This window comes from Kutzneria chonburiensis (assembly GCF_028622115.1).
GTDB classification, from domain to species: Bacteria; Actinomycetota; Actinomycetes; order Mycobacteriales; family Pseudonocardiaceae; genus Kutzneria; species Kutzneria chonburiensis.
Map to the genome: position 1 here is coordinate 1 of NZ_CP097263.1, position 113,650 is coordinate 113,650.

General features: G+C 68.8%; 107 protein-coding genes, 4 tRNA genes and 4 pseudogenes (1 of these 115 cut by a window edge). 73 read left to right on the forward strand and 42 right to left on the reverse strand.

Features of this window, described 5'->3' with window-relative positions:
- The first annotated feature begins 10 nt into the window (after positions 1–10).
- From M3Q35_RS00005 to serB, 4 genes and pseudogenes are all read left to right on the forward strand, one after another.
- Positions 11–676, forward strand: coding sequence for a condensation domain-containing protein (locus M3Q35_RS00005; RefSeq protein WP_273939434.1), 666 nt, complete (start codon positions 11–13; stop codon positions 674–676).
- Positions 673–2,647: pseudogene (locus M3Q35_RS48720) on the forward strand (prolyl oligopeptidase family serine peptidase). The gene M3Q35_RS00005 and the pseudogene M3Q35_RS48720 overlap by 4 nt, the downstream one beginning before the upstream one ends.
- Before the next feature lie 15 nt (positions 2,648–2,662).
- Positions 2,663–3,988 (forward strand): MFS transporter, encoded by a 1,326-nt coding sequence (locus tag M3Q35_RS00015; protein WP_273939435.1) that lies wholly within the window; start codon positions 2,663–2,665, stop codon positions 3,986–3,988.
- A gap of 22 nt (positions 3,989–4,010) precedes the next feature.
- Positions 4,011–4,988, forward strand: coding sequence for a phosphoserine phosphatase SerB (gene serB / locus M3Q35_RS00020; protein ID WP_273939428.1), 978 nt, complete (start codon positions 4,011–4,013; stop codon positions 4,986–4,988).
- On the opposite strand, the gene M3Q35_RS00025 is transcribed toward serB, so the two are convergent.
- Both M3Q35_RS00025 and M3Q35_RS00030 read right to left on the reverse strand, forming a co-directional pair.
- Positions 4,907–5,581: a methyltransferase family protein gene (locus M3Q35_RS00025; RefSeq protein WP_273939429.1), complete on the reverse strand. Its 675-nt coding sequence runs from the start codon at positions 5,579–5,581 to the stop codon at positions 4,907–4,909. The two genes, serB and M3Q35_RS00025, sit on opposite strands and share 82 nt — an antisense overlap.
- A complete protein-coding gene (locus tag M3Q35_RS00030) occupies positions 5,578–6,771 on the reverse strand; it encodes a cytochrome P450 family protein (RefSeq protein ID WP_273939430.1) in 1,194 nt (397 codons plus the stop codon). The genes M3Q35_RS00025 and M3Q35_RS00030 overlap by 4 nt, the downstream gene beginning before the upstream one ends.
- A 113-nt stretch (positions 6,772–6,884) precedes the next feature.
- Between M3Q35_RS00030 and M3Q35_RS00035 the strand changes: the two genes are divergently transcribed.
- Entirely contained in the window at positions 6,885–7,553 is a 669-nt protein-coding gene (locus M3Q35_RS00035) for a class I SAM-dependent methyltransferase (RefSeq protein WP_273939431.1), read from the forward strand.
- A 50-nt stretch (positions 7,554–7,603) separates the two neighbouring features.
- On the opposite strand, the gene M3Q35_RS00040 is transcribed toward M3Q35_RS00035, so the two are convergent.
- Genes M3Q35_RS00040 through M3Q35_RS00050 form a run of 3 tightly spaced genes read right to left on the reverse strand, consistent with a single transcriptional unit; the run spans position 7,604 to position 11,097 of the window.
- Positions 7,604–8,443, reverse strand: coding sequence for a VOC family protein (locus M3Q35_RS00040; RefSeq protein WP_273939432.1), 840 nt, complete (start codon positions 8,441–8,443; stop codon positions 7,604–7,606).
- The gene (locus tag M3Q35_RS00045) at positions 8,416–9,912 is read right to left on the reverse strand and encodes an amino acid adenylation domain-containing protein (RefSeq protein ID WP_273939436.1); all 1,497 of its coding nucleotides are present in this window, start codon (positions 9,910–9,912) and stop codon (positions 8,416–8,418) included. The genes M3Q35_RS00040 and M3Q35_RS00045 overlap by 28 nt, the downstream gene beginning before the upstream one ends.
- A complete protein-coding gene (locus tag M3Q35_RS00050) occupies positions 9,913–11,097 on the reverse strand; it encodes an NAD(P)/FAD-dependent oxidoreductase (protein ID WP_273939437.1) in 1,185 nt (394 codons plus the stop codon).
- Positions 11,098–11,255: 158 nt separating this feature from the next.
- On the opposite strand from M3Q35_RS00050, the gene M3Q35_RS00055 reads away from it, so the two are divergent.
- Together M3Q35_RS00055 and M3Q35_RS00060 are read left to right on the forward strand one after the other, a co-directional pair.
- Complete coding sequence (locus M3Q35_RS00055) at positions 11,256–15,215, forward strand: non-ribosomal peptide synthetase (RefSeq protein ID WP_273939438.1); 3,960 nt, start codon at positions 11,256–11,258, stop codon at positions 15,213–15,215.
- Between the two features lie 3 nt (positions 15,216–15,218).
- Positions 15,219–18,368, forward strand: coding sequence for a non-ribosomal peptide synthetase (locus M3Q35_RS00060; RefSeq protein ID WP_273939439.1), 3,150 nt, complete (start codon positions 15,219–15,221; stop codon positions 18,366–18,368).
- A 50-nt stretch (positions 18,369–18,418) separates the two neighbouring features.
- On the opposite strand, the gene M3Q35_RS00065 is transcribed toward M3Q35_RS00060, so the two are convergent.
- From M3Q35_RS00065 to M3Q35_RS00085, 5 genes are all read right to left on the reverse strand, one after another.
- Positions 18,419–19,312 (reverse strand): AfsR/SARP family transcriptional regulator, encoded by an 894-nt coding sequence (locus tag M3Q35_RS00065; RefSeq protein ID WP_273939440.1) that lies wholly within the window; start codon positions 19,310–19,312, stop codon positions 18,419–18,421.
- A gap of 172 nt (positions 19,313–19,484) precedes the next feature.
- Positions 19,485–19,892 carry an NUDIX domain-containing protein gene (locus M3Q35_RS00070; protein ID WP_273939441.1) on the reverse strand — a complete coding sequence of 136 codons (408 nt, stop codon included), beginning with the start codon at positions 19,890–19,892 and terminating at the stop codon, positions 19,485–19,487.
- Between the two features lie 453 nt (positions 19,893–20,345).
- Positions 20,346–20,702 (reverse strand): hypothetical protein, encoded by a 357-nt coding sequence (locus M3Q35_RS00075; RefSeq protein ID WP_273939442.1) that lies wholly within the window; start codon positions 20,700–20,702, stop codon positions 20,346–20,348.
- 126 nt (positions 20,703–20,828) lie between these two features.
- Positions 20,829–22,289, reverse strand: coding sequence for a Fic family protein (locus tag M3Q35_RS00080; RefSeq protein ID WP_273939443.1), 1,461 nt, complete (start codon positions 22,287–22,289; stop codon positions 20,829–20,831).
- Between the two features lie 198 nt (positions 22,290–22,487).
- Positions 22,488–22,925 carry a hypothetical protein gene (locus tag M3Q35_RS00085; RefSeq protein ID WP_273939444.1) on the reverse strand — a complete coding sequence of 146 codons (438 nt, stop codon included), beginning with the start codon at positions 22,923–22,925 and terminating at the stop codon, positions 22,488–22,490.
- A gap of 123 nt (positions 22,926–23,048) precedes the next feature.
- On the opposite strand from M3Q35_RS00085, the gene M3Q35_RS00090 reads away from it, so the two are divergent.
- Positions 23,049–23,381 (forward strand): hypothetical protein, encoded by a 333-nt coding sequence (locus M3Q35_RS00090; protein WP_273939445.1) that lies wholly within the window; start codon positions 23,049–23,051, stop codon positions 23,379–23,381.
- Positions 23,371–23,844, forward strand: a complete 474-nt coding sequence (locus M3Q35_RS00095; protein ID WP_273939446.1) for a hypothetical protein — start codon at positions 23,371–23,373, stop codon at positions 23,842–23,844. The genes M3Q35_RS00090 and M3Q35_RS00095 overlap by 11 nt, the downstream gene beginning before the upstream one ends.
- A 37-nt stretch (positions 23,845–23,881) precedes the next feature.
- On the opposite strand, the gene M3Q35_RS00100 is transcribed toward M3Q35_RS00095, so the two are convergent.
- Entirely contained in the window at positions 23,882–24,079 is a 198-nt protein-coding gene (locus M3Q35_RS00100; protein ID WP_273939447.1) for a hypothetical protein, read from the reverse strand.
- A 55-nt stretch (positions 24,080–24,134) separates the two neighbouring features.
- Positions 24,135–24,461 (reverse strand): hypothetical protein, encoded by a 327-nt coding sequence (locus tag M3Q35_RS00105; RefSeq protein ID WP_273939448.1) that lies wholly within the window; start codon positions 24,459–24,461, stop codon positions 24,135–24,137.
- 154 nt (positions 24,462–24,615) lie between these two features.
- On the opposite strand from M3Q35_RS00105, the gene M3Q35_RS00110 reads away from it, so the two are divergent.
- On the forward strand, positions 24,616–24,810 hold the full coding sequence (locus tag M3Q35_RS00110) for a hypothetical protein (RefSeq protein WP_273939450.1): 195 nt from the start codon (positions 24,616–24,618) through the stop codon (positions 24,808–24,810).
- Between the two features lie 112 nt (positions 24,811–24,922).
- On the opposite strand, the gene M3Q35_RS00115 is transcribed toward M3Q35_RS00110, so the two are convergent.
- Positions 24,923–25,591, reverse strand: a complete 669-nt coding sequence (locus M3Q35_RS00115; RefSeq protein WP_273939451.1) for a 2'-5' RNA ligase family protein — start codon at positions 25,589–25,591, stop codon at positions 24,923–24,925.
- A gap of 156 nt (positions 25,592–25,747) precedes the next feature.
- Between M3Q35_RS00115 and M3Q35_RS00120 the strand changes: the two genes are divergently transcribed.
- Positions 25,748–26,602, forward strand: a complete 855-nt coding sequence (locus tag M3Q35_RS00120; protein WP_273939452.1) for a hypothetical protein — start codon at positions 25,748–25,750, stop codon at positions 26,600–26,602.
- 38 nt (positions 26,603–26,640) lie between these two features.
- Here the strand turns inward: M3Q35_RS00120 and M3Q35_RS00125 are convergent, their stop codons facing one another.
- Genes M3Q35_RS00125 through M3Q35_RS00135 form a run of 3 tightly spaced genes read right to left on the reverse strand, consistent with a single transcriptional unit; the run spans position 26,641 to position 29,266 of the window.
- Positions 26,641–27,549, reverse strand: a complete 909-nt coding sequence (locus tag M3Q35_RS00125) for an endonuclease/exonuclease/phosphatase family protein (protein WP_273939453.1) — start codon at positions 27,547–27,549, stop codon at positions 26,641–26,643.
- A 2-nt stretch (positions 27,550–27,551) separates the two neighbouring features.
- The gene (locus tag M3Q35_RS00130; RefSeq protein ID WP_273939454.1) at positions 27,552–28,436 is read right to left on the reverse strand and encodes a GNAT family N-acetyltransferase; all 885 of its coding nucleotides are present in this window, start codon (positions 28,434–28,436) and stop codon (positions 27,552–27,554) included.
- Positions 28,433–29,266, reverse strand: coding sequence for a GntR family transcriptional regulator (locus tag M3Q35_RS00135; RefSeq protein ID WP_273939455.1), 834 nt, complete (start codon positions 29,264–29,266; stop codon positions 28,433–28,435). The genes M3Q35_RS00130 and M3Q35_RS00135 overlap by 4 nt, the downstream gene beginning before the upstream one ends.
- Positions 29,267–29,651: 385 nt before the next feature.
- Between M3Q35_RS00135 and M3Q35_RS00140 the strand changes: the two genes are divergently transcribed.
- The 28 genes from M3Q35_RS00140 (at position 29,652) to M3Q35_RS00275 (ending at position 47,813) form a co-directional block, all read left to right on the forward strand.
- Positions 29,652–29,954, forward strand: a complete 303-nt coding sequence (locus tag M3Q35_RS00140) for a hypothetical protein (protein WP_273939456.1) — start codon at positions 29,652–29,654, stop codon at positions 29,952–29,954.
- Between the two features lie 39 nt (positions 29,955–29,993).
- Entirely contained in the window at positions 29,994–30,317 is a 324-nt protein-coding gene (locus M3Q35_RS00145; protein ID WP_273939457.1) for a hypothetical protein, read from the forward strand.
- Positions 30,317–30,637 (forward strand): hypothetical protein, encoded by a 321-nt coding sequence (locus tag M3Q35_RS00150; protein WP_273939458.1) that lies wholly within the window; start codon positions 30,317–30,319, stop codon positions 30,635–30,637. The genes M3Q35_RS00145 and M3Q35_RS00150 overlap by 1 nt, the downstream gene beginning before the upstream one ends.
- The gene (locus tag M3Q35_RS00155; protein ID WP_273939459.1) at positions 30,637–30,873 is read left to right on the forward strand and encodes a hypothetical protein; all 237 of its coding nucleotides are present in this window, start codon (positions 30,637–30,639) and stop codon (positions 30,871–30,873) included. The genes M3Q35_RS00150 and M3Q35_RS00155 overlap by 1 nt, the downstream gene beginning before the upstream one ends.
- The gene (locus M3Q35_RS00160; protein WP_273939460.1) at positions 30,870–31,253 is read left to right on the forward strand and encodes a hypothetical protein; all 384 of its coding nucleotides are present in this window, start codon (positions 30,870–30,872) and stop codon (positions 31,251–31,253) included. The genes M3Q35_RS00155 and M3Q35_RS00160 overlap by 4 nt, the downstream gene beginning before the upstream one ends.
- A complete protein-coding gene (locus M3Q35_RS00165; RefSeq protein ID WP_273939461.1) occupies positions 31,253–31,510 on the forward strand; it encodes an AMED_5909 family protein in 258 nt (85 codons plus the stop codon). The genes M3Q35_RS00160 and M3Q35_RS00165 overlap by 1 nt, the downstream gene beginning before the upstream one ends.
- A complete protein-coding gene (locus M3Q35_RS00170) occupies positions 31,507–31,860 on the forward strand; it encodes a hypothetical protein (protein WP_273939462.1) in 354 nt (117 codons plus the stop codon). The genes M3Q35_RS00165 and M3Q35_RS00170 overlap by 4 nt, the downstream gene beginning before the upstream one ends.
- Positions 31,814–32,611, forward strand: a complete 798-nt coding sequence (locus M3Q35_RS00175) for a hypothetical protein (RefSeq protein ID WP_273939463.1) — start codon at positions 31,814–31,816, stop codon at positions 32,609–32,611. Before M3Q35_RS00170 ends, M3Q35_RS00175 begins: the two co-directional genes overlap by 47 nt.
- Before the next feature lie 172 nt (positions 32,612–32,783).
- On the forward strand, positions 32,784–33,131 hold the full coding sequence (locus M3Q35_RS00180; protein WP_273939464.1) for a hypothetical protein: 348 nt from the start codon (positions 32,784–32,786) through the stop codon (positions 33,129–33,131).
- A gap of 71 nt (positions 33,132–33,202) precedes the next feature.
- The gene (locus M3Q35_RS00185; RefSeq protein ID WP_273939466.1) at positions 33,203–33,583 is read left to right on the forward strand and encodes a hypothetical protein; all 381 of its coding nucleotides are present in this window, start codon (positions 33,203–33,205) and stop codon (positions 33,581–33,583) included.
- 55 nt (positions 33,584–33,638) lie between these two features.
- Positions 33,639–33,992, forward strand: a complete 354-nt coding sequence (gene traA / locus M3Q35_RS00190; RefSeq protein WP_273944745.1) for a plasmid transfer protein TraA — start codon at positions 33,639–33,641, stop codon at positions 33,990–33,992.
- 55 nt (positions 33,993–34,047) lie between these two features.
- Complete coding sequence (locus M3Q35_RS00195; RefSeq protein WP_273939467.1) at positions 34,048–36,108, forward strand: FtsK/SpoIIIE domain-containing protein; 2,061 nt, start codon at positions 34,048–34,050, stop codon at positions 36,106–36,108.
- 216 nt (positions 36,109–36,324) lie between these two features.
- Positions 36,325–36,909: a hypothetical protein gene (locus M3Q35_RS00200; protein WP_273939468.1), complete on the forward strand. Its 585-nt coding sequence runs from the start codon at positions 36,325–36,327 to the stop codon at positions 36,907–36,909.
- Between the two features lie 32 nt (positions 36,910–36,941).
- The gene (locus tag M3Q35_RS00205) at positions 36,942–37,184 is read left to right on the forward strand and encodes a hypothetical protein (protein ID WP_273939471.1); all 243 of its coding nucleotides are present in this window, start codon (positions 36,942–36,944) and stop codon (positions 37,182–37,184) included.
- Positions 37,185–37,217: 33 nt separating this feature from the next.
- Positions 37,218–37,598, forward strand: coding sequence for a hypothetical protein (locus M3Q35_RS00210; RefSeq protein ID WP_273939473.1), 381 nt, complete (start codon positions 37,218–37,220; stop codon positions 37,596–37,598).
- A gap of 116 nt (positions 37,599–37,714) precedes the next feature.
- Positions 37,715–38,032 (forward strand): hypothetical protein, encoded by a 318-nt coding sequence (locus M3Q35_RS00215; RefSeq protein WP_273939474.1) that lies wholly within the window; start codon positions 37,715–37,717, stop codon positions 38,030–38,032.
- 2 nt (positions 38,033–38,034) lie between these two features.
- Positions 38,035–38,520 (forward strand): hypothetical protein, encoded by a 486-nt coding sequence (locus M3Q35_RS00220; RefSeq protein ID WP_273939475.1) that lies wholly within the window; start codon positions 38,035–38,037, stop codon positions 38,518–38,520.
- A gap of 11 nt (positions 38,521–38,531) precedes the next feature.
- Positions 38,532–39,005 carry a single-stranded DNA-binding protein gene (locus M3Q35_RS00225; RefSeq protein ID WP_273939476.1) on the forward strand — a complete coding sequence of 158 codons (474 nt, stop codon included), beginning with the start codon at positions 38,532–38,534 and terminating at the stop codon, positions 39,003–39,005.
- 116 nt (positions 39,006–39,121) lie between these two features.
- A complete protein-coding gene (locus M3Q35_RS00230) occupies positions 39,122–39,736 on the forward strand; it encodes a GGDEF domain-containing protein (RefSeq protein ID WP_273939477.1) in 615 nt (204 codons plus the stop codon).
- On the forward strand, positions 39,736–40,188 hold the full coding sequence (locus M3Q35_RS00235; protein WP_273939478.1) for a hypothetical protein: 453 nt from the start codon (positions 39,736–39,738) through the stop codon (positions 40,186–40,188). The genes M3Q35_RS00230 and M3Q35_RS00235 overlap by 1 nt, the downstream gene beginning before the upstream one ends.
- Before the next feature lie 29 nt (positions 40,189–40,217).
- Entirely contained in the window at positions 40,218–41,000 is a 783-nt protein-coding gene (locus M3Q35_RS00240) for a hypothetical protein (protein WP_273939479.1), read from the forward strand.
- 5 nt (positions 41,001–41,005) lie between these two features.
- Positions 41,006–41,917 carry a bifunctional DNA primase/polymerase gene (locus M3Q35_RS00245; RefSeq protein WP_273939481.1) on the forward strand — a complete coding sequence of 304 codons (912 nt, stop codon included), beginning with the start codon at positions 41,006–41,008 and terminating at the stop codon, positions 41,915–41,917.
- Complete coding sequence (locus M3Q35_RS00250) at positions 41,914–43,419, forward strand: DNA cytosine methyltransferase (RefSeq protein WP_273939482.1); 1,506 nt, start codon at positions 41,914–41,916, stop codon at positions 43,417–43,419. Before M3Q35_RS00245 ends, M3Q35_RS00250 begins: the two co-directional genes overlap by 4 nt.
- A gap of 62 nt (positions 43,420–43,481) precedes the next feature.
- Complete coding sequence (locus M3Q35_RS00255) at positions 43,482–43,664, forward strand: hypothetical protein (RefSeq protein ID WP_273939483.1); 183 nt, start codon at positions 43,482–43,484, stop codon at positions 43,662–43,664.
- Between the two features lie 215 nt (positions 43,665–43,879).
- On the forward strand, positions 43,880–45,352 hold the full coding sequence (locus M3Q35_RS00260) for a YfjI family protein (RefSeq protein WP_273939484.1): 1,473 nt from the start codon (positions 43,880–43,882) through the stop codon (positions 45,350–45,352).
- Between the two features lie 376 nt (positions 45,353–45,728).
- Complete coding sequence (locus M3Q35_RS00265) at positions 45,729–46,154, forward strand: RRQRL motif-containing zinc-binding protein (protein ID WP_273939485.1); 426 nt, start codon at positions 45,729–45,731, stop codon at positions 46,152–46,154.
- A gap of 16 nt (positions 46,155–46,170) precedes the next feature.
- The gene (locus tag M3Q35_RS00270; RefSeq protein WP_273939486.1) at positions 46,171–46,470 is read left to right on the forward strand and encodes a helix-turn-helix domain-containing protein; all 300 of its coding nucleotides are present in this window, start codon (positions 46,171–46,173) and stop codon (positions 46,468–46,470) included.
- A complete protein-coding gene (locus tag M3Q35_RS00275) occupies positions 46,467–47,813 on the forward strand; it encodes a site-specific integrase (RefSeq protein ID WP_273939487.1) in 1,347 nt (448 codons plus the stop codon). Before M3Q35_RS00270 ends, M3Q35_RS00275 begins: the two co-directional genes overlap by 4 nt.
- A gap of 122 nt (positions 47,814–47,935) precedes the next feature.
- Here the strand turns inward: M3Q35_RS00275 and M3Q35_RS00280 are convergent.
- The 4 genes from M3Q35_RS00280 to M3Q35_RS00295 form a co-directional block, all read right to left on the reverse strand.
- Positions 47,936–48,007, reverse strand: a tRNA-Val gene (locus M3Q35_RS00280).
- A 49-nt stretch (positions 48,008–48,056) separates the two neighbouring features.
- Complete coding sequence (locus tag M3Q35_RS00285) at positions 48,057–48,530, reverse strand: TIGR02611 family protein (protein WP_446685268.1); 474 nt, start codon at positions 48,528–48,530, stop codon at positions 48,057–48,059.
- On the reverse strand, positions 48,419–49,204 hold the full coding sequence (locus tag M3Q35_RS00290) for an anti-sigma factor (protein ID WP_273939488.1): 786 nt from the start codon (positions 49,202–49,204) through the stop codon (positions 48,419–48,421). The genes M3Q35_RS00285 and M3Q35_RS00290 overlap by 112 nt, the downstream gene beginning before the upstream one ends.
- Complete coding sequence (locus M3Q35_RS00295; protein ID WP_273939490.1) at positions 49,201–49,830, reverse strand: sigma-70 family RNA polymerase sigma factor; 630 nt, start codon at positions 49,828–49,830, stop codon at positions 49,201–49,203. The genes M3Q35_RS00290 and M3Q35_RS00295 overlap by 4 nt, the downstream gene beginning before the upstream one ends.
- A 243-nt stretch (positions 49,831–50,073) precedes the next feature.
- On the opposite strand from M3Q35_RS00295, the gene M3Q35_RS00300 reads away from it, so the two are divergent.
- From M3Q35_RS00300 to M3Q35_RS00315, 4 genes are all read left to right on the forward strand, one after another.
- Positions 50,074–50,499 (forward strand): SsgA family sporulation/cell division regulator, encoded by a 426-nt coding sequence (locus M3Q35_RS00300; RefSeq protein ID WP_043716771.1) that lies wholly within the window; start codon positions 50,074–50,076, stop codon positions 50,497–50,499.
- Positions 50,500–50,654: 155 nt separating this feature from the next.
- Positions 50,655–50,727, forward strand: a tRNA-Gly gene (locus M3Q35_RS00305).
- Between the two features lie 56 nt (positions 50,728–50,783).
- A tRNA-Cys gene (locus tag M3Q35_RS00310) sits at positions 50,784–50,855 on the forward strand.
- A 1-nt stretch (position 50,856) separates the two neighbouring features.
- Positions 50,857–50,931 (forward strand) — tRNA-Val (locus tag M3Q35_RS00315).
- 141 nt (positions 50,932–51,072) lie between these two features.
- On the opposite strand, the gene M3Q35_RS00320 is transcribed toward M3Q35_RS00315, so the two are convergent.
- The 4 genes and pseudogenes from M3Q35_RS00320 to M3Q35_RS48425 form a co-directional block, all read right to left on the reverse strand.
- On the reverse strand, positions 51,073–51,285 hold the full coding sequence (locus tag M3Q35_RS00320; protein ID WP_273939492.1) for an integrase core domain-containing protein: 213 nt from the start codon (positions 51,283–51,285) through the stop codon (positions 51,073–51,075).
- Positions 51,286–51,444: 159 nt separating this feature from the next.
- The gene (locus M3Q35_RS00325; RefSeq protein WP_273939494.1) at positions 51,445–51,858 is read right to left on the reverse strand and encodes a cold-shock protein; all 414 of its coding nucleotides are present in this window, start codon (positions 51,856–51,858) and stop codon (positions 51,445–51,447) included.
- Between the two features lie 164 nt (positions 51,859–52,022).
- Positions 52,023–52,148 (reverse strand): annotated as a pseudogene (locus M3Q35_RS48420) (cold-shock protein); the annotation flags it as partial.
- Between the two features lie 30 nt (positions 52,149–52,178).
- A pseudogene (locus tag M3Q35_RS48425) lies at positions 52,179–52,382 on the reverse strand (cold-shock protein); the annotation flags it as partial.
- Between the two features lie 398 nt (positions 52,383–52,780).
- On the opposite strand from M3Q35_RS48425, the gene M3Q35_RS00335 reads away from it, so the two are divergent.
- Positions 52,781–53,260 carry a hypothetical protein gene (locus M3Q35_RS00335; RefSeq protein ID WP_273939495.1) on the forward strand — a complete coding sequence of 160 codons (480 nt, stop codon included), beginning with the start codon at positions 52,781–52,783 and terminating at the stop codon, positions 53,258–53,260.
- A 25-nt stretch (positions 53,261–53,285) separates the two neighbouring features.
- Positions 53,286–53,456 (forward strand): hypothetical protein, encoded by a 171-nt coding sequence (locus tag M3Q35_RS00340; RefSeq protein ID WP_273939497.1) that lies wholly within the window; start codon positions 53,286–53,288, stop codon positions 53,454–53,456.
- Between the two features lie 23 nt (positions 53,457–53,479).
- Here the strand turns inward: M3Q35_RS00340 and M3Q35_RS00345 are convergent, their stop codons facing one another.
- Complete coding sequence (locus M3Q35_RS00345) at positions 53,480–53,773, reverse strand: hypothetical protein (protein WP_273939498.1); 294 nt, start codon at positions 53,771–53,773, stop codon at positions 53,480–53,482.
- A gap of 4 nt (positions 53,774–53,777) precedes the next feature.
- Complete coding sequence (locus M3Q35_RS00350; RefSeq protein WP_273939499.1) at positions 53,778–54,365, reverse strand: TetR/AcrR family transcriptional regulator; 588 nt, start codon at positions 54,363–54,365, stop codon at positions 53,778–53,780.
- 535 nt (positions 54,366–54,900) lie between these two features.
- On the opposite strand from M3Q35_RS00350, the gene M3Q35_RS00355 reads away from it, so the two are divergent.
- From M3Q35_RS00355 to M3Q35_RS00395, 9 genes are all read left to right on the forward strand, one after another.
- Complete coding sequence (locus M3Q35_RS00355; RefSeq protein ID WP_273939500.1) at positions 54,901–56,811, forward strand: S9 family peptidase; 1,911 nt, start codon at positions 54,901–54,903, stop codon at positions 56,809–56,811.
- A 91-nt stretch (positions 56,812–56,902) separates the two neighbouring features.
- Positions 56,903–57,922, forward strand: coding sequence for a ParB N-terminal domain-containing protein (locus M3Q35_RS00360; RefSeq protein WP_273939501.1), 1,020 nt, complete (start codon positions 56,903–56,905; stop codon positions 57,920–57,922).
- A 2-nt stretch (positions 57,923–57,924) separates the two neighbouring features.
- Positions 57,925–64,218, forward strand: coding sequence for a non-ribosomal peptide synthetase (locus M3Q35_RS00365; RefSeq protein ID WP_273939504.1), 6,294 nt, complete (start codon positions 57,925–57,927; stop codon positions 64,216–64,218).
- A gap of 105 nt (positions 64,219–64,323) precedes the next feature.
- On the forward strand, positions 64,324–65,889 hold the full coding sequence (locus tag M3Q35_RS00370) for an MFS transporter (RefSeq protein ID WP_273939505.1): 1,566 nt from the start codon (positions 64,324–64,326) through the stop codon (positions 65,887–65,889).
- A 105-nt stretch (positions 65,890–65,994) separates the two neighbouring features.
- A complete protein-coding gene (locus M3Q35_RS00375) occupies positions 65,995–70,635 on the forward strand; it encodes a non-ribosomal peptide synthetase (protein ID WP_273939506.1) in 4,641 nt (1,546 codons plus the stop codon).
- Positions 70,636–70,692: 57 nt separating this feature from the next.
- Positions 70,693–71,916 (forward strand): MFS transporter, encoded by a 1,224-nt coding sequence (locus tag M3Q35_RS00380; RefSeq protein ID WP_273939507.1) that lies wholly within the window; start codon positions 70,693–70,695, stop codon positions 71,914–71,916.
- A gap of 201 nt (positions 71,917–72,117) precedes the next feature.
- Entirely contained in the window at positions 72,118–72,339 is a 222-nt protein-coding gene (locus M3Q35_RS00385; protein ID WP_273939508.1) for an MbtH family protein, read from the forward strand.
- The gene (locus tag M3Q35_RS00390) at positions 72,339–73,400 is read left to right on the forward strand and encodes a MupA/Atu3671 family FMN-dependent luciferase-like monooxygenase (protein ID WP_273939509.1); all 1,062 of its coding nucleotides are present in this window, start codon (positions 72,339–72,341) and stop codon (positions 73,398–73,400) included. Before M3Q35_RS00385 ends, M3Q35_RS00390 begins: the two co-directional genes overlap by 1 nt.
- 260 nt (positions 73,401–73,660) lie before the next feature.
- Positions 73,661–74,449 (forward strand): AfsR/SARP family transcriptional regulator, encoded by a 789-nt coding sequence (locus M3Q35_RS00395; RefSeq protein ID WP_273939510.1) that lies wholly within the window; start codon positions 73,661–73,663, stop codon positions 74,447–74,449.
- Between the two features lie 60 nt (positions 74,450–74,509).
- Here M3Q35_RS00395 and M3Q35_RS00400 read toward each other — a convergent pair whose 3' ends face one another.
- On the reverse strand, positions 74,510–74,905 hold the full coding sequence (locus M3Q35_RS00400) for a lipocalin-like domain-containing protein (RefSeq protein ID WP_273939511.1): 396 nt from the start codon (positions 74,903–74,905) through the stop codon (positions 74,510–74,512).
- A 156-nt stretch (positions 74,906–75,061) separates the two neighbouring features.
- Here M3Q35_RS00400 and M3Q35_RS00405 point away from each other — a divergent pair, with 156 nt between their 5' ends.
- The gene (locus M3Q35_RS00405; protein ID WP_273939512.1) at positions 75,062–75,811 is read left to right on the forward strand and encodes a cyclase family protein; all 750 of its coding nucleotides are present in this window, start codon (positions 75,062–75,064) and stop codon (positions 75,809–75,811) included.
- Positions 75,812–75,875: 64 nt separating this feature from the next.
- Here the strand turns inward: M3Q35_RS00405 and M3Q35_RS00410 are convergent, their stop codons facing one another.
- Both M3Q35_RS00410 and M3Q35_RS00415 read right to left on the reverse strand, forming a co-directional pair.
- A complete protein-coding gene (locus M3Q35_RS00410; protein ID WP_379793778.1) occupies positions 75,876–76,463 on the reverse strand; it encodes an NADPH-dependent FMN reductase in 588 nt (195 codons plus the stop codon).
- Positions 76,464–76,557: 94 nt separating this feature from the next.
- The gene (locus M3Q35_RS00415) at positions 76,558–76,965 is read right to left on the reverse strand and encodes a group I truncated hemoglobin (protein ID WP_273939515.1); all 408 of its coding nucleotides are present in this window, start codon (positions 76,963–76,965) and stop codon (positions 76,558–76,560) included.
- 159 nt (positions 76,966–77,124) lie between these two features.
- Here M3Q35_RS00415 and M3Q35_RS00420 point away from each other — a divergent pair, with 159 nt between their 5' ends.
- From M3Q35_RS00420 to M3Q35_RS00450, 7 genes are read left to right on the forward strand one after another with little or no spacing between them, the layout of a single operon-like run.
- Complete coding sequence (locus tag M3Q35_RS00420) at positions 77,125–77,943, forward strand: aromatase/cyclase (protein ID WP_273939516.1); 819 nt, start codon at positions 77,125–77,127, stop codon at positions 77,941–77,943.
- The gene (locus M3Q35_RS00425; protein ID WP_273939517.1) at positions 77,943–78,974 is read left to right on the forward strand and encodes a methyltransferase; all 1,032 of its coding nucleotides are present in this window, start codon (positions 77,943–77,945) and stop codon (positions 78,972–78,974) included. The genes M3Q35_RS00420 and M3Q35_RS00425 overlap by 1 nt, the downstream gene beginning before the upstream one ends.
- The gene (locus tag M3Q35_RS00430) at positions 78,971–79,366 is read left to right on the forward strand and encodes an SCP2 sterol-binding domain-containing protein (protein WP_273939519.1); all 396 of its coding nucleotides are present in this window, start codon (positions 78,971–78,973) and stop codon (positions 79,364–79,366) included. The genes M3Q35_RS00425 and M3Q35_RS00430 overlap by 4 nt, the downstream gene beginning before the upstream one ends.
- Positions 79,360–79,701, forward strand: coding sequence for a hypothetical protein (locus tag M3Q35_RS00435; protein WP_273939520.1), 342 nt, complete (start codon positions 79,360–79,362; stop codon positions 79,699–79,701). The genes M3Q35_RS00430 and M3Q35_RS00435 overlap by 7 nt, the downstream gene beginning before the upstream one ends.
- Positions 79,698–80,144 carry a cupin domain-containing protein gene (locus M3Q35_RS00440; protein ID WP_273939522.1) on the forward strand — a complete coding sequence of 149 codons (447 nt, stop codon included), beginning with the start codon at positions 79,698–79,700 and terminating at the stop codon, positions 80,142–80,144. Before M3Q35_RS00435 ends, M3Q35_RS00440 begins: the two co-directional genes overlap by 4 nt.
- A 15-nt stretch (positions 80,145–80,159) precedes the next feature.
- Positions 80,160–81,221, forward strand: a complete 1,062-nt coding sequence (locus M3Q35_RS00445; protein WP_273939523.1) for a methyltransferase — start codon at positions 80,160–80,162, stop codon at positions 81,219–81,221.
- Positions 81,221–82,462: a cytochrome P450 gene (locus tag M3Q35_RS00450; protein ID WP_273939524.1), complete on the forward strand. Its 1,242-nt coding sequence runs from the start codon at positions 81,221–81,223 to the stop codon at positions 82,460–82,462. Before M3Q35_RS00445 ends, M3Q35_RS00450 begins: the two co-directional genes overlap by 1 nt.
- Before the next feature lie 393 nt (positions 82,463–82,855).
- Here M3Q35_RS00450 and M3Q35_RS00455 read toward each other — a convergent pair whose 3' ends face one another.
- Positions 82,856–84,073: a ketosynthase chain-length factor gene (locus M3Q35_RS00455; protein WP_273939525.1), complete on the reverse strand. Its 1,218-nt coding sequence runs from the start codon at positions 84,071–84,073 to the stop codon at positions 82,856–82,858.
- 31 nt (positions 84,074–84,104) lie between these two features.
- Positions 84,105–85,361, reverse strand: coding sequence for a beta-ketoacyl-[acyl-carrier-protein] synthase family protein (locus M3Q35_RS00460; protein ID WP_273944749.1), 1,257 nt, complete (start codon positions 85,359–85,361; stop codon positions 84,105–84,107).
- A gap of 218 nt (positions 85,362–85,579) precedes the next feature.
- On the opposite strand from M3Q35_RS00460, the gene M3Q35_RS00465 reads away from it, so the two are divergent.
- From M3Q35_RS00465 to M3Q35_RS00490, 6 genes are all read left to right on the forward strand, one after another.
- Complete coding sequence (locus M3Q35_RS00465) at positions 85,580–87,031, forward strand: DHA2 family efflux MFS transporter permease subunit (RefSeq protein WP_273939526.1); 1,452 nt, start codon at positions 85,580–85,582, stop codon at positions 87,029–87,031.
- A gap of 36 nt (positions 87,032–87,067) precedes the next feature.
- On the forward strand, positions 87,068–87,355 hold the full coding sequence (locus tag M3Q35_RS00470; protein WP_273939528.1) for a YciI family protein: 288 nt from the start codon (positions 87,068–87,070) through the stop codon (positions 87,353–87,355).
- A 338-nt stretch (positions 87,356–87,693) separates the two neighbouring features.
- Entirely contained in the window at positions 87,694–87,960 is a 267-nt protein-coding gene (locus M3Q35_RS00475; RefSeq protein ID WP_273939530.1) for an acyl carrier protein, read from the forward strand.
- A 10-nt stretch (positions 87,961–87,970) separates the two neighbouring features.
- The gene (locus tag M3Q35_RS00480; RefSeq protein WP_273939531.1) at positions 87,971–89,005 is read left to right on the forward strand and encodes a ketoacyl-ACP synthase III family protein; all 1,035 of its coding nucleotides are present in this window, start codon (positions 87,971–87,973) and stop codon (positions 89,003–89,005) included.
- Positions 89,002–89,997 carry an acyltransferase domain-containing protein gene (locus M3Q35_RS00485; RefSeq protein WP_273939532.1) on the forward strand — a complete coding sequence of 332 codons (996 nt, stop codon included), beginning with the start codon at positions 89,002–89,004 and terminating at the stop codon, positions 89,995–89,997. Before M3Q35_RS00480 ends, M3Q35_RS00485 begins: the two co-directional genes overlap by 4 nt.
- Positions 89,998–90,033: 36 nt before the next feature.
- Complete coding sequence (locus M3Q35_RS00490; RefSeq protein WP_273939533.1) at positions 90,034–90,480, forward strand: MerR family transcriptional regulator; 447 nt, start codon at positions 90,034–90,036, stop codon at positions 90,478–90,480.
- Positions 90,481–90,489: 9 nt separating this feature from the next.
- Here the strand turns inward: M3Q35_RS00490 and M3Q35_RS00495 are convergent, their stop codons facing one another.
- The 4 genes and pseudogenes from M3Q35_RS00495 to M3Q35_RS00510 all read right to left on the reverse strand — a co-directional run bounded on the left by M3Q35_RS00495 (position 90,490) and on the right by M3Q35_RS00510 (position 94,619).
- Complete coding sequence (locus M3Q35_RS00495) at positions 90,490–91,119, reverse strand: lanthionine synthetase LanC family protein (protein WP_273939534.1); 630 nt, start codon at positions 91,117–91,119, stop codon at positions 90,490–90,492.
- Between the two features lie 535 nt (positions 91,120–91,654).
- Positions 91,655–93,598 (reverse strand): lantibiotic dehydratase, encoded by a 1,944-nt coding sequence (locus tag M3Q35_RS00500; protein WP_273939535.1) that lies wholly within the window; start codon positions 93,596–93,598, stop codon positions 91,655–91,657.
- A 125-nt stretch (positions 93,599–93,723) separates the two neighbouring features.
- Positions 93,724–94,308, reverse strand: a pseudogene (locus tag M3Q35_RS00505) (lantibiotic dehydratase); the annotation flags it as partial.
- Between the two features lie 167 nt (positions 94,309–94,475).
- Positions 94,476–94,619, reverse strand: a complete 144-nt coding sequence (locus M3Q35_RS00510) for an FDLD family class I lanthipeptide (protein WP_273939536.1) — start codon at positions 94,617–94,619, stop codon at positions 94,476–94,478.
- 168 nt (positions 94,620–94,787) lie between these two features.
- Between M3Q35_RS00510 and M3Q35_RS00515 the strand changes: the two genes are divergently transcribed.
- The gene (locus M3Q35_RS00515; RefSeq protein ID WP_273939537.1) at positions 94,788–96,074 is read left to right on the forward strand and encodes an Nramp family divalent metal transporter; all 1,287 of its coding nucleotides are present in this window, start codon (positions 94,788–94,790) and stop codon (positions 96,072–96,074) included.
- 363 nt (positions 96,075–96,437) lie between these two features.
- Here the strand turns inward: M3Q35_RS00515 and M3Q35_RS00520 are convergent, their stop codons facing one another.
- Positions 96,438–98,321 (reverse strand): tachylectin-related carbohydrate-binding protein, encoded by a 1,884-nt coding sequence (locus M3Q35_RS00520; RefSeq protein ID WP_273939538.1) that lies wholly within the window; start codon positions 98,319–98,321, stop codon positions 96,438–96,440.
- A gap of 325 nt (positions 98,322–98,646) precedes the next feature.
- On the opposite strand from M3Q35_RS00520, the gene M3Q35_RS00525 reads away from it, so the two are divergent.
- Entirely contained in the window at positions 98,647–108,303 is a 9,657-nt protein-coding gene (locus M3Q35_RS00525) for a polymorphic toxin-type HINT domain-containing protein (RefSeq protein ID WP_273939539.1), read from the forward strand.
- Positions 108,300–108,794 (forward strand): SMI1/KNR4 family protein, encoded by a 495-nt coding sequence (locus M3Q35_RS00530; RefSeq protein ID WP_273939540.1) that lies wholly within the window; start codon positions 108,300–108,302, stop codon positions 108,792–108,794. The genes M3Q35_RS00525 and M3Q35_RS00530 overlap by 4 nt, the downstream gene beginning before the upstream one ends.
- Before the next feature lie 254 nt (positions 108,795–109,048).
- On the opposite strand, the gene M3Q35_RS00535 is transcribed toward M3Q35_RS00530, so the two are convergent.
- A complete protein-coding gene (locus M3Q35_RS00535; RefSeq protein WP_273939541.1) occupies positions 109,049–109,345 on the reverse strand; it encodes an MFS transporter in 297 nt (98 codons plus the stop codon).
- 167 nt (positions 109,346–109,512) lie between these two features.
- On the opposite strand from M3Q35_RS00535, the gene M3Q35_RS00540 reads away from it, so the two are divergent.
- A complete protein-coding gene (locus M3Q35_RS00540; protein ID WP_273939542.1) occupies positions 109,513–109,722 on the forward strand; it encodes a hypothetical protein in 210 nt (69 codons plus the stop codon).
- 4 nt (positions 109,723–109,726) lie between these two features.
- Here M3Q35_RS00540 and M3Q35_RS00545 read toward each other — a convergent pair whose 3' ends face one another.
- The 5 genes from M3Q35_RS00545 to M3Q35_RS00565 all read right to left on the reverse strand — a co-directional run bounded on the left by M3Q35_RS00545 (position 109,727) and on the right by M3Q35_RS00565 (position 112,816).
- Positions 109,727–110,062 (reverse strand): ArsR/SmtB family transcription factor, encoded by a 336-nt coding sequence (locus M3Q35_RS00545; protein WP_273939543.1) that lies wholly within the window; start codon positions 110,060–110,062, stop codon positions 109,727–109,729.
- Between the two features lie 71 nt (positions 110,063–110,133).
- A complete protein-coding gene (locus tag M3Q35_RS00550; RefSeq protein ID WP_273939544.1) occupies positions 110,134–111,183 on the reverse strand; it encodes an MBL fold metallo-hydrolase in 1,050 nt (349 codons plus the stop codon).
- Positions 111,184–111,247: 64 nt separating this feature from the next.
- Positions 111,248–111,634: a PPOX class F420-dependent oxidoreductase gene (locus tag M3Q35_RS00555; protein ID WP_273939546.1), complete on the reverse strand. Its 387-nt coding sequence runs from the start codon at positions 111,632–111,634 to the stop codon at positions 111,248–111,250.
- 37 nt (positions 111,635–111,671) lie between these two features.
- On the reverse strand, positions 111,672–112,073 hold the full coding sequence (locus M3Q35_RS00560; RefSeq protein ID WP_273939548.1) for a hypothetical protein: 402 nt from the start codon (positions 112,071–112,073) through the stop codon (positions 111,672–111,674).
- Positions 112,070–112,816 (reverse strand): SDR family oxidoreductase, encoded by a 747-nt coding sequence (locus tag M3Q35_RS00565; protein ID WP_273939550.1) that lies wholly within the window; start codon positions 112,814–112,816, stop codon positions 112,070–112,072. Before M3Q35_RS00565 ends, M3Q35_RS00560 begins: the two co-directional genes overlap by 4 nt.
- Positions 112,817–112,933: 117 nt before the next feature.
- Here M3Q35_RS00565 and M3Q35_RS00570 point away from each other — a divergent pair, with 117 nt between their 5' ends.
- Positions 112,934–113,650, forward strand: partial view of an RNA polymerase sigma-70 factor gene (locus M3Q35_RS00570; RefSeq protein WP_273939551.1) — the 5' portion only. It continues 150 nt past the right edge of the window; 717 of the gene's 867 nt are visible here — the first part of the coding sequence; the start codon lies at positions 112,934–112,936; its stop codon lies beyond the right edge, outside the window.

A 113,650-nucleotide genomic window follows, 5' to 3' on the forward strand; every position in this document is an offset into this window, starting at 1 on the left:
GTCGGGCATCGTGACGGCCGCGTTCGCCGAGGTGCTGCGGGCGTGGAGCTCGTCGCCGCAGTTCACCGTGAACCTGATGTGCTTCCCACGGATTCCGCTGCACCACGACGTGTCGTCGGTGCTCGGCGAGTTCAGCACCTCGGTGCTGGTCGCGGTGGATCCGGTCGGTGACAGCTTCGCCGAGCGCGCGCTGTCGTTGCAGCGCCGCATCGCCGAGGACGTGGAACACGCCCAGTACAGCGGATTCCGGGCGATCCGCGAGCACGTCGGCGCCGGTCGCGAGCCGCGCCCCGTGTTCCCGGTCGTGCTCACCGACCTGCTCGACCAGCCGCTGCGCCGCTGCCGTACCGCGCTCGGCACCGTGGTGCACACCTCGGCCAGCACCCCGCAGGTGCTGCTGGACCTCCAGATGTCCGAAGTGGACGGTGCGCTGACCGTGGCGCTGCACTCGGTGGACGCCGCCTATCCGGCGGGCATGGCCGTGGACATGACGGCCGCGCTGCGCCTGCTGCTGGACCGACTCGTTGACGACGCCGACTGCTGGCGCATGCGGGGACAGATGGTTCTCGCGCCCAACCCCGCTATGCGCGGCGCCCAAGCCCCCGTCACGGGCGACAGTGCTCCCATCGCCCGTGACGGGGCCCAATCCAGCTCGTCGACCAGGAGCGCGCAATGACCAACACAGCACCGCACGGCGCGTGGCAGTCCCCGCTCAGCGCGGAGGACGTGGCCCGCGCGGGTGGCGAGCCCCGCTGGCTGATGGAGCAGTGGGTGACGGTCGTGGACGACGCTGTCTGGTGGGCGGAGCTGCGGCCCACTGAGGGCGGCCGGTCCGCGGTGGTGCGGTGGACTCCCGACGGCGGCACCGAGGAGATGCTGCCGACCGGGTGGAACGCGCGCAACCGGCTGCACGAGATGGGATCCCGGCCGTTCGCGGTCGACGCGGACGGGGAGCGGTTCGTCTTCACCAACTGGGACGACCACCGGCTCTACCTGAAGGAGCCGGGCAGCGACCCGGCGCCGCTCACCCCGCTGCCCGAGGTGCCGGCGTCGCTGCGCTACTCCGACGCGATCTTCCACGGCGACGAGGTGTGGTGCCTGCGCGAGGCCATCACCGGCCCGCGCGGCACGGACACCTGGCGCGAGCTGATCGCGGTCCCGTTGGACGGCAGCGGTGACGTCCGCGTGCTGGCGCACTCGCACCGGTTCATGCACGGCCCGCGCGTCTCGCCGGACGGCCGGCACCTGGCCTGGCTGGGCTGGGACCACCCGGCAATGCCCTGGGACGGCACGGAGTTGTGCGTCGCCACCGTGAACGAGAACGGCGTCGTCGGCTCGCACCGAGTGCTGGCCGGCGGCCCGAAGGAGGCTATCTGCCAGCTGTGGTGGACGGGTGACGACGCGCTGACCGTGCTGTCCGACCCTGACGGGTGGTGGAATCCGTACCGCGTCGGCCTCGACGGCACCCAGACTCCACTGTGGACCGGCGAGCAGGAGATGGGCGGCCCGCTGTGGCGGCCCGGCCTGAGCTGGGGTGCGCCGCTGGCCGACGGCCGGATCGGCCTGATCTCGGTGGCGTGGCGGGAACGCGACGGCCGCCAGATCAACGCCGCCGGCCTGGTCGTCCTCGACCCGGCCACCGGCGAGCTGACCCGGATCGACTCCCCGCACGGCGTGGGCCGGCCTGGCCGCGTCCGGCACGACGTTCGCCGCGGTCGCCGCCGGCCCCGACGACCAGCCGACCGTGGTTCGGGTCGACGCCGACAGCGGGGAGATCACGCCACTGACGCCGCCGCGGTACACGCCGCTGCCGCCCGAGTGGCGGCCGCAGTCCTGGCACCGCCGGTTCCCGGCCGAGGACGGCAGCGACATCCACGCCGTCGTCTACCTGCCGCGCAACCCCGACTACGCCGCGCCAGAAGGCGAACTCCCGCCGCTGCTGGTGACCGTCCACGGTGGACCGACGGGGCGGGCGATCGACGCGCTCGACCCGGAGATCACGTTCTTCACCTCCCGCGGCATCGCGGTGGTGCAGGTCAACCACGGCGGCTCGGTCGGCCTCGGCCGGGCCTACCGGGAGCGCCTGCGCGGCCAGTGGGGCGTGATCGACGTGCAGGACTGCGTGATCGTCGCGACCACATTGGCCGACGAGGGCCTGGTCGACCGGGACCGGCTGGTGATCCGCGGCGGCTCGGCCGGCGGCTGGACCACCTGCCAGTCACTGACCACAGTGGACACCTACCGGTGCGGCACCTCGTACTACCCGGTGGTCGACCCGCTCGGCTGGGCCACCGGCGACACCCACGACCTGGAATCCCACTACCTGTACAGCATGCTCGGCCCGCTGCCCGAGGCCGAACCGCTCTACCACGAGCGGTCGCCGATCGCCAACGCGCACCGGCTCACCGCCCCGCTGCTGATGCTGGAGGAGGAGGACGTGATCTGCCCGCCGGAGCCGTGCGAGCGGATGATGGCCGCGATCAAGGGCCGCGACATCTTGCACGCCTACCTGACCTTCCCCGGCGAGCAGCACGTGTTCCGCCGCTCCGAGTCGGTGCGCCGGGCGCTGGAGTCCGAACTTTCCTTCTACGGCCAGATCCTCGGCTTCGACCCGGTCGGTGTGCCGCGGCTCGAGCTCACCACCTGACGTCAGGAGTCGGCGATGACCACCACCCCCCTGCCCACCGCCAGACACCGGCGCACCGTGCTCGCCGCGGTGTTCGGCAACCTGATCGAGCAGTTCGACTGGCTGGCGTTCGGGCTGTTCGCGCCGATGTTCGCCGGACAGTTCTTCCCGTCGGCGGACCCGGTCAGCTCGCTGCTGAGCACGTTCGCGGTGTTCGCCGCGGGCATGTTCTGCCGGCCCGTCGGCGGCATCCTGCTGGCCCGGTTCGCCGACCGCCGCGGCCGCAAACCCGCGCTGATGCTGGCCATCGTGCTGATGACCGGCGGGTCGCTGCTGATCGGGCTGTCACCGACCTACGCGCAGATCGGGGTGGCCGCGCCGCTGCTGCTGGCGGTGGCCCGGATCGCCCAGGGCATCTCCGCGGGCGGCGAGTGGCCGTCCGCGGTGACGTTCCTGATGGAACTGGCGCCGAAGAACCGCAGGTGCCGGTACGGCAGCTTCTTCGCCATCACGGGCGCGGGCGGCGTGATGATCGCCTCGCTGCTCGGCGCGGTGCTCAGCGGCGTGCTCGGCTCGTCGGCGATGGCCGCGTACGGCTGGCGGGCGCCGTTCCTGCTCGGCGGCGTGTTCGGCCTGCTGCTCCTGGTGCTGCGCAGCCGGATCGGCGAGAGCGCGGTGTTCGAGCGTGACGTCCGGGCCGAGCGGACCCGCGGCTCGCTGTCGGCCCTGCTGCGCGGGCACTGGCGGTCGGTGCTGCTGACCGTGGTGTTCGTGGCCGGCACGACCGTGGTCAGCAGCATCTGGACCGCGGTGGTGCCGGCGATGGGCCAGCGGATCGCGCCGGCCGGCGAGGTCTACTGGGTGGTCGTCGTCTGCACGCTCGCGTCCATGGCCGTCCAGATCCCGATCGGCATGCTCGGCGACCGCTTCGGCGTGCACCCGCTGCTGGCCGTGTTCGGCGCCGGCTGCGCGGTGCTGGGACCGTTCGCCTATCTCGGCATCGGCCCCAGCCCGGTCAACCTGTTGTTCTCGTACGGCAGCGGGATCTTGTTCATCACGTTCCTCACCGCGGCCATGCCGACGGTGATGGCGGCGATGTACCCGGCGCGGCTGCGCACGATCGGCATCGGCCTGCCGCACAGCGTCACCACGGCCCTGTTCGGCGGCGTCACGCCCTGGCTCGCGACCTATCTCGCGGGCCGGGGGGCGTCCGGCTGGTTCATCGCCGGCGCGGTGGTGACCGTGCTGGCGGCGTGGGGCGCGGCGATCGTGGCCGTGCGGCGGGCGTCTCGCCCGCGGGCCGAGGACGGCGGCGCCAGACCGATCGGCACCACGGTCACCACCTACGACACCGCGGCGTGACCCGACTGCCAGGAGGCAGCAGATGGAGGCCCTGACAGCGGCGCTGGAACCGGCGCTGGCCGCAGTGGGACAGCAGCCGGCCGGACACGCGATCACCGTGATCCGGCCGGTGGTCAGCGCCGAGCTGCTCGGCGCGGTGCTGCACCGGCTGTCCACGGTCACGTCGATGGTCACCTCGGTGCGCACGATGGCGACCCATCCCTGCACCGCACTGGAGTTCACGGTGCGGCTGGACAGCCCCGCCGGCAACGCCGAGGCCGTCCTGCGCGCCGCGCTGTCCGAGATCGGCGCTCGCTGCCGGGCGGACATCGCGGTGCGCCGCACGAGCATGCGCCACCGGCTCGTGGTGTTCGACGTGGATTCCACGCTCATCCGCGGCGAGGCGATCGACGTGCTCGCCGCGCACGTCGGCAAGGGCAGCGAGGTCCGGCGGGTCACCGACCAGACGATGCGGGGAGAGGTGGACTTCGCCACCTCCCTGCGGTCGCGGGTCTCGGTGCTCGCCGGACTGCCCATGGACGTCGTCGACCGCGCCGGGCGTGACCTGGAGCTCACGCCCGGCGCGCTGGTCGCCGTACGGTCGTTGCAGGCGCGGGGGATCCGGGTCGGCGCGGTGTCCGGCGGCCTGACGCCGATCGTGTCCCGGTTGGCCGAGCGGCTCGGCCTGGACTTCTTCCTGGCCAACATGCCCGAGGTGGTCGACGGCCGGCTGACCGGCGGCCTGACCGGCCGGATCGTCGACAGCGCCGGAAAGGCGGCCGCGCTGAACCACTTCGCGGCCGCCGAGGGGATTTCTCCGCGGGAGTGCGTGGCGGTCGGCGACGGCGCGAACGACATCGGCATGATCTCCGCCGCCGGGCTGGGCATCGCGTTCAACGCCAAGCCGGTCGTCCGCGCCGCCGCCGACGCCGTGCTGTCCTACCCGCGGCTCGACCTGGTGCTGCCGCTGCTCGGGATCCCGGTCCCGTGCGCGGTCGTCGACTCGCCGCTGGTGGCGTGACGGGTGCGGCCCAGCCCGGGCACGAACCGCCCGACCCGCGCGGTGTAGTGCCGGTAGGCGACACCGTGGACCTGGCGCAGGTTCGGCTCCTCGATGAGCCGGACCTGCGTTTCCACGCCCAGCACCAGCACGGCGAACAGGGCCACCGACAGCACGCTCGGCGCCATCAGCACGAAACCGATCACGGTCAGCAGCACCGAGCTGAAGATGGGGTTGCGCACCAGCGAGTACGGGCCACCGGTGACCAGCGACGTCTGCTCGGAGTGCTGCACCCCGATGCGCCACGAGTCGCCCAGCGCCAACTGCGACACCAGGCTCACCAGGATCCCGACCAGCACGACCACCAGGCCGGCCACCCGCAGCCCGGAGACGTCGGCCAGCAGCGGCAGTCCGAACAGCGCCCAAGCCGGCCCGAGCACGCCGCCGACGTGGCCGCCGACGAGCAGCAGACTGGACCACCACTCGGCGGAGCCGCGCTGCCCGCCGAAGCCGCGCAGCCCGGTGTCGCCGGTGCGCCGGTGCTGGATGATCGCCCGCAGGGCGATGCCCTGGGCGAGCCAGAGCACGTAGAGGACGAGAGCGAGCACGGTCATGGCAGCATCTCCTTGTAGGTCACGGGAAGTTCATGCAGGTGGTGCACGATGAAGCTCGGCTTCCACCGCAGCTGCGACACCGGCGTCGACAGCGTCAGGTCGGTGAACCGGGCCAGCAGCCGGCCGACCGCCAGCTGACCCTCCAGGCGCGCCAGCTGCGCGCCGACGCAGTAGTGCATGCCGAAGCCGAACGACACGTGGTGGTTGTCGGACCGTCCGATGTGGACGGTGTGCGGGTCGCGGAACCGGGCCTCGTCGAGGTTGGCGGCCGGCAGCGACACCGCGATGTGCTCGCCGGCGGCGATGTGCACGCCGCCGATGGTCAGCGGCTCGGCGGCGAACCGGTACGTGATGGTGGAGACCGGACTGTCCACCCGCAGCGCCTCCTCGACGGCCGCCGGCACGAGCGTGGGGTCCGCGTACAGGTCGGCCAGCGCGTCCGGGTGGGTGAGGATGAGCAGCAGCGTGTTGGCGATCAGGTTGACGGTGGTCTCGAAGCCGGCGTTGAGCAGCAGGAAGCTGTTGGACCGCACCTCGATGTCGGTCAGGCGGTCGTCGTTGTCCTGCGCCGCAAGGAGTCCGGAGATCAGATCCGACCCGGGGCGCCGGCGACGGTCGGCGATCAGCTCGGTGAAGTACCGGTCGAACCACTGCCCGGTCTGGATGAGGTCGCCGGGTTCGGTGCTGGCGTTCACCCCGATCAGCACGTCCGCGTGGCCGAGGAACTCGGGGCGGTCGCCGGCCGGGATGCCCAGCAGCTCGCAGATCACCGCGGCCGGCAGCGGCTGCGCGAGTTCGGCCACCAGGTCCGCCTCCGAGCGGCCGGACAGCTCGTCCAGCAGCTCGTCCACGAGCTCGCTGATCCGTGGCCGCAGCAGCTCCACGCGGCGCGGCGTGAAGGCCTTCACCACCAGACGGCGCAGTCGGGTGTGGTCGGGCGGGTCGGCGAACAGCATGTGCCGGCTGAGCACGAAATCGTCGCCGGCCAGGCCGAAGTAGCCGCGCAGCTCGGGTGCGGCGTGCTCGACCGAGCGGAGCACCCGTGGGTCCGACAGCGCGGCGCGCACCTCGTGGTAGCCGGTGACCAGCCAGGACGGCATGCCGTCCGGCAGGGTGATCCGGTGCACCGGGCCGGGGTCACCCAGCTCGGCGGTGAGCGCGCGGGCATCCGAGAACAGTTCCGTGCGCATGGAGCATCACCTCCTGGTGTTTTCGCAGATCGTGGCCATTCGCGGTTATCACGGGGTTACCGTCGCTGGTTGTTTTTTCGGGTGTCAACGCCGTTGTCGAATAGAATCGAGTCATGACGGAAACCATCGAGCCGGCGGCCGTCCTGCACGGCGACGCCGCGATCTACACACGTTCGGTGCTGGCCATCTACGACCCGATCGCACTCGGCGTGATGTGCCCGCTGGTCTGGAAGTGCTCGCCGCGGGTGATGCTGTCGTTCTACAACCGCAATGTGCGCGGCCGGCACCTCGATATCGGCCCCGGCACGGGGATCTTCCTCGACCGCTGCGCGTTCCCGGTGCCGAACCCGTCGGTCGTGGTCGCCGACCTCAATCAGAACGTGCTCGACACCGTGCGCGAGCGCATCGCCCGCTACCACCCGGAGACGCTGGTTCGCGACGCGCTGCTGCCGCTCGACCTGGGCGAACGGCGGTTCGAGTCGGTCGGCCTGCTCAGCGTGCTGCACTGCCTGCCCGGCACGATGGCCGACAAGGCCGTCGTGTTCGACAACGTGCGCGGGCACGTCGAGCCGGGCGGCCGGATCTTCGGCGGCACGGTGCTCGGCGACGGCCCTAACCACACCCGCCTCATGCGCTGGATGATCGGGAAGTACAACCAGGCCGGCAGTTTCGCCAATGACGGCGACCGGTTGGCCCAGCTGCACACGGAACTGGGTCGGCGTTTCGACGACTATCGAATCTACCTGCACGGTGCGATGGCGTTCTTCGAAATCCAGCTCTGATGCTCGACGTGTGGTTCCTGCCGGAGCGGGAACCACACGTCGAGTGCCTTTCAGTCCGTCGGCACGAAACTGATACGCGCGTTCAGCGTGCGATCAGGATCGAGCAGTATTTCCCCGTCGATGCCGGTCTTCGACAATTCGACTCCCCGCGCCCTGGCCGATTCCGCCGCCGCGTCCACGTCGGCGACGGCCAGCGCGACCCCGAACAGCCCGGGCCGGATCGCGGCGCCGGGTCCGATGAGCCGGACCACGGTGCCGTCGGCCAGCCGCCAGCTCGCGGTGGCGACGTCCAGCACCGGGTCGACGCCCCGCACGGCCGGCGGCTCCCCGAACAGCGTGGTGTAGCGGCGGATCCCCGCGGCGATGTCGGCCACGGCGACGTCGGCCCGGGACAGGCCGGTGATCGTGTAGCCGAGGTCGTCCGGATGCGGATCGGCCTGTGGCGGGTGCGTGTACGAGATCAGCGACGGCAGCAGGCCGGCGGCGAACTCCTCGCCGTAGCCGCCGAGGGAGAAGCCGCGGATGGAGCCGTCCGGGCGGACCGCGTGCCCGCTGATCGGCGGGTCAAGGGCCAGACCGGCCGCGTTGAGCTCCTCGACGGTGCCGACCAGGTCGTCGACCCCGAGCACGAACGCCAGCCAGCCGCCGCCCTCACCGCTCACCTCGATGATCCGCCGCCCCACCGGCAGCCCGCCGGCCACCGCGCGGTCGTGATCGGTGATCATCTCCAGGTACAGCCCGGGAATGTGCACGACCTTGTTCGCGGTGCCGAAGTCCGGGTGCACCCCGCCGCGCACGGCGTGCAGGCCGAGCGCGCCGGCCAGGCCGGCGACCGCGGTGTCCAGGTCGGCGACCGCCAGCATCACATGGTCGATTCCGGTGATCGGCACGTGTCCTCCTCTGGTAGCCCGCGGCGGTCGATCTTGCCGCCGCTGGTCGTCGGCAGCTCCGTCACGATCCACGCGGACGGCAGCATGAAGGCCGGCAGCGCACGGGCCAGCACCGCCCGCAATGCCGTGGTGTGCGGGGGATTCGCCGGCTCCGGCTCGACGTAGGCGACCAGCCGCCGCCCGCCGTCGCCGTCCTCCCGCGCGATCACCGCGCACCGGCGGACCCCGGGCTGCGCGGCCAGCACGCTCTCCACCTCGCCCGGATACACGCGGTGGCCCATGATCTTGACCTCGTCGTCGGCGCGGCCGACGACCTCGATCGTGCCGTCCGGCCAGCGGCGGGCGTGGTCGCCGGTCCGGTACAGCACCGGGTGCGGGTCGTCGGTGATCGGGTTGGGCAGGAACGTCGCGGCCGTCGCGTCGGCCCGGTTGAGGTAGCCCTGCGAGAGCCCGGCCCCCGAGACGTACAGCTCGCCGACGACTCCCGGCCCCACCACCGCCATACTGCCGTCCAGCACGTACGCGCGGACGTTGGGCACCGGGCGCCCGACCGGCACGGTCGGCCCACCGGCCAACCCGGTGAGGTCGCACGTGGCGACGACGTTGGCCTCGGTCGAGCCGTACACGTTCAGCACGCGGAACGGCAGCCCGGCCGGGGGCCAGTCGCGCAGCAGCTCGCCGGCCACGCGCATCGACCGCAGCGCACAGTCACGAGGCCATGGCAGCGCCCACAGTCGTTCGGCCATCGCGGTGAGTTGCAGCGTGTGCGTGATCCGCCGGTCGATCAGCCAGTCCCGCAACGCTTCCGGCGACGAGGCCGTGAGCTGGTCCGGGATCACGACCGTGCCGCCCGCGGCCAGCACCGGGAAGAAGTCCATTTCCACCAGGCCGAAACCCGGCCCGCACAGCCAGGTGCCGCGGCTGCCCGGTTCGATGCCGCACTGCTCGACGAGCACCCGCACGGTGTTGCTGAACGCCCGGTGCCGCAACAGAACCGCTTTCGGCACGCCGGTCGAGCCGGACGTGAAGGCGATGTGGCTGACCTCCTCGCCGGTGACCTCGGGCGACATCGCCACCGTGTCCGTCCACTCCGGAACGTCGGTGAGCACGACGGTCCGGTGCGTCCCGAAGCGCTCCAGCAGCGCCTGCCGCGTGACCACCGCGGTCACCGCGCACTCGTCGAGCGCGAAACCGATGCGCGCCGCCGGGTGCTCCGGGTCGAGCAGCACCACGGCGGCGCCGAGCTTGAACACGGCCAGCTGCGCCACCACGCTGTCCGGGCTGCGTTCCAACAGCACGGCGACCCGGTCACCCCGGCCGACGCCGTGCGCGCCGAGGCACCCGGCGAGCCGGCTGGCGTCGGCCTCCAGCTCACGGAAGGTGAGCTCGGTCCGGTCGCCGGACACCGCGACGGCGTCCGGCCGGTGCAGGGCGTGCTCGGCGATCAGCTCGTGGACGGGGGTCTCCATTCACGCCGCCGGATGCGCGAGCAGTTCGTGGTTGTAGAAGTCCTCCGCCGACAACACGCCGGCCGCGGCGGCGAAGTAGCGCTCGGTCAGCTCCTCGCTGTCCTGCACCCGGCGCAGCACGGCCAGCCGGTCCTCGTCCACGGTCAGCTTGGCCACCGCGACCGTGGCGCGGTAGTTGTCCTCCAGCAGCATGTCCCGGCGCTGGGCGTAGCGGCGCAGCGCGAGATCCAGCGGCAGGCCGGTGTCCGGGTCGCCGACACAGTCGGCCAGCAGCTCGGCCTGGATGAAGGCGTCCGTGATGCCCCGTGCGGTCAGGGAGTCCTTGTGGTGGCCGGCATCGCCGACCAGCGCCCAGCCGCGGCCGGCGGCCGTGCGCAGATAGTTGAGCTGGTCCCCGGTGCCGTACATGCGGTCGTCGCGGTCCGCGCCGGCCAGCCGCTCGTACAGCTGCGGCGCCGTCCGGCGGATGTTGTCCAGGTACGCGCTGGTGGCGTCGGCCCGGATCCGGCCGAACTCGTGCTGGCGGAAGTAGGCGGCCACCAGGACCTGGTCGTTGTTGGTCGGGATGACCCCGATCCAGTGCCCGACCCGTTGGTACTGCTCGAATCCGGCCGGCACCCCGCTCCAGTACGTGTAGTAGGCGCAGGACAGCTTGGGGTGCGTCGAGTACTCCTGTGCGCCGGCCAGACGGGCCACCGCCGAGCGCATGCCGTCGGCCCCGACCACCAGCCGGCACGACTCCGTCCGCACCGCGCCCCGCTCGTCCCGGAACCGCACGCCGGTCACCCGGCCGTCCTCTGTGGACAGACCCAGCAGGGTGCAGCTGGTGCGGACCTCGGCGCCGGCCTTGGCCGCCGCGTCGGCCAGGATCTGGTCCAGCAGGTGGCGACGCGGCCCGTACGCGGCGCGGTTGCCGCCGACCTCGGGGCCGCGGCCGTGCAGCCGGACGTCGCCGACCTGGTACAGCGGCCGGTCCAGCGGCGGGCAGCCGGTGTCGATCACCTCGTCCAGCACGTCCCAGTCGGCCAGCCGGGCCACCCCCGGCTGGTGGATGTAGAGCGTGGACAGCTTGTCGCTGGGAAAACGGGCTCGTTCCAGTACCAGTACCCGGTGCCCCTGCCGAGCCAGCAGCATGGCCGTGCTGGCCCCGGCGCACCGCGCGCCGACCACGATCGCGTCGTACATCCGGCTTCCCCCTCACAGTGGCGCTGGCCTACCAGCCTGCTGTCCGGGGTTCAGCCGCGGTTACGCCACGCACGGGAACCAACTCATAACCGCTGGTGGTTAGCGTCGTGACCACGAGAGTCCACACAGGACGCTTTTGGGGGATGGAGGCACCTGACGTGAGCGACAACGACACCACGGACCGCATCGCCGCACTGTCGGCGCAGCGCCGCGAGCTGCTGGCCGCGATGCGGCGCAGCCGCCGTCAGGAGCGCATGCGCCCGATCGGGCCGAGGCCGGCCGACTTCGGGGGACCGGTGCCGCTCTCGTACGCGCAGCGGCGGCTGTGGTTCGTGCACCAGCTCGGTGAGGGCAGCGTCGCCTACAGCGCGCCGGTCGTGTACCGGATCCGCGGCCCGCTGGACGTGCCCGCGCTGGAGTTCGCGCTGCGCACGCTGATCGAGCGGCACGAGCCGCTGCGCACGGTGTTCCCCGAGGTCGACGGCGAGCCCGTGTCGGCGGTCAAGGAGATCGCCGGCCCGGTGCTGCGGGTGGAGCACGCCGGTGCGCGTACCGCCGACGAGCTGCTACAGGCCGAGGTGGAGACGCCGTTCGACCTGGTCGACGGGCCGCTGATCCGCACGCTGCTGGTCACCGTGGATCCCGAGACCCACGTGCTGATGCTGAACATCCACCACATCGCCTCCGACCAGTGGTCGATGGGCGTGCTGGTGCGGGAGCTGTCGGAGGCCTATGCGGCGCACCGCGGCGGCCGGGCGCCGGCGCTGGCCGAGCTGGCGGTGAGTTATTCGGACTACGCGGTGTGGCAGCGGACGCGGATGTCCTCGCCGGAGACCGAGGAGCACCTTCGGTTCTGGACCGAGGAACTGGACGGCCTGACCGCCCTCGACCTGCCGTCGGACCGGCCCCGGCCGCCGCTGCCGTCCAACCGTGGCGCGGAGACTTCGCTGTGGCTGAAGCCGAACGTGCTGGACGGGCTGCGCGAGGTCGGCGCGGGCGAAGGCGCGTCGCCGTTCATGACCCTGCTGTCGGCGTTCACGGCGTTGCTGTCCCGCTACACCGGTGAGCACGACATCGCCGTCGGAACCACGGTGGCCGGCCGGGAGACCGAGGAAGTCGCCGGCCTGATCGGGTTTTTCGTCAACACGCTCGTGCTGCGCGTCGACCTGGCGGGGGACCCGTCGCTGCGCGAACTGCTCCGCCGCGTGCGAACCAGCGTGCTGGCCGGGCATGCACACCAGGAGCTGCCGTTCGACCTGTTGGTGGAGCAGCTCAGGCCGATCCGCGACCCCAGCCGGCCGCCGCTGGTGTCGGTGATGTTCCAGCAGGACAACACCCCGGACTGTGCGCTACAGCTGGCCGGCGTCGAGGTGACCCTGGCCGACGACTTCACGGTAGGCACCGCGAAGTACGACCTCCTCGTCAGCGTTCGGGTGTGGGACCAGGCCGCGCGCGTGCACGTGCAGTACAACACCGACCTGTTCGACGAGGAGACCGTGGGCCGGATCCTCGACTGCTACCAGCAGCTGATCGAGTCGGCGGTCACCGAGCCGGACACACCGGTGGCCCGGCTGCGCATGCTGCCGGCGGCCGAGGAGACCACGGTCGTCGACCGGTGGAACGACACCACCCGCGACCTGCCGTTCGACCAGGGCCTGCACCAGCTCTTCGAGCACCAGGCCGCGATCCAACCCTCGGCGGTGGCGGTGGTCGCGGGCGGCCGCGAGCACACGTTCGCCGAGGTTGACGAGCGAGCCAACCAACTCGCGCACCACCTGGTGGCGCTGGGTGTGTCGCCGGGCTCGATCGTCGCCGTGCAGCTGCCACCGGGCATCGACTATGTGGTCAGCGTGTTGGCCGTGCTGAAGGCCGGCGGCGCCTTCCTTCCGGTCGATCCCGAGTACCCGACCGCGCGGATCGAGTTCGTGCTCCGGGATTCCGGCGCGGACGTCGTGATCAGCCCGGAGGTGCCGGGCCTGGCCGCCGACCGCCCACGCACCCCGGTCGGCTCGTCGTTCGGGCCGGACAACCCCTGCTACGTGATCTACACCTCCGGCTCGACCGGCACGCCGAAAGCCGTCCTGGTACGGCATCGGGGCGCGGTGAACAACCTCTGCGACCTCAACACGCGCTACGGCGTCGGGGCCGGGGACAGCGTGCTGGCGTTGTCCCCCACCAGCTTCGACATGTCGGTCTACGAGCTGCTCGGCGTCACCGGCGCCGGCGGCACGGTCATCCTGCCCGAGCCGGAGCTGCTGCGCGATCCGGCGCACTGGGCCGAACTTCTCGTCGACCACGGCGTGACGGTGTGGAACTCCGCGCCCGCGGTCCTCGAACTGCTGCTGGATCACCTTGAGCAGTCCATCGACGGGCAGCCGGACACCTTGCGGGTGGCTCTGCTGGGCGGGGACTGGATTCCGGTGTCGATGCCGGACCGGCTGCGGGCCGTCGCGCCCGAGGTGAGGTTCGTCAGCCTCGGCGGCGCGACCGAGGCGTCCATCCACTCGATCGTCTACGAGGTCGACGAAGTCGATCCGCGGTGGACCGCCATCCCGTACGGGACCCCGCTGGCCAACCAGCAGGTGTTCATCCTCGACGACACCCTCCAACCGGTGCCGGTCGGCGTGTCGGGCGAGCTGTTCCTCGGCGGCATCGGCCTGGCCGCCGGCTACCTCAACCGGGCGGAGCTGACCGCGCAGAAGTTCCTCGGATGGCGCGGCCGGACCGTCTACCGGACCGGCGACCTCGCCCGATGGCGGACCGATGGCGTCATCGAGCTGTTGGGCCGCAAGGACTTCATGGTGAAGATCAACGGCGTCCGGATCGAGCTCGGCGAGGTCGAGTCGGCGTTGCGGGCCCACCCCGGCATCGCCGACGCGGTCGCGCTGGCCCGCACCGACGACCTCGGCGACCGGCAGCTGGCCGGCTTCGTCGTCGGCCACGGCAGCGTGGACACCGACGAGCTGCGGGCGTTCGTCGAGGACCGGCTGCCGGCGGCGATGGTGCCGGCACAGCTGGTCGTGCTGGACGCATTTCCCTTGAACGACAACGGAAAGGTCGACCGAAAGGCGCTGACCGGGGTGGTCGGCCGCCCGTCGGTCGTGGTCAGCGAGCCGCCGCGCGGCCCGCTGGAGGAGCAGATCGCGCAGGCGTGGCATCGGATTCTCGGCCTGCCGGAGTGCAACCGCACCGACGACTTCTTCGCGCTGGGCGGCGATTCGTTCAAGGCGGTCCGGCTGGCCCGGGCGCTGGGGGTGCGGCTGCCGGTCGTCGAGGTGTTCCGCAACCCGACGATCGCCGCGCTGGCTGCGCATCTGGCCGGCGGCGTCGTCGACCACGGGCTGATCCAGCGGCTCACCCCCGAGCGCCCGACGGCGTCCGTCGCACTGGTCTGCGTTCCCTACGGTGGCGGCAACGCGATCGCGTACCAGCCGCTGGCCGACCGGCTCGGCGAGCAGTTCTCCCTGTGGTCGCTGGACCTTCCCGGCCACGACCTGTCCGACCCGTCGGACCTGGAGCCGGTGCCGGACATCGCCGTGCGCTGCGCGCGGCAGATCCGTGAGGCGATCACCACACCGGTCGCGCTGTACGGCCAGTGCGCCGGCACGGCGGCGACGATCGAGCTGGCCCGTCGGCTGGAGGACATCGGCGTGCCGGTGCTCGGCGTGTTCCTCGGCGCGGCCATGCCCGACCTCGACCCCCAGCGCTCGTGGCGCATGGTGAACGAGGGCACCGAGTCGCAGCTGTTCGACCACATGCGCCGACTGGGCGGCTTCGACGGCGCCCTGAGCGATGACGACATCAACGACATCCTCCGCGTGGTCCGGCACGATCTCGCCGAGGCCGTCCAGTTCTACCTGCGGGAGCAGGAAAACCCCGGTCGTGCGCTGTCCTGCCCGGTGCACAGCGTCGTCGGCGACGGCGATCCGGCGACCGAGGGCTACACCGGCCGCTACCGGGACTGGGAGCGGTACGGCGCCGGCGTCAGCCTGTCGGTGGTGCACGGTGGCGGCCACTACTTCAGCAAGCACCAGCCCACCGCGGTCGCCGACATCGTGACGCGCCGGCTGTTCGGGCCGGCCGCGCTGGGCGCCGTGTTCGAGAGCCGGGAGGACTGAGCCGTGAAGTTGAGCAGACTGACCGCGGCGCAACGGGCCGACCTGCTGGCCAAGGCCCGGTCGAACGTTCCCGGCGCCGCGCCGGCGCTGACCGGGCACGACCGGCCCGACGGCCGGTCGGCGGCGTCGATTGCCCAGCAGCAGCAATGGTTCCTCGACCGGCTCGGGCCGGGCGAGGCCGCCTACCTGGTGCCGTTCGCCTTCGAGCTGCACGGCGCCCTCGACATCGACGCCCTGCGGTCGGCGCTGATCACGGTGGCCGAGCGGCACGAGGTGCTGCGCTGCCGCTTCGAGCTGTCCGGCGGCGAACTGGTCCAGGTTGTCGTGCCGGACCTGATTTCGCCGCTGCCGATCGAGGACGTCGCGGACGCGGCCGGGCGGGCGTACGAGCTCGCGCGGGAACGCTTCGACCTGACCGCCGGACCGCTGATCCGCACGCGGTTGCTGCGTCTGAGCGCTGACGAGCACGTGCTGGTGTGGATCGCCCATCATGCTGTGGCCGACGGCTTCTCCATCGGTGTGCTGGTCGACGAGCTGATCGCGTCCTACCGCCAACAGCCGCTTCCCGAGTTGGCCGTGCAGTACGCGGATTTCGCGGTATGGCAGCACGAGCGGCTCACCGACCAACGGCTGGCGGACCTGGTCGACCATTGGCGCACGCATCTCGGTGACGCGCCACCGGCCGTGCTGCCGAGCCGTCGACCACGGCCGGCGACGCAGCGATTTGTCGGTCGTGACTTGACCTTCCGCTATCCGTCCACTGTGGCCGATGACGTCGCCACGCTGAGCCGGCGGCACGGGGCCACGGTGTTCATGACCGTGCTGGCCGCGCTGCATGTCGTGCTGTCCAGGCACACCGGAGAGCCCGACGCGGTGCTCGGCGCCTCGCTGGCCGGCCGGTTCCGGCCCGAGACCGAGGGGCTGATCGGCCCGTTCTCCACGACCGTGCCGCTGCGCCTCGACGGCTCCGACGACCCGACCTTCGCCGAGCTCCTCCGGCGGGCCAAGGACGCCACCCTGGACGGCCTGACGCACCAGGAGATCCCGTTCGGGCACCTGGTACGCGGTCTCGGCGTGCCGCGCGACCCCGGCCGCAACCCGATCTACCAGGTGCTGTTCAGCATGGGCAGCCCGCAGGTCGCGGCGCCGGCCGTGCCCGTGACGCCCGAGCTGACGATCCGGCCGGCCGGCATCCCCAACGGCACCGCCCGGTTGGACCTCCAGCTGACCATGGAGCACGCCGACGGCGTGCTGGCCGGCCGGCTCGACTACAACACCGACCTGTACGACGACGTGGACGCGCAGAACCTCATCGACCAACTGGGCGTCTTGCTGGCCGCAGTCGCCGCCGACCCCGACCGTCCACTGAGGACGTACAGCCTGCTCGGCCCGGCCGACCAGGCCCGGCTGCTGGAACAGTGGCACGACGCCGCGCCGGCGCCGGTGACGGAGTTCCTGGCTCGGTTCGAGCAGGTCGATCCCGCCCGGATCGCTTGGTGCTACGGGGACGAACAGCTCACCTACGGCGAACTCGACGCCTGCGCGAACCGGATCGCCCAGGAGATCTGCGCGGCCGGCGGGGGACCGGGCCAGGTGGTCGCCGTCGGCCTGTCGCGGAGCCTGGCGCTGCTGCCGGTGCTGCTCGGCGTGATCAGGTCCGGGTCGACGTACCTGCCGCTGGATCCGACCTTTCCCCAGGAGCGCTTGGACTTCATGCTCCGGGACAGCGATGCCGCGGTGCTGGTCGACGACGACGGGGCAACGTCGCTCGATCGGCCCAATGCGGACTCCACGGCCGCGTATGTGATGTACACGTCCGGGTCGACCGGAACCCCGAAGGGAGTGGCCGTCGGACGCCGCGCGCTCGACAACTTTCTCGGTGCCATGGCCGGGTTGGGACTCGTCCGATCGGACGACACGGTCATCGCCCTGACCAACACGACGTTCGACATCTCGCTGGACGAACTCCTGCTGCCGCTGACCGTCGGGGCTCGGATCGTGCTCGCCGACCGCCCCACCGCCCGCGACGGCGCCGCCCTGCGCGGCCTGATCGACCGTCACGGCGTCACCGTGCTGCACGGCACCCCGGCGACCTGTCGGCTGCTGCTCGACGCCGGGTGGCGGGGCGACGGCGTGCGGCGGGTGCTCTGCGGCGGTGAGGCCATGTCCGCGCGGCTGGCCGCCGAGCTGGCCGAGTGGGTGCCCGAGATCTGGAACCTGTTCGGGCCGACCGAGGCCACCGTCTGGTCGCTCGTGCACCGGGTGACCGGCGGCGACGGCCCGCCGCCGATCGGAACGCCGCTGGTCAACACCACCGCGCTGGCCCTGGACGACGACCTGCGTCCGGTGCCGCCCGGCGTGCGGGCCGAGCTGTACCTCGGCGGGATCGGGCTGGCCGACGGGTACCTGAACCGGCCGGAGCGGACCTCCGAGCGGTTCGTGCTCGACCGGACCGGCCGGCGGCTCTACCGCACCGGCGATGTCGTGACGTACCGGCCGGACGGCGCGTTCGAGTTCCACGGCCGCACCGACCACCAGGTCAAGCTGCGCGGCTTCCGTATCGAGCTCGGTGAGGTCGAATCCGCGCTGGTCCGGCTGCCGGAGGTGGTGGAGGCCGTCGCCATGGTCCGGGAGTTCGGCCCCGACGACTCGCGGCTGGTCGCCTTCGTCCGGGTCTCGGGGACCGTCGGCGAGGACGAGCTGCGGGAGGCCCTGTCGCTGCCCGTGCACATGATCCCCGCCCGTGTCGTCGCGCTGGCGGAGTTTCCGCTGACCAGCAGCGGCAAGGTCGACCGCAAGGCGCTGGCCGCGCGGGACCTCGGCGAGGCGGTCGCCGGCGTCCGGCACGACCCGCCGTCCACGCCGACCGAGCAGTGGCTGGCCGACTCCTGGGGCCAGTTCCTCGGCCGCGACCGGATCGGCGTCAGCGACAACTTCTTCGCCCTCGGCGGCCATTCGCTGTTGGCGGTGAAGCTGTTGACCCTGGTCGCCGACACCTACGGCGTGGAGGTGTCGCTGGACCGGTTCTTCGCCGAGCCCACCATCGCCGCCCTCGCGCCGTGCCTGACCGGCTCCGACGACGACGAGCTGCTGGCCCGGATCGACCAGCTCAGCGACGAGGAGGTCGCCCGGCTGCTGCGGACCGGGACCTGACGGCGGCGAGCCCGTCCACGCCGGGCGTGGACGGGCTCTCAGGTCGGTTGTCAGCCCACGTGGCGCTGGGCCGGATCCGTCGCCGCGTGCACCCGGCCGCGGCCCGCCATCGGCGTGACCACCGGCACTCCCGCCATCCGCTGCGCGCGCGGCAGGCTGTGCCGCAGCTCCCCGCGCAGGGCCCGGTGGTAGATCCGGCCGGTCTCGATGTTCGGGGCCACGTCCAGTTCGTCGCGCAGTCGTCGCACGCAGATGTCGTGCCAGCGCCGGACCGTGCCCAGTTCGCCCAGGCTGCCGTGCACGCTCATCAGCAGCTGGTAGGTCGCCTCGTGGTAGGGGTCGAGGGAGATGATGATGCGGCACCAGTGCAGGACCTCGTCCAGCGCGCCCCGGCGTAATGCGCAGGTGCAGAGCCGGTCGAGGGCCCGCAGGGCCAGCGCTTTGCACCACTCCCGTTGCTCGATGATCCAGTCCGCCGAGTCGCCGGCCAGGAAGTCGCCCTGGTAGATCTCCATCGCCGCCGCGTACTCGGCCAGCGCCGCCCGCACGTCGCCGTCGCCGTCGGCCATGCGCCCGGCGGTCACCCGGGACTCGAACTCGTCCACGTCCACCCACACCCGGTCCGCGTGCAGCACGTAGCCGAAGTCCTGGCGCATGATGCGCAGGCCGCGCGAGTCCGTGCCGTCCGGGTCGACCTGGAGGATCTGGCGCAGCGCGTGCATCGCCACCTTGAGCGAACTCGAGTTCGGCGTCCAGGGGGTCTCCGGCCAGAGCACCTCGTAGAGCTTGTCCCGCAGGACCACCCGGTCCCGGTGCACCAGCAGGTACTGGAACAGGCTGCGCGCCTTGCCCGCACGCCAGCGCCGGACCGGTGTGCCGTCGATGGTGAGTTCGAAGTTTCCCAGCAGTCTGACCGAGATGGTCGGTGTCACGTTCGTGGCCATTCCTGCCCCTCCCTCTGCTCTCCTCCCGCGCCCTCCCCAGCGCGCGGTGAGGCGGCAGTCGTCAGGCTCGCAGAACCGGAGAAGCCGTCACCAGTGAGCGCGCCACCGATCCGATGTGGAGAATGCACATGCCGCACACGCGCTTCGCACACGAGCAGAAACGGCCGGGAGGCTACCGGCGGCCGGTGACGGCCAGGTCGAAAAGCAGGTGGGCGTTGCTCGCCAGTTCCTTCGTTGCGATCTCGTCGGAGGTAAGGAACCGCATTGCCTGGCCCTCGCCCAGGACGACATCTTCCTGGCGGGCGTCGGTACGGCCGGTGAACACATGGAAGCGGACCCCGGCCCCGTCGGCGACGACCTGTTCCACCACCCGGTCGAGCTCGAGGACAGCGGTCAGCCCGGTCTCCTCGAGCAGTTCGCGGTGGGCCGCCGTCACCGCGTCCTCCCCGGGCTCCAGCCGTCCGCCCGGAGGGGTCCACCGGCCCGGTTCCGGGTTCGCGTCGTGACTGCGATGCTGCATCAGCACCCGCCCGGCCCGATCAGTGAGAACAACGATCGCGACCTCGTCGATGATCTCCATGCGACGGACCCTAGACGGCACCCATGACACGTAGCGTCTGGCAGAGCGTCGCTGATGACCATCCGGAACGGAGCACCATCGAGCCGCGGACCCGGACACATGGATCATCGGCAACCACATCTCGGGGTCCGGGGCGGAGCCCCGGCGTGGGGGTCTGGGGGCTCGGCCCCCAGAAGCAAAAGCGAGAGGTCTGCCGGCGCTTTCCGCCGGCAGACCTCTCGCACTCTCGCGCGTGGGCGATACTGGGATCGAACCAGTGACCTCTTCGGTGTGAACGAGACCGGTCGCGTCTCACCAGTCCTGCCCCGTCCGGATCGTGCAGGTGACAGGCCCAGTTGTGCTGCCGTCTGTCCCGAGAGCAACTAGTTGAAGCCAGCTTTGTCAGGCCGGTTCAGCTACCGCCTCAGGCACCGCCTTGCCGTGATGAGCCTGACACCTCACCGCGAGATTGGTCTACTTCGGGCTGTCCAAGGCAGGTCGTCGGACCCGCCGGCTCGGCACCACCTCGACCTTCGCCCCTTCGAGCAGCGCGGACAGTGCTACGAGGAAGTGGTCAAGATCGTGCCTGCTGACCCACGTTGCGATGTAGTCCTCGCCAACGCTGGCCGTAAACGCCGAGTTGTGCGCAGCGGCCTGCATGCTCAACCTCTTCACGAAGCCGAGGCATAGGACCTCGACAGCGGGTACCAGCATCTTGTCGATGCGCTCAGCGCGCGTCGGGATGTCCAGTTCAACGAAGGCTTTCACCTGGTCCCGGGTGATCCCCAGCGCACCCGGAAGGTTGTGCTCGCTTGCGAGATCCTTCGACACTGTAGTTGTGGCCACGAGCCAAGCTTGCCTGCGTGACGCGCAGGTTGCCAGGACTGGCCGCCGCCCAGCGCCCGAACTGTCCTGGCATGCGCCTGGAATATGGCCGGTCAAGCTGGATCGCGTCACCTATCCTTCGAGCTCGCCCGCTTGCTTCAAAACAGTACGCAACTCTTCATTTACTGAAGCGGTCAGCTTGGCGATAGTCGCTTCGACCACTGTCTCAATGCATGCCGTCGCGTTGGAACTCAAATCTGGATAGAAGTCTTCGAATCGGAGCTTAACCTCGATTATTGTTGTCTCGGAATTAAAGGTGAAAGAAGTGCTAGCCGCAAGGGTGAACGGGAAGTTGGATCCTATGTCGTTCGCCACGCCAATGACAATCCAGATCCTTGATCGTATCTGTGTGTCGCCGATTAGCTCTACCCCTAGCGCGTGCCAATCGGCTATCTGGTGGGATTGCCAATTATATGTGGGCTTGCTGCCTGCCCCGCCTTTATAGGGTGGGTCTAGGGGGATGAGAAACCCGGCGCTTGATGAGATAAGTTGACTGAGCGCGCCGTCGAATTTGCTTATCACCTGAGGGGCGATGGCTCTGGCGACCGATCCGGCGTTGGGGACAAGAACCCTTCGGTGCTCCATGAAGGTTTCTGATAGTGACGCAAGCTCGTCGGATGTGTTCGGATTCGACCGCACTTGAATTTCAGTTGCGATCCGAACAAAGGAAGCTGTAATCTTCTGTTCGATGTATTTTAGAAAGTCGTGAGGGCGGCCCATGTTGGCACCCTCCAGTGCCTGCAAGTATGTCCTCTTGCGGTCCGAGTAGATTGCTAGTGGAACGCCGTACGCGCGATACAGAAACACTGACGCTAGAGCTCTTGCAACCCTTCCGTTTCCGTCTTCAAAAGGGTGTATAGAGACGAGTGTGTAGTGGGCGTAGGCAGCTTGCGTAACCGGCGGCGCGCTCTCAAATATGTCGCCGCGCAACTGTTGAATTAGTCGGTCCATCTCCGGTTTAACCTCATCGGGTGGAGCGTAGGCGTGGGCCTTGCCGCTGCGCGAGTAAACCAGGTTTTCCGTCTTTTTGTATTCACCATGCGTGAGTGGTCTCTGCTCGGTTCGTCGACCATCCAGGATGCGAACATCAACAGAATACGTCTTCTGTGCCGCGCATGATGTTACGTGAAGCTCGCGGATAAACTGCTCTGTAATGGGCTGGCTGCTCATGGCATGTTCGCGTGCGTATATGTAGCCTCTCAGTTGGGATTCGAAGATTGACAAGCCCGTGTCTGACTGTTCTGTTAGGATGTGTTCCCAGTTCTCGTCCTCGTTTCCAATCGATCGACTTTCGCCTGGGGTCAGTTCAAAGAACCCTTCCACTGCGACTGATTCTGCGGCTACTTCACGCTCAATCCTTTCGATTACATCTCTGACGACCTCTATGCTCGCTTGACCCTTTATTCTCTCAAATCGTGTTAGCTCACCTTGGAATTCGTTCCAGTCGTATTCTGTGGCATACCAGGAATTGAATTCGTTAAACGGTGCGTAGGGCATAATAGTGGACTCTCTGTTGTCATCTTCTTGGCTCATTGAAGCCTTCCCTGCTGAAGTGTCGCGCACTCTGCAAGCGGCTCAGGGGGAGTTCTATCGACCACAAGGAAACTGTCAGCAGCGACACGTGATCACCGGTCATGAGATCTGAAGATGCCACAGTCTGGGGCATGTGACGGTCGTGTCTGGTCGCCGAGGCTGCGGTACTTCGCTGCTGTGCGACCGATCGCGCGTAGGTCAAGCCGCAGGGCCCAAGATGCTGCGCAGTTGCTCGGCGATGGCCGCCGTCGGTACCCAGCCGTTGCGCTCGACCTGATCGCCAGGCACTGTCACGGTGGCAACCAGTTCCCCCACCGCTTGACCCTCCGCCGGAGCGAACAGCCTGATCTCCGGTGACGCTGGCGCCAACGGAACGACCACCGCCTGCCCGGCGTGGGTGCCTGTCAGCGCCCCGTATTCCCACCGTGGGACATCGGGCAGACGTCGAACCGGCGGTGTCTGGGCAACCTCGATCCCGGCCTCGGTCAGCCGCGCCACCACGGCCTTGACCAACTCCAGCGAGGCCACCACCAGTGTCCCGACCTGCTCATTGGTTGCCGCCTTCTTGTGGCGGTCGAACCAGTCCCGTGCGCCCTTCTCCAGCTCCTCCGTCGTCACCGCCGTGGTCGCCGCCATGTCGAGCCCTCCCCGATCGCTATACCTGCCGCCATCCTGGCCGATCACGGCCGGTGGAAACGCGGGCGACAGCGGGTGAACCCCCGATCGTGTCCACTGCCGAAACGCCGCTGAGCAGCCACGATGAACAGCGTGGAGGTGGTGTGGGAGCGGTTCCTGGTCGCGGTCGACACCGTGGCCCTAGTCAACGTCGACGACGCCGAGCTGGAGCGCTGGCCGGCCGGCGACCTCTACGAGCGCTTGCTGCTGGCCGGCGTGCCCATCACCTACGACCCCACCGGCGAGACCGGCCTGTTCGGCGACCGCAGCGACTACTTCGTGCTGCTGGTGGCCATGACCGCCGAGCTGGTCACCGCCTACCGGCCCGGCGCCGGCCTGGGCCAGGTCGACCTGCTCGAACCCGAGGTCGCCGAGATCGTGCTCGACTGGTACCGAAGGAACGTCGATGTGCCCTGATGAGCTGATCAGCGAGGCCGACAAGCAGCTGCTGGCCGAGCTCGATCGCCGCGCCGCACCGACCCGAGACCAGGCGGCGGCAGCGCTGTGGGTGTATGGGTCGGTGGAGGACCTGGTCATCCAGGCCGGCCGCTGGTACCTGCCCACGGTCGCGCCGCTGCCGGCAGGTGGGTTCTCCGGCGTCGCCCGGCAGGCCCGCGAACGCGGACTCCAGTACGTGGAGGGGTTCCTGCTGGACGTCAACTACGTGCTCCGCGAGGCGGCGTGGGCGGCCAACGGCGACCTGATCGTGGTCGGCACGGCCGGCGGGCTGGCGTTCCGGGGAGTGCCGTTGCGCGCCGGGTTCGCCGACATAGTACGGAAACGGTCCGGGTCCGCGTCGGTGCTGCATGGGCAGCGCCTGGACCGGTGGCGGCTGCTGGAGTTCGGCTTTCCCCGCAACGCCCTTGTCGACACGACCTGAACCGCGTCGGGACCGGTCGTGGTGTGTGCGGTGCTGCTCAGCGGGCGGCCAGTGCCCGCAGACCCCGGGCTGTGCGGCCGAGGCGCTCTGCGAGGTCGTGCGCTCCGTCCTGGGCTGCCAGCTTCCGTAGCTGCTCGTAGACGGCGGCCAGCGGACCGGCGCCGGCCGCGGCGTCGAGCAGGCAGGCGTCGTGCCGCTCGTGCCAGCGGTGGGCAAGATCGGCCGGGATGTCCATCGTTCGATGGTTACTCCCGCAACACCGCAGGTCAAGTAGCATGCGCCGCATAGGCTCACCGGCTGCGGTGGGTCTGCTTGGTGCCGGGTGCGAGCACGGTCTCCGGCAGCCACTGGTCAATGGCCTCAAGCCCCCCGGGGCGTCCGTCCAGGTAGGGGATGCGGTAGTTGCACCGTCCGATCCAGAGACCACCGTCCGCCTGTATCCACTGGCGTACAAGGCCCATCACTGGCTGGCTCACGTCGACCCCGTCCGTCACGCGCCGATCAGTGCCGGCGGGGCGCGGGAACAGCGCCGTCAGGTTGACCCAGGCCGGCCGCCACGGTTCGGAGGTTGTGTCGGCTGGCTCACTCCGGTCAACCCAGTCACTACTACCGATCATATGTTCTACTATGCGCCTTGACCTGCTGCGAGGGGAAGTCGCAGCGGGTCGCAGCGGGGTCGCCCGCACCCAAGGCATCCGCCTGGGCGACCCCGCTCTACCCCCTGCCCAGCCGGCCCAGCGAATGCCGCCGAGGCCCCCGTAGGGTAGGCCGGTGGATGACGAGGTCATGCGGTTGTGGCGAGCGCATGTGCAGGACCGTTTCAACCAGGGCGACTACGCCGAGCACCTCGCACCCGGCGAGTACGCGGCGATCATTCGCAACGGCGAGATGCGGGCGACCGAGCTGATCACGGCCCTGATGCGGGTTGCCGCCGATCGGGGAGTCCGTGCCGCAACTGTTGGCTGATCCTGTGGTCCGCCATCAACTGCGCGCTGTCGGCGCCACCGCCACCGGCGGCGCGTTCGACGACGACGCCCTGGATCGGGAGATCGGCGCGCTGGGTTGGCTGACGTAGAGGTCAGCGAAGCTGGATTCGGCGGGTGGTGTCGTGCCACAGGAACCGCCGACCAGCCGTGTCGGGACACTGGCCGTCGACCGGGGCATGGGTTTCCTCCCTGACCAGAGCGACCTCGCGTCCGTACACGGTCACGGGCTCGAGGAATCCGCCGATGGGGCCTGGCGTGCGCAGCAGCCGTGGTTGCAGCCCGTGGGTGTCGACGTCGTGACGGCAGTATGCCAGCGCCGTGTGGGGCCGCCATGCTCGACCGGCGCCGGCCGGTGGTCCGCCGGTGGTGCGCGTGATGGTTGCGGACACGCGCTCGTGCAGGCTGGCCAGTGCGGCGGTGGGTCGGATGTAGAGCTCGATGGCGACGTCGTTGACCAACGGCGGGCCGAGGTCGAGTTCGACCGGCGGGAGGTCGGCCAGGTTGGTGGTCAGTTCCGCGTACAGCTGTTCGACATCGATCGTGTCCGCCGGGGCCGCGACGGCGGCGAGGGTGAGGTGCCGCAGGCGGCGGTCGAGCACCTCCACGGGCGGCGTCAGCGACGCGTTGGCCGGGATGCTGGCCAACCAGGTCTGCACGGTGTCGGCGTAGGCGTCGCCGAGGTCCAGGGCGAGGTCGGGGAGCAGCAGATGCACGACCCACAGCGGCCCGCGATAGTCGTCGCCGGGCGCGAAACGGTGCACGAGCGGTGTCCTTTCCGCCGCGGCACCAGCCCGATGAGCAGCACCACGTCCGATGCGGTAACAACCCGGCTGTGCCATCACGGAGCAGCCGACCATTTGCAACGATAGCCAGATGCCGCACCCTGTCCGACGCCCCGATCGTCACGGCGGTCGATCGTGACGCCGGCCCAACAGGCCGCGCTGGACCGGCTGGTCGCGCTCATGTATGCCGACCTTGCGGACCTCGGCACGCTGCTGGCGGCACCGCGGCACGTGCGGGAGGGGAGCGCTGCGGACTGGGAGTTCCTGCGGGCACAGCGGGCCGTTCAGGCCGACCAGCTGCCCGGAGCTCGACCGCTGGTCGACGGTGACCTGGTCACCGGGGCGACCCGCGATCAGCTGCTGGCGTGGTTGCCCAGACTCAGCGGCCTGGGGATCACCGAGCAACGGCAGGCTACGTGGGACGACTTCGGTGAGCGCTCGACCCTGGCCGATGCCGAGCGTGTGCTGGCCGACGAGGGGCTCACCACGGTGGTAGAGCGGTTCGAGCACGACAACGGCGACGTGTCCGTGGTGCGGCTGCACCCGGCCGAGGGCATTCTTGCCGAGGTCAGCACGCGCCGGCTGGACCGGTGGCGGGTCACCACGGTTAGCGCGCGCCTGTACTGCAACCACGTCATGCACGACCACCTCGCGCACAGCGTCGCGGAGCATCGGGAGATCACGGATGCTCACGGCCCAACCGGTGTGTGGACGACGCGGATCGACGCGCATGGCGGCGTCCGGGTTCCGCTGGCGGTGCTCCGCGCGTTCGGTGAGTTCGTCCGGCCATGGCGCGCGCCAGCGGTGTCAGGATGGTTCGGCGGCGAGACGGCGGTCTCCCGACAGCAGGAACTCGGCACACGCGCCAGCGATCAGGATCCCATCCAGGTCGTGGGGATGCTTGAACAGCTGGCCGAAGGCCGGGTGGCCGGGTGGCCACGCGAGATCCACGACCTGCTCGGCCCGATCTACGCCAACCGGCACCGATAGCCGGCGTCATCGGCGGTCGACGAGGGGCTGGACGAACGTCAGCGGCGCAGGTCGTCGGTCTCGACCGTCATGACCACGGGCAGGTGGTCACTGGCCAACCGAGCCAGATCGGTGCGCACGACCTCGACATCCCGCAGCGCCGCCACAAAGTCATTGGTGCATTTCCACGCGTCGATCCGGCGGGGCCCGGATGGATCGGTGGCCCAATGCCCAACCGTCGGCTCCCACGCCGCCTTGAGTGCCGCGGCAGCGTCGACCAAGCCGCCGGCGGCGAGCACCTCGCCGGGTTCGCGGTCGGCCCAGTGTCGACGCTGCCCGGTCTCCGAGGACTCCCACCGACACTGGTAGACCATGTCGTCGTGCCAGGTGAGACCGGCGTAGGGATCCGGGTCGTAGTACCCGAGCCGGCCCTGGTCATCCGGTACGCGGTCCGCCGACACGCAGTTCCAGTCCGCGGCGACTGCGCCCGGGGCCCGGTCGTGCGGGCGGGTCAGCGACGCGACCACGCGCTCCATCTGGTCGGCCCGCATGTGCCGGCCGAACGGCGTCGCGTGATGACTGGCCACCCGGAACCGCGCACCGTCGACCACGACGGTCAGCCTCGCCAACGCGTGCCAAAAGTCCGTCCTGCCGGATGCCCAGAACGAGCCGGGCACGACCTCGACCCGGTCGGCCCGCCACAGCAGCCCGACATGGAACCGCTGGTTGCCCACGGCAACAGCCGGGGCATGTGGGGCATGCAGGCACGCTCGGCCGATCATCTCGCCGAACTGCTCAAGCCGGGCTCCGGCCGTCGAACCATCGATCGCGATGATCTCCTGTACGGCGACAATGTCGGCGTCGACGTCGCGCAGGACTTGCGCCACACGCTCGTAGCGAGCGAGCTCGCCGGGCTCAGAGGACTCGAACAGGTTGAGCGCGTTGTAAGAGACGGCCTTGAGCAGCATAGTCAGTTCTTGCCGGTTAGGGAGCGGTAATACATGCCGTTCGCTTGCCTAATGTGCGATGCTTTGACTTCCAGGCCGCGCGACGCCTGCTCTAGAGCCACATTCCACGAATCGTAAATTCGGACCGATTCGTCGGCAACTTTTCCAGAACGCACCTCCGCTGCCGCTTCGGCCGCAATTGGTGTTGCTTGCTTTTCCAGCGCGCTTGCTGCCGTTTCTAGAGCTTCATTGCAAAGGTAGTCAGCCGTGATCTCCGACCTTCGCATCTCGTCGACAAAGCTTGCCGCGCGCAACCATGCAGCTGCCAAACCTTCGACGTCTTCGTAAGTGTTCACATGCTCCCCAGATCCGACTGCTCGCTGCATCAAAGCACCGGAGCCGCGCGTGCGGCCCGGGGCTGTCAAGTCCGGCGCAGTCACTTCGGCAATTTTCGCGAATCCGTGTCGTTTGTAGTACTCCTGCAATGACTGATTGAATCGGTGAACGTCTAGCCGTAGCCACTTCTTACCCCAGGTCGCCACTTGACTACTGGCCCAGTCTAGCAGCTGGCCACCAATATCATTGCCGGCCGCGCTCCGTCGCACTGCCATGCGAAAGACATAGCCGCCCGTCTCGGGACCATCCGGCCATCCGTGCGCAAACTGCGGGTCGGCAGCCTTCGAGAGGGTGACTGTGGCGACCGCTTGGCCCGCCTCATTGCGCGCAAGGAAAGTCATGCCGTGTTCAATGTATGACCGAATCCTGTCCGTTCGCCATGTCGCATCGGCTGTAAATGACGCTGGCCACTGGTCGATACCCCGCGTTTGAAGCCATCCGGCTGCATCGTCAAGGATTTCAAGCACGGCGGACAGTTCGTCTGGTTGTGCGACCTTGATTGATAGTTTCATGAACGTTCCTCACGCTTCTCGTCTACAGCGGGATAACTGGGGGCGAGTTCGTAGCGTACATACTGTCGGTCGCCCGCGAAGACACTCACGAGGACGCGAATGCGTTTACCGTGATCGTCAATACCGATTCGCGCATGTTCACCCACGGGCGTCCCCTTGGGTAGTAGCAGTAGCTCGGCCTCTTCGTCCGACGGCATTCGCGATCGTAGTTCGTCGATAAACTTGACCTGCCGAATTCCGAGGGACCGAATAATGCCGCCAGGCATGGTGATGTCGCGCTCTTCAAGTAGCGGTGCGACGCCGTTCAGCTGTCGGGTCGCTACATCTTCAGGAAACCACGAGTCGGCGACCATGGCTGGCGTCCACTCGATCGCGCCAGGGCGGCGGACCGACCGAATACGTCGCCGGCGATAGAGGCGTACGCCGGGCTCGGTTTCGAGCCACCGGGCTACCTGATGAGGTGCGGCCCGCTGAGTGACGGTGACATGCTGGCGCGCCTCCCAGCCTTGATGTTCAACATCGTTCGCCCACTGGTCGACACCACGCACTACGTCTTCTTGATACTCGCCAACCTCGAACTTGGTTGCGTTGAAGCTGATCTCCAGCGCGCTGCGGACGGTCCTGCCGAGGCTGCCAGCACCAGCCGACACGAGGCCAGCCTGCTCCAGGCGGGTGAACGCGTTCCGAATTGTGGACCTCGCCACCTGGTATCGCTCGACCAGCTCCCGCTCGGACGGCAACTGGTCACCGGCGGCGTATTTCCCCTGCTCGATGGCCTCGCGCAAGTCGTCGTAGACGACCTGCCAACGCGCCCTGCTGTCCACCTTCACGCCTCCCGGTGCGGCCGGTTTGGTCAGCTTGGATCGTACCAAGCTCTTGCGTGGGCGTACGGTTGGTGCCTATGGTACGTACCAAGCGAACCAAGAGCGCAGAGGTAGCCCTCCCAGCTAGGTCCAGCTTTCGTTCTTTGAGAACTGAAGAAAAGCGCCCGCGTGCCACCTTCGGGTGGCATCACGTCGCCCCAAGCGACCGCATCTCGACTCAGTACGGCGGTTGCAAAACGTGAGTAGGCCGGGGAGTGAAGACCCACCTCCCTCGGGGCCTACACCCCTTCTCGTCCCACCTCCTACCTGCGTAAACACCCATCGGTGCGGGTGGTCGGCCACCGCACCCCACTCGGTCGTCACGCCGTTCGCCGCCGTCTGGAGGCCTTCCATGCCGAAATCCTTCGCCCCGCCCACCGACCGCTTCGACCTTGACCAGCTGACCGCGATCGTGGCCGCCGGCCGCGACGGACACAGCACGTTGAACGGAACTGGTTTGACCAGCACGGTCGCTGACGGCGAGGCCAGGCAGCACCGCGACCACCGTGCCGCCGCCCGGCCCGCCCCCGAAACCACCAGCACCATCGCCGCGCCCACGGGGCAAGTCGTCAGGCCGCCGCGCCGGCTGCGCCCTCGCCGCACCCCTCAGCCCGTCCGCCCCGGCGTTCTGCCGGTGGCCACCACCAGCAACTGACCAGCCCTCACCCACCCATCGATTCTGGGGAGCACCACCATGACCAGCCCGTACCTGCACGTCACCGACGCCGCCGTCTACCCCGACCACGCCGCGGACGTCGACCTGGACCAGGCCAACCTGCTGCTGACGCCGCTGGACCCGGAGTTCGCCCACTTGATCAGCCGTCCTCGGCTGTCCGCTCAGCTGGCCGTTGTCCGCCAGCCCGGCCCGGAGCCCACCACCGCGCTGCTGGACGGCAGCGCCCGCGCCGCCCGGGACGCCCGTGTCGCCCGCCGCGCCGAGCAGGCCGCGAACAACGTCCGTGCGCTGCGGCCCGCGTGTGCGGTCCCGGTCACCGAGGTCGAGGCGGACGCCGCGTGATGACCACGACGACCAGCCTGCACGCCCTGTACCTGCGCATGGAGACCACCGCCGCCGGCTACCTGACCGCGCACAAGGCCCTGCGCACGCTCGACCAGCACAAGGCCGGGCTGTCCCTGCTGGTCGCCGCCCAGCCCCGCCGGATCGACTACCGGGCGGCCTGGCGTAAGGCCGTCGCTGACCACGCCGAGGCCGTCGACCGAGCAAACCTCGCCTACCAGCAGTGGCAGGACGCCGGCCACGCCTACGACACGTTGTGGACCGCCACCCGCGGCCGCGCCACTGGCACCGTTGCCCCGATCTTTGCGCAGGCCGCCTGATGGCCGCCACGACCACACCCGCCCTGCCGCTGCTGGCCGAGATCCAGCAGTTGGCCACCACCCGGCCCGGCCCGCTCGACCCGCCCGTGGTCGTCGCCGCCTGGTACGAGGCCAAGGCCGCCCTGCTCGACCGACTCGCCGACTCCACCGACCCGGAGGCCGCCGGCTACGCCGAGCAGGCCATTCGCGCCCACCAACACGCCATCGACCTACGTCAGGGAAAGGGATCCCGATGAGCAACGACATGATCGCCATGCTGCGCACGCTGACCAAGCACGTCGACCGCAACGGCCTGGCCGACAGCATCGTGTCGGTGCGGATCTCGTTCGGCGAGTTCGACCTCTCCGTCAAGGACTACGAGGTCGGTATGGCCGTGATCCTGGGCCGCTGGGCCGACCTGCTCGGCGAGGTCACGATCACCGCCAAGCCCAGCAGCGGCGGCTACGACTACGTGCACGTGAAGCTGGCCGGCCGCATCGACGACTACCCGGCCAACGTCACGTGGGTGGCCAGCGGTGAGCAGGCCGCGGGCCTGCGCCGCCTGCTCGGCCTGGCCGAGCAGCCCGCCTACCCGCTGGACCTGGCCGCCCTCGCCGACCTGCCGGCCGCGGCCTAATGGCGGCCGGGCCGGACCCGGTCCGCGACGCCGTGCTGGCGCTGCTGGCCGACATGCCGCCCGCGTTCGCGCCCGCCGAGCAGACCTTGGCGTGGTTGCGCCGCAAGGCATCCGTGCTCGCCGAGCTCGCCGAGGTCGACGTGCCGTACGCGGCCGAGGCCGCCGAGCTGGCCGAGTTCGCCCGCCAGCGTGCCGAGCAGTTCGCGGCCCGGCACGGCATCGCCGACCCTACCGACACCGAAGGGAGCGACCCGTGAAGGTCCGCTCGTTCTTGACGCTGCCGTTCGTCGTGCTGTTCGAGCTGCTGCGGATGCTGTTCTTCCCGGCGCTGGTCGTCGCCGGGGCCTGGCTGTTCACCCCGGCCACCGTCTTCCTGGTCATCCTCGCCGTGGCCGGCGTCTACACCCTGATCGTGTTGGCGGTGTGGCAACTGCGGTTGCGCGCCACGCTGCGCAGGATCGGCCGCGCCCCGATCGTGATCACCGCACTGGGCGGCGATGACGACCGCGGCGCCCGCCGCCGGGGAGGCGATGACCATGGCCGCGACCAATGGTGCGCTGGTGGCCGAGATCCGCCAACACCTCGACACCGCCCGCCAGTCTGGTGAGGAACCGCCGGGGCGGCCAACGTTGGCCAAGAAGACCGGGGCTACTGAGTGGCAGGTGCGGCGGGCGCTGGAGGTGCTGGAGGCCGAGCAGGCCGCCACCGCCGCCACCCCGACCGCCGACGGCACCGGCATCACCGAGACCGTCCCCGCCGAGTCGGCCGACGCGGCAGCAACCCCTGCCGCGGACCCCGCGGTCTCAGACGCCGACGGCGGCGGGCTGGCGGGTACCGGCGGGGTTGGCACGAAGGTGGCGCCATCGCCCGAATCGAGCATTGACAACGGATCCGAACACAGCTCGGCCGGTGGCCGGCTGGTTGCCTGGGCGGGGTTCTTGTTCGGTGCGATGGTGTCGATCGCGGCGAACGTGTTGGCCGCTCGGATCCCTCCGGAGCACGCCCCGGCCGGCTGGGAGCCCAGTATGGTCGCCGAGGTTTTCGCCGCGGTGTGGCCCCTTGCGCTGCTGCTTTCTGTAGAAGCCTTGTCCAGGGTGCGCTGGCCGGCGGGTCCGATGTGGAACATGGCCCGCTACGGCGGCGCCGGCACCGTCGCGCTGGGCTCGGCCGTCATCTCCTATGGCCACATCAACGAAGTCTTGACATTTTGGGGCTACACGGTCATCGGTGCGGGTGTCGGGCCGCTGGTGATTGATGGCCTGATGACCATCTGCGGTTTCGCCATGCTGGCGGGCTCGATCGCCAGCCGCCGCCAGCGTGCCGCCGGCCAGGCCGCGGCCGACGCCCCGACGGCGTGACCACTGCCCGGCATCGGGCGCATCGCAACTCCTCACTAAGTGGTTCCTGTGGGGCTGGCGGCTGCCCGCGCCAGCCCACCGCCACACGCGCACCCATCGCCGCCACAAGCCCGGGGCGGGTGGTCGTCGACTGGACTCCGACCACCCGCCCCGCCACCACCGGAGGGGACACATGACCACCACGACCACGCCCACCGTGGCCGACCAGATGCTCATCCAGGCCCGCCGGCTGCTCGACAAGACGTTCCCGGTCGACAGCGACATCACCATCGCCGAGGTCTACCTGGACGCGGCCGAGACCGCCCGCAGCTACCCCGGCGGTGCCGAGGACGTGCTGGCCGCCGCCGTCGCGCTGCGCAAGGCCGAGGACCGCCCGCACGCTGGCGACCGGGAGCGCCACATCACCTCCGCCCGCCTGCGGTTGCGCGTCGCCGCGGCCAGCCATCAGCCCGTCGACGACACGTTGCCGGCGCCCAAACCGACCCCGCGCCGCTTCTACGGCGACCTGGCCAACCGCTGACCGTCCACAACGATCGACTCTGCCTCATAACCGTTGTCCCGCAACGCATCCGACCACCACGCGGAGGAATCGTGAACACCGACTACACCACGCCGAGCACGGCCGAGGACTTCCTGGACCTGGCCCGCCAGACGCTGATCGCCAAGGCCGTGCCCGACCAGCGCCACGTCCAGGTCGCCGCGACCTACGACCGGGCGGCCGAGATGCTCTCCCGCAACCCCAGCGCGCTGCCCGACCTGCTGTGCGCCCACCAGCGCCTGTGCGACGCCCTGGACGACAGCACCCCGGGCACCTGGCAGACCCAGCAGTTCGCCGCCGACACCTGGGTGAGCATCGCCGACACGACCGTCCAGGCCCGCCGCCGGGCCACCCGCCAGGCCGAGCAGGTTGCCGCCGAGCGGGCCGTCTTCGAGCTGCCCCACGCGGCCGACATCGACGGCTTGGTGCCCTGACCCACACCCGTCCTGTTCAACCAACCTTGTTGCACTGCAAGGGAAAGGCTCCGTGATGGCGCAGAACTTCTTCGGCGAGCCGGAGTTCTACTCCAGCAGCCAGATCCGCGACTACTGCAACCGCGCCCGGCTGGCGCTGCGGCCGCTGCACAACGAGCTGCACATCTCCGCCGAGGAGTTGCAGGCCGTGCTCAAGCACGTCAGCTCGGCCAACCCCCAGGTGTTCGGCCTGGACTCGCGGTTCCGGGCGAAGTTGGTGGCCAAGCACATGCACCACGCCGCCGACGCGATCGAGGTCGCCACCGTGTCGATCGTGCGCTGCTACGCCAGCTTCCGCCAGCACTACGTCAAGCCCATGAGCGAGCGCGACAAGTCCCCGCAGCGCCGCCAGTTCGACTTCGACGCCTGACCAGCAACCCAGCGTTCGACTGTCCCGCGAGGACACCCCAGGAAGGAGTAAACCCGTGGCAAGCAAGCGCAATCGTGGCGGTGACCTCGCGGGCATGGAGGTCAACAAGGAGTTCGGCTACTACGTCCCCCGCAAGTACTGGGCCTCCCGCCTGGCCCCCTACGTCGGCGAATGGGCCGCGGTCGGCGGGGTGTGGGTGGCGGGTGAGGGGGTGCACCTGTGGATGGCCTCGGCCACGGCGCTGCCGTGGGTGTCCACCGCCGAGACCCTGCTCGGGACCGGGTTGACCGCGCTGACCTGGACCTGCGCCAAGGCCCGCTCGGCGTTCACCCGCCGACACGCCACCGCCACCACCGGCGTGACCGCCGCCTGGCTGACCGCCGCCACCATCACCGGGGCCACGGCGACGCCGGTATGGCAGGTGTGGGCACTGGGCGGCGCCACCGTCGCCCTGTCCTGGAACATCCGCCGGCTGCTGCGCAACTCCAGCGAGGACGGCGGGGCCGACGGACTGTTCGAGAAGGTCAAGCTCGCTGGGGTCAAGGCCCGGGAGATCGAGGTCGGCCCGAACAAGCTGACGGCTCCGTTGCAGCTGACCTCGCCGGAGACCAGCATCGCCGACGTGCAGGCCCAGGCCGACACGATGGGCCGGCTGCTGCACCTGCACAAGGGCGCCGTGCGGGTCACCGAGCACCCCGACGACCAGGCCCAGGGCACGCTGACGATCGTCCCGAACGACGTGCTGCGCCACCCCCAGCCCTGGCAGGGCCCCTCCGCGCCCGGCGGCAGCATCATGGCCGGCCTGCGGGTCGGCCTGTACGAGGACAACGAGCCTCAGCTGATCTACCTGCCCGGCGACAAGCGCACGCACCGCAACGCCACCCACTACATCGTCCAGGGCATGAACGGCTCCGGAAAGTCCCACGGCGCCAAGGAAGCCTGGACGGAGATCCTGACCCGCCGCGACGTGTGCCTGATCGTGCTGGACCCGTCCAAGGGGGAGCAAACCGTCAGCTTCCTGGGCAAGGACAACGCGCACGTCATCACCGGCGCCAAGGAGTGCAAGCAGTTCGTGAAGAAGGTGCCGGCCGCAGTCACCGCGAACGCCTCGACGCTGGGCCAGTGGGGCTTTGACCAGTGGACCCCGCAGGCGTTCGAGCAGTACGGCATGCCCTACACCGTGCTGTGGATCGAGGAAGCCCCGCGGGTGCTGGAAGACGCCGCGACCATCACGCGGATCGTGCAGGAAGCCCGCTCGGCCGGCATCAGCGTGGTGTTGTCGCTGCAAAAGGCCAGCTTCAGGCAGATGTCCACCGACACCCGCTCGCAGCTGGGCGGGGTGTGGTGCTTCGGCGTCAACGAGCTGGAGGACGCCGCCTACACGCTGGACGAGGCGGTCATCGACGCCGGGGCGCGCCCGGACCGGTGGAAGAACCGGCGGCCGGGCTGCAACTACCTGGTCGGCCCCGGTATCGACGAGGAGCGCTTCGCCGTGCCCGGCCGCACCTTCGGTGCCAGCGACCAGCAGTTGGCCGCCGACATCGAAGCGGGCAAGCCCTACCGGGCGGCGATGCACCCGATCACCGCCAACGCCTTGGGTCTACCGATCCGACCGGGCGAGGTTGACGGCCTGCCCGCCGCCACTGCTGCCCAGGCTGCCGCGGCCAGCACCGGCGGCCCGACGCCACCCGCGCCGGTCGACGACGACCGGGACGACTGGGAGGACGACGACATGGACCTGGAGGCCCTGGCCGACGAGATCGACGACGACGAGGTGGACGACTTGGCGCCGCTGCCGGCCGAGCATGAGCCGGAACTGGTGGTCGACGCCGACGCCGAGCTGCCGGTCGACGACCTGGACATGGCGCTGCCCGGGGGCCGGCCGACGCCGGCCGAGGCCCGGCAGATGCTGGCGGAGATGGTCGCGGCACTGGCCGCGACCGGGCGCACCACCTTCACCGTGCGGGACCTGCCCGACCCCGAACAGACCTTCGGTCGGGGCCGGTCGTGGCTGTCGGGTCAGCTCGGTCAGCTGGTGGTCGACGGCACCCTGACCGAGGCCGGCACCGACGGCAAGGCGACCGTGTACGCCTTCCGCATGCGTGACGCAGCGTGACAAGCGCGCGGGTGTGACGTCATCTGACGTGACGTGACGTCACACCCGCCCATTTCCCGGGTCCAATGCGTGCGCGCGCACGTGCGCGCGCGAAAACTCATTCATAACACTGTTCTGACAACGGTCTGACGGTCCTCTGACGACCGGCAGGCCAACCTTGCACACCCTCATTCGGCTACTCAATGTGATCAAACGGAGGTTCGTGTGGTGTCCCCCATGCAGTACAGGACCGTGGTCGGCGACCCATCCCCGGCGCTGCCGGCGGTCGACCCGAACCGCCCGCCCTACGACCAGTACGACGACGGCGACCACCCGGCGGGCGGTCTGGCCGACGGGTCGCACCCGGTGATCCAGGCCCGCCTGCGCACCGCGGTCGAGCAGGTCGACGACCAGGCCACCCGCACCCACCGGCGACTGGTCGGCATGCTGCCGGTGCCGGCGGTGCTGCTGGCCGCCGCGATCGTGTTGGCCCAGACCCAGCCGGGCCTGGCCGTGCGGCTGATCCTGGACGCCGCCGCGCTGTCCGCCGCCGGCGCGCTGGTGGCCGGCCTGCTCGGCGCCGCCCAGCAGCACACCGACCCCACCACCGGGTTCAGCCGGTGGGCGCTGTTCGCGAAAGCCCCGGCCAGCGCCGTGTACGCCGACCTGGCCCGCACCGCCGTCGGTCATCCCGCATCGCTGGCGGGCCGGCTGGTGGCCGAGTCGGTCGCCCTGTCCCGTGTCGCCTACCTGCGCCACGCGCTGCTGATCGGCGCCGCCGGCTCGACCGTGCTGCTCACCCTCGCCGCCCTGACCGCCTGACCACGCCACCACGCACGAGAGGCATCAGCAAGTTGGCCGAGGTCGCCGACAAGCTGCGCCAGACCGCCCACGCCCTGGCGTTCCAGTGTCGCACCACCGCCCACGGCGGCAACCCCGCCGCCAGCGAGCAGGTCGTCGACACGACCCGCAAGGTCGTCGACTTCCTGCGGATCGCCGAGACCGACGCCGGCCACACCCGCGGTGCGCTCACCGACGCGCACGGCTGGATAGGGGAGCTGGCCGACGCCGTACGCGGCACCACGTTCACGTTCTGACCCACACACCCGGCACACAATCGAGGAGAGCTCATGGCACGGCTCGTTGACGTGGTCAAGGCTGCCCAGCAGGCGATGGCCAGCGTGGAACTCACCGCCGATGTCCGGGACCACTCCGCCCAGGACCTCGCCAAAGCGCTGATGGGGCTCACCAGCATCGCCCACAGCCTGGGACGAACCACGACCCTGCTCAAGCGTGCGGTCGCCGTCACCGCCCGCGGCGACAACCCCGCGGCCACCAAGGAGTTGGCGGAGATGGCCGGCGGTGTCGTGGAACACCTCCAACGGGGTGCGCGTCAGGCCGACCAGGTCATGTTGGCGTGCAACAACGCTGCGTTCGACTTGAGCGAGTTCGTCAAGAAGGCCGACAAGGCGGAGGCCACGCGCAAGTTCGTCTTCACCCAGCCGCGGTGAGCCATTCGTCCGCGCGGCGTTCACGGCCTGACTGCTAGCCCCGGTTCGACCTACCTCCGTTTCCGAAGGGAATTCGCATGAAGTTTGTCGATGCCGCGAAGGATGCGGCAAACACCATGTCTCAGGTTGAGCGTTCCGTCACCGGCTTACGGTCCGCCAGCCCGAAGGACATGGCCGATGGCCTTGAGCCGTTGTCCGAGGCCGCGATGCACTTGGCCAGGGCGACCCGGAAGTTGCTCACGCGGGTCCTGAAGACCGCCAACGGTGACAACCCGAATGCCAACCAGCAGGTCGCGGAGTACGCCGAGGCCTTGGTCAAGCACCTCGGAGACGCCTCCAACGACATGTTCAGGGCGTGCAACGAGCTCGGCTGCGCCGCCAGTGTGGCCGCGTCGCTGTCCCGCAGTCCCGAGGGCCGCGACTTCACCTTCTGATCATGCGCCGTCGGTTCATCGCTGAGGACGACCTCGATCCCGACCTGCTGATCGTCGCGGCGCACGAACTCGGCCACGCCGTGCTCGCCAGCGCCTACGGCATCACCGTGGTCTCGATCGAGGTCGACCCCGCCGCCTACACCGGCCTGACCCGCCGCGACCCGAACCTGAACTACGACCAGTGCTCGATCGAGGTCCTGCGGGCCGGGCTGCTCGGCGACGTCGCCGGGTTCGAGGCCGAACGGATGTGGGGCGCCCGCCACGGCGGGCACGTCGACCGGGCCGGCTCCACAACCGACCTCACCCAGTTCGCCCGCTACCGGCGCCGCGCCGACCTCACCACCGTCGGCGCCCGACGCCAGGCCCGGCTCGTGCTGCGGCAGCACTGGGCGACCGTCGAACGCCTCGCGCCGCAGCTGGCCCGCCACGGCCACGTCCCCGCCGTGGTGAGCCCGCCTCACCCACCCCCTTTCCCACACCACCGTTGAAAGGACCTGACATGGTCGGATTGCCCGAGCTCACCATGGCCGGCACGCTCACGGCCGACCCCGAGCTCCGTTTCACCCAGTCCGGGGTCGCCGTCGCGAACTTCACCGTGGCCTGCAACCCCCGGACCCTCAATCGGCAGACCGGGCAGTGGGAGGACGGCGACGCGACGTTCCTGCGCTGCACGATCTGGCGGGAGGCCGCCGAGCACGTCGCCGAGTCCCTCAAGCGCGGCCAGCGCGTGATCGTTGTCGGCCAGCTGCGGCAGCGCAGCTACGAGCACGAGGGCCAGAAGCGCACCACCTACGAGCTGGACGTCACCGAGGTCGGCCCCAGCCTGAAGTGGGCGACCGCCGAGGTCCGCAAGGCCGTCCGCACCGGTGGTGCGGCCGACCCCGGCGCCTGGGGCACCCCGCCCGCCCCGGCGTCGGTCCCCGCCGGTGTGGGTGCCGGCAACGGCGGCTTCGCTGACGAACCGCCCTTCTAGCACCGGATCCCGCACCCACCTACCCGATCAGCGGAGCCGACCCCAGCCACCACGGGGTCGGCTCCGCTGTCTCGTCGTCACACCCCACCGCGTCGCCTCACCGAGAGGTCACCGCCATGAACACCGCCCTCGAGGCCGCCCTGATCGCTACGCCCGCCCTCACCACGATCGGCGTCACCGGCTACGCCGCACTGCTGCACCACCGCCTGCACACCGACACCACCACCGGCCTGGCCAATCGCAAAGCGCTGCGCCGACTCGCGGGCCGCGCCGCCCGTCACCGGCACGGCTCGGTCGGCCTGCTGCTGCTGGACCTGGACCGGTTCAAGCAGATCAACGACACCCACGGGCACCCCACCGGCACCGCCGTGCTGGTCGAGCTCGCCGAGCGCCTGGCCGACGCCGCACAGCCCGGCGAACTCTCCATTCGGCTGCATGGCGACGAGTTCGCCCTGTGGCTGGGCCACCTGCCCAGCGGCCAGGCCGGGCACGAGGTCGCCGAGCAGCGCGCCGCCGAGGTCGCCGATGCGTTGGCCGGACCGGTGCACGTCGATGGGCTCGAGCTGACCGTGACCGCGAGCATCGGCGTCCACACCGCGCCGGCGCACCGCGTGTCGCTGTCGGGGCTGCTGGCCGGCGCCGACGGCGCCATGTACGCGGCCAAGCGCGCCGGTCGGCTCGTTCGACTGCGCCCGGTGCCGACGGTCGGCGAGACCGGAGAGAGCGCCTGATGTCCCGGCAGCGCGCGGAAGTGGAGGACGTGCGGCCCATCGTCGCCGCCCACGAGGTCGGCCACCTCATCGCCTTCCAACTCGCCGACATGACAATCACCGAAGTTCGGCTCGTCGGCTCACGCATCAGGGCCGAGGGCTACGTACAGATTGAGGACGCCGACCAGCCCCACGACGCCGCCCAGGCCCACGCGGTGCTGGTCGGCGTACTCGCCGGTGTCGCGGCCGGTCACCGCTGGTGCGACCGACACGGCCTGACGCACCTGGTCGGCGAAGACGTCCACGACCGCGCCGCATGGCTTGACCTGCGCCCCAAGCCGCTGTTTCGCGACGTCGATCGCCGTCAGGCCCTCGCCGACGCCCGCCGACTGGTGCGCCAGCACTGGTCGCGGATCGAGCGGCTGGCCCCGGTACTGGCCGAACGCGGCTTCCTGCCACCCGACGCCAGCTGACCCCCGACTCGCCTACCTGGGGAGCCCCTATGACCACCACCGACCCCGCCGGCTGGATCCGGGTCACCGCCCAGCACGGCCTGGACCTGCTCAACCTGCCCGCCGAACCCACCTCTACGGCGGGCCTGCTCATCACGCCCGACTGGCGCGACAGCCGGTGGACCGGCCTCTACGCCGTCGTCCACGCCGCCTCCGGCCAGGTCCTCCCGTACACCGACCTGCCGCTGGTCTACACCCGCGAGGTCGCCGACCAGCTCGGCCGGCACGGCATCGACTGGACCGAGCCGACCGCCCGACCCACCAGGCCGAGCCCGGGGAGCCTCCGGAACATCACGGCAGCGGCCGCCGACGCCTGGCAGCGCGGCATTCCCCTGTGGTGGGCTCGGCCGAGCTGGCAGGCCTGCCCGCCGCTGTGGCGCCTGAACGGCATCGACGTCGCCGACGGCGAGGACGGCTGGATCTCCGACCTCGACTACGGCCCCGCCTGGACCACCTGGCGCGGAGTCGTCGGCTGGCTGGACCTGACCCACGACGACCCATTCACCGAGCCGCTGATCGGCACGATCACCGTCTCGCGGGACCAAGTCCTGTCCTGGCGGCTGGTGTGCGCCGCGCCGCTGTGCCACGACGACCAGCCCGCCGTGGCCGGCTGGTTCGACGCCGAGGGCGACTTCGTCGAACGCCCCACCACCGACCGCGAGTTCCTGGCCGTGACCTCGACTGAGCTCGGCTGGCGCCAGCACGGCCGGCACTGGCTGTGCCCGACCTGCGCCCACGACCACACGCCCAACTACGACCGCAGTTGGTGGTGACCGCCATGACCGCGTTGCCCCCCGCCCAGGCCGCCCGGGTCGGTGCCGTGCTCGACCTGATCGACCGCGGCATGGCCGTGTTCCCGCTACGGCCCAACAGCAAGCTGCCCGCGGTCAAGGACTGGGAAAACCGAGCCACCCTCGACCGCGACCACGCCCAACAGTTCTGGACGGCCCGACCCGCCTACAACGTGGCTATCGCCTGCAAACCGTCCAACGTGCTGGTCGTCGATTGCGATGTCGCGACCGAGGGCAAGGCCGCGCCGGATGGCTTCAACATGATCGGGATTTCCGACGGGCTCGGCGTGCTGGGCGAACTGGCACGCCGCCATTGTGGCGACCTGCCCGCCACCTACACCGTCGCGACCCCGTCGGGCGGAACCCACCTGGTCTACCGCCAGCCCGCCGGTGTCCGACTGGGGTCGACGATCGGCACGCTCGGGTGGCTGCTGGACACCCGCGGGCACGGCGGCTACGTCGTCGCCGCCGGCTCGACTCTCCCCAGCGGCGGATACGAGCTGGTCGACGACACCGACCCGGTCGAGCTGCCCACCTGGTTGGTCCAGGCCCTGTTCCCCAAGCCGCCCACGGCCGTCTCCGGGCGAAACGAGAAGCCCGTCACCAACCCGAACCGGCTGATGGACGCGATCCTTGCCAGCGAACACGACAAGGTCCGAGCGGCCCCGTCAGGGCGTCACAACAAGACCCTGTTCCAGGCCGCCCTGACCCTCGGCCAGCTGGTCGCGGGCAACGAACTCGACCACGCCGAAGCGTTGTTCATGTTGCAGCAAGCCGCCGAGCCGCTGGTGGCCGGCGCCTGCCGGTGCACCCAGGCCGAGGTCGACGCCACCATCCGCTCCGGTCTCAAGCTCGGCGGCAGCAAAGAACGCCGCCTCACCCCACGGAGGGCAGCATGAGCATCACGTTCACCGACATCTTCTGCGGCGCCGGTGGCAGCAGCATCGGCCTGACCGCCGCCGGCATGACGCTCAAACTCGCCGCCAACCACTGGGATCGCGCAATCGAGACCCATGCCGCCAACTTCCGCGACGCCGAGCACCTTTGCGCCGACGTCAACAACTACGACATGCGCCGCCTGCCTCGCACCGACGGCCTGTGGGCATCCCCGATCTGCACCGAGATCTCGCCGGCCGGCGGACGTCGCCGCACACGCGGCCAGACCGACCTGCTGGAAGCCACCGGCCACGTGGCCGGCGACGCGTTCACCCGCACCAGGGCCACGTTCATGGACGTCATCCGCGCCACCGAGGTCCACCGCTACCGATTCATCATCGTGGAGAACGTCGTCGACGTCGCCCGCGACTGGGAACTGTTCGACTGGTGGGTCGGCGGCATGAAACTGCTCGGCTACCAGGTGCAGTTCGTGTCGGTGTCCGCCGCCCACATCGGCGACGACACCAACGAATCGGCAGCCCAATGGCGGGACCGGCTGTTCATGGTGTTCACCCGCGACGGTGTGCCGCTGCCCGATGTCGACCCGCGCCCGCCGGCCTGGTGCCCGGTCTGCGACGAGGTCGTGGCCGCGGTGCAGTCCTGGAAGCGCCCCGACCGCCGCCGGATCGGCAAGTACGGACAGCAGTACCTCTACCGGTGTCCGTCCGCGCGTTGCCGGCACAGCGTGGTCGAGCCGTTCGTCCGGCCGGCCGCCGCGATCATCGACTGGTCCGACCCCGGGAGTCGGATCGGCGACCGGCGGAAGCCGTTGGCCGCCGCGACGCTGCGCCGCATCCAGGCCGGAGTCGAGCTGTTCACCCGGCCGTCGCGGGAGGCGTTCACGGTGCCGTGCGGTGGAACGTGGCGTACCGATCCCGTGCCGGTGTCGACGCCGATGGGCGCCCGGACCACCTCCGAGTCGGACGGGCTGGTGGTGCCGCCGTTCATGCTGTCGGTCAACCACGACGACGGCGGCCGGCACTACCCCGCGCACGCCGCGCCGCTGCCGACCCGATCGACCAAGATCGGCGACGGTGTGGTCACCCCGCCCGCGTTCGTGGGGGTGCTGCGCAATCACACCCGCCCGGCCGCTGTCGACCGCCCGGTGCCCACCGTCGCCGCCGGCGGCAACCACCACTTCCTGACCGTGTTGCCCGCCGAGGCCGGAATGGACCGGCAGCGGATGGTGATCCCGTACCGCAAGGGCTCAACCCCGTATCCGGCGCGGACCGGACCACTGTCCACGGTGGCCACCCGCGAGCAGCACGGTGTCATGCACGCCGCCGTGGACGTCGAGGACTGCCACTTCCGGATGCTCTCGCCACGCGAACACCTGCGTGCACAACGGTTCCCCGACTCCTACAGGGTGACCGGGAACCAGGGCGAGCAGACCATGCAGGCCGGCAACGCCGTGCCCGCCAACGTCGCCCAGTGGATCGGCGGTCGGCTGCTGGCCGTGCTGTGACCCCATCGACCAGCCCCGCATGGCGGTCACACCAAAACGAACTTCCGCAACAGAATCGGAGCATGACCATGATCGAGCCCACGATCCCGTGTCCCCTGTGCGAGGGATCGGGCGTCCAGCCCGACCCGGACAACCCCGGCGGCGACTGCGAGGACTGCCTCGGCGAGGGCGAGCTGCCGGTGTCCGAGCAGGAATACCAGCGCTACCTCGCCGAGACCACCACCGACCAGAACACCGAGTCCTGATCGGCGCCACCCGCAGGGCCGGCCGGGAATCCGTTCCCGGTCGGCCCTCGCCATGCCAAGACGAACCCGACACGGCGAACACCGCACTGAACGCGTGCACCCCTCGCGAAAGGCAGTGCCGGCATGAGCACAGCACCACACGCCGGACCCGCCCACCTCCGGGCGGTGCCCCCTACGACGACGCCCCACCACCCGACCCGGCCGAGCCGGTCGAGGTGTGGGAGCCCCCGCTCCCGCTGATCGGCTCCCGCACCCTGCCGCCGTTCCCGGTTGACGCCCTGCCGGGCTGGGTGGCCGACATGGTGGCCGCGGTCGCGGAGTTCACCCAGACCCCGCCCGACCTCGCCGGCTGCATCGCCCTGGCGGCCCTGTCGACTGCGGCCGGTGGCCGGTCGGTGGTCGAGATCCGGCCTGGCTGGGAGGAACCGACCAACATCTACACAGTGGTCGTGCTCCCGCCCTCGGCCCGCAAGTCCCCGGTGTTTCGGGCGATGACCCGCCCGATCGCCGCGGTCGAGCGGGAACTGGTTGAGTGCGCCCGCCCCGCGATCGAGCAGGCCCGCATCACCCGCCGCACCGCCGAAGCGTTGATGGAGCAGGCCGAGGCCCGCGCGTTCAAAACCGCTGGCGCCGACCAGGACAACGCCATGGCCGAGGCCGTCGACGCCGCCCTGCAAGCCGCCCAGGTCGACGTGCCGGTTGAGCCGCGGCTGCTGGCCGACGACATCACCCCAGAGCAGACCGCGACCCTGCTGGCCCAGCACGGCGGACGGCTCGCGATCCTGTCCGCCGAGGGTGGCCTGTTCGGCACGCTGGCCGGCCGCTACTCGGGTTCGCCGAACCTGGACGTGTTCCTCAAGGGCTACTCCGGTGACACCCATCGCGTCGACCGCGGCGGCCGGCCACCGGAGTACATCGAAAACGCCACCCTCACCATCGGCCTGACCACCCAACCCGCCATCCTCGAAGAGCTGGGCAAGACCAGCCTGTTTCGCGGCACCGGGCTGCTGGCCCGGTTCCTGTACTCACTGCCGGTCAACACCGTCGGCGGCCGCATCGCCCGCCCCGCCCCGGTCCCCGAGGCCGTCGCCGCCGAGTACGACCGGCGGCTCCGGGTGTTGGTCCACACCCTGGTGGACTGGACCGACCCCGCACGGCTCACCTTCACCCCCGCCGCCGACGACGCCATGGCCGAACTGCAAGACGAGATCGAACCCCGCCTGCACCCGGTCACCGGCACCTGGTCCCACATCGGAGACTGGGGCGGCAAAGTCGCCGGCCAAACCGCCCGCCTGGCCGGCCTGATCCACGTTGCCGAACACCCGAGGGAGCCCTGGACGCGGCCGGTCGAGGCCGACACCTTCGGCGCCGCCCGGCGGCTCGGCGGCTACTTCGCCGCCCACGCGCTGGCGGTGTTCGACCAGCTGGGCACCGATGCCACGATCCGTGGCGCCCAACATGTGCTCGACTGGCTGGCCAAGACCCGGCCCGAACGCTTCACCGTGCGGGAGCTGTTCACCGGCATCAGTCGCGCCCAGTTCCGCAAGGTCGGCGACCTCGCCCCCGCCCTTGCCGTGCTGGAGGAACACGGCCACGTCCGCCGGCTACCAGACCCTGATCGAACCGGGCAGCGCGGCCGGGCGCCCTCACCGACCTACCTGGTCCACCCCACCCACCGGCAACCCTGACCCTGCCGCAGAAACCGCAGAAACCGCAAAACCCCATCAGCAGCCGTGTTTGCGCTGGTCAGCGTGCCGTGGCGTGATCACGCCGGGATGCCGCAGAAAAGCCGCAAAAATGCCGCAGAAATACCCCACGCTCCGCCGACCCACACGGGGCTGAGCCAGCCAAAGTAGCGCTGAGTGAGCATGCCTGTCTCGCGGCACCGCGAGCAGGGTGCCGGTGGGTATTTCTGCGGCATTTTTGCGGCAATATTGCGGCAGCCGTCCATGATCACGCCACGAGCCCGGGACCTCGGCAGACAGGACCACGCTCGGGTTTTTGCGGTTTCTGCGGTTTCTGCGGCACACCCCGCGCCAGCCCCCTTCCGGGAGGTGACTCTACGTGTCCGAAACCTCGACCCGTGTCTGGCGGACTGAACTGGACTGCGACGACCGGCTTGGCGAACGCCACCCGGTGCCCACCTACCCGTGGGGCAAGGCGCCGATGCACCTGATCACCCGCCGCCAGATCCGCGACGCCGGCCTGTCCCCGGGACACCCGCCAGTTGCACAGATGTTGCGCTGCCGCAAGCGCCACCCGGACCGGCCGCTGCGGGCGTGGCTGTACGACGTCCACCACGCCGTCGACAAGCGCGTGCCCAGCCCCGCCCAGCTCGACTCGATTCGCAAGGCCAACCGCGCGTGGCGCATCTGCTCACGCTGCCGGCGCGACGTTGGCTACCGCATCCCGCGCACACCGCCGTGTTCCGGCGAGTGCGTCGACTGCGCAACCACCGCCGGTCGCATCCCGCGACCCGTTGCCGCATAACCGAAGGGTGACTGACGTGCCTGATCAGCAAGCCAACGTCATCGCGCTCGCGACTGCACTGGCGCAGTTGCTCGCCTCGCAGCCGGTCGCTCCGGAACCGGCGCCGTCGCTGCCGCAAGTTGTCGACGACTCACCGGCGCTGATGTCCATTCCGGACGCCGCCAAAGTCTTGGGGCTCAGCCGATCCTCGGCCTACCGCTATGCGAACAGCGGCGAGTTGCCAACGAAGCGCATTGGCGGGCGCGTGTATGTGGTGCGGGCACAGTTGGCCGACTTTCTCGCCACCGACAGCACTCAGGAGAACCCCGCAGCATGAGCCCCCGCAAGAAGAACAACCGCAAGACCATCCCCGGCAGCGTGTTCCAGCGCGGCAACAAGTGGGCCTACTCGTTCTACGGCCCCGAGGACCCGCTCACCGGTGAGAAGGAGAAGATTCGTAAGAGCGGCTTCGATAGCGACGAAGAGGCGTGGGCGGCGATGTTGGAGGCTCGCGCCGAGTTGGCCGCCGAGACCTACGTCAAGCCGAGCAAGCGAACAGTGAAGGACTTCTTCGACGCCTGGCTGCCATACGTCAAGACCATCACGGAGGCAGCGACAGCCGCGAACTACGCGGCGTACGCCAAGGCGTACGTGGTGCCGTGGATCGGCAAGCGGCCCATGCAGGACATCACCCCATCGGTAATCGCTGCCCTGTACGACAAGTTGTTGACCGAGGGCAGGCGCAAGAGCGACTCCAACTGGGCGATGTACCAGATGTGGCGCGCGGCGCTGGCAGCGAAGCGGGAGATCCGGCCGCGCGAGCTTGCCGAGGCGGTCGGTGTGCACATCACGGCGGCTCGGCGAGCGGTCAGGCGCTACGAAGCCGGTCGGGTGCCCGACGAACCGACACCTGGGCTGTCGCCGAAGACCGTCAAGAGTGTGCACATCATGTTGGGGCCGGCGATGGCTACGGCAAGGGTGTGGAAGTACATCTCGGTCAACCCAATGGTGGGGGTGAAGCCGCCGAGGGTTCCTCGCGGTGTGCACAACACGTGGACGGCTGACCAGGTCGCGCGTTTCCTCGAACTGACCAGCGCCGAACGCCTCTACGGGTTGTGGGTCCTGGTGGCCTCGACCGGCATGCGGCGGTCCGAACTGTGCGGCCTGACGCTGGCCGGGCTCGATCTGGCCGCGGCCAGCGTGCGGATGACTACGACACGGGTAGTTGCCGGCGGCAAGGTCAGCGACAGCGGCGGCAAGAGCGAGCGGAGCCGCCGGCAGATCGCACTCGACCAGTACACGGTCAGTGTGCTGCGCACCCACGTTGCCCAGCTTGAAGACGAACGGCGCGCATGGGGGAACGGCTACCAGGACCACGGCCTGGTGTTCTGCTGGGAAGATGGCCGCCCGATCTACCCCGACACGATCACTGAACAGTTCAACCGGCTGGTGGACCTCGCGGGGCTGCCACGGATTCGACTGCACGACGTTCGACACAGCTACGCGACGATCGCCCTGCGGGCCAAGGTTCATCCGAAGATCGTCAGCAGCCGGCTCGGTCACGCCACGGTGGCGTTCACGCTCGACCAGTACTCGGCCGACGTCCCGGACCTCGACCAGGAGGCAGCCGAGTCGATCGGTGGTCTGTTCCTGCCAGCGCCACCGGAGAAGTCCGCCTGACCGTTCAGAAGGGCCGTTAGGCACCGTTCTAGGCACCGATGCTGTGTGATCCGGGCATACCCGGCGTGCCGAGCCATGCGAAAGGCCCCTGACCGTGCTGGTCAGGGGCCTTTCATGCAATGTGGGCGATACTGGGATCGAACCAGTGACCTCTTCGGTGTGAACGAAGCGCTCTCCCCCTGAGCTAATCGCCCTTTGCAGTTGTGTTCCCCGCTCTCGCGGTGATGTCAGTACCTTACAACATCACCCGCGTGGACGCGAAAACGGGGGGTCGAGTATCGGGTTGTGGAGGCCGAACCAGCCGGCGACCAGGGAGAACACGCCGAGTAGCCAGAGGGTGGCGAGGATGACGAGCCCGGTGGCGGCGAGGACGAGCAGGCGTAGGGGGAGGGGTTGGCGGCGGAGCCAGGCGGTCCACTGGTCGTAGCGGGCGCGGGCGTATGCGAGGACGCGGCCGGCCCAGGCGAATTCGGTGGCGAGGATGGCGAGGCCGGCGAAGACGACGAGCCAGCCGGGCCCGGGGTAGGGGATGAGCACGATGCCGAGGGCGAGCACGGCGGAGCCGGCGACGGCGATGCCGATGCGGCGGAAGGTGCGGAGCGGGCTCAGCTGGTCACCTCGCCACTGGCGATGACGTCGGTGGGCTTGGCCGGCAGGCTGCGGCCGGGTTCGAGGGAGATGGCGAACTTCTGGTGCTGGGCGGCGGCGCTGTTCCAGGCGAGCAGCTGGGTGGTGGCGCCGGTGACGTCGAAGGAGCTGAGCGCGATGGGGGTGCCGGTGGACAGCCCCCAGACGACGTAGGTCTGGGCGGCGGAGTTGTTGGGGCGCAGGGCGAGCGGCATCACGGCGGCGGAGCCGGGGGTGGAGAGCAGCACGGCGACCTCCTGCCCGTTGGTCTCGCGCAGCACGGTCCGGTGCATGGCGGGGTCGCCGAGCACGCTCAGCAGCTGGCTCTGGGCTTGCTGCTGCGAGTCGAGGCGGCTCACCTGCCAGCCGAGCACGCCGACGGCGGCGGCGAGTACGAGCATGATCCCGGCGGCCACCAGCCCGGCGGCCCGCCGTGGCCGGGGACGTTCGACGATCTCGGCCGGCCGGTTGGGGCTTTCGGACAGGGCGGAGCCGATGCGGAAGGGCAGCGGCTCGTAGGGCTCCTGGGGCGTGTGGGCGGCGGTGTCGAGGACCTTCTGCCGCAGCCGGGCCGGCGGGTCCTCCTGCGGCACGGAGCCGCCCAGCAGCGCCGCGACCTGCTCGGTCGATCGCACGGTCTCGCGGCACACGGCGCAGCCCGGCAGGTGGGCCCGCAGCGCGTGTTCGTCGTCCGGCTCCAGCGCCCGCAGCGCCCAGCCGACGGCCAGTTCCTCGTTCGGGCAGCGCCCGTTGTCGGCGTTCACCGCTGCACCCCCGTTCGGAGCTCGGTCCCGTCGCCGTCGCCCAGCAGCGACGACAGCAGCCCCCGCAGTCGTCTGATCCCGGCGAAGGTGCGCGACTTGACGGTGCCCAGCGGCAGTCCGGTCAGCGCGGACACCTCGCACTGCGTATAGCCGCCGAAGTAGGCGAGCGTGATCACTTCGCGTTGCTCGTCGGTCAGCCGGCTGAGCGCCTCCCGCACCTGGCCGCCGACCATGCCGACCAGCGCCTCGTCGTCGGCGCCCGGGCCGGGCGGTGTGAGCCGCTCCGCGGCCTCGTCGGCGCCCGGCACGGTGCGCTTGCGCTGCACCGCCTCCCGTCGCACGGCGTCGACCGCGCGGTGGTGTACGAGCGTGAGCAGCCAGGACGCGAAGCCGCCGCGCTGCGGGTCGAAGCGGCCCGGGGTTCGCCAGAGCGCGAGGAAGGCCTCCTGGACCACGTCCTCGGCGAATTCCGGGTCCACGCACACCCGGCGGGCCAGCGAGTAGGCCTGCCGGCAGTAGCGGTCGTACAGCTCGGCGAAGGCCGTCTGGTCGCCCTCGGTGACGCGGCGAACCAGTTCGGCGTCGGTCGCGGCGGACCTGGCCGGTGGGACGGGCGCGTCAGCCACCACGGAAATCCTCACGTCCAACATTCGCGCAACATGCGGTACCGGGTTCAGGTTAAACCCAGCAAGATGGGGGTCGCCGAAGGGAAGGGTTCACGGAGAGTGTCCGGCCGGTCGCCCAGCGACACCGGTCTGGCCCGGACGGGTGAAGTAGTTCGTCTCCGCGAGCGGTGTTCCTCGCTTCGGCGTCACAACTGAGGAGCTCGGTCGTTTGCTGGCCGGGAAGGGAGCAGAAGGGTAACGACGATGCGCAACGACCACGTGACGCTCCGCTCTACCGCGGTGTTCGACCTGCTCGCCCCGCGCACACCCGCGGTGCCGGTGCAGGTGGAGCTCCGCTACGACACCCGTGACCCGTACGCCGTGGTCGCCGCCTTCCGCACCGGGCGCGCCGGCTGGGTGGAGTGGGTGTACGCGCGGGACCTGCTCGCCGACGGTCTCATCGCCGAGGCCGGTGACGGGGACGTGCGGATCAAGCCGGCCACCGACGATCCCGAGGTCGTCGTGATCGAGCTCAACTCCCCGTCCGGGCACGCCACCTTCGAGGCCGCCTCCGAGGAGCTCGCTGATTTCCTCGACAGAACCTACGACGTCGTCGTTCCGGGCAACGAGCACCTCTGGGTCAACGTCGACCAGGCCCTGACCCACCTGATCTCCAACGATATGAGCTGAACCGCCCCTGACCTGCGGCGATGCCCTTGATCGACCCCCGATTTGATCCAGAGCGGGGCCATCGGATAAGGTTTCACCAGCACCACGGAGAACGGATCCCAACCGCGAGATGAACCCCCGGGTTCACTTACGGAGATCCACTCCCGAAGTCGCATGCGGACGTAGCGCAGTTGGTAGCGCATCACCTTGCCAAGGTGAGGGTCGCGAGTTCGAGTCTCGTCGTCCGCTCGGGTAACGGCCCCTCGTCATTCGGGTCGATGTTCTCGGGGTAAGATCCGAGAAACGGCGGAGTGGCCGAGTGGCTTAGGCAAGGGCCTGCAAAGCCCTGTACACGGGTTCGATTCCCGTCTCCGCCTCGGGCGATTAGCTCAGTGGGAGAGCACTACCTTGACACGGTAGGGGTCACTGGTTCAATCCCAGTATCGCCCACCAGTTATACACGCTGGTGACAAGGACGACCGACGATCATCGTCGGTCGTTTTTTGTGTCTGAGGAAGATCATGGGGCGCAAATGGGGCGCGGAGTGCCCTGGCCTCGCGGGTCGCCTCCTCCAGCTCCGGCCCCAGGAACCAGTCACCCAGCTGCAGCCGCTCGGCCGCGGTCAGCGCGACGAGTGATGCCACCTCTCCTTCGGTGCCGGTTGTAGTGCCGCTCGTACTCGCCAAGCGCGTGCCGGAGGTGGGTCTCGTTCCACATCAGGGTGCGGTCGAGCAGTTCGGTGCGCAACGTCTTTACCCAGCGCTCGGTGATCGCGTTCACGCGAGGCATCCGGACACCGGTCAACACCGTGGTGATCCCCGCGTCGCTGAGGATCGTATTGATCAGCGTGGGGTATTTGGCGTCGCGGTCGCGGATGAGGAATCGGACCCACGCGAGGCTTCCGGCGGTCTCAAGCTGGGAACGCAGGAAGGTCGACCACGTGGCGGTTGCCCGGCACGTCCACGGTCAGGCGTGCTCGACGGCGTCGGCCTGCGGGCCCCGGTCGCTCTGCCGGATGCGGAAGCGCACCCGCTCACCGGCCACCAGGGGCTCGCCGGAGACCACCGAGACGTGCACGAAGAGGTCGGGCCCGCCTGCGTCGGGGGTGATGAAGCCGAAGCCGCGGTCCCCGTCGTAGCGGGCCACCGTTCCGTTGCCGGCGCGGGCTGCGGGCCGGGTGGCCGGACGGGCCTGGCTGGGGGCCGCGGCGGCCTCCACCGGCGCGCCGGTGGCCACGAACCGCACCTCGCGCGCCTGACGACCCTGGTCCGTGGTGACCGTGGTGAACGCGACCCGGTCACCCTCGGCCGGTAGGTACCGCTCGTCGACCAGGGCGCGCACGCGCAGGAAGACGTCGCCCGCCCCGTCGTCGGCGGCCACGAAGCCGAACGACTTCTCCTCGTCGAACCACAGGACGGAGCCGTCGGCGCCGTCGCCGGGCGCGACCAGGGGGCTCTGCGGACCCCGGCGTCGAAGCTCAGCGGCACCAGGTGCTGGGCCTGCGGCCCCTTCTCTCCGGCGGTGACGACGAAGGCCACCCGCTGCCCGGCCGCGAGGACGCCCCCGGTGACGATGGCGGAGGAGTGCACGAACACCTCCGCACCCCCGCCGTCCGGCGCGGCGAACCCGTAGCCCTTGGCCGGCTCGTACCAGGAGACGGTGGCGAGCACGCCCAGGGTCGCGTCGGGCGCGACGTCCCCGGTGACAGCGACGTGCAGCGCCTGTGGACCGCGGGGTCCCTCACCGGGCTCGAACTCTACCGTCTGGCCCTCGCGCAGCGCCCGGGCCGCGCCCTCGCCCTGCACCTGCGAGACGTGCACGAAGATGTCGGCGCTGCCGTCGTCGGGGGCGAGGAAGCCGAAGCCGCGCTCGAGGTCGTACCAGCGGACGGTTCCCTGCTGCACAGTGCACTCCTGGTCTCGCGGGTGGTCGGGGGTCCAGTGTCCCAGGCGCCGGATCCCCGCTGCGCTACCGTGCGTCGCTACCGTGGCCGGCGTGCCGCGGCGGCGATCGACAGGGCACTGGGCGCCAACGGCCAGCTGGCGCTGCGTTCGGATACGGTCACGACCTCCGACGACCGGATCCGGGGGCGTCGGCCGCGCTGCCCGTGGCGTAACTGATCAGGCGTTTCCGGCCCCGAACGGGCGTAGCCAGCCGTACGAGCGGGACCGCCCGAACGACCTGGCCGGCCTGGAAAACCTCGTGCAAACCTTCACCGGCCGGCCGCTCCAGGTGTCGATCAACGGGATCGACGGACCGCTGACCGGAGCCAAGGCGCAGCATCCCGGTCACCTCCTTCACCGTGGCCATCGCCTGGATGCCCGTCATGGGGCCGCCCCGACTTGTCAAGGCGCACGGAACGTGGGAATTCGATCCGAAGTACGTCAACGGAAGCGCGCCGGACGATTTTGCCGCGATGCAACTCAAGCTCGCGCCCGGCCAACGCATTCGGAACACCACCTGGGCGACTTGGGACGGCTTGGACAAACTGACCGACGTCGGTTATCTCAAGGATTCCGGTGTGACCACCGGTGCGCCGATCGTCGGCCTTCGTGACGGAATGACGAAGGACGGCTTCTCCCTCAACGTCAGAAAGGGGGTGGTCGACACGGTCGTCGAGGGCGGAAGCGGCCAAGTTGGCGCGGCGTTCGCCTATGAGCACAACCAGGACGGCGGCGCCGTCATGAGCGTCTCCGCCGCGTGGGGCGCGTTCGGCGTCACCTACACCGGAAATGAGTCGCACATGCGGAAATCGATGCAGCCGGTCTATACCAACCTCTGACAACCCCGTCGGCTAGGATGGGAATGTGCGTTTTCTGCCGTGGTTCCTGCTCGCCATCGCCGCCGTTGTCTCGATCATCGGATGGGACCAGCTCCCCACTCCCGACCGGTCGGGCCGAGTGGCGCTCCTGCTGTGCGTCGCCGCGGTGTTGACCGCGCTGACCACACGGGGAGGTAGCAGCAGAGACCGCTCTTGACCGCCGACGACTGCGGCGGAGACTCAGCCATTGCAAAATGAGTCTTTCTGCAAAAATGCACAGTGGACCGTCCGGAAGTCATCGACGTGCAATCGAATTCGGCGTGACACGGGGTTGTTCCTGCGCCGCTGCCACGTGATCGGCTTCAGCGAGACGCGCACCGCGTCCGCGGCGTAGGCGTTGAGACCGCGCTCGTACTCGTGCACTGCGAGAGGGATCGTCGTGAGGCCCTTGGCGGCGTCAGCCCGGCGCTCCTTCGGGCAGCGGAGGATCTGCCGCCGCATCGCCGGCGTGACGTGGTCGTGGACCCGGGCCATTCCCTCAAGGCCCGGCTGACCTGTCCGCGTGGTCGAAGATCCAGTTGAGCCAATGCTCGAAGATGTCCTGCTGGCTCCACCGGGAAATCTGCTCGTTCACCGTGTGGAGCGCTGGGAACTGCTGCTGGTCCAGGGCCCGGAACAGTTCGCGGACGCGTTTCCATTCGTTGACGTCGTCCGCTTTGCTCCGCCGCGGGTACACCAGTGCGCTGCCGAGGATGAACCGTTGCAGGCCGCTGTAGACCAGGGCGGCCGTCTCGACGTCGAACCCGGCGTCGAGCATGTGCTGGTACAGGCGTTCCGCCAGCAGCAACTGGTGGGGACTCCCGGTGGTGTGCCCGAGGTCGATGTTCACGAGGCCGGGATGCGTGATCAGAGCCTGGAAGTATCTCCGGGCGAGTTCCTTGGCGCCTTCCAGGCCGGACTGTTCCGGCGGCTCGATATTGGCGAACACGTCGTCGACGAACGCGGCCAGCAGCGCGTCCTTGTCCTTGAAGTGTCGGTAGAGGGCCATCGGATCGACCTGGAGCTCGGTGGCGATCCCCCGCATCGTGACGGCGACCACGCCTTTGGCCTCGACCGTCCTCGCCACCGCGTCGAGCACACTCCGTCGAGTGAGAGTCCCCCGCGGCGTTGCCGTGCGGGAGGCCTTGCGGCCCCGCCCCCGAGGTTCTTCACCCTCGGGCTGGGGGCTGTCGCTGTGCTGCGCGGACTTGTCCTCCACGTGATGCCCCTACTCCAGGTACGCCGAGAGATCTATGTCTACATAGTAGACTATGGGGTAGAGTGCTCTCCGTGACGCGTACCTACACCGAACGCGACTACCAGCGAGCCGAACACATGCTGCAACACCACCGGGCCGCCCTCATCACCGGGATGGTGGATCGTCCGGTGTGGCTGGAGAAGTCGGAGTCGTTCTGGTGTGCCACGTCGAGTCCGGCCGGCGTGGAGTACCTGGTGGTGGACCCGGTCGCCGGCACAAGGCGGTCGGCCTTCGACCACCCCAGGCTCGCTGCCGCCCTGTCCAGGGCGACCGGCCGCACGATCGACCGCGCGACACTGCGGCTGTCGACCTTCGAGTTCGAGGACGGCGACGTGATCGTCGAACTCGGCGGCCGTCGCTGGCGGTGTTCACTCGAGGACTACGTCTGCACGCCCGTCGAGTCGAGTGCGGTCGGGCCAGGGAGTCCCGGTCGCCGAACGGGCGGTGGACGGTCTTCGTCCGTGACCACAATCTGTGGCTACGAGACGAGACGGGCGCGGAGGTTCCGCTCACGCGGGACGGGACGGCCGACAACGGGTACGCGGTCGACCCGATGTTCGGGCGGCGACGCCCGTTCATGGGAGTGGACGGCGCCGTCGCGTCCCCGGTGGTGCAGTGGTCGCCGGACGGCTCCAAGCTGCTGACCCATCGGATGGACGAGCGCGACGTCGAGGTGTTGCACCTGGTCGAATCGACGCCGGCGTCGGCTCGCCGGCCGATGACGCACACGTGTCGGTATCCGATGCCGGACGAACCGGGACAGCCGAAGGCCTACTTCGTCGTCGTCGACCCGGAGCGCCGGACGGTCACACCGTCCACCGGGGATCCCGTGCACACGCCCTATGTCTCACCGGTGACGTGGGGGCGGGTGTGGTGGTCCTCGGACGGTGAGACGGTCTACTACCTCGATCCCGAGCGTTTCGGTCGGTGTCTGCGGCTGATCGCCGTTGATGCCGTGACCGGCCGAAGCCGGGTGATCATCGAGGAGCACGGCAAGACCAGGGTCGAGCCCACCCAGATCATGGCCGATCCGGCGATGGTGCACCTGTGCGGGAACGGGGAACTGCTCTGGTACTCCCAGCGTGACGGGTGGGGCCATCTCTACCGCTACACGCCGTCCGGGGCCCTGATCAACCAGGTCACGAGGGGTACCTGGGCTGTTCGCGGCATACTCCATGTCGACGAGGAAGACGGCGTCGTCTACTTCTCGGCGTCGGGGCTGGTGAGTTCCGATCCCTATCTTCGGCAGCTGTGCCGCATCAATCTGGACGGCACCGGGTTCGCCCGGTTGACCGACGATGTCGACGACCACGTGGCACGGATCTCGCCACTGGGCAGTTACCTGGTCGACACCGCCTCGCGGGCGGACAAGCCACCGCTCGTGGTGGTGCGCGATCTCGTCGGTCGTGTGGTGGTGGAGGTCGCGCGGGCTGACGTCTCGGCCCTGGTGCGGGAAGGATGGGCGCCACCCGAGCGGTTCACCGTCAAGGCGGCCGACGGGGTCACCGACATCTACGGGACGCTGTGGCGCCCCTACGGATTCGATCCGAATCTCCGCTACCCGGTCGTCGACCACATCTACCCCGGACCGCAGAGTCACCGCGCACCGCAGAATTTCGAGAACAACTACACGGGCGAGGCCGAGGCGTTCGCCGCGCTGGGGTTCGCCGTGGTCGCCATTGACGGCCGCGGGACGCCGGGACGCAGCAAGGAGTTCCATGACGCCTCGTACGGGCGTCTCGGTGACGGCGGCGGTCTCGACGACCACGTGGTCGGCATCATCGAGCTCGGCCGGAGGTATCCGTGGCTGGACACGGATCGTGTCGGCATCACCGGTTCGTCGGGCGGCGGGTTCGCCGCGGTCCGTGCCGTGCTCGCCCACCCGGACTTCTTCCAGGCGGGAATCTCGGTGGCCGGCTGCCATGACATCCGGCAGTACCTGTCGTTCTGGGGGGAGACCTACCATGGGCCGTGGGATCCGGAGAGCTACCGTGTCGCCGCGAATTCCGAACTTGCCGGGAACCTGCGCGGAAAACTCCTGCTGGTCCATGGCGAGCTCGATGACAATGTTCCGCACTACCAGACGCTCGGTCTTGTCGATGCCCTGATCGAGGCGAACAGGGACTTCGAGATGCTTCTGGTTCCGGGCGTCGGCCATCACATGCTCCACCGCGAGGGTTACGTGATTCGGCGAAGATGGGATTTCTTCGTCCGCAATCTCATGAATGCTTTGCCGCCGAGTGGGTACAGATTGGCAGACATTCCGTTCTGCTGACGGCGCCAGATTGCGGTTCACGCTCGATGCCTGTCAGTGGCCGATCAGGTGCGGTCGCTGGTGACACGCTTTTCCTTCGAGAGGAAAAATCGTGCAGAGTTCAACTGGGGAGTACGGAAGTGACACCGAGCCGGACCTCGGCTCGGCGTTCGAGACGATTGCGACACTGAGCAGAACGACGACGGAGATCCCGATCGCGGACGTGGCGGTCGGTGAGTTCTCGGTGCGCGCCAACGGTGTGGACCGGGGCCACCTTCAGCTACTCATCGATTCGGCGGCGCGGCTTCCGCCGGTCATCGTCCACCGGCAGACCATGGCGGTCATCGACGGGGTGCACCGACTGCGGGTGGCCGCGCTGCGCGGCGACAGCACGATCCGGGTCCGGTTCTTCGACGGCGATGCCGAGGCGGCGTTCGCCCTCGCGGTGCGCCTGAACATCGCACACGGCCTGCCGCTGTCGGTGAGCGACCGCAAGCGGGCCGCGCGGCGGATCCTCACCGCGCATCCGGACTGGTCGTACCGATACGTCGCCGGCATGGCGGGGCTGTCGGACAAGACGGTGGCCGCGCTGTCGCGGAGCATGGCCGCGGAGATTCCGCAGTCGAACATCCGGCTCGCACGCAACGGCGTGCGGCGCCGAGTGGACAGCACACAGGCGCGGCTGCGGACCGCCGAACTGTTTCGGCAGGACGACGCGATGTCACTGCGGGAGGCGGCCTCTCGTACCGGCGTGTCGGTCTCCACGGCCAGCGACGTCCGCAACCGGATCCGGCGTGGCGACGATCCGCTGCCGGTCCGGCTGCGTTCGGCCGCCGCCGAGGCCGCACCGCGGCGCGCGAACGAGGCCGGCGGCGTCGGGAACACCGCGCCGATGAATCGCGAGATGCTGCGGCGGCGACTGAAGAACGATCCGTCGCTGCGTTTCACCGATGCCGGCAGGACGCTGCTCCGCTGGCTCGAGGGGCCGACGACGGCGTCGGAGTGGGAGTCCGTGCTGGACAGCGTGCCCGGGTACTGCCGGGAACTGATCTCCGAGATCGCCACGATGTATGCGGAAGATCTGCGGAGTTACGCGAACACACTCAAGCGCGGTGCTTCCACCGCGTCCTAGCCATGGATACGATCGAAATGAACCGAGGCTCCGGGGGAAATATGCTCGGTCAGGATCCGCTCCGCCTGTCGGCGGCTCAGCAACCCATGTGGTTGGCGCAGAAATGGAGGCCGGAGACTCCCAACATCATCTCGGTGTACTGGGATGTCGACGGCTACCTCGATCTTTTCGTTGTTCGCCAGTCATTTCTCGAGGCATTGCGCGAGGTTCGACCGTTTCTGGTGAATTTTCACGAGGACGAGCACGGGCCGTACCAGTTCGTCCGGGACGACGCGGCTGACGACCCGCTGATCGGCGATCTCACCATGGAAGTCGACCCGGTCGCCGCTGCCCACGCGGTGATGGCCGGTGACTGGCCGACCCCACTCGACCTCGCGAAGGACACGCTCTACCGGGTCGGCGCCATCAAGGTCGCGCCGTCTCGCTACTTCGTGTTCGTCTCGATGCACCACCTGATGACCGACGGATACGGCTTCGTGGCCTTCATGCGTCGGGTCGCGGAGGTCTACACCGCGAAGCTCGCCGGGGTGGCGGCCGAACCGGCGGGATTCGGCGAGCCCGGGCAGCTCAACGAGGCTGACCGCGGCTACCAGGAGTCAGCCGAGGCGCGGACGGACCGGGACTTCTGGCGGGAACACCTCGCATCCGCCCCGGCGCCGCTGCGCCTGACCGGCAGCGCCACGTCCGATCGGGTCGGTGTCGAGCGGTATCGGCTGGAGATTTCCGCGGCGGAGCTTGGCCGGTGGCGCGCCGGCGCCGACGAGATCGGACAGCGGTTCCCCGGTTATCTCCTCGCCGGCATGTCGGCGCTGATGTGCCAACTCGGCGGAGCGGACGACTTCGTCGTCCGTTTCACGGTCGCCAACCGGACCAGTTCGACGCGGGCGCAGCCTGGACTGCGCTCGAGTTACGCGCCGCTGCGGGTGTCGGTCCAGCCGGGTCTGCCGTTCGCCATCGCCGCCAAGCAGATCGCCGACCAGGTGCGCGAATCGGTCCGGCACGCGCGGTACCCGACATCGGACCTGATCTCGGACGCCGGCTGGTCGGCGGCCGAGAGTCTGGGGCCCGCCCTCAACGTCATCCCGTTCGCGGAGGCGCTGGACTTCGGCGGCGCGGCCGGATCGTTCGCCGTCGAGTCAGCCGGCGCGGTCGACGACCTGCTGATCACCGCCTATGAGGACGAGCGGCGCGGCACGCTCGTCCTGCATTTCGACGGCGACGCCGAGCGGTACCGCGGCGCGGACCTGGAGGTGCTGGCCGAGCGCTTTCGCGCTGTGATGGGACAAGTGGCCGCCGATCCGACCGTCGCGCTGGGCAGAGTGGATGTCGTCACGGCGGATGAGCGTGAACTCGTGCGGCAGTGGCAGCGGGCCGAGGGACCCGAGCTGTCGGCCAGTGTGCCGGATCTGTTTGCCGCACAAGTGGATCGGTCGCCGGACGCGGTGGCGATCACGTGCGACGGCCTTGAGCTGTCCTACCGAGATCTGGCCGACCGGGTGGATCGGCTGGCTCGGGTGCTGCGTGGTCGTGGCGTCGGTGCGGACACCGTCGTAGCGGTGGCACTGCCGCGGTCCGCGGAGTTGGTCGTCGCGCTGCTGGCGGTGCTGCGAGCCGGCGGCGCCTATCTGCCGGTCGACCCGAGATATCCGAGTCAGCGCTTGGAGTTCGTGCTGGCCGACGGCCGGCCGACCCTGCTCGTCACGGACTCCGCGCTGGCCCCGGACCTGCCGCGGACCTCGCTGCCCTTGCTGCTCGTCGACGAGGAACAGGCCGACGGGGAAGGGACGGACCTGGGGCCGGGTCCCGGCCTGCGCGATCTGGCCTATGTCATCTACACCTCCGGGTCGACCGGCGTGCCGAAGGGCGTCGCCGTCGAACACGCCACCGCCGCGAACTTCGTGCTTCAGGTGGGGGCGCGGATGGGCGTGACACCGGGTGCGCTGATGCTGGCGAGCACGTCGGTGGATTTCGACGTCTCGGTGTTCGAGATCTTCGGGTCACTGTGCACCGGCGGCACGCTCGAGCTGGTTCGGGATGTGCTGGTGCTCGGTGAGCGCGATGGCTGGTCCGGCGGTGTGATCAGTGCGGTGCCTTCGGTGTTCGCCGAGGTCCTGGCTCACGCCGAGGGCCGGATCAGCGCGGACACCATCGTGTTCGCCGGCGAGGCACTGTCGAGCTCGCTGGTGCGCCAGGTCCGCGCCGCGATGCCGAGCGTGACCATCGTCAATGGTTACGGGCCAACGGAAACCTTCTACTGCACAAGTCAGGTCCTCGACCCGGCGGACACCGATCCGCGTTCAGTGCCGATCGGGGTGCCGTTGGGCAATGAGCGGGTGTATGTGTTGGGGCCGGGTCTGGTGCCGGTGCCGGTTGGTGTGGTTGGTGAGTTGTACGTTGGTGGGGCTGGTGTTGCCCGTGGCTATCGTGGCCGTTTCGACTTGACGGCGTCGAGGTTCGTGGCGGATCCGTTCGGGCCGTCCGGTAGTCGGATGTACCGGACGGGTGATCTCGTTCGGTGGGAGTCTGACGGACTGCTGCGATATGTCGGACGTATCGACAGCCAGGTGAAGATCCGGGGCTTCCGGATCGAGCCCGGCGAGGTCGAGTCAGCCCTGTCGACCCACCCACAGGTCGCCCAGGCCGTCGTGGTCGTGTGGAGTCGCGGCGGTTCGAGTCCGCAGTTGGTGGCGTATGTGGTTGCTGCTGACGGCTGCTCGGTCGATGGGGGAGAGCTGCGTCGCTTCGTGGGCGGCCGGCTGCCGGAGTACATGGTTCCCGGCGCCGTCATGGTGCTTGACCGGTTGCCGTTGAACGCCAATGGGAAGTTGGATCGGCGGGCGTTGCCCGAGCCGGAGTTCACGCAGGCGCGGTTCAGGGCGGCGCGGACTGCGGAGGAGCAGGTGCTGGCCGAGGCGTTCGCCGAGGTGTTGGGGGTCGAGCGCGTCGGCATCGACGACGACTTCTTCGACCTCGGCGGTCAGTCTCTGTTGGCCGCACGGATGATCGCCAGGATCCGGGCGGTGATGGGTGTCGAGGTGCCGATCAGGGTGATCTTCGAGGCACCTACCGTCGCCGGGCTCGTCGATCGGCTGGACCGGCTGTCGAAGGTCCGCCCCGCGTTGGTCGCGCGCCCGCGTGTGGACACGGTCCCGTTGTCGTCCGCGCAGCGTCGACTGTGGTTCCTGGCGCGTTTACAGGGATCGTCGGTGACCTACAACATACCGTTGGTGCTGCGGCTGTCCGGTCGCCTCGACACGGCAGCGCTGCGGTCCGCGTTGTCGGATGTCGTTGCGCGGCAAGAGACTCTGCGCACTCTGATCGGCGAGAGCGTCCAGGGCGATCCGGTCCAGCGCATTGTCCCGGCCGGCGACGCCGCCGTTGCGTTCCACGACGTCGACCTGTCGCCGGGCGAGCTCGACGCGGCGATCGAGACCCGCGGACGGCACCGGTTCGACCTGACGACCGAGATCCCGGTGCGGGCATGGCTGTTTCGCTGCTCGGACAACGAGTACACGCTTCTCGTGCTGGTGCACCACATCGCCGCCGACGGGTGGTCGATCGCGCCGCTCGTGCGCGATCTGTCGGTTGCGTATGCGGCTCGGCTGGCGGGTGGCGTCCCGCAGTGGTCGCCGTTGCCCGTGCGCTACGCCGACTACACCCTGTGGCAGCAGGAGTTGCTGGCTTCGCGAGGTATGCTCACACCGCAGTTCGAGTACTGGCGCGGAGAGCTCGCTGGCCTGCCTCAGCCGATGCAGCTACCACTGGACCGCCCGCGGCCGCAGGTCTTCTCCTACCGCGGCGATGTCGTCTGGTTCGCTATCGACTCCGACCAGCTGCCGATGATCGAGGAGCTGGCCCGACGACGTGGTGCGACGTTGGCGATGGTGTGGCAGGCGGTGCTCGCCGTGGTGCTGTTCCAGGTCGGCGCCGGTGACGACATCGCCATCGGCTTTCCCGTCGCCGGCCGGACGGACGACTCGCTGACCGATCTCGTAGGGTTGTTCGTCAACAACCTGGTGCTGCGGGTCGACCTGTCGGACAACCCGTCCTTCGCCCAGCTGCTGGACCGGGTGCGCGGCAAGGCGCTGGCGGCGTACGACAACCAGGACGCACCGTTCGAGCGTCTCGTGGAACTGCTCAACCCGGAGCGGTCCACCGCCTACGCGCCGCTGTTCCAGGTGTTGTTGGCCTGGCACAACACCGCGCCGGTGCGACTGGATCTGCCCGAGCTGGACGGCACGGTCGAGTGGACAGCTGCCGGATCGGCGCGGTTCGATCTGGCCTTCGATCTCCTGGAGGCCATGGATTCCGACGGAAACCGTGCGGTCAAGGGCCGGGTGGAATTCGCGACGGACCTGTTCGAGCGCAAGACCGTCGAACGGCTGGCGGAGCGCTTCTGTTCGGTGGTGCGGCAGGTGATCGCGGACCAGGACCGGCCGGTACGCCGGCTCGACGCACTGCTGCCGGCGGAACAGGCACTCCTGCGGAGCTGGAGCGAGTCGCCGGTGGAGGCGCCGGCGACGACGCTGGCGGATCTTTTCGCCGCGCAGGTTGATCGGTCACCGCACGGGGTGGCGATGGCGTGCGATGGCGTGGAACTGACCTACCGGGAACTGGCCGACCGAGTCGATCGGTTGGCCCGGGTGCTGCGCGGTCGGGGCGTCGGGGCGGAGTCCGTTGTGGCGGTTGCCCTACCGAGAACGACGGAGTTGATCGTCGCGCTGTTGGCCGTGCTCCGGGCCGGTGGCGCGTACCTGCCGCTGGACCCGAGGAATCCGAGCCAGCGACTGGAGTTCGTGCTGGCCGACGCCCAACCGACGCTGCTCATCACCGACGCCGCGACACGGGAGAAGCTCCCGCCGGCGCTGCCGCCCACACTCCTCGTCCACGACGTGAGCGGGCACCGCGTCGAAGGCGAGCTCGATGCCGGCCCCACGGCGAAGAATCTGGCCTATGTCATCTACACGTCCGGATCGACCGGCAAGCCCAAGGGAGTCGCCGTCGAGCACGCCAACGCGGTCCAGTTCGTCACCCAGGCCGCACCCCGGCTGGGAGTGCACCCCGGGACGCGGATGCTGGCCAGCACGTCGGCGAGTTTCGACGTCTCGGTGTTGGAGATCTTCGGGACGTTGTGCACCGGTGGCACACTGGAGCTGGTTCGGGACGCGCTGGTGCTCGGTGAGCGCGGTGGCTGGTCCGGCGGTGTGATCAGTGCGGTGCCTTCGGTGTTCGCGGAGGTGCTCGACAGCGTCACCGGCTCGGTCACCGCCGACACGATCATCTTCATCGGTGAGGCTTTGCCCACCTCACTGGTGCGGCGGGTGCAGGTGGCGCTGCCGGGCACCAGGATCGTGAACGGATACGGTCCGACCGAAACCGCGGTCGCGTCGACGGAACACACCCTGACAGCGGCGCTCGACTCCGAATCATGGGGCGCCACCGACGTTTCCATGCCGATCGGGGTGCCGTTGGGCAATGAGCGGGTGTATGTGTTGGGGCCGGGTTTGGTGCCGGTGCCGGTTGGTGTGGTTGGTGAGTTGTACGTTGGTGGGGCTGGTGTTGCCCGTGGCTATCGTGGCCGTTTCGACTTGACGGCGTCGAGGTTCGTGGCGGATCCGTTCGGGCCGTGTGGTGGTCGGATGTACCGGACGGGTGATCTGGTGCGGTGGGGTGCCGACGGGCTGCTGCGGTTTGTGGGGCGTGTGGACGATCAGGTGAAGATCCGGGGCTTCCGGATCGAGCCTGGTGAGGTTGAGTCGGTGCTGTTGTCGCATGCGGACGTTGTTCAGGCTGCCGTGGTCGCGTGGAGTCGCGAGGGGTCGAGTCCGCGGTTGGTGGCGTATGTGGTTGTTGCCGACGGTTGCTCAGTTGATGGGGGAGAGTTGCGTCGGTTGGTGGCCAGCCGGTTGCCGGAGTACATGGTGCCGGCCGCGGTGGTGATGCTTGACCGGTTGCCGTTGAACGCCAATGGGAAGTTGGATCGGCGGGCGTTGCCCGAGCCGGAGTTCACGCAGGCCCAATTCAGGGCGGCTGGGACTGCGGAGGAGCAGGTGCTGGTCGAGGTGTTCGCCGAGGTGTTGGGGGTTGAGCGTGTCGGTGTCGACGACGACTTCTTCGACCGCGGTGGCCAATCCCTGTTGGCGGCAAGGCTGATCGCCAGGATCCGGGCGGTGATGGGTGTCGAGGTGCCGATCAGGGTGATCTTCGAAGCACCCACCGTTGCCCTGCTGGCGCAGCGCTGGCATCGCATGGCCACATCCACACGCCCCCAGCTCCGACGCATGACCGGCCGGTGACCGCCTGGGCAAGAGGTTCGTGTCGATCCACTCGACGCCCGGCCTGTGTCTGATTCGTCGCAGCGCAGGCGTTTGAGCACGAGAGAACCCGAGAGAAAGACGGCCATGAGCAAAGTCGCCACCTCCGTTCGATCGCCCGCGTGGATCCTCGTGGTCCTGTGCGTGTGTGTGCTCGTGATCAACATGGACGCCATGATCGTGAACGTGGCGCTGCCGAGTCTGGTGGACCAGCTGCACGCCACCACCCGTGACCTGCAATGGGTCGTCGATGCCTACAGCCTGGCCTTCGCGGCGCTGGTCATCGCCGCGGGAAGCCTCAGCGACCGGTTCGGCCGGCGGGAGGCGCTGGTGTTCGGCCTCGGCCTGTTCACCGTGTCCTCCGGGCTGGGCGCGTTCAGCGGCTCGACCTTCGAGCTGATCCTGGCGCGTGCGGTGATGGGCATCGGATCGGCCTTCATCTATCCGGCGACGCTGTCCATCCTGACGACGGTCTTCGTCGAGCGGAAGGCGCGGGCGACCGCGATCGGGATCTGGGGCGCCGTCTCCGGTCTCGGCATCGTCCTCGGCCCGCTCGTCGGCGGCGTCCTGCTCCAGCAGTTCTGGTGGGGCAGCATCCTCCTCGTGATGGCGCCGATCGGCCTGGTGGCCCTGGTGCTGACCGCGCTTGTCGTACCCACGTCCCGAAACCCGGAGACCCCTGCCCTCGACAAGAGCGGACTCGTGCTGTCGTGCCTGGCCGTCGGCGCCCTGGTGTACACCATCATCGAGGCCCCGCGACTGGGCTGGGCGAGCAGCGCGACCGTCATCGGCTTCGTGGTGACCGCCGTGTTCTTCGCCGCCCTGGTCGTGCGCGAACTCAAGGCCCGGACGCCGATGGTCGACCTCGCCCTGTTCCGGGACACGCGGTTCTCGGCGGCGTGCGGATCGATGACCGTCGCGTTCTTCACGCTCTACGGGCTGATCTTCCTCATCACGCAGTACATGCAGTTCCTGAAGCTCTACTCGCCGATGCAGACCGGACTGCGGTTCATCCCGGTCGCGGTCGGGATGGTGATCGGCTCGACACTCGGCGGCCGTCTGGCGGTCCGGTGGGGTTCCCGGGTCGTGGTCACCGGCGGGCTGGCCATCCTGACCGTCGTGTACGCCTGGTTCACCGTGGAGACCGGTGACACGAGCTACCTGGTCCTGGCCCCTCAGCTGGTTCTCATCGGGTTGGGGCTGGGTGTGGTCGGCGTGCCGGCGACCGACGCGATCATGCGCGTCGTGCCGCCGGCCAAGGCCAGTGTCGGATCGGCGCTCAACGACGCCACCCGGCTGTTCGGCGGGACGCTCGGTATCGCGATCGTCGGCAGTCTCTTCCAGTCGCTGTACGCGAACGGACTGGCCACGTCGATGTCCTCGGCGCTGCTGCCCGGTTCTCTGGCCAAGGCCCAGGATTCGATGGGCAACTCGCTGTCCGAGGCCGCGCAGTACATCCACAGTGGACAGTCTGGAGTGGCACAGAGCTTGATTCAGAACGCTCGGTCGAGCTTTCTCGACGGCTTCCATGCCTCGTGCTGGACCATTGCCGCCATCTCGGCGGTGATGGTCGTCGCCGCGTGGTTCTGGCTGCCGGCGGAGAAGCCGGAACCGGCGGCGACGGAACCGGAGCAGTCGGTGGCGAGCGCCTGACCGGACGGGTTTCACCCGGCCGAGTTTCGCCGGTGTCACGGCGAACCCCGGCCGGCGAGCGCGGATGCGCCGCGTGGCAGACAGGTCGGAGTGGGGGGAAAACTTGTGGTTCCGTTGTCGTTCGCGCAACGCCGACTGTGGTTCATGCACCAATTCGAGGGTGCGTCGACGACGTACAACATCCCGCTGACCGTCACCCTGTCCGGGCAGTTGGACGTGGCGGCGTTGCAGTACGCGGTGCGTGATGTCGTGGACCGGCACGAGAGTCTGCGGACCATGATCGTGCAGGACGAGCGGGGCGACTCGGTGCAGCGGGTGTGCCCGCTTTCCGAGCTGCCGTCGGCACTTCTTCCAGTTGTGGAGGTGGCCTCCGACGGCGTGGCCGCCGCGCTCGCGGACGTGGTCGGGCACCGGTTCGACCTGAGTACGAAGATCCCGTTGCGGGCTGCTCTGCTGCGGCGCTCGAGCACCGAGCACGTGCTGGTCGTCGTGCTGCACCACATCGCGGGTGACGGGTGGTCGATGCGGCCCCTGATCCGCGATCTGTCGATGGCTTATGCCGCGCGGTGCACGGGGCGGGAGCCGGCGTGGGAACCCTTGCCGGTGCAGTATTCGGACTACACGCTGTGGCAGCGCGAGCTTCTGGGAGACGAGGGCGACCCGAACAGCGTCATCGCGACACAGCTGGAGTACTGGCGCGCGGAGCTGGCGGACCTGCCTCAGCCGATGCGATTGCCGACGGATCGGCCACGGCCGGCGGTGGCGACCCGGCGGGGCGAGGTGGTGCGGTTCACGATCGACGGGCAGCTGCTTGACGCGGTCGAGGGGCTGGCCCGCCGCGAACACGTCACGGTGTCGATGGTGATGCAGACGGCCCTCGTGGTGCTGCTGTCCCATCTCGGCGCCGGCGCCGACATCGCCGTGGGATCACCGATCGCGGGACGGACCGACGAGGCACTGACCGAGCTGGTGGGATTCTTCGTCAACACGTGGGTTCTGCGGGTGGCGGTGTCGCCGGAGGACGCTTTCGTCGAGGTGCTGCAACGGGTTCGGGACAAGGCGCTGGCCGCATACGCGAATCAGGACGCTCCCTTCGAACGACTGGTCGAGCTGCTGAATCCGGCGCGTTCGGTGGCCCATCACCCGTTGTTCCAGGTGATGTTCGCCTGGCACAACAACGAGTTGCCGGTGCTGGACCTGCCAGGGGTGCGCGGCGCCATCGACCTGGCCGAGACGGGGACCGCCAAATTCGATCTGGACTTCAGCCTGGTCGAGGTCGAGCAGTTGCCCGGTGCGTCGCGACGCGGGGTGCGGGCCAGTGTCGAATACGCGACGGACCTCTTCGACCGCGGCACGGTCGAGGCGATCGCGGCCCGGTTCAACGAGGTTCTCCGGGAAGCTGTCGCGGATCCGGCGAAGGCCGTCGGTCGTGTGAACGTCCTGTTGCCGGCCGAGTGGGACCAGTTGGCCGGCTGGGGCCGGGCAGGCACTGCGCTGACGCGTCGGCCCGAGGCGACGCTGGATCGGCTGTTCGCCGAGCAGGTGCGTCGGTCACCGGACGCGGTGGCGGTGTCGTGCGGTGCCACGAAGCTGACGTATCGGGAGCTGGACGCGCGTGCTTCACGGCTGGCCGGAGTGCTCGTGCGGTGGGGGGTCGGCGCGGAAGACGTGGTGGCGGTGGCCCTTCCCCGATCCACGGACCTGGTTGTCGCGTTGCTGGCGGTGTTGAAGGCCGGCGGTGCGTGTCTTCCGGTCGACACGTACTACGCGAGTGCGCGGCTGGAAGGCATTCTTCGGGAGGCCGGGCCGGCCTTGGTGATCGCCGACCGTGAACTGCCGGTGTCCGGGCAGCCGTGCCTGTTGATCGAGGACGCGGAGCTGTCGGCCGCTGACACGTGCGAGCCGATTGCGGTCGACGTGCATCCGGACAACCTCGCGTATCTGATCCACACCTCGGGGTCGACCGGGACACCGAAGGGGGTCGCGCTCACTCACGCCGGCATCGTTTCCCTGTTCGACGGCATCGCGTCGTCGCACCGGTACGGCGGCGACGACGTGTGGGCGCTCTGTCATTCGGTCGCGTTCGACTTCGCCATCTGGGAGATGTTCGGGGCGCTGCTGCACGGCGGCGAACTCGTGGTCATCCCGTGGCCCGTCGTCCTCGATCCGATCCAGTTGTGGAAGCAGGTCGTCGAGGCTCGAGTCACCGTGCTCAGCCAAACCCCGTCCGCGTTCTACGAACTGGCACGGTCGGTGGACGAGGCGGTGATCCGGGACTCCGCGGTCAGGGAGATCGTCTTCGGCGGTGAGGCCCTGGATCCCGGCCGGTTCGGCGGGTGGACACCGGCCTCGGGCATCCGCATGGTCAACGGCTACGGACCGACGGAGACGTCGATCTTCGTCAGCTGGCACCGGCTCGACGGCCGTGAAAGTGCGTCGTCGATGCCGATCGGGGTGCCGTTGGGCAATGGCCGGGTGTATGTGTTGGGGCCGGGTTTGGTGCCGGTGCCGGTTGGTGTGGTTGGTGAGTTGTACGTTGGTGGGGCTGGTGTTGCTCGCGGGTATCGGGGTCGCGGTGGTGTGACGGCGTCGAGGTTCGTGGCGGATCCGTTCGGGCCGTCCGGTAGTCGGATGTACCGGACGGGTGATCTTGTTCGCTGGGGGTCTGACGGGCTGCTGCGGTACGTCGGACGCGTCGACAGTCAGGTGAAGATCCGGGGTTTCCGGATCGAGCCCGGTGAGGTCGAGTCGGTGCTCTTGTCCCACTTTGCAGTTGCCCAGGCCGCAGTGGTCGCTTGGCATCGCGAAGGGTCGGATCCGCAGTTGGTGGCGTATGTCGTTGCTGCTGAGGGTGGTTCGGTCGATGTGGCGGAGCTGCGTCGGTTTGTGGCGGGCCGGCTGCCGGAGTACATGGTTCCCGGCGCCGTCATGGTGCTTGACCGGTTGCCGTTGAACGCCAATGGGAAGTTGGATCGGCGGGCGTTGCCCGAGCCGGAGTTCACGCAGGCGCGGTTCAGGGCGGCGGGGACTGCGGAGGAGCAGGTGTTGGCCGAGGTGTTCGCCGAGGTGTTGGGGGTTGAGCGTGTCGGTGTCGACGACAACTTCTTCGACCTCGGCGGCGACAGCATCGCGTCCATGCGGGTGGTGTCGCGTGCGAAGGCGCTCGGGGTGACCGTCAGTCCACGCCAACTGTTCGAGCACCGGAACATCGCGAGCCTCGTCGAGGCGCGGGCTTCGAGTACGCCGCTCGACCCACCCGGCACGCCGGCCGAGCCGACAGACGATCCGACCGGTCCTATCCCGCTGCTGCCGGTGGCTCGGTCGATGTTCGATTCCGGCTCACACCCGCGGTTTGCCCAGTGGCTGACCTTCGAACTACCCGCCCGTACCGACGAGAGGACACTTCGGCACACCATCGACGCGGTGGTTGCCCGGCACGAACTGCTCCGCTCCCGACTGGTGTCGGATGGCCCGGCGGCGCAACGGGGACTGCTGCCCGTCGGAGCGGACGCGGTGCCACTGGACCAGTTGATCAACCGGGCGGCCGGCCCCTGGGAAGACGTGCGTGCCGGCGAACTCGCGTCGGCGCTGGGACGCCTTGCCCCGGAAGACGGCGTCATGGTGCAGTTCGTATGGTTCACCACGGAGGATTCCGAGCCGGACCGTGTCCTGGTCGTCGCCCACCATTTGGTGATCGATAGCGTTTCCTGGCGGATTCTCGCGGAGGACTTCGCGACAGTGTCGGCCCAGGTGTCACCGGGGGTGGCGGCGGCGTCGACACCGTCGGGACGTTCGATGCGTCTATGGGCGGCGGCGTTGCGGGCCGATGCGCACAGCGCTTCGCGTGCCGGTGAACTGCCGATGTGGATCGAGACGCTGACGGGCCCGGATCCGCTGTTCGGTCCGCGTCGACGTGACCCACGAACCGATTTCTGCCGGGACACCGTGGAACTGGAGGTTCAGCTGTCCGCGCCGGTGACCGAGGCCGTCGTGACGACGCTGCCCAAGGTTCTGGCGGGAGGTCCTGCGGACGGCTTGCTGGCGGCGCTCGTTCTGGCGACAGCGCGGTTGCGTCGGGCGCACGGAGTCGCCGCCGAATCGCTCCTGGTGCAGCTCTCCGGGCACGGGCGGGACCAGGGCCCGGCCACGGGCGTTGATGTGTCGCGAACCGTCGGGTGGCTGGCCAAGGCCTATCCGGCTCGGCTGGACCTCGCGGGCATCGACCTGACGGAAGCCCTTGAGGTCGTCAAGGCCGTCGGGCGTCAGCTGCGCGCTGTCCCGGACGGGGGAATCGGATACGGTCTGCTGCGGTACTTCAACGAGGAAACCGCCGTGGACCTGAAGAAGTTCCATGGCCCGCAGGTCGGATTCAACTACCTGGGCCGGTTCGTCGCCGGCGCGCGGTCCGGTCGAGCGCGGGGAGGATCCTGGATCGCCCTGACCGAGAGCCTCGCCGGGCAGCGGGATCCGGACATGCCGATACCGCTCGCGCTGGACATCAACGCGTTGGTCGTCGACACGCGCGGTGGACCGGTGTTGAACGCCTCGTTCGGGTTCCACCCGAAGGTCATTCCACACGATGTCGTCAGCGAGCTGATGGAGATGTGGAACATCGAGGTGGCGATGCTGGCGCGCTCTGTGTCGAGAACCGCGCCGCCGGTCCTGACCGGGACCAGTTGCGAGAACACCTCGGTTACCGCGGGAGGTGGTGATACGGTCGAACGCGGTCGTCGTTCCACAACGTAGCAACCACGCTTGCCGTGCGGGCAACGAGATGCCGCCATACCTCGAAGGGCCGCCCCGATGACCCGCAGCGTCTGGACGACCGTCGTCCTGCTGTTCGCCGCCTATGCGGTCGACTTCATCGACCGCCTCGTCATCAGCAACGCGCTGCCGCAGATCGGCACGGACCTCCACCTCGACCACGCCGATCGCGGGCTGGTGGTGTCGGTGTTCTTCGTGGCCTACGCCGTGGTGCAGGTGCCGGGAGGGCTGCTCGCCGACCGGTTCGGCGCATGGCGGATCTGTGTCTTCGCCATGCTCGCCTGGTCGGTCTGCGCCGGACTCACCGCGCTGGCCTGGTCTCTCGGTGCGCTGGTGGTGATCCGCTGTGTGTTCGGTGTCGCGCAGGGGACGTTTCCGGCCGCCGCGGTCAAGGCGCTGGCCGAGCGCAGTCCGCCCGGACTGCGGACCACCGCCAACAGTTGGGTCAACTCGGCGAATGCCGGCGGCGTGCTGCTGGCCGGCCTGATCGCCGCGTGGCTGCTCCCGACCGTCGGGTGGCGTGGCCTGTTCCTCGCGATCTCCGGCCTCGGTCTCCTGGTGGCACTGGCCTGGACGCGATGGATGCCTCGTCCGTCGTCGCCGGCCCTGATGGAGAGCGTCGGCGTCGCGCCGTCACCGTGGACGCTCATCCGCGCCCCGGCGATCATCGGCTGCGCCGCCATCTCGTTCGGATACAACACGGTGGCGTGGGGGCTCACCACGTGGATTCCCAGCTACCTGGAGGAGCGACGCGGGGTGGACGTCGGTTCCGCCGCCCTGCTGATGACGCTGCCGACCCTGGTGGCCGCGGTGACCATCGTGCTCGGTGGGCGCCTCGCGGACCGTCTCGGCGGCCGGCCGCGGGTGATTGTGTTGCCTGCCATGGTTTTCGTCGGCGTCCTTGAGTTGCTGCTGCCGGCGATGACGTCGGTCGCGCAGTTCATCGGGCTGCTGACGGTGCTGTATGCCGTGCTGGGGCTCTGTTCGATGGCCTCGTTGTCGGTTCCGTTGCGCGCCTTGCCCGCCGCGTCGCTCGGCGTGGCGGCCGGCGTGATCATGATTGGCGCACAGGCGGCCGGCATCGTCGTCCCGTACCTGTTCGGCCTGGTCGTCGACCACTGGTCCTACGACGCCGGGTTCGTCATGCTCGGACTCGGCCCGGCGGTCGCCATCGTCGCCGCAGTTCTCGTGCCGCAGAACGCCGAGGCGTTCCGAGCGGCGCTGCGGATATCGGCCGTCGAGGTCTCGACCACAACACGATGAGGCGATAGCATCCTTACCGTGGGAGTGGTATCGGCGTGAACCTCCCGACATTCGTGTGTGTCCGTTGCCCGGAGGTTCGACCGCGGAATCTCCGCGAGCGAACAGCCTTGCGTCCGCCCGATGTGATGCCGCGTGCCCGTCGTAGGTCGCTCTCTGTGCGGTGTCCTACGCACGGGCCTCTATTGCAGGAGTTGTGTCCCATTGAACAACAATCCGTTCGACAACGAGAACGGCCGGTTCTTCGTACTGGTGAACGACGAACAGCAGTATTCGCTGTGGCCCACGTTCGCGCCGATCCCGTCCGGCTGGCGGGTCGCGTTCGGTGAGAGCGGCCGCGCGGAGTGCCTGGAATACGTGGACCAGCACTGGACGGACATGCGACCGGAGAGCCTGCGGGTGGCCATGGGAGACGGTACGCGCTGATGGACTTCGGCCTGTTCTACTTCGCCAACGCCGACCGGCGGGGATACGACCTCCTGATCAAGGGCGCCACGTTCGCCGACGAGAACGGATTCTCGGCGGTCTGGACGCCCGAGCGGCACTTCCACGAGTTCGGCGGCATCTACCCGAACCCGGCGGTGACCGGGGCGGCGGTCGCCGCGGTGACCGAGCGGGTGGCGATCCGGGCCGGCAGCGTCGTCGCGCCGCTGCACAACCCGATCCGGATCGCCGAGGAGTGGTCCGTCGTCGACAACCTCTCCGGGGGGCGTGCGGGGATCGCCTTCGCCTCCGGCTGGCATGCCGGGGACTTCGTGTTCAGCCCTGGTCGCTTCCAGGATCGCCGCGCCGACACCCAGGCCGTGCTGGCGCGGGTGCGGCGGCTGTGGCGCGGTGAGTCGGTGACCGTGCCCGACGGGAACGGCAATCCGGTCGAGGTCCGGATCCATCCACGGCCGGTGCAGGCCGAGCTGCCGACGTGGCTGACGACCAGTGGCGGCATCGAGTCGTTCGCCGCCGCCGGCCGGATCGGCGCGGGCGTGCTCACCCATCTGCTCGGCCAGGAGATCTCGGCGATCGGCGAGAAGATCGATGTCTACCGCGCCGCGCGACGCGACGCCGGGCACGCCGGGCCCGGCCATGTCGCCCTCATGATCCATACCTTTGTCGGTGCGGATCGGGAGTCGGTGAAGGAGATCGTGCGCGAGCCGTTCAGTCGGTACCTGCTGAGCTCGTTCGATCTGATCGCGCGGGCGGTCGACCGCTCCGGCGAGCCGGGCGCGGCGGACGACCTGGCCGCGCTCACCGACGAGGATCGACGATTTCTCGTCGATGTCGCATTCGACCGATATTTCCTCGGCAACGGGCTCTTCGGCAGCGTCGGCGACTGCCTGGAGATCTGTGCCGACGTGGCCGATGCGGGGGTCGACGAAATCGCCTGCCTCATCGATTTCGGCGTGGACCACGAGCTGGTCCTCGATGGTCTTGATCGGCTCTCTGGGCTGCGGCAGGCGTGGGCTCGGCGGGACCGGGCGTCGGCGAGCTGAAACACCGTTCGGGGACGCGCGATGTCGGAGTTCAAGACCGTCTTCGACGAGCGATCGCCATCTATTACTGAAGCGCCGGCACTCTTCTCAATTGCGCTTGACGCCCACCTCGACCGTATGTGACAGTCAATTATCGACAGTTCGAGGCTGGCTGACGTGAATAGCTCGACGGCAGTGGCTCGCTGGAATTTCTGAATACCGATTGATCGCCGCGAGTGCGCTTCTCCTGCGGCGAAGATCCTTTTGGGGGGATTCGTTTGATGCATGATGCGCACGTCCACATCAACCTGCTCGGCAAGCTGGAAATCGTGCCCATGGCTCGGGAGTCGGACGACACCGAGCACCATCACAGGATCACCGCGACCAAGCTGCGACAGGTCCTGGTGCTGCTGGCCGCCAACGCCGGCACGACGATGCGGACCGACCAGCTGATCGACGAACTCTGGCCGGCAGGGCCGCCGCAGAGCGTCCGAACCATCGTGCAGACCTACATCTACCAGCTGCGCAAGCTGTTCGTGCACAGCTCGCAGTCACCGCAGGGCCGGCAGCTGCTGGCCACCGACCCGGACGGCTACGTGCTGTCGGTACCGCGCGAGAACATCGACCTCTTCCGGTTCCAGAACCTCATCGAGGACGGTCGGGCCGCGCTTCGGGAGAACCGCTTCGGCTGCGGCGCCGAGATGCTGCGCGAATGTCTGGAGCTCTGGCGCGGGTCCATGCCGGCCGACGTCACCACCGGCCCGCGGCTGCGCGGGCTGTCGGCGTTCCTGGAGGAACAGCGGCTCGAGGCGATCTCGCTGCGCATCGAGGCCGATCTGGCCAGCGACCGCCACGTGGAGATCGTCGGTGAACTCCGGTCGCTGGTGGCCGTCTACCCGCTGCATGAGGTCTTCCATCTACGCCTCATGCAGGCTCTGCACGGCTCCGGGCGGCGGGGCGAGGCGCTCTGCGTCTACCGCGAACTGCGCAGCACCCTGAACAAGGAGTTGGGCCTGGAGCCTTCGTCCGAGGTGCGCAAGGTCCACCACGAGATCCTCGTCGGTCAGTAGTGGACCGGCCGGGTGGCGCGTCTCGCCGTGGACGACGTGCCGCTCGGCCGGCGTGCGAGGTCACGCGCGCAGCCAGTCCATGACGACCCAGTCGTGCGGGCCGTCGAGCCGGCGCCGCAGGCTCAGCACGCCGTCGGCCAGGGTGATTTCCCTGACCTGTTCGGTGTTCACGACGCGGGACTGGGATCCGATGGAGACGTCGTGGACGACCTCGTCACCGCGCAGGCGCCAGCGTCCCGAGTACCCGAGATAGTCGGCGGCCGAGCCGAGAAAGGTGGCGCCGTCCGTCGCGGGCTCGGTGCGCATCAGGCTGGCGGCCATGTATCCGCACTCGTGGTAGATCAGAATGCCCGCCGCCTTCTCGCCCATCGGCCCTTCGGCGACGGCGCCGTCGTCTTCAAGGTAGTAGTGGGCCCTGAGTCGCCAGGCTCCGACGAGGTCCTTTTCAGACAGCATGCTCACTCCCGGTGTTGATCGACGTCGACATCGTGGCGCAGCGGTCTCGAACGGCACTCGAATGCCTTCGCCGCGCGGGTTGAGCGGCGGTGCAGGCAGCGTTGAGACGCCGCCGCTAGCTTCGAGTGAAATCGTCTGGGTAAGGGGATTGCGACCATGCGGATCATCGATCTCTGTGTGGCCACTGTGGATGGTCCGAGCGAGGCAACGCCGGTCGAGGTCAGCGTCCTCGACCATGCTTCGGCCCCGGCCGCGCTCGGCCTGCGGCCCGAGGACTTTCCCGAAGGAGAGGCGATCTCGAACGAGACGGTCACTCTCACCACGCACACCGGCACGCACATGGACGCCCCGTTGCACTACGGGCTGCGCAGCGGTGGCCGCCCCGCGGCCGCCATCGACGAGATTCCGTTGGAATGGTGTTACGCGCCCGGGGTTCGGCTGGACCTCCGGCATGTTCCACCGGGCGTGGGGATCACGGTCGCCGACATCGAGGACGCGGTGGCGAAGACCCAGCACGAGTTGCGTCCCGGTGACATCCCGCTGCTGTGGACCGGTGCGGATCGACTGTGGGGGACCGAGGCCTACCGCACGGACCATCCGGGGATGACGCGCGAGGCCACGGCGTGGCTCGTCGAGCGCGGCGCCCGGGTGATCGGCATCGACGCATGGGGCTTCGATCGGCCGTTCGCCTCGATGCTGGCGGACTACCGCGCGGAGGGCGACAACTCCGTGCTCTGGCCGGCCCACCTCTACGGTCGGGAAAAGCCGTACTGCCAGTTGGAGAAGCTCGCGCACCTCGACGAGCTGCCCGCTGCCACGGGTTTCACCATCGCGTGCTTCCCGGTCAAGCTCGCCGGGCTCGGCGCGGGCTGGACGCGCGTGGTCGCGATCGTCGAGGAGGCGTAAGGAAAAGCCGCGGCCGGCGAGGAGCTCGATGCTCCCCGCCGGCCGCGGCAGATGTGTGCCGCACTCACAACCGATGGGAGTTGTGGGCGGCGCCGTTGGGCGAGTGGGCCGGTGCTTCGCCAGCCGGCGTGTGGGCGGCCAGCTCGTTCAGCATTGCCTCGGCCGCGTCGTCCAGTGTCCGGTCGGACCGCAGCGTCCCGTCGGAGATCCGCTGAAAGTGGAACGGGATGCTGACGCTTTCGAATATCGGCTTCATCCGCAGCGGGAGAACGACCTGCTTGAGATGCTGCACCGCTCGGGTGCCGCCGGCGACACCGCCGTAGGAGACGAATCCGACGGGCTTTCCGTTCCATTCCTGGTGCAGGTAGTCGAGCGCGTTCTTGATCGTCGCCGGATAACTGTGGTTGTACTCCGGAGTGACGATAACGAACGCGTTCGACGCGTCGACGATTTCGCTCCACCGGAACGTGTGTTCCTGGGTGTACTGTCTTGCCCGCGGGTGATTCGGCTCGTCCAGCAGTGGGAGGTCGATTTTCGCGAGGTCCGCGACGGCGACGTCGAATTCGCCGTGCGCGCCGGCCAGCGCGGCGAACCACTCCGCGATCGGCAATCCGGCTCGTCCTGGCCGGGTGGCGGCGATGATGATCGTCAATCTGGGCACGGTGGACGCTTTCTCGTGTCGGTGCCGCGATACGCGACGTCGCGCGGGCGACCAGGTCGGCGCACGATCGTGTTTCGGGCCGGGGTCAGGCGGACGCCGCAGAGCCGGCCCGGATGTCGTCGCGAAAGCCTTCCAGCAGCGTGATGAGATCCTTGTGCTCCTGCTGCGGCACGCCGCAGTTGGTCAGCACGGCGGCCAGCTCGATCAGCACCACGTCGTACTCGTAGTCGCTGACGGTCATGTTGGCGTGCGCGGTTCGCATGTCCGCCCCCGGATACACCTTGGGGCCGCCGGTTTCCTGAATCATCCATGCCATGAGCGTGAACTTGAAGCCGGGTCGGCCCTTTTCGTTGTGCAGCCGCAGCACGGCGGGGTTCTGGTTGAGCGTGTCGTTTTCGTAGAGTCGGTCGCCCAGGATGTCAAGAAAATGTGCGATACCGAAGATTCCTCCGAGCCGCTCGAAGAGGGAAGGAGTCTGTGGCAGGTCCGTCATGGATTCTCCTCGTTTTATCCGTGGACTCCGCCGAAGTTACGTCGCCGCCCTCGAGCCGTGCTCAACCTGACCTCCAGCGAGCGGCCCTTGAGAGCCGTTCTAGCAGTGGCGGCCACGATTCGACCGCATGGACCAGATGGCGACGTGTAGGGGAAAGACATGATCGTTCACACGCTGCTGTACCGTTTTCCCCCGGAAAACGACGAGAGTGACATCCGTGATTTCTTCGCCGGACTGCAGTCGCTGGCGGTCGACTCCGGCCTGGTCGCGGGCTTCGGCTGGCAGCAGCACGTGCTGCTGCCGGCGGACGAGCGGGCCAAGGGGATGACGGCAACGCATGTCGCGCAGGTCTCCTGCGTCGACATCCCGACGCTGCGGAAGTTCTCCGAATCGGCACCGGTTCATGACTTCGTCGCGAAGTGGCGAGGGAAGCTCAACTACGAAGCCGCCTACGCGAATCACGAGACGCTGCTTCCCGGTGCGGAGAAGGAGGACGGCATGTTCCACACCGAGCACACCATGACGGTGGACGCGCCCGTCGACGTGGTCTTCGAGGTGCTGGCCGACGTCATGGGCTATGCCGAGCTGTTCCCGCCCACCGAGTCGGTGACGATCCTGGAGGAGAGCGAGACGCACCAGATCGTGCGTCTGGTGGTGGATGTGAGCGGGCAGACGCAGAGCTGGGTCAGCCGCCGCGATATCGACCGGCCGAACCGGACCATTGCCTACCGTCAGCTGGAAACCGCCGCGATCGTGAAGCACATGGGCGGCGAGTGGCGTGCGCTTCCCCTCGACGACCAGCGTACCCAGCTGGTCATCACGCACGACTTCGCCGCCAGGCCCACGGAGAAGGTGCCCAGCCAGGAAGAGGCCACCCGGCTGTTGCGGGCGGCGGTCGAGAACAACAGCCACGCCGACCTCACCGCCGTGCGCGACGAGTCCGAGAAGCGCGCGCAGACCGTCGGGAGTCGTGCCTGATGCCCGCCGTTCAGCCCGACAGCGGGGACAACCTGCCCATCACGACGTTGCGGGAGCTGGCGCTCGCGGCGGCCGCCTCGGCCGGTCTGCGGGCCGTTGTCCGGGTCGGCGTTGCCGACGCGCTCGGCGACGCACCTGTCCCGGTCGCAGAGCTGGCGAAGACGCTGGACGTCGATGCGGCGATCCTGGCGCGGGTACTGCGGAATCTGCGGTGTTATGACCTGTTCGACCAGACCGACGAAGGCATCGTGCACACGCCGGCGTCCAGGCTGCTGCGCGAGGACCACCCGCAGCGGTTGAAGAACTGGGTGCTGTGGGCCACCGAGCCGTGGGTGTGGCAACTGTGGCCGGACCTCGAACAGGCGCTTCGCACCGGGCGCGGGCACTTCGACGAGCGTTTCGGTGACAACTTCTTCGCGCACCTGCACAAGGAGTGGCCGGAGTCGACGGAGACGTTCAACCGATCCCAGATCGAGCTGAGCAGGCTCACGTCGGCGGCGATCGCCGACACGCTGAATCTGGCGGACGCCAAGACTTTCGCCGACGTCGGCGGTGGCACCGGCTACACACTGGCGGCCATCCTGGAGCGGCATCCGCATCTGCACGGGACGCTCGTCGACCTGCCGGCCGCGATCGCGTCGCCGGACCCTCGGCTGCGTCCCGACGGCACGCTGGCCGCGCGGTCGCAGGTCGTCGCCGGTGACTGCCTGCACGAGATACCGGTCGACGCGGATGTGTACCAGTTCAAGAGTGTTCTCGAGTGGGACGACGAGCTGACGGTGACCGCCCTGCGCAACGCCACCCGCGCCGGACACCCCGGCAGCCGGGTGCTGGTGATCACGAACCTGATCGACGACAGCCCGGAGATCCGCTACGCGACCGGTGTCGATCTGCTATTGCTGCTCAACACCAATGGCAAGCGGCACACCAGGGCCGGCGTGACCGCGCTGGCCGAGCGCGCCGGACTGCGTGTCGTGGGCGTCACGCCGGCCGGGCCGCTGCTGCACGTCGTGGAGACCGTCATCCCATGACCGCGGTGGAATTCCTGTCCGACGCGTACCTCGACGAACTCGGCCGGCCGAACCGCTCGGAGCAGGCGGAGATCCCGCATGTCCACGTCCGGGTCCAGTTCCACGCCATCGGCACGCCCAACGGCGACGTGGACTACCACCTGGTCGTCGAGCGGGGCGCGATCGTGGAGGCCGGCCGTGGCTCGCTCGCGGACAGCGATCTGGCGGTTCGCGCTAGCTATCGCGACCTGCTGGCCTTCGAGTCCGGCGAGCTGCACGCCGCGACGGCGTTCGTCACCGGGCGGCTGGCGGTGACCGGGAACCGCGCGAAGCTGCTGGACCTCATGGTGGTGCTCCAGAACGGAAACTACCACCGGTTCACCGCCGATCTGCGGGAGCGGGCCCCATGGTGACGCACACCCTGGTCGTGTCGTTCCCGGACGACATGTCCGAAGTGGACCGTGCCCGGTTCTTCGCGGACGGCGCCGAGGTGGTGCTCGGCTCCGGCTTCGCCCAGTCCTACCGGCACTGGCCGGCCGTGTCCGTGCCGAGTGCCGTCAGCCAGTCGGCGTTCGTGGCTTCGGCGCTGGTGCAGATCCGCTGCGCCGACGTCGAAGCCATGCGGAAGCTGTTCGCGCACCCGGCACTGGCCGAGTACGCGAAGCGATGGCGCGGCCGGTTCCCCTTCCACGTGGTCGCCGTCAACACGGCGGAACGACCAGCCGAGTCCGATTCGAGGCAACCGTGAAACCTCTCATCCTCACGCCTTCCGAGTACCGCCCGAAATCCCCGGGCGACATCCCGTTCAAGCTCCTCGCCGAGGACAGCGGCGGCAATCTGAGCCTGCTCGAGTGGACGCTCAAACCGTGGCAGTCCGGGCCGTTCCTGCACGCGCACGACTTCGCCGAGGCGTTCTACGTCATCGACGGGCAGCTGGAGATCCAGTTGGGCGAGCAGCGCCACGTTCTCGGCCCTCGGCACCTGGCCTGGGCGCCCGGCGGCACCCCGCACGCCTTCGCCAACGCGGACGCCTCCGAGGTCACCGTGCTCACCATCTGCAGCCCCGGCGGCCTTGAGCACTTCTTCGCCGCCCAGGGCGACGACCCGAACTCGTTCCCGGACGTTCCCGGACTCGGCCTGCGACTCCTCGGACCGCGCATCCGCGCCACCGGCGCACCCGATCAGGACTGACTGAATGGAGGACCGATGACCGCAGAGGCCATCCTCACCCGGTTCCGCGAGTACCTGGTCGGGCCGTCGAGGTTCATGACCCTGGTGTCCTGCTTCGAACTCGGCTTGGTCGACGCGCTGCGGGACGCCCCGCCGCAGACCGCGGAGCAGCTCGCGGCGGTCGCCGGCGTCAAGCCGGATGCCGTGCAGCAACTTCTGTACCTCCTGGTCAAGGACGACTTCCTTGCCTACGACGAGACGACAGGGACCTACGCGCTCGGCGGGCTCGCGGAGGTGGCCGATGTCGACCTCAATCGGGTCCTGTCGATCTCTCGCCTCATCAAGGTGCTGATGCTGCGCCAGGGCTACTACCTGACCGAGAGCGTCCGCGCCGCGGTTCCCGTTGGTCTCAAGGAGTTCTACGGCTTCGACGGGAACGTCTACGACGCCGCGCTCGAGCACGAGGAGCTGTTCGAGTCGTGGGGCAAGACGATGGACATGTACACCGCGCACATCGATCCGTGGTTCTTCGAGAACGTCGACATCCCGCCGGGCTCGCGGGTGCTCGACCTCGCCGGGAACACCGGCCTCGGCGCGATCCTGACGCACAAGCTGAAGGGGTCGAGCGGGTTGCACGTGACCACGTTCGACCTGCCGGAGAAGCAGGACGCGGCACTGCGGAACTTCCGCGAGCACGGCCTCGACGGCCAGTGCGGGTTCATCGGCGGTGACGTCTTCGAAGGCGTGCCCTCCGGTTTCGACGTCGTCCTGATCAAGCACTTCATCGACATGTTCGACCGGAGCGAAGTCCTCGCCATATTCAAGGGTGTCCGGGACGCGGTCGAGGTCGGCTCGCTCGTCCACATTCTCGTCCCGGTGTATCCGGAAGACATCAGGGACTCGTACAGCGTCGACTTCTTTCCGGCGTTCTTCCTCGGCTGTGCCATGGGCAAGGGCGGTCCGCAGAAGCTGTCGACGTATCGCGCGTGGCTCGAGGAGTGTGGCTTCGAGGTCACGCGGGCGATCGCCCAGAACCCCGCGGACATGCCGGCGGACTCCTGGTCGGCGCAGGGGATCCTGAGCGCGAGGAAGATCTGATGACGGCCGTGGCCGGGCAGCAGGAGCACGCCGCCAACGAGGCGCTGGCCGAGCTGCTGTTCTCGCCGGAAGGGCTGGCGGATCCGTTCTCGCGGTACCGCCGGATCAGGGAGTCGGCGCCGGTGCACTGGAGCACCTTGGGAAACTGGGTGCTCACCCGTCACGACGATGTCGACAACTTCCTGCGCAGCAAGCACGTCGACAAGAACGTCCACACGTGGATGGGTGGGCGGTTCAGCGGGCAGTGGGAACAGCACCACGCATTGCGGAAGCTGGCCGCGAACATGCTGTGGATGAACCCGCCGGACCACACACGACTGCGCCGCATCGTGAATCGCGCGTTCACCCCGAAACGGGTGCGGGAACACCGGAAGGTCATCGAGCGCAGGTTCGACTCGCTCATGCGTCCGCTGGAGGAGGCGGGCGGGGGAGACATCTGCAACCTGGTGTTCTTCCCGCTGGCGTTCAGCGTGGTGGCCGGCCTCATCGGCGTCCCGGACGAGGACGGGGCCATGCTGCGGGAGTGGATCCGGGACTTCCAGCGGATCTTCGAGGTGGGCATGACCGACTCGGAGCTGCGTACGGCCAACGAGGCGGCGGCGGCGCTCGATGGGTACTTCGGTTCCCTCGTACGCTCGCGGCAGCGTGCCCGCGCCGACGATCTGCTGTCCGCGCTGATCGATGCCGACGACGAGGGCGGGCCGCTGGAGTTCGCGGAGCTCGTGCAGCTGTGCCACATGATCATCGCCGCCGGCAGCGAGACGACGACGTTCTTCCTGACCAACGGGGTGCACCAGCTGATCAACCACCCCGACCAGGCTGATCTGGTGCGGGCGGACCTTTCCCTGCTGGGCGGTGCGATCGACGAGGTGCTGCGGTACGCGCCGGCCGCGCACATGATCCCCAGGACCACGACGTCGCCGGTGGAGGTCGGCGGCGTCACGATCCCGGCGGACGCGCGCGTGATGGTGATGATCGCGGCCGCCAACCGCGACCCGGAGCGGTTTCCCGATCCGGACCGGTTCGACGTCACCCGGACCGGCAGCGCGCTGATGTCCTATGGCCTCGGCACGCATTTCTGCCTGGGTTGGCGGCTGGCGAACCTCCAGGCCGAGGTGGTGTTCCACACGGTGCTCACCCGGTACACGGACTTGACGCTGCTCGAGGTGCCGCGGCCGAGGACGAGGGTGGCGGTCCCCCAGGTGGAGAACCTGCGCATCGGTTTCCGCCTCGCCCGTTAGGTGTTCCGCCCGAGGAGTTCGCGAACACGGGACGCCCGTGGGAAGCGAGTCCTGGGGCGGCCGTGTGTGAGTGTGGCGAGCGATGCCTGCGCGGTGGCAATCCCACCAGAGCAGGCGGCAAGTCGGACGGCTCACACAACGGTTCCCGAAGAGCCGGATGAACGGGAGACCCCCGTATCCGGTGCGGTGAGAGGCCGCGCGGAAGGACCAACCCGAACGGTTGGCGCCTCGCCGCGCGGCCGACCCGCATCTGCCAGGCCGGGACGGGCGTGTCGAGAGCAGCCCGCTAGGCCGCACCTACGCGCCCTCGACCGTCGCACAGGGCACGAGCTGCGATGCCGCCTACGAGCGGAGCTCGTAGGCGGCATCGACGGGCATATCCCTCCGGGTTCGTCAGCGTCCGTTCTGGACGCCACGGACGACGACGGCGGCGTTGAACCCCCAGCGGCCACGGGCGAGGACGAGGGCGTTGCGCACGGCCGCCGGTCGTGCTTCGCCCGTCACCAGGTCGATCCCGTAGTCGTCGGGCACGACCGCAGTGCCTGAGGTCGGCGGAATGACGCCTTCCTGGATGCTCATCAGCGCGGTGACGACGTCGAGCATGCCGCCGCCGGACAGCAGCCGGCCGGTCAACGCCTTCGGCACGGTGACCGGCACGCCGCGGGTCCCGAACAGCTCTCGCAACGTCAGAGCCTCAGCCCGGTCGAGTTTCGGCAGGCCGGCCCCGTCAGCGAAGACCACATCCACATCGCCGACGTCGATGCCGGCATCGACCAGTGCGAGTTCGGCGGCGCGGCGCAGTCCCGGCGGTCCGCCGCGGTCGGGATGCGGGTCGAACGTGGCCGCATAGCCGGCGAGTTCTCCGTATGCCCGCACGCCGCGGGCCCGCGCCGACTCCGGGCTCTCCACGATGCAGATCGCACCGCCCTCGCCGGGGATGTAGCCGGACGCACCGACGTCGAACGGGCGGTACGCGGTCGCGGGGTCCGGGTCGAGGCTGACCTGGCCGCTCGAGAGGTGGGACAGCCAGCCCCATGGGTCGAAAGCGGAGTCGAGCCCGCCGCAGACGACCAACGGCACGTCGTTGCGAATCGTCCGGGCGGCCTGGCCCAGCGCGTACAGGCCGCCCGCCTGCTCCGCGACAAGTGCGCTGCCGGGACCGCGCATGCCGTGCCGGATGGAGATCTGACCGGTGTTCACGGCATAGAACCACGCGAACGACTCGTACACGCTGATGTGCTCGGGTCCTTGCGCCCACAGCTTCTTGAACTCGCGGTGGGCGAACTCGAAACCACCGGACGCGTTGGCCGTCACGACACTCATGTCGTAGTCGGCAAGTTCGGCCGTGTCGACTTCGGCATCCTCCAGCGCCCACTGGGCGGCGATGAGTGCGAGCCTCGTGGAGACGTCGGTCTGCGGCAGCAGCCGGCCGGGCAGGTGTTTCGCGCTGTCGAGATCGCGCACCAGCCCGGCCAGCCGTGCCGGGTAGTCGGACGTGTCGAACCGGTCCAGCTCGGTGATTCCACTGCGGCCGGACAACGTCGCTGTCCAGAATTCCTTGAGGCCGAGTCCGTTCGGCGCGATCACGCCCAGTCCGGTGATGACACTCATGCCGCCCTGCCTTTCATGCTTGACGAACGCATCAGGCGGTCCCCCTTGTCAATACCATCGCACTCTGGAATCCGCCGAACCCGCTGCCGACGGTCAGCACCGTGTCCACTTTGTGCTCGCGGGCCTCCACCGGCACGTAGTCCAGATCGCACTCCGGGTCCGCGGAATGCAGGTTCGCCGTCGGCGGCACGGCCTGGTTCTCCATCGCCAGCACACAGGCCGCGATCTCCACCGAGCCGATGGCGCCCAGTGAGTGCCCGACCATCGATTTGATCGAACTGACCGGCGTGCGATACGCGTGCTCGCCGAGGCTGCGTTTGAATGCGGCGGTCTCGTGCCGGTCATTCTGCTTGGTGCCGGAACCGTGCGCGTTGATGTAGTCGACGGAATCGGGGTTCAATTTCGCCTTGTCCAGCGCCGCCCGAATGGCTTCCGCCATCTCGCGGCCGTCGATCTTGAGTCCGGTCATGTGGTAGGCGTTGCACCTGTTGGCGAAGCCGGCGACCTCGGCGTAGATGTGCGCACCGCGACGGCGGGCGGCGGTCAACTCCTCCAGCACGAACATGGCAGCGCCCTCGGCCAGCACGAAGCCGTTGCGGGTGCCGTCGAACGGCCGGGAAGCCTGTCCCGGCGTGTCGTTGTAGTTGGTCGTCGCCCTGATCGCGTCGAAGCTGGCGACCGTGATGGGCGTGATCGGGGCATCCGTGGCGCCGGCGACGACCACGTCCGCGCTGCCTTCACGGATCAGCGCGGCGCCGTGCCCGACGGAGTCCATGCCCGAGGTGCACCCGGCGGACATCATCACGACCGGCCCCTCGGCGTCGACCGCCCAGGCCACCTCGGCGGGCATGATGCTGGGCACCATGTAGTCGAACATCTGCGGCGTGAGCTGATCCGTCGACATCGTCCAGCGTTTCCCGGAATCCGACAGCACGAGGTACTCACGTTCGAGGCTGGTCGACGACGCGATCGCCGAGCCGAGGCTGACGCCGACGCGGTGCGGGTCGGCCGTTTCGCCGAGTCCGCTGTCGTTCATCGCGTCGCGGGCGCACACCACGGCAAGCTGCGTCGCGCGGTCCATTCTCCGAATCTCGCGGGGGCTCAGCCCTTCGGCCGGCGCGTCGAAATCCACCTCGGCGGCGACCTGGGAACGGTACGGCGAGGGGTCGAAGAAGGTAATGCGCCTGGTCGCCGTCCGCCCGGCGGAGAGCAATTCCCAGAACGCGTCCTTGCCCAGCGAGCCTGGTGCTCGGACACCCACTCCGGTAATGACCACTCGGCGATTCATCTTGCCGCGCATAGATGCATCCTTCGCTACGGAGGCCAGGTGCGGGAAATCGAATCCCGATGCACGAGGAGTCTGGGCTCGCTCTCTCGATGCCGGCTCAACCGGGGCTCTACCCGGTGCCGGTGATTCAGTGCGACGGGTCGGCGTCGGACTTGACTTAGAGCGCGCTCTAAGACCTAGCGTAACCGGCCGAGGACCGGGAAACTGAGGAGAACTCCGTGCCAGAACTCACCCGACGTCGACAGCTGCTGGTGCTGCTGATCTGCTGCGCCAGCATGGTCGTGGTGACGATGGACATCTCCATCGTCACGGTCGCGCTTCCCGCGATCCGCAGCGACCTGCACGCCAGCGAAGCGAGTCTACAATGGACGGTTGATGCGTACACCCTGGTACTGGCCGGCTTCCTGGTGCTGGCCGGCGCCACCGCGGACCGGTTCGGCCGCAAGCGCGTCTTCCAGATCGGCTTGGCCGCCTTCGGAATCGGCTCGATTCTGTGCGCACTGTCCCCCACCGTCGGCTGGCTGATCGCGGCCAGGGCGGTGCAGGCCGTTGGCGGCACGATGCTCAACCCCGTCGCGATGGCCATCATCGCCACCACGTTCCCCACTCCCGCCCAGCGGGCCAAAGCCATCGGCGTGTTCGGCGCCACGGCGGGCCTTTCCCTGGCGCTGGGGCCGACCCTCGGTGGCGCGCTGGTCGACGGCGTCAACTGGCAGTCGGTGTTCTGGATCAACGTGCCGATCGTGGCCGTCGCGATCGTGGGCGCCGCGCTGTTCGTGCCGGAATCCCGCGCCGAGCGCGCCCGCCGGTTCGACCCGGTCGGCCAGGTCCTGATGGTCATCCTGCTGGGTGCGGTGGTCTACGCGACCATTGAGTCCGCCCGGCTCGGGTGGACGTCGCCGACCATCCTCAGCCTGCTCGCCGTGGCGGTGGTGGCGATGGTGGGCCTGATCGTGTACGAGCCCCGCCGCACCGATCCGTTGCTGGAGCTACGTCTTTTCCGCAGTGTGCCGTTCACGTCGGCGCTGGTGATCGCCCTGGCGGCGCTGTGCGGATTCGGCTCGTTCCTGTTCCTGACGACGCAGTACCTCGAAGAGGTCCGAGGCATGACCGCGGTCACGGCCGGGTTGAGCCTGCTCCCGGCGGGCGCCGTGATCGTCGTGGTGTCCCCGATCTCGGGCCGCGTGGTCGGATCGCGTGGCCCGCTTGGACCGCTGCTCGTCTCGGGCGCCGCACTGGCGCTCGGTGGCCTGGCGTCGCTGTGGCTGACCCCGACCACCCCGTTGGTGGCCGTGCTCGCGATCTACCTGCTGTTCGGCCTGTCGATCGCGACGAGCGCGGCGCCGATCACCAATACCGCGGTATCCGGAATGCCGCGTTCGATGGCCGGCGTGGCCGCGTCGATCGCGTCGGTCGGCCGGCAGACCGGGACCACGCTGGGGGTCGCGATCGCCGGCGTGACGGTCAGTTCCGCGGTGGGGGACAAGGGAACCGCGTTCACGACGGCCGAGCACGGCATGTGGTGGCTGGCCATCGGACTCGGGGTGACCATCGTCGTGTTGGGCATCGTGAGCACCAGCGCGGGCGCCCGCCGTACCGCCGAGCGCGCGGCGGCGTTGTTCGAAGAAGTGGACCGGGCGGGAGAGCGGCAGGTGGGGGCCACCCGTTGAGTCCGGATGGTTGTCGACAGGAGAAAGAGGTAACGGATGTCCTGGTATCTCGTACGGACCCGCTACGACCACGAGAAGATCGACCCGGTGCATGAGGAACACATTGCCTACATGGAAAAACTGGTGAGCGACGGTGTCCTCGCCGTGGCCGGTCCGATGGTCGACGGCAGTGGCGGTATCGCCATCATGAGCGCGGAGACCGAGGACGCGGTGTGGGATGCGCTCAATGCCGACCCTTTTCATCAGGCGGATCCTTCGGCCGAGCGGTCGGTCGGCGCGTACAAGCCCAACCTGGGCTTCTGGCTTTCCGAGGATGCGTCGTGAAGTGATGCCGGCCTGAGCGACTGGCGTTCCACCGCCCACCTGCGCGGGATCACGGCGAACCCCCTCCCAGCCGGCGATCTCGATGGTGATGCGCAGTGTGGTGCGGGTCCATTCCGCCGGGCCCCGGCGAAAGCCGGGGCCCGGCGGACAGGTGCCGGGGCGAGCGCTTGGCGCTCGCCCCGGTCCTGCTAGAGCACGGCTTTAGGTGCCCCTGAGTTCGCTTCCCTAGCATCGGAAAGTGTCGACCTGACGGGGCGAGGAAAGCATGTCCGGTCGGCGCGACGTTATTGCGGCGACCTGCCGTGTTGCCTACCGAGCTGACGAACGGGGAGTGCGTGATGGTCGACATCACTCTGGAGGATCTGGTCGAGATCATGCGAAAGTGCGCTGGTGAGGATGAGAATCTGATCGCCAACGACGCTGTCGCCACTACCGATTTCGACGAGCTGGGATACGACTCACTGGCTCTCATGGCCGCATCCGCCGAGGTTGAGAAGAGCTACGGCGTCGCCGTGGACGAGGGCGAACTGGCCGAGATCCGGAACCTGGCGTCGTTCGTCGAGCTCGTCAACAAAAAACTGGCGTTGCGCGCACCAGCCTCGTAGCGGGCGTGCCGTGGACAACTCGGACCTCTGGATCGCGGGATGTGCCAGCTGGCTGCCGCCGGCCGTCACCGCGGAAGAAGCCGCGGCCGACGGCCGGTGTGACCGGGCACTGCTGAAACTGACCGGGATGATCTCGGTGTGCGTCACGGACCGGGATTCGGCGCCGGAAATGGCCGTTCGCGCTGGCCGTTCCGCGCTGGCTCGTTCCGGGATCGGTCCGGACGACATCGATCTCGTCCTGCATGCGAACGCCTTCTATCAAGGTCACGACCTGTGGGCTCCTGCCTCGTATGTTCAGCGGAATGTCGTCGGCGGCAGCTGTCCGGCCATGGAAGTACGACAGGCGTCCAATGGCGGTATGGCGGCGATCGAGCTGGCCGGAGCGTATCTGTCAGCCGATTCCGCCAGGCACAGTGCCCTCCTGACAACGGGTGACCGATTCTGCCTACCGGGATTCGATCGTTGGCGGAGTGACACCGGCACCGTCTACGCCGATGGCGGAACGGCGTTGGTCCTGTCCCGGAAGCGGGGCTTCGCGCGCGTCAGGAGCTTGGTCACCCGCTCCGCGCCGGAGCTGGAACAACTGCACCGGGGCGACGACCCGTTTGCCCGCCTGCCCCACGACCATCGGACCACGGTGGATCTCGACGCGTGCCGGCGGGCGTTCCTGGCCAAGAACAGTTCGTCCTACCTGGTGGCGAGAATCAGTGCGGTGCAGGAACAAACCGTCAAGGAAGCGCTGGCCCGCGCGGGCGTCAGCATGGACGACATAGCTCGCTTCGTTCTTCCGCACTTCGGGCTTCGTCGCCTCGAAGTGGGGTACTTCCGGAAGTTCGATCTGGATCCGAACGCCACGACCTGGCCATGGGCGAGGAAGGTCGGTCACCTTGGCGCCGGCGACCAGTTCGCCGGGTTCGAGCACCTCGTTGCCACCGGGGCGGTCCGCCCCGGCGACCTGTGTTGCCTCATGAGCGTCGGGGCGGGGTTCAGCTGGTCCGCCGCGGTCGTGGAGGTGGTTCACACGCCTGATTGGAGTCGGTCATGACCGAAGCGCGTTCTGCCTGTCCTCGGCTGGTACTTCTCCTGCCGGGCCAGGGATCCCAGTATCCGCGAATGGCGGCCGGGCTCTACGCGAGCGAACCGGTTTTCGCCGCGGCACTGGACGAGGTGTTCGACGCGATGGGAGCCGAAGGGGTTCGCATCCGGGCCGACTGGCTCAGCGATCGACCAGTGGTGTCGACGGACCACGTCACCCGCGCGCAGCCGCTGTTGTTCGCGGTGGACTACGCCGTCGGGCGGTTGGTGTGGAGTTGGGCGGGGCAGCCTGGCGCGCTTCTCGGACACAGTGCGGGCGAGGTGGTGGCCGCGACCCTGGCCGGGGTTTTCTCGCTGGCCGACGCCACCCGCCTGATGCTGGACCGGGTGGAGAGGCTGGCCGGCGCACCGCCGGGCGGGATGCTGGCGGTTGCCGCGAGTCCGGACGAGCTGGCGCCGTTCCTCGACGACGAGGTCGCGATCGCCGCGATCAACGCCCCCCGAAACACCATTCTCTCCGGTTTCGACCGTCCCCTGGCGCGAGTGGTGACCGCGTTGCGTGCGCAGGGCTACTGGTGTCAGCCCGTACCGGCGCAGACGGCGTTCCACAGCCCCCTGCTGGGTGAGTTCAGCCTGGGAGCGGCGGACTTCGTCAACTCCGTTCCGGTCGAGGCGCCGACCATGCCGATCTGTTCTGGCTACACCGCGGATTTCTTGGACATGGGCGAGCTGCGGGACGGCAAGTTCTGGGCTGAGCAGCCGGCCAGGCCGGTGTTGTTCTGGGCGGCGCTCAACCGGCTGCTGGCACAAGGTGAGTATGTGTTGGTTGAGGCCGGGCCAGGCCGGCTCCTGTCCGGCATCGCGCGGCGTCACCCAGCAGTACGCGCAGGTCGTCACGCGACGCACGCCGTGCTGCCGGATCGGCCCGGTCATCCGGATGCCGATCGCGCCGCCGCGGTGCAGGCCCGGAACTGGCTGGCCGCTCAGCTGTCCGGGGACTGATGGCCGACCGCCCACGATGCGGCTAGGATTTAGAGCATGCTCGAAGTCAGCTCGTCAGCCGACTTGACCGATGCCGATACGGGCCTCACCATCGCCGAAGCGGCGCGCCGAACCGGGGTGACCGCCCACACGCTGCGCTACTACGAACGCGCCGGCCTGGTGGTCACCACCGTGGATCGGACGGCGAGCGGCCGGCGCCGCTATCACCAGCGCGACCTGACCTGGATCGTGGTCTGCACGAAGCTCCGGGCCACCGGCATGTCCATCCAGAGCATCCGGCGCTATGCCGAACTCGTGTCCGCCGGGCACGGCAACGAGCAGGAGCGGCTGGCGCTGCTGGAAGAACACCGGGCCACCGTCCTGGCCCAGCTGGCGCAGCTGCGAGGCAACCTCGAGCTGATCGACCACAAGATCGACGTCTACCGCGGCAGGCTCGAAGCGGGCGACGCCGACCAGCTGTGGGCGCCATCGCACGCCCGGTGAACCGATCGCTCACGACAGGAGCAGAACCGAGTCCCACTCGGCGCAGATTCCGGCATAGGACGCCAACGCGAGGCCAACACCGGCCGCACCTTCCAACAGCCCGGCCTTGCCGGCCGGTGTTCCACCTTCGACGATCTTCTGCACGAGCCCGTCGGCGTTCGTGCTGTGGCGCACGATCTGGAGCAGACCGGCCATCCCGTGGCACAGCGCCGTGTCGTTCAGGTTGGCCCGGCGCCAGGGGCGCTTGAAGACGCCCTCCAGTGCGCTGCCGGCCACGGACATCGCTTCGGCGTGGTCGAGCGCGCGCCCGGCCAGGTTCAGCGCGTGTGCCACGCCGGCCGTGCCATAGCACCAAGCGGCTCGCGTCGGACCGGGCTCGACTCGGCCGGCCAGCTGGTCGGCGATGCCGATCCGGTGCGGCCACAGCGGCCCGTGTTCGTCGGCGAAACGCCCGCACAGCAACCAATCGACGATGCGGCGCATGGCCGGCTCCATGCCTTCCGCGCGATATCCGCGGTCGTGGGCGATCGCCAGCAGGGCCAGCGGGCCGGAGATGCCGTGGGCCAGCCCGACATTGAAATCCCCGTCCGGGTAGTGGTTCCGGTCGAGTTCCTCGGTGTAGTGCCGGGGCTGCACCACCAGCCCGGAACTTCCTTCCCCCGCACCATGATCGGTTCGGTGATGGCCACGAGATGGCCCAGCACCGCGGTGAGGGCCTCCGCGCACACGTCCAGCCCGTGCTCGGCCAGTGCGAGCAAGGTTCGACCCTGTCCGGCCAGACCGGACACGACGTCGTAGTCGGACATCGCGACGCCGGGGCCGTCCTTCTCCCACCCGCGGCGCTGCGCCGCTACCCGCGATCGGCACAGCACCGCCAGCGCCGTTCCCGCCTGGCGCAACAGGCCTTCGTACCCGCCGTGCGCCCGGTGGTGGATCAGCGCCGCGGGGACGAGATCAGCCGCCGCATCTCCGGTCATCGTCGGTGACCTGGCCGCGGTCAGGCGGGCGTTGGTCGCGGCGGCCCAAGAGCTGTCGTGCGCCGACATCGCCGCGTAGAGGACGGCGATTCCGGGATGTCCGCGCCACAGCGACGAGCCGTCCGCGAGTTCGGACGGCTCCTGCAGTCGTTCCGCGATGTCCTGGGCCGCGTCCGCGGCGCGGCGTTTCAACTCGGTCATGTGCCGTGTCGCTTCCGGCCGAGACTGCGCGCCAGACCGGACCGGAGCAGCGCGTACACTGCGCTCTCCTTGGCGCGGTCGGGTCCGAACAGCCGGTTGCAGTGCATGTGGGCCAGACTGAGGCCGACGTGAATCGGAGCCGATCGAAGCGCCCGCAGGTACACGTCGACGGCCTGCCGTCGCGCGACGAAGGAGGGCTCGTCCTCCTCCAGGCGCTCGGCCAGCGCATCGGCATCCTTGCGTGCGACCGCTCGCCGTTCTTCCACGCCGGTCAGGGTGTCCAGCACGTGGAGAAGCTCGTCCGGCTGCCTGAAGGCAAGGAGCAGGTCGAGCACGCTGTGCGCGGCCGTGGTCATCTCCACGGACCTGCGCAGGAGGGCGATGGCGACCTGGCTGTCGGCATGGAAAACCGCCTCAGCCTCGGCCATCGCGCCGTACCGCTCGATCTCCGGCCGATAGGTGTCCACGGTGAGACCGGAGGTCAGCCCGGCGGCCCGCAACTCGGCCGCCCAGGTGTTCAGACGCGGCAGAAGCCTCACGTTCAGCTCCGCCGGCCGACCGTGGAAACGCAGGCGCAGATGGGGTTCGGGGTCTTCGTAGCGGACGAAGAACCAGGTGTCCACATCGGAGAAGTCCAGGTGGTCGGCCAGGATCTGCCGCTGTGCGGCGTCGCTGGCGTACAGCTTGGCGTACAACCACTCGCCACCGGGGAGGTGGACGACATCGCACCGTGGCCGGGCGAACCCCTTCGGGCGCCGGTCCCGCCGCGGTGGGCCGTACAGTGGGATCAGCACCTCGCAGGCGTGCGTCCCGGCGAACGCCTCCTGCACCTGAAGGCCCGGCGTCTTGCGGAGTTCGTCGCGGAACACCTCACGGTGCACGGGATCCTCCAGGTCCACCTCGATGCGGTGATCCATCATCGCGAGGCGCACGACCGCCGGGACATCCCACCGGTCGCGCCACTCCCGCAGGTCGTTCTCCCAGCGATCACCGTCGAGCAGGTGCCGTTCCGGCAGCCAGCGAGCCGGTGCCAGGATCGTCCGGCCGGACCGGACACGCGGCGCGTACGGGGCGCCGGAGAAAGTGCCCCAGTTCCACGGACGGCATCGTGGTGTGTCCAGTTCGCCCAGTTCGAGCAGGAACCGCGCGGTCGGCGGGACGTGCCCGCTGCGCGGGTTCAGCGCCGAATAGGAAACCGGCGCCACCGGAGTCCCGCTCGCGTCCAGGAGGAAGAGACGTTCGGTAGTGGCCCCCACCGCGAGATCGGCCAGGGCCAGGTCGGTGGCCGGGGTGGTCGCCGGCCCGCAGCCGATCGGGATGCGACGTGGTAGCCACTGCGGGACCGAGGTGACATTCGCCGACCGCGGCACCCGGGTTCGGAAAGCCAGCTGAGCCGCTCGTTCCGTGGGCACGCCCGTGCGGACGAGCCGGTGCAATTCCTCTCGGTGCTCGGGAAACAGGTGCGCGAACCGGCCCACGCTGGTCCCCACCGCCGACAGCCCCGGGTACTCGCCGATGGCGAGGAGGAAGTCGTTGGCGTTCAAGCTGTCCCAGTCCCGGGTCAGCAGCTCGACGCAGAGCTCCATGGAGGCCGGCGGCTCGGGCGCGCCGTTGGCGAGTGCCTCGATCAGCGCGGCGTCCAGAACAACCTCCGCGCGCCGGTCCCGAACCGCGCTCACCAGGAGCTCGCCGAGCAGCCGGTCCCCACGCCGGGGCCTGGCCTCGGCGCTGTCATCGTCGCGCGGCAGTCCGAGGCCACGATCCGGGTTGAGCAGATCGAGGACCGGCACCACCTGCCCAGTGCCGTACCGTTCGAGGAACCGGGTGTGGTAGGCGGTATGCCACGGTGGCGCGACAGTGGTTCCCAGTCGCCGCAACACATCCGCCGCGCGTTCGGCCTCTCGTCCCACTTCCGTCGGCACCGCGCCCTCGACGTCCATCCGGAGGTCGGTCTGGACGACGTTGGCGCTGTCGTGGATCGCGCGCCTCCCGTGCGGGTCCGGACAGGTCCGGGCCAGCTCGGCGAACAGGGGTGCGCCGTCGACGCGGGGTGGCGGTGCAGATAACCGAGCGGATCGGTGCAGTCCGGCGGCGGATCGAGGTCGGTCAGCAGCGCGCCCGCCTCGACGAGCTGTCGGACGAGCTTCGCGTAACTCTCCTGCTTGGCGCGGAACAGGCCGATCAGGTCGTCCCAGCTGATCGGCGTCGCGGTTGCCGCCAACACTGAGCGGACGGGTGCGGAAAATTTGATCGACACCTGCTTCCGGCAGGCGCCGCCGTCCGCGTACCGGTCCGGCAGTACGAGCCGGCCACCGCGCACGAGGTGGACCGGGTTCGCCACCAGTCGGGACCTGGCCAGTATCGCCGGATCGGCGCGGACCGTGTCGAGCACGGCACCCAGCCAGTCGGCGTCAGGGCGGCTGACCGGCCGGTGCGCCCGGCCCGGCCGGATCGGCCGGCCGTCGTCGAAACGCGTCACGGCGACCCCGGCGAACAGCCCGAACGGCGTCGCCCGCGTGGTCATGCGCAGCTGGTACTTCGTCAGGGCAAGGGCGGCCCGGCGCACGGATTTCGCCTTGACCGGCCGGCCCCGGACGACGTCGTCCACGGTGCGGGCCAAGGAGGGACTGGCATGCTTGACCGCCGCCATCAGTTGGTCATCCGTCGCCAGGGCCTTGATCCGGTCTTCGTAGGAACCCGGCAGAACAGCCGTTGTGTTCTTCGGCCGGGCCGCGATCCGGAGCAGAGCGAGGTCCGCGTGGCGGAACGGTGCTGAGGGCTGAGGGCCCCCGCGGAAGGGGGCCTCAGCGACGTCGGTCAGCACTCGCAGTGAGTGATCGGGCAGGTCGGGGTGGCCGTCGCCACGGTGGCCGACCTGACCGGCAGCTCCGAGGTGAGAGAGGACTCCTCGATCTGCAGATCCAGATCGAAATCCTCGACGAGCGCGTTCTGTGTTGGCATTTCTCGCTCCTTTCGCACAGTTCTCGGCGTACACCATGGTCGTCGAAAGAGTTATAGCGACGCTCAAGTCGCACTCATGCGGGGTTCCCGATTCCTGTGCGGAGATCTAGGGTGAACGCATCAAGCAGGCCTGTGTTCAGATCCGACAAGAATCGAGCTTGCGAGTCCATGGGTATCACGCCGGAAATGGCTGCGGAAAAGAAAATCCCGCACGCCGCCGCCCCGATCGCCTCGGTAACCGCACGGGGTCGGATTCGTGGGACGCTGGCGATGCTCGGGCCGGCGTTCGTGGCCGCTGTCGCGTACGTCGATCCGGGAAACTACTCGACCAACATCACCGCCGGCGCCGAGTTCGGCTACCACCTGGTGTGGGTGGTCCTGCTGGCGAACCTGATGGCGATGCCGGTGCAGTTCTTGTCGGCGAAGGTGGGCATCGTCACCGGCCGGTCGCTGCCCGAGTTGTGTGCGGGCCGCTATTCCCTGCCGGTGCGCTGGGTGCTGTGGTCGCAGGCCGAAGCTGTCGCGATGGCCACCGATCTGGCCGAGTTCCTCGGAGCCGCCCTCGGGTTGAATCTGCTGTTCGGCGTGCCCATGCTGCCCGCGGGTGCGATCACCGGTGTGGTCGCCTTCATCGTCCTCGGCCTCCAGGCGCGCGGGCACCGGCCGTTCGAGCGGGCCGTCGCGGCAATGTTGCTGATCGTGGCCTGTGGATTCGCGTACGAACTGCTGTGTGTCGGTCCGAGCCCGGCCTCGACGGTCACGGGCTTGCTGCCCGTCCTGCCGTCGGGTGGCGCGGTGTTCGTGGCCGTGGGCATCATCGGTGCGACCGTCATGCCACACGTGATCTACGTGCACTCCGGGCTGACCAGCCGGCGGGTCGATGCCGATGGCCCCGAGCAACGCCGTCAGGCACTGCGCTCGGTGCGTTGGGATGTGGTCATCGCGCTGGGGTTGGCCGGGATCATCAACCTGACGATGCTCACGGTCGCCGCGAAGCTGTTCGACGGCACGGGAAACGCCGGTGTGGTGACGATCGCGGACGCGCACGGCCGACTCGGTCAGGTGGCGGGCGGAGGGGCCACGTTGGCCTTCTCGGTCGCGTTGTTGGCCTCGGGCGTGTCGTCATCGTCGGTCGGGACGCTCGCCGGGCAGATCGTCATGGCCGGTTTCGTGCGGATGCGGGTTCGGCTCGTGGTACGCCGTACGGTCACCATGCTGCCGTCGCTCCTGGTGCTGGCGGCCGGCCTGAACACAACGGACGTGCTCAACGTCAGCCAGGTCGCACTGAGCTTCGGTATTCCGTTCGCGCTCATACCCCTGATCGCGATCAGCCGCGATCCGCGGGTGATGGGCGCCTTCGCGAACCGTCGCTGGGTCACCGCAACCATGGTGGGCATCGCGGTGACGATCATTTCGCTCAACGCGGCATTGCTGACACTGCAGTTCTTCGATTGAGTTGCACCACCTCGACCGGAGCTGGTTGTTCACAATCTCAGATCGGACTTGTGGTGCTGGCGCCGCGCAGGGCGTGTGCTGGCGTGATGCTGGGCGCGGCTCCATCGGGATCGAGGGACATCTCGACCTGAGGTGCCTCGACGATCGTGCATTCAACGGCGAAGATCGTCTCGGCTCGGCGGCCGAGTCATCGAGCAGTGCAAGTACGGCCCAGATCTGTGCTCAGCGGGTGGTAAGAACCCGAACTGCTCGATGCGGTGATGGCCGACACCTGATCAGGGGACCTGGTTGTGGGGTGCCCGTGCTCCGCTTCTGAAACTGTCTGGTGGTCGGGCTCGGCCATCCGAGCCCGACCACCAGCGGTCAGTGCCTCTGTACCGGCAGCAGTCCGCCCACGAATGTCGGAGAGGGTGAGTCCGCGGCTGCTCTGGCGGCGAGGGAGCCGGATGGGACGGTGTGGTACAGGTACACGCGGTCTTCGGTGTCGCGGAAGACGATCGCCCAGACCCCGGTGCTGAGCTGAGCGGCCGACGGGTCGGACCCTGCGTTGTTCATCGGGTCGACGACCGTCCAGGAGCGGAAGGCGGGGTTGGCCGGGGCGAGTTGGCCGGTGTTGTAGACGAGGCCGTCGTTGCCCTTGACGACCACCTCTACGGTGCCGGTGTTGGTGGCCAATGCCGAGGGGGCGCCGGCGGCAGTGAGACCGGGGATGGTCGTCCAGGTGGTGGGCCAGCTGAGGTCGGTGTTCTGTTTGATGGTCCGCACGCTCATGTCGCTGGAGTCGAGCGCGAACACCTGGGCGGTGCCGTCGGCGCGGATCACCACGGACGGGACGGCCGAGCCCGACACACCGGAGGCGAGGCCGGTCAGCTCGGTCCATGAGCTCAGCGTGGTACCGGTGACGGTGGCCGTGCTGAGCCGGTTGTTGGCGTTCAGGGTGAACAGTCGGATCGTGCTGCCCTGGGCGACGGCGGTGAGCGTGTTCTTCATGCCCGTGCTACCCAGACTCTGCCACGAGGTGAGGTCGCCGTTCTTGGCGAGCTGCGGTCGGTACCAGAGGCCGCCCTGGGCATCGAGGCCGAACGCGACCAGTGTGTTGTCGGGCTTGCGCACGATCGCCGGCTCGACCGGGAAGTAGCCGCCGGCCGGGGATAGCGTCGACCAGTTGCCGGCGATGGCGGGCTGTACTGCGCCGCGGATCTCGCTGTCGGTGCCGAGCGCGAGGACCTGCGCGCCGCCGTTGTCGTTGAGGGCGGCCGCAATCCGTCCGGTGAAGGTGCCCGAGGTGGCCAGCACGCCGAACTGAGCGGTACTGCCGTCGGCGACGTCGCTCTGGTCGACTGTGACGACGGAGCCGTCCTTACCGACGTAGTAGTACTCGAGGCGGCCGTTTGTGTTGGGCAGCAATGTGGCCGCGACCGCGCCGGTCAGCGTGACGGGCGGCTTGGGCGGCAGCGTCATGGTGCTGGAGCACGTGTTGGAGATCGAGGTGACCAGCCAGCTCGGGTCCCAGCCGAAGCCGATGTAGTTGCGGCCGGCCCAGAGGCCGGTGTCGTTGTTGAAGTGGTACCAGTACAGTTCGCCGCGCGGGTCGTTGGTGTGTCCGTACAGGGTGTCGCCGCCGGCGGAGAAGATGCCGCTGTAGATGTTCCAGCCGATGCCGAGGTCGCGTTTGCGTTGCAGCCAGCGTTGTGAGTTGGCGTCGTATTGGTAGCGGTAGAGCTCGCCGCCGTTGACGTTGGGGTCGCGGGCGTAGAGGACGCCGGGTCCGCCGGCGATGATGAGGTTGTAGTTGCCCCAGTTGGTGTCGATCACGTGCTCGACGAGCTTGCCGGCGGCCGCGTCGTAGTGGTTGACGTGGAGGTTGTTGTCCTCGCCGACGGAGTAGATGTTGCCAAGGGGATCGACGGTGATGCGGTTGTGGTAGGCGGGAAGGTCCCAGCCGCCCCATCCCTGCGCGATCACCTGGTAGGGGTTGTCCCAGCCGGTGCCGTTCCAGTGGTATCGGCGGAACTCGCCGTTGTGCTGGATGTTGTAGACGTCGCCGCTCGGGCCGCCCATCAGCGTGCCGCCGTTGGGGCCGCCGACCACGGTCGGGTTGCTGAATCCCGCGGAACCGTTGACCGGGTCCGGGTGGGTGTAAAGGCGGGTGGAGCCGTCCGGAAGTGCGGCGAAAATCTGCGTCGGCCCGGTGCATGTCGCTGTCGAATCCGCGTGCGAATACCCGGCCGGAAGGATTGCTGACATCGCGATTGTCGCGGCGACGATTGTCGCCGCCGGTCTGAAGTTGTTGGTACTCAAAGTTCCCCCATCCCCCTTGTTTTGCCTGGTCGAAGCCTTGACACAGGTGGCGGTGGCCGACCGTACCGCATCGGAGTGACGCCGTCATGACGCCTCTCGGCGGCGGGTGTCGTTACGTAATTTGGATCGCATGAGGGTTACTTCGACTGCCCGCTTGACTGGCTATAAAAGACGTGTTAGGTGAGATTTCACCTTGCCTTTACGGTTGTTCTTGCCGCATCCTGTTCCCCGCGTCATCTCGGTGTGCGCGTCTTCTTGGGGGAGGAATTCGGTGTCTGCTGCCGGTGTCGGACGTCCGCGTGCGCGTGGGGTCCGCAGCACGGTCAACCTGCTCGTCGTCGTCCTGGTCGTGGGCCTCTTCGGGCCGACGGCTGCTCAGGTCACGCCGCCGTTGTTCGGCGACCTGCACGCGCTCGTGGACGCGTTGTCCTTGGCGCCCAAGCAGCATTGGGGCTCGGCTGCGGACGCCGCCAGTCAGCAACCTGGCGAGCATGACCACATCGTGGCCACCACGGCCGGCAACCAGCAGGCCGCCCGCGGCCTGCTGGCCGACTATCCGGCGATCAAGTTCCCGTCGGCCCGGCCGAAGGCAAACACCGCCAGCGCCACTGTCGGCCCGACCTCGGTGCGCGGCTTCGATCCGGCCACCAGCAAGGAAGTCCCCGCCCAGCGCGGCCGAAACGAGTCCACCTACCGCAACGCCGACGGCACGCAGACCACCGAGTTCAGCAAGGACCCGGTCAACTACCGCAAGCCTGACGGCACGTGGCAGGCGATCGACACCACCCTGGTGCCCGACGGCAGCGACTGGCGCAACGCAGCCGACGACGTCTCAACCCGTTTCGCCGGCCACGCCGGCGGCAGCGGCATGGTCAGCTTCGCCGTCGACGGCGACCACGTGTTCGGCTACGGCCTCGACGGCGCGCAGCCGGTGGCCGGGCAGACCCAGGGCGGCACGGTCACCTACCCCGGTGTCCTGGCCGACACCGACCTGCGGCTGGATGTCCAGCCCGGCGGCGTCAAGGAATCGCTGGTGCTGGCCTCGCGCAACGCGCCGCACAGCTTCCTGTTCCCGTTGCAGCTCAAGGGTTTGACCGCCAAGCTGGTGGACGGCCGGATCGCACTGGTCGACGCCGCGGGCAAGGAACGGGCCAGCGTCCCGGCCGGCTCGATGACCGACTCCAGTCGCAACCCGCACACCGGCGACGCCGCCACCTCCAGCGGCGTCAGCTACCACCTCGTGTCCGGCGGCCTGCGCGTCGACCTGGACCAGAACTGGCTCAACGACCCCGCACGGCAGTACCCGGTGGTCGTCGACCCGACAGTGGCCAGCCCCGCCGCCAGCGCGGCCATGTATGTGCAGAACGGCGTTCAGAACGACGGCGGCGCCGAGGTGAAGGCCGGCTTCGACGGCGCCGACAACATCCACGCCGCCACCTACTTGAAGTTCGACGGCATCGAGAACACCCTGCGCAACGAGAAGATTTTCGGCGCGCAGCTGTGGCTGGTCAACGACTGGTCCTGGTCGTGCCAGCCGAGGCCGGTGTACGTGCACGCGGTTACCTCGCCGTGGAGCAACAATCCCAGCTTCGGTCCGGAGTTGTCCGAGGCGTCGTTCGCGCACGGCTACATCGCCTCCGGGCAGAGCAGGTCCAACTGTCCGGTCGCCGGCGAAGGCATCGACCTCGGGTCTGCTGGCCGCGATGTGGTGCAGGCGTGGGTCAACGGCACCATGCCCAACTACGGCCTGACGGTTCGCGGCTCCGACACCGACAGCTACGGCTGGAAGAAGTTCACCGGCTCCAGGACCGCCAACCCGCCCAAGCTGTTCGTGACGCACACGCCGTTCAACGCCGACTACAACATCACCCAGCCGGTGCCGAACCCGCCGATCACCCGCACGCAGGGCGGCCAGATCAAGATCACGGTGACCAACCGCGGCGTGGACACCTGGACTCCCGACGCCTACGCGCTGGGCTACCGCGTCTACACCAGCGATGGCCGGCCGGTTGCGTCCAAGGAAGCCGGACAGCTGCCCGGAAATGTCGCGCGCGGCCAGACCGTCAACCTGGACGCCACCATTCAGGCTCTGGATCCGGGCGACTATTACCTCGACTTCAGCATGCTCAAGCGGGGCGGTCCGTTCTTCACCGACGAGCAGATCCCGCCGGCCCGGCTGGTACTGCGGGTGTACAATATTCCGCCGGTCGTGCGCGCCCAGTACCCGCCCAACGGTTACTCAGCGCCCACGTTGATCCCGCAGCTGTGGGCCGACGCCGTGAAGGTCGACGCCCCGGCGAACAGCTCCCTGCAGTACCGCTTCGAGGTCTGTGAGCAGGACAGCGCCGGCAACCCGGCCAACTGCTTCGATTCCGGGCACATCTCCGCCAACAGGTGGGCCCTGCCGGCCGGAAAGCTGGTGTGGAGCAAGACCTATCTCTGGCGGGCCTTCGCGTTCGACGGCACCAACGAGAGCCAGACGCTGCCCTACAGCGCGCTGCTGACGGCGGTGCCGCAGCCGGAGATCACCTCGCACCTGGGCAACGCGCCGTACAGCACGGATAGCAACGACTTCGACCCTCAGGTCGGCAACTTCTACCGCAGCGCGCTGGACGCCGCGCTCGGGTTCGTCGGTCCCGCGGTCTCCGTCGCCCGTACGTACAACAGCCTGGATTCACGGCGCACCAACGTTTTCGGCGAAGGTTGGGCGACCCAGTACGACATGTCGGTGGCGCCAGACAACGACGGCTCCGGCAATGTCGTGGTCACCTATCCCGACGGGCAACAGGTCCGGTTCGGCCTCAACCCGGACGGCACGTACGCGCCGCCGCAGGGCCGCTACGCGACGCTGTCCCACCCCAGCGCCACCGTGTGGGACGTCGTCGACAAGGCCGCCACCAAGTACGAGTTCGTGGACAACAAGCTGTCCACGATCGCGGACAGTCAGGGCCGCACGATCGTCTTCACCTACAGCGGCGGCAAGCTCGCTGCCGTGCGCCGGCAGTCGCAGCAGGCAGGACAGACCAGTCTCGGCCTGAGCTTCACGTGGACCGGTGCGCACGTCACCACGGTCACCATCGAGCAGGCCAGCGGCACGGCACCGACCTGGATCTACAGCTACGACGGGGACAAACTGACCAAGGTCTGCGACCCGCTGTCCAACTGCACGACCTACAACTACGAGGCGGGCTCGCACTATCGGAGTGCCGTGATCGACGGCAAGCCCGACTCGTACTGGCGTCTCGGCGACACTTCCGGCGCAGACGCGACGAGCGAAGTCGGCGTCAACCTCGGCGCCGACAAGGGCACGTACAAGGACGTCACGCTCGGTGCCGCCGGGCCGGTCGCGGGCTCGACCGGAGCCACGTTGAACGGCACGTCCTCTGTGATCACGTTGCCTGACGGCACCCTGCGCAAGGATCGCAACCTTGCCGTGTCGCTGTGGTTCCGGACAACCAAATCGGGCCCATTGGTCGGATACCAGAACAAGCCCCTGGGAGGTGACACCGCGCCGACCGCCGCCGCGCCGATGCTCTATGTCGGCACCGACGGCAAGCTGCGTGGGCAGATCTGGACCGACCACGTCGCGCCGATCGCCACCAGCGGGGCCGTCAACGACGGCAGGTGGCATCAGGTTGTGCTCACCGGTGCGATGACGACGCAGTCCATGTACCTGGACGGCAACCTCGTCGGCTCCCTGGACGGAGCCATCAACGGCCTGGACATGGCCAACAACCAGCTCGGCGCCGACTTCATCATCGGCCCGGGCAGCTGGCCGGGCACGACCGGCGGGCAATGGCAGTACTACAGCGGCGACATCGCCGAGGTCGCGTTCTACGAGCACCCGCTCGGCCAGCCCGCCATCGCCGCGCAGTTCGCGGCGGCCGCCGGCAGCGACGAGCTCAACAAGATCACTCTGCCCAGCGGGAAGGTCGGCGCGGCAGCCACCTACGACGTTGCCCATGACCGCGTGCGCCAGTACACCGACGCGAACGGCGGCGTGTGGACGCTGGCCGTGCCGACCATCACCGGCTCCGCGGACAACCCGATCAAGGTCGCCTCGGTCAGCGATCCGGCCGGCCGGCCGCACGAGTACGACTACGATCCGCTGCGCGGGCGCATCGTGCGGTCCATCGCCCCGCTGGGCCAGGGCGTGCGCCCGGAGGACACACCGGGCAGCACGACCACCACGACCACAGCCCCACCCACCACCACTTGCACCACACCGACCAACGGCGGCCCGGTCCTCTGCGGCGGCCCGGTCGGCGGCGGCCCCACGTGGGTCGGCGGCCCGGTCTCCGGCGAGGGCGTGCGGGCCTACTCGTACGACTCGAGCGGCTACCAGAACACCATCACCGACGAGAACGGCGACCAGGTCACCCTCGCCTACGACAAGCGCGGCAACGTCGTCTCCAAGAAGACGTGCCGTACCACGCAGATCGATTGCCAAACGGCTTACGTCGACTACTACCTCAACGCCGCCAGTGCGACGGATCCCCGCAATGACAAGGCGATCGCGACTCGGGATGCGCGGTCGGCGAACGCGACCGATACCACGTACCTGACTTCCGTGTCGTACACGGCAACCGGTTTGCTCGACACGCAGACCACTGCCGATGGTGGCAAGGTCAAGCACACGTACACCACCGGGAGCGAGGGCATCAGCCCGTCCACGGGGATGTCCGGTACCTCGCCCAGCGCGTGTCCCTGTGTGCCCGCCGGTCTGGTGATGACCTCGACCGACGCCATGGGCGCGGTGACGACGTACAACTACTTCCTTGACGGCACCCTCGCACAGGCCATCAGCCCGTCTGGCCTGGTCACGAAGTACACCTATGACGCTCAGGGGCGGGTGCTGACCCAGACCCAGATCTCGGACAGCCAGCCCGCCGGCGTCACCACGCAGTTCACCTACGACGTCCTGTCCCGCCTCCGCACGGTGACACAGCCGGCCACCACTGACGCCGTCACCGGGGTCAAGCACACCGCGCGAAGCACGACCACGTACGACGCCGACGGCAACGTCGCCAAGACCGAGGTCACCGACCTGACCGGCGGTGACAAGCCGCGCTCGGTCACCTACGAGTACGACTCACACAACCTGGTCAGCAAGCAGACCGACGCACTGGGCAACGTCACCAGCTACGGCCACGACACCTTCGGCAACCGCGTGTGGATGGTCGACCCCGCCGGCACCAAGACGAAGTACCTCTACACGGCACGCAACCAGATCGCCGAGGTGGTGCTCGTCGGGTGGACGGGCGCCGCGCTGAGCGGGGTATCCGGCAGCGGCGGCGACGGCAGTGGCGACACATCGCCCGGACAGGACCTGCCGTTGCGCTCGTACGCCTACGACCTCGGCGGGCGCCTGGTGCGTGACACCGATGCCATGGGGCGCACCACGAAGTACACGTACTACAACGACGACCTGGTGCACCAGGTCGTCCAGGTGGGCTTCCACTCGGACAACACCACCCGCGACATCGTGCTGCACGACTACAGCTACGACGCCGCCGGCAAGGTGGTCAAGGACGTCGCCGGCGGCGGCAAGGCCACCACCGTGACCACGTACGACGCTGTCGGCCGCATCGCCACCACGACCGTCGATCCCACCGTCCTGGCGCGCAAGACGCGTTACGCGTACAACCTCAACGGCGCTGTGACCAGCGTGGTTCGCACCGGCAACAGCTCCAACGCCGGCACGTTCTCGCCCTCCACCACCGAGATCGTCGACTACGGCTACGACCTCGCCGGACGGCAGACGAGCCAGGTGGTACACAACAGCCCCACTAACCTGACCACGGCGTACGCATACGATCAGCGCGGCCTGGTCACCGCCACGATCGACCCACGGGGCAATGTCCCCAACGCCGACCGCGCGGCGTACACCACCAACGTCAGCTACGACGAACTCGGTCGACAGGTCGGTGTGACGCTGCCGCCGGTGTCCGTGGAGTCCAACGGCGGCCAGCCGAGCCCGCAGCGGCCGGTCACCACGTACGGTCTGGACACGTTCGGCGAGCAGATCGCGGTCAAGGACCCGGTCGGCAACGTAAGTCGCATCGAGTACGACCAGGGTGCCCGTCCGGTCACCCGGATCGCGCCGAGCTATACCGCACCCGGCACGACCACGACGATTACCCCGACCACGACGGCCACGTACGACTCGCTCGGTCATGTCGCCACGGTGACCGATCCCCGAGGCAACGTGACCAAGCACGCCTACGACCAGCTCGGCCGGCTCGTGAGTACCGAGGAGCCTGGGGCGCGAACCTCCGTGTTCCAGTACGACAACAACGGCGAACTGCTGCAGACCACCGTGCCTGGCGGTGCGACGACCACCGCCACGTACGACGACCTCGGCCGGATGGCCACCTCCACCCAGGTCGAACGAGTCCCGCAGCCCGCGGCGTACACCACCACCTACGGCTACGACGACATCGGCCACCTGACCTCCGTGACCACGCCGGCCGGCGAGACGTCGACGGCGAAGTTCGACGGGGCCGGCGAGCAGATCAGCGCCACCGATGCCGCCGGCGTCACCACCCAGCACGGCTACGACCTGGCCGGCCGGACCGTGCTGGTCTCGGACGCATCGAGCCTCAACCACTGGACAAAGTACGACCTGGCCGGCCGGCCGGTGTCCACTTCGGACTGGAAGGGCGGCAGCACCCACCTGCGGGACACGGCGGCGGGCTACGACCCGGCCGGAAACCTGTTGTCGACCACCGACGCCCTCAACCACACCACCACGTTCAGCTACAACGCGGTCAACCAGATCACGCAGCAGACACAACCGGTCGCCGACTCGAAGTCGATCACCACGACGTACGGCTACGACCTGGCCGGACGGGCGTCCCGGCTCACCGACGGCCGCGGCAATTCCACCATCACCACCTACAACAGCCTCGGTCTGGCGGAATCGGTTATCGAGCCTGCTACCGCGACCGAGCCGGCCGCGACCTGGACGGCCGGCTACGACGCCGCCGGCAACGTCGTCGGTGTCACCGCTCCCGGCGGTGTCGCCGCCACGAGCACGTTCGACGACCACAACCGCCTGAAGAAGCAGACCGGCAGCGGCGCCGAAGCCGCCACCGCCGACCGCGTCCTCGACTACGACGAAGCCGGCCGACTCAAGTCGGTCTCCGCGCCGGGTGGTTCGATCACCGCCGCCTACGACGACCGGGGCGACGTCCTGTCAACCACGGGCAGCGGCGCGGACTCCACGTTCACCTACGACGCCGACGCCCGCATGGCCACCCGGTCCGACGCGTCCGGCCAGGCCGTCTACCACTACACGGGCGGGCGGCTCGCCAGCGTCCAGGACGGCATCACCGGCGTCGTGCAGACCGCGCACTACAACGCGGTCGGCGACATCGACAACATCGCCTACTCGTCCGGGCAGTCACGTGGCTACACCTATGACGACCTTGGACGCCTGCACTCCGACACCACCAAGACCGCCGGCGGCTCCGTTACCGCGGCCGTCACCTACAACTACGACAACGCCGACAACCTGACGGAGAAGGACACCGCCGGCACCGCGGGAGCGGGCACCAACACCTACGGCTACGACTACGCCGGCCGGATGCTCTCGTGGACCGCCAGCGGCAAGACCGTCTCGTACGGTTGGGACGACGCCGGCAACCGGGTGCAGAACGGCGCCAAGACCGCGAGCTACGACCAGCGCAACCGGCTGTTGTCCGACGGCGACTACACCTACACGTACACGCCTCGGGGCACCATGGCCTCGCGGACCAGCTCCGGTCTGACCGAGAAGATGTCCTTCGACGCCTTCGACCGCATGATCGGCGACGGTTCGTCGAGCTACACCTACGACGGCCTCGACCGCCTCGCCGGCCGCAACGGGCAGGCATTCAGCTACTCCGGCCTGGCCGACCAGATCGCCGGCGACGGCGTCTCCACCTACAGCCGTGCCCCCGGCGGCGAGTTGCTCGCTGCTGGCAACGGCAATGACAAGCAGTTGACGATTTCCGACAAGCACGATGACGTGATTGCGGGCTTCGCCCCTGGCGACGGCAACACCGGGCTATCGCACTCGGCCGCGTACGACCCATTCGGCCAGCTGACCGCGACTTCCGGCACCCAACAGTCGATCGGTTTCCAGGGTGCCTACACCGATCCTGACACCGCCCAGGTGCACATGGGTGCGCGTTGGTACAACCCGTCCACCGGCGACTTCGACTCCCGAGACAGCATTCAGATTGCGAGCAACCCGAACCGCTACACGTACGCCGACAGCGCCCCGATCAACTACACCGACCCCTCCGGCCACTGCCCGTGCATCGTGCTGATCGGGCTGGCTTTTACCGCTGTTACCGGTATTGCCGTTGGTGCTGAGACCATCTTCGCGCCGCCGCCGCCGTCGCCCAAGGGTTTCTGGCATGGCGTCAAGAACATCCACTTCATCGGTCCCTGCGGCGGCTGCGGTGGCGGCGGTGGTAACCCGCCGCAGCCTGGGACGTCCAGCGGTCCACCAAACGGTGGCGGACATGGCCCGGGGCCTGGAGTCTCAGGCAGTTGTTCGGGCAAAGCCTGTAGCTACGGGCCCGCGCCAACACCTGACCCCGCGATTGCCGCACGGCAGGCGCAACAGCAGGCCGCGCAGAACAATCCGATCCAGGTGCCCGAGGCGTTGCAGCAGCCGCACTACGCGCAACAGTCGCCGCCGGTGTCGTCTTCCCCGTCGCTGCCGGCCAACCAGGTCGGACAGTCAACGAACGTCGTGGGGGACAACGCGACGCAAGCACAGCAGTTGCAGCAGGCGGTGGCTGGTAATCAACCAGTGATCCAATCCATCCAGGACGCTCCGTCCGACCTCACCCCAACCAACTGCTCGACCTGCATCGGCGGTCGTGCGCCGTTGGGTGATCGGCTTGAAGCGGGTGGTCACACTTGGCTGGACATCACATCCCTGGTGCCGGGCGTGGGTTCGGTCGCCGGCGGGCTCAACGCGGTTTGGTACGGCATCGAGGGTGACTGGGCGAATGCTGTGCCCGCCGGCATCAGCGCCATCCCGTTCGCCAGTGACGCCAAGTTCGTGACCAGCTTGGCCGGCGACGCCGATCGTGTCGCGCCCCGGCTCGGTGAGCACCTCGACAGCGGACCGTGTATCCCCGGCGCAAACAGTTTCGCTGGTGACACCAAGGTAGAAATGTCCGACGGCTCTACCAAGCCGATCGACTCCGTCGAGGTCGGCGACCAGGTCCGCGCCACTGACCCCACCACCGGCAAGTCCGCCAACGAGCCCGTCACCGACGTCATCGTCGGTCAGGGGCTCAAACATCTCGTCGATGTCGTCGTCACTGATCACGGCGAATCCGACTCGGTCACTGCCACCGACAATCACCCCTTCTGGGTGGTGGACCTCGCCCGATGGGTGAATGCCGGCCAGCTCAAGGTCGGCCAGCACCTGCTCACCGATGACGGCCGTACCGTCGTCGTCGGCCGCCTTCGCGCTCACGACGAGATCACCCGCGTTTACAACCTCACCGTCGACACCCTCCATACCTACTACGTGCTGGCCGGCGAGACGTCGGTCCTGGTTCACAACGCAGGCTGCAAGTTCTGGTCACTGACCGACTACAATGGTCAGCGTGTTTACCAGCGAGATGACTTAGTTAACCCGAGCTACGTCTCGCCGGCAGACAAGTACGGTCGAAGCAATCTTAAGAGAATGCAGCAGGGACTGGCTCCGATGGGGCCGGACGACAAGCCGCTCAACCTCCATCACATGCTCCAGACGCAGGACGGGCCGATCGCCGAGGTGACGAACTCCATGCACTTCGGGAACTACAATCAGTTACACTGGAAGTCGGGCACCAAGATCCCAAGTGGCATCGATCGTGATGCATTTAATACCTGGAAATCTCAGTACTGGAAAGACAGGGCGGCGGGGTTCAAATGACGAGCGCTATCGAGGCCAGTGAGCGTCTGATCGAACTGGTTCGTGGCAATGATGACATCGCGAACCATGCGGATGGATGTGACGCCGAGATGCTCGCTGCCGCCGAGCGTGAGCTGGGCGTCGCGTTCCCGCCCTCGTACCGGCGGGTGGTTGAAGAGTTCGGGACCTGGGATATCGCTGGCGAAGAGTTTCTTGGTGTATATCAGACTGGGGCTATGGGGCGGAAGCTGCTGGGTTCTGTAACTGAGACTCTGGATGCTCGCGACCGGTATGGAATGCCGTCCGACCTGATCGGCGTGATGTTCGACGGAATGGGTGGCTTGATTGTTCTTGACTCGTCCCAGGTGGACTCGGGGGGCGATTATCCGGTCCTTGTTTGGAATCCTGGCGTAACGGACCGTCGTGATATGGAGAGGCTTGGAGAGGATTTTGGTTCGTTTGCGCTTTCTCTGTGCAGTCGGGCTGTGACTCGCTGGCGAGAATCCAGTTGACATTCACGGTTTGAGTGAAAAAGCCTGAAGCCTCGCTGGAATTCTTCTGGCGGGGCTTCTGCTGTTTTCGGCACGAATGCTGGCGACAACATCGGTGGACGGGGCCCGCGCTTGGCGGCTGTTGGGTGCGCCGCCGGCGACGGGGCCCTCGGCGAGGCCGAGGCTGGCAATACTGCCCCGCAGGCCAAGGGCGTGTGCTCGCGCACGAGGCTCGGGAAACTGTCGGACGATCAAAGAAGCGAGGGAGCACGGCATTATCGCGGCGGCGCCGACGCCTCCACGGCACGCGATGATCGGGAGGGGCGTGGTCGGCGCCAACGGGCACAATGCGGACCGACGCCGAACAAGACCGCACCGAGCATGTAGATCCGCCGCAAGCCGTAGCGATCGCCGAGCGAGCCGGCGGTGAGCATGCCGGCGGCCAACACGATGGTGTAGCCAGCCGCCATCCGCTGCTCCCAGCCAAGACCGCCGCCGATGCTGCGGCGGATGGCCTCGAGGGCCACGTTGATCAAGGCCACGTCGAGTTGGACGACGAAAATCCCATGCACAGCGCAACAAGCGCGAGACGCTGCGAGGTCTGCTCGATAACGACCCGATCGTGTCGCGGGTTCGGTTCGACGCCGGCCGAAGTGTCGTCACGGCTCGCAGTACGCGTTAGTTGCGCAAGTCTGCAAGTGTCGGGAGGATGAGGCCTTCCGACCGGGATGGAGGGGTCGTGGGCGCGTTCGTAGCTACGTTGCGCACTCAGGTCGACCTTGCGCAGCGGGCGTTGGCGAGGGCGGGGGACACCGACGAGGTGCACCGGCACAGTGCTCGGCTGCTGGACCTGCTGGAACGGGCGGAGGCGAACGGGGTGGACACTACGGAGTGGGTGCCCTCGGACGTGGTGTCGGCGGCCTCGCTGGCGGCGGGCAACGGGGCCTGATCGGCTACGCCTCGGAGGGCTTGCGCAGGTCGGCCAACAGCTCGACCTGGCCGGACAGCACGCCGGTGAGGATGGATCGGGCGACTGCGAGCAGCTCGGCCACCTGGGGGCTGGTCAACGAGTAGTAGACGTTCGAGCCTTCCTTGCGGGTGGCCACGAGACCGGCGCGGCGCAGCACGGCCAGCTGCTGGGAGAGGTTGGCGGCCTCGATCCCGACCTCGGGCAGCATCTCGGCGACGGCGTGCTCACGCTGGCTTAGCAGCTCGAGCACCCGGATCCGCGCGGGATGCCCGAGCGTCTTGAAGAACTCGGCCTTCAGCTGGTACAGCGGCCTGCTCACGCGGACCACCACGCCCTCGTCGTCATGACGTGATTCTCCCTGGTGCCGCCGCGGTCCGGCACATCCGGGCGCTACGCGCCGACGAGATGGTGGGTGGTGCCGCTGCTGCTGGCGACCCAAGCGTCGGGCAAAGCGGCGGCCAACGCGTGCTGGGCGCGCCAACCGGTGCAGTGACCGGGCACGATCCGGTGCGGATTCATGCTGGTCAACGCGGCGACGGTGGGCGGGATGACCGGGTCGAAGGCGGGGCCGCTGAGGTGGAAGCCGCCGAGCAGGGCATGCAGGGTGGGCACGCCGGTCAGCCGCTGGGCGTGCCGGACGATGTTGATCACGCCGGAGTGGCCGCAGCCGGTGAGCACGACCAGACCCTGGCCACGCAGGTGCACGACGAGGGCCTGGTCGTCGATGACGGTGGGGTCGTGCTGCCAGCGCCCCTCGAGGTGGGCCTCGTGAGCCGCGGGCATGCCGTGCTCGAAGTCGGTCGTCCGGTCGACCTCGCCGGTGATCAGCACGCTGCCGTCGACCAGCAGCGACGGCCGGGTCCGCTCGATGACGTCGAATCCCTCGGCGATCAGCGCCTTCTGGCTCAGCGTCGGCATCTCGAACGGCCGCTGAGGGATGTTCAGCCGACGCGGTGTCCACGCGAAGGGGTGAATGGTCATCGGCATGCGCCGGCCGAACCGACGGGCCAGGCCACCGAGTCCGCCGGCGTGGTCGAAGTGCCCGTGGCTGAGGATCACGCCCTGCACGTCGTCGAAACGCAGGCCGAGCTGGTCGGCGTTGGTGAGGATGCCGGTGGGCGACAGGCCGGCGTCGAACACCAGCGTGGTGCGCTGCTGGCCCCGGCGAACGGTGACCAGCGCGGAGAATCCGTGCTCGGCCAACAGCCCCACGGCGGTGGTCCCGCCGGCGAAGTGGTCGGCCGGCACGGGCGGCCCGAAGCCGGCCCGGGTGGTGTGCGCGTCGCTGGGCAGCAGTCCGTCGAAGGTGTTGTCCATCAGCACGGTGATGCTGACCTCGTCGACGGGCTCCAGCGCGATCGGGTCCACGGCGCTGCCGGGGGCGAGTCGAGGCGCGGACAGGGCCGCCTCGGCCGTCGAGGACTGGCTGGTGTCACACATGGCGTTCCTCCGGTGCGCGGGCACTCGGATGTTACGTCGCCACGGCCTCGCTCGCCCCGCGGCGTCAGTGCACGACGACCTTCGCCGGGGAAAGGCGGACGATCACCCGCTCGGTGCCGGGCTTGTCGGTCGTCCACGGAACGCCCTTGTAGCGCAGGGAAAGCTCGTTGATCAGGCTGCCGGGCGGGTCGTCCACGACCGTGACCGCGCCGCGGATCTCCACGTACCGATAGGGATTGGCGCTGTCGTGCACCAGCAGCGTCGCCCGCGCGTCACGGTCGATGTTCACCGCCTTGCGCCGGCCGCGGACCGTCGACACCAGGATGTCGTCGCCCTCACGCTTGAACCAGACCACCGAGAGGTGCGGCTGACCGGTCGGCTCGATCGTCGCCAGCGAGGCGAACTGCGGGCTGTCGAGCAGGTCGTGGACTTCTTCCGGCAGTGCGGTCACTGAGCTCTCCTTGGACGGGACAACTGGTCCGTCCACCCTATGCCGTGCGCCGATCCCTGAGCAGGGCCACCGGGATGGGAGCCAGCCCGAGCAGCGCCACGACGGCGTTGGCGATGGTGAGCAACGCCTGCTGGCCGGGGCTGGCGACCTCCGTGTTCAGCAGGTGGTAGAAGAAGTGCGGCACCGCGAACATCGAGTACGCCAGCGCCGCCGGCACCACGAAGTGCGTGCGCGGCTTGACGAAGGCGATGGCCAGCAGCAGGGCGATGCCCAGGGTGGCACCGCCGAAGTCGTGCGCGAAGTGGTCGCTGAACGGCGGATTCAGGTCCACGGTGGGGAAGTCGTCGTAGAAGCTGGCCGGGGCGAACTGGTTCCAGCCGCCCACGACGAGCTCCTCGCCCAGCGGGATCAGCAGCAGGATGCGCAGCAGCGTGGTCATCGGCGTCCCTTCTCGACCTGGTGCAGGTACTCGGCAAACGTCTCGCGGCCCTCGGTGAAGTCGTCGCGGGGGAGCAGCGCGCCGCCGGCCATGGCCTTGCCGACCGCCCCGGGCAGCCGGATCGGCAGCACCATCTTGCGCACGCCGCGGGCCTTGACCAGCCGTCGGGTCATGTCGGCCATCCGTAGCCGTTCTGGCCCGGCGATCGGCCGCAGGTACCCGGCCGCCGGCCGACCGACCTGCGCGACCAGGGCGCGGGCCACGTCGGTGGTACCGACCGGCTGTGACAGCGAGTTCGGCACGATGGTGAACGGCCCGGGCGCGCTGTCGATGAGCTGCTCGGGGAACGCGTGGAACTGGGTCGCGCGCAGGATGCTCCACGGCACCGGGCCGTTGCGCACCACTTCCTCCTGGGCCCGTTTGCCCAGGTAGTAGCCCAGGGCGACGTCGTCGATGCCGACGATCGACAGCGTGATCACCTGCTTGGCGCCCGAGCCCGCGTTGAGCAGGTTCGTCGCCGCCGTGGTGAAGAACTCCACCGCCTGCTTCCGGCTCAGGGTGTTCTTGTTCGACACGTCGATGATCTCGTCGCAGCCGGCCAGCGCCTCGGCCAGACCGTCCCCGCTGATCAGGTCGATCCCGTTCGACCGGGCCAGCACCACCGGCTCGTGACCGGCTTTTCGGAGCTCACCCACCACCAGCCGGCCGACCAGGCCCGTCCCGCCTGCTACCGCCACCCGCATCGCCCTGTCCCCTCGTTCGGCGTCGTGCCCTTCCGACCAGGCAGGGCGCCGAAACGTGACAGTGTGTCCGTCCGCCGCTGACCGCACATCCGTCGGCGCTGTCGGCAGAATGAGCGGGTGACCGATCTCGACGCCCTGGCGTTGTTCAACGAGGCGCGGCCGAGCCTGTTCGGCATCGCGTACCGGATGCTCGGCAGCGTCGCCGACGCCGAGGACGTGTTGCAGGACGCGTGGCTGCGCTGGGCTCGGGCCGAGCGGGGCGAGGTCCGCAACGCCGCCGCGTTCCTGACCACGGTCACCACCAGGCTGGCCATCACCGCCGCGACCTCGGCCCGGGCCCGGCGCGAGGTGTACGTCGGGCCGTGGCTGCCCGAGCCGGTGTCCACTGTGGATGATCCCACGCTCGGCGCCGAGCGGGCCGAGGCGATGGACCTGGCCGTGCTGCTGCTGATGGAGCGGTTGCCGGCCCGTGAGCGGGCGGCGTATGTGCTGCGGGAGGCGTTCGACTACTCGTTCCGGGACATCGCCGAGGTGTTGGAGACGTCCGAGGCCAACGCCCGTCAACTGGCCCGGCGGGCTCGGACGCACCTGGCCGAGGAGCGGCACACACCCGTCGACCAGGCTGAGCATGGTCGCCTGCTGGCCGCGTTCCTGGCCGCCGCCGAGAAAGGCGACCTGGCCGGGTTGGAGAAGCTGCTGACCCAGGACGCCGTGTCGATCTCGGACGGCGGCGGTGTCGTCACGGCCGCTCGCGCCCCGATCGTCGGCCGCGAACGGGTCGCCCGGTTTGTTGTCGGGGCACTGGCCAAGTTCGGCACCGGCGCGGCGGTGTCC

Coding starts and splice junctions, on each gene's coding strand:
- M3Q35_RS00015 (WP_273939435.1), top strand. CDS start 2,663: ATGACCACCACCCCCCTGCCCACCGCCAGACACCGGCGCACCGTGCTC.
- serB (WP_273939428.1), top strand. CDS start 4,011: ATGGAGGCCCTGACAGCGGCGCTGGAACCGGCGCTGGCCGCAGTGGGA.
- M3Q35_RS00025 (WP_273939429.1), bottom strand. CDS start 5,581: ATGACCGTGCTCGCTCTCGTCCTCTACGTGCTCTGGCTCGCCCAGGGC.
- M3Q35_RS00030 (WP_273939430.1), bottom strand. CDS start 6,771: ATGCGCACGGAACTGTTCTCGGATGCCCGCGCGCTCACCGCCGAGCTG.
- M3Q35_RS00035 (WP_273939431.1), top strand. CDS start 6,885: ATGACGGAAACCATCGAGCCGGCGGCCGTCCTGCACGGCGACGCCGCG.
- M3Q35_RS00045 (WP_273939436.1), bottom strand. CDS start 9,912: ATGGAGACCCCCGTCCACGAGCTGATCGCCGAGCACGCCCTGCACCGG.
- M3Q35_RS00050 (WP_273939437.1), bottom strand. CDS start 11,097: ATGTACGACGCGATCGTGGTCGGCGCGCGGTGCGCCGGGGCCAGCACG.
- M3Q35_RS00065 (WP_273939440.1), bottom strand. CDS start 19,312: ATGGCCACGAACGTGACACCGACCATCTCGGTCAGACTGCTGGGAAAC.
- M3Q35_RS00070 (WP_273939441.1), bottom strand. CDS start 19,892: ATGGAGATCATCGACGAGGTCGCGATCGTTGTTCTCACTGATCGGGCC.
- M3Q35_RS00080 (WP_273939443.1), bottom strand. CDS start 22,289: ATGAGCCAAGAAGATGACAACAGAGAGTCCACTATTATGCCCTACGCA.
- M3Q35_RS00085 (WP_273939444.1), bottom strand. CDS start 22,925: ATGGCGGCGACCACGGCGGTGACGACGGAGGAGCTGGAGAAGGGCGCA.
- M3Q35_RS00090 (WP_273939445.1), top strand. CDS start 23,049: ATGAACAGCGTGGAGGTGGTGTGGGAGCGGTTCCTGGTCGCGGTCGAC.
- M3Q35_RS00095 (WP_273939446.1), top strand. CDS start 23,371: ATGTGCCCTGATGAGCTGATCAGCGAGGCCGACAAGCAGCTGCTGGCC.
- M3Q35_RS00100 (WP_273939447.1), bottom strand. CDS start 24,079: ATGGACATCCCGGCCGATCTTGCCCACCGCTGGCACGAGCGGCACGAC.
- M3Q35_RS00105 (WP_273939448.1), bottom strand. CDS start 24,461: ATGATCGGTAGTAGTGACTGGGTTGACCGGAGTGAGCCAGCCGACACA.
- M3Q35_RS00125 (WP_273939453.1), bottom strand. CDS start 27,549: ATGCTGCTCAAGGCCGTCTCTTACAACGCGCTCAACCTGTTCGAGTCC.
- M3Q35_RS00130 (WP_273939454.1), bottom strand. CDS start 28,436: ATGAAACTATCAATCAAGGTCGCACAACCAGACGAACTGTCCGCCGTG.
- M3Q35_RS00140 (WP_273939456.1), top strand. CDS start 29,652: ATGCCGAAATCCTTCGCCCCGCCCACCGACCGCTTCGACCTTGACCAG.
- M3Q35_RS00145 (WP_273939457.1), top strand. CDS start 29,994: ATGACCAGCCCGTACCTGCACGTCACCGACGCCGCCGTCTACCCCGAC.
- M3Q35_RS00150 (WP_273939458.1), top strand. CDS start 30,317: ATGACCACGACGACCAGCCTGCACGCCCTGTACCTGCGCATGGAGACC.
- M3Q35_RS00155 (WP_273939459.1), top strand. CDS start 30,637: ATGGCCGCCACGACCACACCCGCCCTGCCGCTGCTGGCCGAGATCCAG.
- M3Q35_RS00160 (WP_273939460.1), top strand. CDS start 30,870: ATGAGCAACGACATGATCGCCATGCTGCGCACGCTGACCAAGCACGTC.
- M3Q35_RS00165 (WP_273939461.1), top strand. CDS start 31,253: ATGGCGGCCGGGCCGGACCCGGTCCGCGACGCCGTGCTGGCGCTGCTG.
- M3Q35_RS00180 (WP_273939464.1), top strand. CDS start 32,784: ATGACCACCACGACCACGCCCACCGTGGCCGACCAGATGCTCATCCAG.
- traA (WP_273944745.1), top strand. CDS start 33,639: ATGGCGCAGAACTTCTTCGGCGAGCCGGAGTTCTACTCCAGCAGCCAG.
- M3Q35_RS00200 (WP_273939468.1), top strand. CDS start 36,325: ATGCAGTACAGGACCGTGGTCGGCGACCCATCCCCGGCGCTGCCGGCG.
- M3Q35_RS00210 (WP_273939473.1), top strand. CDS start 37,218: ATGGCACGGCTCGTTGACGTGGTCAAGGCTGCCCAGCAGGCGATGGCC.
- M3Q35_RS00215 (WP_273939474.1), top strand. CDS start 37,715: ATGTCTCAGGTTGAGCGTTCCGTCACCGGCTTACGGTCCGCCAGCCCG.
- M3Q35_RS00220 (WP_273939475.1), top strand. CDS start 38,035: ATGCGCCGTCGGTTCATCGCTGAGGACGACCTCGATCCCGACCTGCTG.
- M3Q35_RS00225 (WP_273939476.1), top strand. CDS start 38,532: ATGGTCGGATTGCCCGAGCTCACCATGGCCGGCACGCTCACGGCCGAC.
- M3Q35_RS00230 (WP_273939477.1), top strand. CDS start 39,122: ATGAACACCGCCCTCGAGGCCGCCCTGATCGCTACGCCCGCCCTCACC.
- M3Q35_RS00235 (WP_273939478.1), top strand. CDS start 39,736: ATGTCCCGGCAGCGCGCGGAAGTGGAGGACGTGCGGCCCATCGTCGCC.
- M3Q35_RS00240 (WP_273939479.1), top strand. CDS start 40,218: ATGACCACCACCGACCCCGCCGGCTGGATCCGGGTCACCGCCCAGCAC.
- M3Q35_RS00245 (WP_273939481.1), top strand. CDS start 41,006: ATGACCGCGTTGCCCCCCGCCCAGGCCGCCCGGGTCGGTGCCGTGCTC.
- M3Q35_RS00250 (WP_273939482.1), top strand. CDS start 41,914: ATGAGCATCACGTTCACCGACATCTTCTGCGGCGCCGGTGGCAGCAGC.
- M3Q35_RS00255 (WP_273939483.1), top strand. CDS start 43,482: ATGACCATGATCGAGCCCACGATCCCGTGTCCCCTGTGCGAGGGATCG.
- M3Q35_RS00275 (WP_273939487.1), top strand. CDS start 46,467: ATGAGCCCCCGCAAGAAGAACAACCGCAAGACCATCCCCGGCAGCGTG.
- M3Q35_RS00300 (WP_043716771.1), top strand. CDS start 50,074: ATGCGCAACGACCACGTGACGCTCCGCTCTACCGCGGTGTTCGACCTG.
- M3Q35_RS00345 (WP_273939498.1), bottom strand. CDS start 53,773: ATGGCCCGGGTCCACGACCACGTCACGCCGGCGATGCGGCGGCAGATC.
- M3Q35_RS00365 (WP_273939504.1), top strand. CDS start 57,925: ATGGATACGATCGAAATGAACCGAGGCTCCGGGGGAAATATGCTCGGT.
- M3Q35_RS00370 (WP_273939505.1), top strand. CDS start 64,324: ATGAGCAAAGTCGCCACCTCCGTTCGATCGCCCGCGTGGATCCTCGTG.
- M3Q35_RS00380 (WP_273939507.1), top strand. CDS start 70,693: ATGACCCGCAGCGTCTGGACGACCGTCGTCCTGCTGTTCGCCGCCTAT.
- M3Q35_RS00390 (WP_273939509.1), top strand. CDS start 72,339: ATGGACTTCGGCCTGTTCTACTTCGCCAACGCCGACCGGCGGGGATAC.
- M3Q35_RS00395 (WP_273939510.1), top strand. CDS start 73,661: ATGCATGATGCGCACGTCCACATCAACCTGCTCGGCAAGCTGGAAATC.
- M3Q35_RS00400 (WP_273939511.1), bottom strand. CDS start 74,905: ATGCTGTCTGAAAAGGACCTCGTCGGAGCCTGGCGACTCAGGGCCCAC.
- M3Q35_RS00405 (WP_273939512.1), top strand. CDS start 75,062: ATGCGGATCATCGATCTCTGTGTGGCCACTGTGGATGGTCCGAGCGAG.
- M3Q35_RS00415 (WP_273939515.1), bottom strand. CDS start 76,965: ATGACGGACCTGCCACAGACTCCTTCCCTCTTCGAGCGGCTCGGAGGA.
- M3Q35_RS00420 (WP_273939516.1), top strand. CDS start 77,125: ATGATCGTTCACACGCTGCTGTACCGTTTTCCCCCGGAAAACGACGAG.
- M3Q35_RS00425 (WP_273939517.1), top strand. CDS start 77,943: ATGCCCGCCGTTCAGCCCGACAGCGGGGACAACCTGCCCATCACGACG.
- M3Q35_RS00430 (WP_273939519.1), top strand. CDS start 78,971: ATGACCGCGGTGGAATTCCTGTCCGACGCGTACCTCGACGAACTCGGC.
- M3Q35_RS00435 (WP_273939520.1), top strand. CDS start 79,360: ATGGTGACGCACACCCTGGTCGTGTCGTTCCCGGACGACATGTCCGAA.
- M3Q35_RS00445 (WP_273939523.1), top strand. CDS start 80,160: ATGACCGCAGAGGCCATCCTCACCCGGTTCCGCGAGTACCTGGTCGGG.
- M3Q35_RS00450 (WP_273939524.1), top strand. CDS start 81,221: ATGACGGCCGTGGCCGGGCAGCAGGAGCACGCCGCCAACGAGGCGCTG.
- M3Q35_RS00455 (WP_273939525.1), bottom strand. CDS start 84,073: ATGAGTGTCATCACCGGACTGGGCGTGATCGCGCCGAACGGACTCGGC.
- M3Q35_RS00460 (WP_273944749.1), bottom strand. CDS start 85,361: ATGAATCGCCGAGTGGTCATTACCGGAGTGGGTGTCCGAGCACCAGGC.
- M3Q35_RS00470 (WP_273939528.1), top strand. CDS start 87,068: ATGTCCTGGTATCTCGTACGGACCCGCTACGACCACGAGAAGATCGAC.
- M3Q35_RS00475 (WP_273939530.1), top strand. CDS start 87,694: ATGGTCGACATCACTCTGGAGGATCTGGTCGAGATCATGCGAAAGTGC.
- M3Q35_RS00485 (WP_273939532.1), top strand. CDS start 89,002: ATGACCGAAGCGCGTTCTGCCTGTCCTCGGCTGGTACTTCTCCTGCCG.
- M3Q35_RS00490 (WP_273939533.1), top strand. CDS start 90,034: ATGCTCGAAGTCAGCTCGTCAGCCGACTTGACCGATGCCGATACGGGC.
- M3Q35_RS00500 (WP_273939535.1), bottom strand. CDS start 93,598: ATGGACGTCGAGGGCGCGGTGCCGACGGAAGTGGGACGAGAGGCCGAA.
- M3Q35_RS00510 (WP_273939536.1), bottom strand. CDS start 94,619: ATGCCAACACAGAACGCGCTCGTCGAGGATTTCGATCTGGATCTGCAG.
- M3Q35_RS00515 (WP_273939537.1), top strand. CDS start 94,788: ATGGGTATCACGCCGGAAATGGCTGCGGAAAAGAAAATCCCGCACGCC.
- M3Q35_RS00520 (WP_273939538.1), bottom strand. CDS start 98,321: ATGTCAGCAATCCTTCCGGCCGGGTATTCGCACGCGGATTCGACAGCG.
- M3Q35_RS00530 (WP_273939540.1), top strand. CDS start 108,300: ATGACGAGCGCTATCGAGGCCAGTGAGCGTCTGATCGAACTGGTTCGT.
- M3Q35_RS00550 (WP_273939544.1), bottom strand. CDS start 111,183: ATGTGTGACACCAGCCAGTCCTCGACGGCCGAGGCGGCCCTGTCCGCG.
- M3Q35_RS00560 (WP_273939548.1), bottom strand. CDS start 112,073: ATGACCACGCTGCTGCGCATCCTGCTGCTGATCCCGCTGGGCGAGGAG.
- M3Q35_RS00565 (WP_273939550.1), bottom strand. CDS start 112,816: ATGCGGGTGGCGGTAGCAGGCGGGACGGGCCTGGTCGGCCGGCTGGTG.